We start from the raw sequence: 114,977 nt of genomic DNA on the forward strand, positions 1-114,977 counted from the left end.
TCGGATGCACTGAACCGTATCCACAGCTTCGCCTTGCGAACTGATAACCAGCCTTCCATTCAGCAAGGCAAAGACCGTAAAAGCGATAGAGAGGAACAGAAACAACTCGAAAATCGCATTCTTCTCTGACCAGGCGAAAGCAGCTGTCCCACCGGCCACGAGCTGGAAGTAGCCCCAGTATCGATGCGTAGCATCTGTAACTGAACGGTAGTGAGTCAGTGCTTCCGATAACGTGAGAGACATACATTACCTCCATCCTAGCAGTATCACGTTAATGGGGTGAGCTATTCCATCCCCCTTCTGAGCATGGCTGTAATTGCTTATGCCTCAGTCACGAAACAATAAGGTTATAAGCTGCACTACAGGGTCTTCATATATTCGATTAGTTGATATCTTTCGGTGTCATCAAGCTTGGATGCTCCATAATCATGACCATTCTTGGAGTTCCCAGGCAATGATGTGTCGAAGTCAAAAGGCTCTCCTGGACCATAAGCATCGATAAAGCCTACTTGCACCGGATCGAACTCAATAGATCCAACTTTGAATTTCGTTGGCCGCTCGGCTGGAGGCAACAGCAGATCGTACAGCGTGCGCACTGATCCGTTGTGCAGAAATGGCCCAGTTGCCCATATGCCAGTCAGTGGGCGAGCCTTGTAAGCCAGAGTTGGGTACTTCTTTGTATCCTTAGCCATCTCATAGCATTCATTGAGTCGAGACTCCTTTTCTGAGAGGAAGGAGAAAACGGCGGAAAACCAGTTCGTTTGCGGCGGCACCGGCCTTTCAGGAGTAACGTTGAGAAAGCCCATTAAGGCCAACCGAACGATCTCACCTTTCTGATTCAATAATACTTCACGGGCAGTTACGCCCAGCTGGGTCACAAGTGGTGACTGCTTATCGATACTGCCAGTGAGTTCGTTAAGATGCTTGCCGCTTAAATCACCTGGATCGCTTTTGAATTGGACCGCATTACAGGCCATCCATGGGTCCGTAGTGATGGTGTTGCTGCTCTCGGTGTCTCGGCTGATAGTTGCCATCTGAGCAACTATTATTCCATTAAGGTTGTCGCGTGCCAAAGGTTGGTGGCAGCTTGAACAGTTCTTTTCGAATAGATATCTTCCATCTTTTACCAAATCTTTACGCCCATCCTTCCCATTCTTGATAGCCATTTCTTCGCCAAGGTTAGTTGGCCATTTTGGGGGCTTCAGAATCTCGAGAGTGCGCTCAAGCCCTGCAAGTCTATTAACTGGCACACTTGACATATAACCTTTCACAAATTTAAAAGGGCCCTCCTGTTTAAAATTAACATCACCGAAAACCCCAACTACTTCTGAAGCATTTCGCGCAAGCGCACCAACATCGAAACCATCTTTTCCCAGCTTTTTGTTGGGGGCTACACCATTCCATTGTACTCGGTCGTGCTGGGAGGTGTTCCAGAGAAAGGGATAACTGACCGGAGCGTCAGAAGGGTTAGGTGTAGAGTTTTTTGCCCCATTGAGCTGTGCCACCCTGTTTAGAATGTGCCCGACTGCATCAACACGACCAGGGCCATAAACCGAGCTTGTGTTATTAAGCCTTTCATTCTCTGAAAGAAATTTATTCAAGGTGACAAGGGAAACGCGGAGTCTTTCGCTATCGCTTTTTACATCGGTTAAAACTTTTCCCGCAAATCTATCGAATTTATCCTTATCACTCAGCGTGTCAGCAAGTGCTTCTCGAAATGCTTGGAAGAACTTTTGAAAGTCAGCATTTGTCGGCCCTCCTTGTATCACCAAGGTTTGGCCTTTGTATGAAATATTAGTTGTGTGGCAGGCCGCACAGTTCAAGCCGACCCATGGTTCGTTGCTTGCTTGAACCCCCTTCCAGCGCAAGTGGGAAAAGGTCAGATCTTTATCGTCGCTTGTGTCGACTACAAATCCTCGGGGAAGCCGATAGGACCGGTGGTTGAACACCGTCGTACCCGGCGTGTATCCGTACCTTTTGATATTGTCATCGGACATAAAAGGCACTTTCGATTCTTTGATTTCAAGTGCATTTACCCAACTTAAGGGTGCGAGTCTTGATCCTTGGGTTTCGTTTTGCCAGTAGGCAATGTCCTTCTTGCTCCAATTTTGATCTAGATCCACTTCGGCTGCCATTGCAGCGGCCGACGCTAAGGAAATCATGCTGAGTACAGCCAACACGGACTTCATTGTCATTTCATCGATCCTTCGAGGCGTCCGCCAAGGTGGTTGTGTTGTAGACCCGGACTGAAGCGTAGGAATCTTTTTGAGTGGCTGCTGAATTTTTTATCTGTCTTAGCACGGCAACCCCCAACCTAACATTGAGTCTCGAATACATGCATCAGAGAGCCCGCTTTTGGCTCTGTGCAGTTTTATTGTCGAGCTGGCTTTGCACCTTGGTAGTTAAGGTAGTGTCTGTGGCGGTGCTTCCGAATCCGATCGTCATGCTCCGCCCTCAATTACGATGCGGCTACACCCACCATCGTCATGAGAAATCCAATACAACACATGATTATTTCACGGACCTCGCCGATCTTTAGCCACCTGTTGGTACCCCGCAATCCGTAGGTATCAACCCCTCGCTTTCAGTTTCCAGTGGGTCTTTATTCACCTCCTCTAACACCGCATTCATGAGGGTATGCATAGGCGGCCCCCAGATATCGGTGTGGTTGGGGATGACATCCTTCGTGGTTCGGATGTTGAAAATTGGGAATCCGTGGGGGATGTGATCACCTGCAGTGCCACGGGTAATGAAGTGTCCGGGGGCAACGACGTCGCAGTCTCTGTCAGCATCGCATCGAGTGAGCTCGTACTTGTCAGCGATGCATTTCTGCTTGGACTCCTCAGGCACACCCGTTGCACTTGTACTAAACATGAGGCCCTTTGCCTGGGAGGTGCATTGCTGCTCCGTCAGTTGGTGCGTGATGTAGGGGATGTAGTGCCCAATGGCCGTGACATCTTGATCCTTGTAGATGCCGCTCGGGTAACTCTGGAAAACATTTCCCATATACCTACCAAGCTTGAAGGCGACCCGTGTTGGGAAGTCGGCTTGGGTGGTGAGGATGACTAGCCGTGGCTTCTGCCCGGCAGGATATTCGAAGCCTCTGGCAAAGCTGTAGAGCGGGCGTAGACGCATTGCCTCGAATGCAGGGTTCACCAGAACCACCATGTCCGCAATAGGCGTGTAGCTCGAATTGCGCTGGCAGTCCCTGCGGATCTGCTCCGCTATGGTGTCTGACATTGCCGAATAGAGCATCGCGCCGCCGAAGCTATGGCCAATGACCAGAAGGCGAGAGTATTGATAGTGGCTACGGATGTCTGAGAGGGTTCTGATCAACTCCGCCACAGCACCAGCGTTGCCAATGCTGTGTGCATTGTTCTTCCGCTCCCAGAAGGTCAATCCATAGCTGGGCAGAAAACCGGGAATGGTTTCGGAGTCGATCGACTCACCACGCCAGGCAACATAAATGCCGGCAGCTGGCTTACCCTCAACCTTCGAAAGCAGCTTGTGGAAGTTCGAGATGTCTTCGTCGCCAACCTTGGCGTTGTGATGCCAGCCATGGATGTAGACGATCACCACCCCGTCTTTCTCAGCGACACCCTTCGCGGCAAGTAGTCCATTGTTGAACTGCTTTCGGCTCTCGGCGTTTCCGAACTCATCAAACTCCACGATGTTGATGCACCTACCCCTTTCGCACTCTTGCTCGGGGCCAAGCGCTGGCCGCGGGATGACTGCGGTCTTCTGCTCTCGTATCACGCCATCATTGTCTGGCAGCGTGTCACGCTCGGTTCGATAGGGGATCTTCTGGGTGCAGCCTATAAGTAGGACGGCGAGAACCAAGTAGGTGAGGTATCGGGTGTTGGGCATACTTCCTCCGTGAATAGCCTGACTGAGTTGCTTCAAGCCTAGTGGCAAATTGCCCATTTGCATTGGCCTGTTATCAGTCTGCCGATATCACTACGAGTGAACTAAGCCAACGTCCGCACAAAAAAACGCGATCTAGGCGGGCTTTTGTGCAGTCCGATTCATTCAATCCACCCCACGTTCTTTAATAAGATGTTGGCGCGACACGTTGGTACACGCCAAAGTATGGCCGTTGCTCGATCAGGGTACGTACTTGGTAGTGCGCATGCGTTTAGATTGACGCTCAAACAATGTGAGACTTGGAACCTCGCTTTCGGGATTGAATCGGCCAGGAGCAGCCGCTGGCGTAGAGTGCTTTCGACCTCCTATCGCCATCACGCGATGGCTTCAAACGCCTCGTGATACTGCACCATGCCTTTTGGAGGGGCACCGGAAAATGCCTGCGCTTGGAAGTATTCGTGAGGTACCCCTGGGAGTTCTAAACCCGGGTATGCCTTGAAGCCGAAGCGCCCGTAGTAACCAGGATCACCCAGCACCACGCAGCCAACGCCGCCGAGCTGCCGCAACTCGGCAAGAGCGGCGTTCATCAAGGCCGAGCCCACGCCTTGGCCCTGACGATCTGGCAGTACGGAGATCGGGCCGAGCCCGAACCAGCCACTTGCGCCAGACGAAACCCGCACCGGGGAGATGGCGACGTGACCAATGATGTTGCCGTGCTCTACCGCCACCAGGGAGACGGTAAGTTGCTTGCTGCGGCGCAGTGCATTGACGATAAATTGTTCGGTGTGACTTGAATGCTCTTCGTGTTCGAAAGCTGCCTTGGTCAACTGTGCGATGGTGTCGATGTCTTCGACCTGTTCGTTGCGGATTGTCATTTTCATGCTGATTTTCGCTTTAGCGTCCTGATCGATAATGCCGCGTATATCGCATTCAACCGTTCTAATACGGCGTGCTCATCGCGCCTATGTAAAATGCGACCACCTTTTGCCAAGACATGCTGCGTCCTTTGCTTCACTTTCGAGAGGCTCATGGCGGAAGCAATAAGTTCTTGGCGGCGTTAAATGTCTTCTTTCTGCAGTACAAAAAACTGGTAGCCATACTCGCCGAGATGCTGCTGATGGATATCCAGTTCTTTTTGGATATCGCTGAGAGCACTAGAGGAAAACTCTTGCGAAGAGAGTCCAGCGATCTTTTCACGCAGCGGTGCCAGATAGTTTGTCCAAGCCTGCTGACTCAGCGGAAAACTGTGCAGTACCCGATACCCCAGCTTGCCAATCGCCGACAAACGACCCTCCACCGTTTGCATATCAGGGTAGTTTTGGCGCCAGTATGCCGAGGCTGCCGGCGACGGCTTTTCGGTAAGCCACACCAGATCGCTGACCGCCAGAAATCCTTGCGGCCTGATGAACGGCCTCCAGCTTTTCAGAGCCTTGTCAAAGCCCATGATGTAGGCGCAGCCCTCTGCCCAGAGCGCATCGAATTGCAGGTCGACAAAAGGCAGTTCGGTCATGCTGGCGCAGAGCAGTCTGACTTGCCCCTCTATGGCGCTGTGGCGGAGAGCTCTGCGCAAACAGCTGAGGTTGTATTCATCATTATCCAGAGCGGTAATCAGCCCCTGAGTGTGCTCGGCCAAAAGACGAGTGTTGGTTCCCCTGCCGCAGCCAATGTCCAACATAGTGCCCGGTACAACGGGCAGGGCATGTAGTGCCTGCAGGGCATCGTCGGCAGATCCCGGCCCCAGACGATCCAAGCCATCAAATATCCGCTCAAAATCCGCCATGTACCGTTCGTGTTCATTCATGTCTTTCGATAGCCATCTCAAGCGCAGTGCTTGTTTTTCACTGAACCCCTGTTTGAGCAACCAGGCCAGATGTGCTCCCGGCGCCTGACTCTCCAGGGCCTGGTGCCACTCACGCATGGAGCCCATTCCTAGCATGGAGGCGAGCAGATCCCGAGACTGCTGTTTCTCGACAATTTCCTGCTCCAGGGACTGTAGGCGCTTTAGAAGCAATGCCCTGTCAATGCGCGTTTCCAGACATGCGAGGCACTCCTTCAGGGTCAAACCACCAGCCTGAAGCTGCTGTAGCAGCTTCAACTGCTGTAGATCCTGATCCGAATACAGGCGATAGCCGTTGGCCTGCCGCCGCGATGAAATCAGCCCTTGTTTTTCGTAATAGAGCAGCGTGGTGCGGCTCAAGCCCACCTTCGTCGCCAACTCTGAGATGCGATACATAGGCCTATCCCTCACGCTGTGGCCTGCGACCATAAACTATGAAGTTATAGACAGGTAAAGGGGTAATTCCCCCATTTTTAGTGCTCGCCAGAGAAAAGGTAGATCTACAGGCTTTCCGCCAGTGGCTGCTCCTGGCCGACTGCTGCCTGTTACCCACCGGCAGAGATCGGCCATTAAGAGGCCATCTGCGTCTACGAGTTCTGGGTCGATTCGTAATCCATTCACTGCAACGAGAAGGCAGGGGGGCAGTAGCTCAATCGAAATATCAAAGATGCGACCTCGCACTTTTAGCCTGCCCCCTTCTCGATTAGTACATCTGCAGTGCACGCAAGAAGTAGACTGCGCAGAAGCTTTGGAGTCATCCAAAGAGTTAGGACACTCAAGTCTCAGCACCATAGACAAGGAGGGCATGGTCATCATGGAACTGAAGGAAGATACTCCGGAAGACCATCGTCGACGCTCTGACTTCATAAGGACACTGGTCCAAAACCCCACCCAAGGAGGGCCGTTGCCTCTCGAATACGCCTGCGGCATTCCAAGGGCAATCGTCCAGTTCTGGCACAAACGAGATCAGCTGCCCAGTGACGTAAGCTACTGCATAAAGTCTTGGAAATCGCTAGAAGCGCATGGGTTCAAGCATCTTCTCTTCGATCAAGAAGACGCAAAACAGTTCATTAGTGAGAGGCTCGGCGAACGCCATAGTAGAGCATTCGAAAAGTGCTACCACCCCGCCATGCAATCAGATTATTTTCGTCTGTGTTACATCTCGGTCGAAGGCGGTTTCTATGTAGATACGGATGACGTTTATCTTGGAACTACCATCGATAATCTGTTTAGCGATGGTCGATTGAAAATTCAACCCCTGTGCTATGACCTAGTTTCAGGGTCAATGCTGGATACCGCGGTTTTCACCGCCAAAGGAGCATATTCTCCAGACTGGATCTTCTACTTCAACAATAACCCCTTAATTGCGCCTCCTCACCATGCTGTAATTGATAGAGCCCTCGCCCAGTCTACCCTTCTTCTAGAGTGTTCAACTGGTGAGCTACCGGAGATTCAGTCAACGACTGGCCCTGGGAACCTTTCTAAATCGATTTTCGAGTTAGGTACCGCCGGTGCCGAAATCAAATCAAGCCTTCAAATACTTTCGAACTGGGAGAGTACTGCATATACGGAGTGGCATCTGAGCTACAGGCATGACTCAAGAAATTGGCGACTATCAAATAAAAAGCAACATCAAGAATGAAGGGTAAGAATTACTATGAACCTAGCTAAACCTCTTCGGACGGTTGCAAGCCTGTTTTATTCCGTACTACTACGCAGTCGCTTTCTCCTGCCAGCACAGCGCTCTCGTACATTCACCTCTTCCCCTCAACCTGAAGCACACATCGGACAAGTCTATGTCATCAACTTGGACCGAGAAACTGTAAGATGGTCTGATGTTACGCGCGAGTTGAGCCACGTATTAGACGACTCAGGTACCAAGCTTACGGAGCAAACAACCCGCTTCTCTGCCATCGACGCTAGAGAAATGCCAGAGTTGTGCCTTGACGACAAATATGTGCATCCCTTCTATACGCTAGCCGACCAGTTGTATGTAGAGCCCCAACCCAATGCTTTGCCCGATGAATTCGAACTTGACCGGCCTATTCGAATGACTCTCGCTGAAATTGCTGTCGCACAATCACATATTCGCGTTTGCCAACTCATTGCAGAAGGCCCCCATGCGTATGCGTTAGTTCTTGAGGACGATGTTTACTTTGAACGCAGTTTTGGATCGCTTCTAGACAATGCGTGGATGGAAATGGCTGATGCTGATCAGGCAGAACCGCAGTTCGACATTCTTTACTTGTCTTACAAGGAAGTGAAGAACGGTGCCAGAAAAGAGTTCCTGTCTAGCAGCGTTTTTAGACCTGAGCGCGGGCTCTGGTACTTCTCTGGTTACATTCTCTCAAAAAAGGGGGCCCTCAAGCTGCTTGAGCTGCTGCCCTGCCGTGGTCCCGTTGATCTCTGGATTAATCACCAATTTAATAAGCTGGATGTCAGGGCTGTTCGAAAATCCATTATTAGTCAGCGGCGCGATCTTAACTCCTCTAATTCCTACTCTATTCTTCCGTCTCTGACCAAGATTGGGGTCATCGACAGTGAGGGGGCCTCCCTCTTTCAGGGGCGTCCCAAAGCCCAGCCAGTTTTTGTCTTTGGCTCGACAGAATCAGGGATGTCCGCCCTGGCTATGGCGCTATCGATGCTTGGCTATCGCTGCTGCAGCGACCTAGACAAGTTGCCGACTTATGAGCTAAAAAGTTTGTTGGCCGGTTCCGATAACTGCACATTCAACGCCTTCGTCAATATTGGCTGCCTGGCTCAACATATCAGTACCCTGCGGGCTAAATACCCCCAGGCCAAGTTCATTGTGACCGCGAATGAACACACGCTAAACGAAGCACATATACGCTTATTGCTCGACAGCCTCGAAGGCGCAGACATTGTGCTGTTGAATTTGGCCGAAAAGCGCAAGTGGCGTGTTATTTGCGATCATCTGACATGTGCACCACCTGTTTGCCCTTATCCGGAAATCCAAGACCTTAGGCAGCAAGAGCTCCTGGATCAGGATTCAGAAATAACGAGCTCTAACACTGGGAAGAACCTCAAGCACGATGCCTCGCCCTGGGTAGTGGAGCCGCATTCGACTTGGCAAGGAATCCGTTCGCGAATATCTGCCTCTCAGGTTTGTGGTGATGAAACGCGGGCAGTTTTCAACGACTCTCTGGAAAGCATTGACACCGAGCGCTGGCTATTCCGGGATGACACGTTTCCAGGAAATCTGGCCCTATTTCGACCCGAAAACATCACAGTGCGACCCGGTTCAGGCATAACCCTAACAGTTAAGGAAGAGCCACTCGGAGTTCGGGATTTCAGTGCTGCAGCTATTTCGAGCTGCCAAAAGTATCTTTTTGGTAAGTTTGAAGTTTCGATGCAAGCTACCAGAGTTCCAGGCCTGGTGACAGGGTTCTTCCTGCACCGTGACTCGCCTCGCCAGGAGATAGATATCGAGATCGTGGGTAATCGCTCGAACCATATGCTAGTGAACGTCTTCTACAACCCCGGCGGAGATGGAGCAAGATTCGACTACGGGTACAGAGGAACGCCAAGCCTCATTCCCCTGGGCTTCGACGCGGCAGACGCATTTCACACCTACGCAATCGAGTGGGATCCATCTGAAATTAGGTGGTTTGTCGATGGTCGCTTGGTTTACCGGCGAGGCGTCTGGGATCCCACCCCCATTCCGCACCTACCCATGACTCTGCATGTAAACACCTGGCCGACGCGCTCTCGCGAACTTGCAGGGCGCATTGCAAGGCACGCCTTACCTAGTGCTGCGGTTATTGGATCATTATCAGTAAATGCGGCGGTAGCTAGCGCCTACACCTCAGAACTAGGATAAGAAGGCAATTGAAAAAACTCACAGGTTGCCTAGTGCGGCATTTTTTGGGGGGGGAGGCGAATGCCAGCATTTCGTAATGAAGGGTGAATCGCCACTGGTTTTGTAGACACTCAATGACCGCTATTGGCCGAATCTCTGCCGGTCGTGAATGACCGGAACCGACCCAATATAGCCGCTGGGGAAAGACCGGAGTCGGCCAGAAATTGCCAGTCACGACCGGCAAAAATCAGCCGATATCAGACGTTTTTCTGTGTTTCCGGGACGAATCCTATGACAACCAATCCACTACGCTCAAATCTTAAATACGATTGATAGAATCTCGTTCAGGATTTTTAGACGGTTTTTCAGCCATTTAGGTAAGAATTTTCCCAAAATGCTCTCAAGACTGTCCTTCCCTGTTTTTGCCGCAGAGGCAACATCCTGGTCATGCTCATCGTTAACTTCTTGAATTGCATGGTGTTTTCTATGTTTGTCATGCTCCCCATCCGGTTCCATTATCTGAATATTGGCAATAATAAATTGCAGTTCACCGACCAAGGCCTCCTCAACTTCGGGATCCAATTGCGCAAATGCGTTCGCAATAGCGACTCTGGCGGAAGGGGACTTCAGCCGATCAATTACTTTGCGTGAGCTCTCCTGTAGCGTCCCTGACTCCTGAAGATGCCTTCCTTCTAACCTGGTAAAGCCGCGGGCGACCAAAGCCTCCACATGCTTGATAAAATTTATGTACACATCTGCCGGATCCATGATGTGTTCTCCTCGTTGTGTGCAGACCCACGCTTCAAGGAATTGATGCGTGGGCAAGTCGGTGGGACTAAACTCTTATGCAAAGTGTTATTGATTTTTTCTGGGCCCACAAAAGTATAGATATGATTCCACGGACGACAAGTACTCATGCTCAACGGTAGGTTCGATAGTTGCTCAGGTGGCGGTTGCACTCAGCTCCTGCAACCGCCCTGCCTATTCGTCACACGAAAGGTTTGCGGCATCAGCTCATTTAGCTATTCCGATAAATCCCATCACTCCGCATTTAGAACGGGATGTCGAGGTCAAAGGTGTCATCAGACGGAGAGGGCGTTCCAGTGCTTTTGGGCAGGGCTAGATTGGTAACGGTGTAGAGGTTGATAATGTCTTCTCGGTCCATGAACATAATCTGAGATCGCTTCGCTGCATCCAGTTTGTTTCCAATCCAGTTCCGCGCTTGCTTGGTGATCTCGCCTCCGGCCACGATGAAAGCATGGTCAACAAGTACACGTCGGCTTAACTCAGAATCAAAGATTTCATGGCCGAGCATCATATGCACCTGGTTGTATATTTCCGCGATATTTGCCGAGCCTGCTTTACTTACGCCCGAAGAATCTAACTTTCCCTTCTTGACTTGAATACCGAAGTAAATGACGTGAAGCGTGGGTAGGGTGTACTTCATCCAGATGTCTTTGCCGTACTCAAGGGCCTTGTCCTTGTGGCCAGCTGCGGTGACGCGGTGGAACCCTAGCTGGCGGAATAGCGGCAGCAATACATCCTCGATCAACTGGTCTTCCGAGCAACTATTGAGGTACGCGGTGAGTTGCTCCTTACGCACCAACTCTGCGGACGTCATAGGGCGGTGGGGGTTTGCGATCTGAGCTACCGTGTTCGTGGCTAGGTGACGTAGCTGCCCTATCATTAGCTCGTCATAAAATGCTTCCCAACCTTCGCGTGCAAGGACTGCATTGAGCTTAGAGAGTGCCTTTTCGCGTGTTGGGTCTCCTGGCTGAGTATCGGCGCGATCCAATAGCGCTCGGATGATTCGTATGAACGAATCCGGAGGAATCGTTGGACTTACCTGCGGCTGAGCCAGAACGTCGGTTAGGCGATCCGCCACCCATGACCAGCGAGTTGAACCGTCATGCACAAAATCCAAGTCGCAGTCCTCGAAAAACTCCGTCAGGTAGCTGCTTGACCTATACCGAAAATAGGTCACACCATCCGGTGCTGGGTCACCGCAAACCAAGTGCGCTAACTCTCTGAGGTTTCTGTTCTTCCATTTCATGGGTGAGGCTCGAAAGGCATGTGGCCCTATGCTAGCCAAGTCATCATTGGGCTGCCATAGCCCACGCGATCTCGGTGACCCACCGTTATGGGTCGTTAGCAGGCACGCATCAACGTCCGTTTCTGACCGATACCTACCGGTAACCACCATCCGCTACAAGTCGACTCCGGTCTATCACGAATGGCAGAAGTCACCCAATGCAGACAAAGAACATCACGCTCCCGTAGTTTTCCCATAGCGAAAGGCTTACACGCATTGGCTGCGATATCCTCTGTTTAGGCTTCGCCATTGAACCTAATCTATGCTCATCAACTGAAGTGCAGGACGCGCTCAGGATCACGGATGATCGACCATCGCCTAGGAGGCTGCTGACAGGATGTCGGAATGGTCTTGAAGAAACCCGCTTTGGCGGGTTTTTTGTTGTCTTCTCAAAAGACGCCAGTTGATTTTGGCGCCTCTTGGACTTCCACTTCTGGCCGTTTCCGCCGGTCGAAAGTGACTGGGTCAGGTCGCCTCCGGCCGATCAGAGTCGGTCGAGTGGTTCCCTGGAATCAAGGGGGGCAATCAGCGCTGCCCCGGTGTTTTTCACGTTACCCACCGCCTTGTTGACCTGATACCACTCGAACGTCACGGACGGAAGGCCCAGCTCCCGCACGATTTGTTCGGCACGCTGCGAAGTTGTGTTCGGGTCTATCCACTCTCGGGCCAAGTCCGCTGGTAGTACCACTGGCCGGCGATCATGGATATCCAGCATGCCGCCCTGGGCGTCGGCGGTGATGATCACGAACCCATCATCCTCGCGAACATCGCTGCCGGCGTGGGGAAGCTGGCCAATGGCGGCGAAGAACATTGGCTCGCCGCTGCGTAGGCGAATGAAGTAGGGCTGCTTATGCTTCGGATCGGTCTCGTCCTTCACCCACTCAAACCAGCCGTCAGCTGCGACCAGCGCGCGGTGCGGCCATATCTGCTTGAAGAACTTGCCGCTCGCCACCGTCTCGACACGGGCGTTGATCGACGCCGGCATCTTTCCCTTCTTCGCCCAGTGCGGTGCCCACCCCCATCTCACGGCGGCGATCGTCAGGCCGCCTCCCTCCGCGTGCAGCAGTTGCACGTTGGTCTGTGGCGCCACGTTGTAGCGCTCGATCGGCAGGTTGTCGTAGCCGCCGATCACCTCCTGCTCGCTGTTCAGCTCGCGTAGGTAATCCGCCATCCCCTGATACTGGGCAAATCGTCCGCACATGACCGTCCGCTCGTCATCGCCTTGATCAATTTGATTGTAGATTGGTTGGTTTGAATTGTACTGTATGTACATACAGTGCAATTACAGGTGCACCATGTCCTGCACGATTCTCGGGCCACTGAGCAGCAGCTCCGTGACCCTGCCTTTCTATTCCTTCCGCGTCCCGGCCGGGTTCCCCTCTCCGGCGCAGGATCACATCGAAGCCGAGATATCCCTCGACGAGCTGCTCGACCTCCGCGCGCCGCATATGTACCTGGTGCGCATCATCGGCGACAGCATGATCGACGCGGGGCTGTTCGATGGCGACCTGGCAATCGTCAATAAAGCGCTAGAGGGGCGGCCTGGACTAATCGTCATCGCCGCGCTCAACGGCGATACCTTGGTCAAGCGCTTGGCCAAGGAAGGCGAACAGATCATTCTGCGGCCCGAGAACGAGGCCTACGCGCCGCGCTACGTACTCGAAGGGGATGAGCTACTGATCTGGGGCGTGGTCACTCACAGCGTGCACTGCCATGCCCCAGGCTGAGTCGGCAATTGCCCTGATCGACTGCAACTCGTTCTACGCCAGTTGCGAGCGGGTCTTCCGCCCGGATCTGCTGCGTACACCTATTGTCGTGCTGTCGAACAACGACGGCTGCGTGATCGCCCGCTCGGCCGAGGCCAAGGCGCTGGGCATCAAGATGGGCGAGCCGTATTTTCAGATCAGACTAAAACTTCGGCAGCACGGCATTTTGGCGTTCTCCAGCAACTACGCGCTTTACGGCGATATGAGTCAGCGGGTGATGACCATCCTCGAGGGGATGGTTCCGGTGCTGGAGGTGTACAGCATCGATGAAGCGTTTGCCGACCTGACTGGTATGCCCGGTAGCCTGGAGACGCTTGGGCGGGAGATGCGTGCACGGGTGCTGCGCTGCACTGGTATCCCGGTGGGGGTGGGCATTGCCCAGACCAAAACCTTGGCTAAGCTGGCCAATCGTGCGTCGAAGCTATGGCAGCGGCAGACCGGTGGGGTCGTGGATATCCGCCAGCCCGAAAAACGCGACAAGCTGCTGAAGGTGATGGATGTCAGCGAGGTCTGGGGAATCGGCCGGCAGATGATCGCCCACCTGGCCGACATGAACATTCGTACGGCCTGGGATCTTGCCCAGGCCGACGCCTGGACACTGCGCAGCAAGTTCTCGGTGGTGGTGGAGAAGACGGCCCGTGAGCTGCGCGGTACACCTTGCCTGGTGATCGAGGAGCAAGTACCACCGCGGCAAGAGATCTGTTGCAGCCGGATGTTCGGCAAACGCTTGCATGAGCTGCCGCCAATCCGCGAAGCGGTGGCCACCTACGCGGCGCGGGCTTGTGAAAAGCTCCGCGCGCAGCACTCCCTGTGCAAGAAGTTGCGGGTCAGCATCCGCACCGGCATGTTCAATCCGGACGAGCCGAAGTTCGCCAAGGGCATTCTCTGTGAATTGCCCTATCCGACCGACGATACCCGGCTAGTAACCAAGGCCGCCTTGCAGGGGCTGGAACTGATCTATCGGGCCGGCTTTGCATTCAGCAAGGCAGAGATACTTTTGCTCGACCTGCGTCAGCGTGGCGAGTTCACCGACGACCTATTCGTCGCGACACCGCCAGCGACTGCCGATCGGGTGATGGGCGTGATGGATGCGATCAATGCGCGATGGGGGCGGGGAACGATGCGGCCTGCAAGGGTGCCGGCGAATCCGGACTGGGGCATGCGGCGAGAGATGATGAGCCCGAGCTATACGACGCGGATTGATCAGTTATGGACGGTAACGTAAGCGTTTGAGGCGGCCTACCCTGGAAGATACAGGTACCGGCCAAGAGCTGCCCGAGTGCGAACTGACTCGCTCTCATTATTCAGGTGTTCATTGCCCCAGAGCAATTAGCGAGACTGGACTGACTGGCGCCTGTTGCGGCTCTATGATGAAACTTGCCTGATATCCAATATGACCCAGACCTCATACCCTTTCTCCCGAGCTGCTTTCTCTGCCTCAAGTTGGGCAGCGAGTGTACTGATGGAACGAGAGCGGTGCTCGAAGCGGAATGGCGATCCACCGTTCTTACGCACGCTCAATTCAACGAGTGTGAAGGTGGAGTGCTGTTTGGTTATTGGCTGCTTCGATTTCGAAGGAGCGGGATCAAGACCGAGTGCGCGCCGCATCTCGACTTCAGTGAGGTTTGTGTCAGTCAAGCTAGATCCTTAGACGATTGCGGGTGACGCCATTGTAGCGAGGAGTCGTGCTGTTATGCTCAACACATCGCTGGGTACCTCCACTGTATTTTGATCGATTTAAAGCTCTTTGTGGTTGAACCCTGCCTGTAGTGATCATTGCGGCCCGGCCAGCCGCGACAGACAGAGGTCGGCCAATAGCGGTCATCAAGTGCCTACAAGACCAGTGGCAATTCACTGATTCAGAGAAATCGAACCCTCTGTTTCTGCCTGCATTATCATGCTAAGCCTTGCTATTCCTTGGGTCTAGCTAGCACACACCTCTTCGCTCCGCTTTTATTCGCTGTGATTTCGACATTTTCTCAACACGTCAACTAGACAGCCTTGAGGCCGATCAGTAGCGTCTAGCCATTACGATGCCTGGGCTGGCTTGGTACGTGTGGCCTTTCATGTCGCTTTTTCACCTTGCCTAGTCGCGTTTGCCATTTTCGCGTCTATGCAAATCAAGGGTTTACTGCATGACAACGGACCTTATCAGACATCTCAGGGTGTGTTATGCGACAGTAATGTCGCCTAATTAATAGTTAGAGGTTGCACGGATGCATGCGCTAAAATTTATAAAATGGGTACTTATTTCTATAGGAGCCACTTTCCTAGTACTTTTATCTTTACTGGTATTTGCTTATTGGTATGCAAGCTCTGGGGTTTTCAGCTCTGAAGCTTTTGAAAAAACAAAATGGCACGCAGCAATATCCGACGAACAATCTGCCACTTGCTACCGTGGAGGAATGGCTAACGACATACAAGGCTTGTTATCAAACAAAATGACTGAAAATGATGTAGCTGTTTTGCTTGGCGAGCCAAGTGAACAGTTTACGAAACAAGAATATCAATATTCACTTGGCATGTGCAGCGGCTTGGGAATTGATTACGACTATTTGCAGATCTACTTCGATGAGCAAGGCCATTTTTATCAAGCAAAGATTACTCGACATTGAGCAAGCAACCTCTAACAATGGCATATGGACTCTCCCCACAAGCAGTGAGTAACGCTTTTCTAGCTCTGCCGTCAGTGCGGTTGCATTCGTATATCCGGCCTGTGTTGGGCGTTACCGCCCTGGCCACTCTGTAGTTCGCGCAACGGGGGCCAAGCGTTCAATCGATCACCAGGATCAAACTTGTTATCGGCCTTGTTCCGTCGCAGGACTCGCCTGTTCCGACAGTGCTCTTCGTCTCACCACAACCACGTGAAAACTACTTTCTGCTTACCCTGCCCGCTACGCGGGCGCTGGGCTTTGCCAGTTGCCGCTGAAGCGCCGCTCATGGCACCACACCGCCCAGCAGATTCGCACCAGTTTGTTGGCCAAGGCCACCGCCGCCTTGTTGTGACCGATGCGCGCCGCCGTTTGCGTGGCCCAGCGCTGTAGTGCGGTCATGCGTTCGGGTGTGTTGGTTTGGCAGCGTTGGGCCGCCAATAAGGCGGAGCGGGCGCCGTGGATCAGCAAGGTGCGCAGGTAGACGTTGCCTTGCCGGCTGATGTGCCCCAGTTTGCGGCTGTTGCCGCTACTAAATTTGCGCGGGGTCATGCCCAGCCAGGCACTCAGTTGCCGGCCATTGGCAAAGCGCTCGGGTTGGCCTACAGCGGCCTTGAAGGCACTGGCCGTCAACACGCCAATGCCGCTGACTTCGTGCGCCGTGCCGCAAGCCTCCATGACCCACTCGACCGGCTCGCCCTGCTCCTGTATATATCGCCGGAACGCCTCACGATTCAGCCGCCTGCGCTGACTCACCTGACCGACACGGACACTCTCGGCAACCTGGTAAACGGACTTGGCCAAATCAACTGCAATACGCTTGTGCATAGCAACTCTCCCAGCGATCACCCGAACGACTCGGTATCGGCAAGTGTGGTGCAAGGAGAGTCCATTACAGCATTCAAACCGTTCGCTCCGCTCACTGGGACGGGCTAAAGCCCGCCCCTTAGCTTAATCGTTATGCCTAGGCAGGCTGCCCCATCAGGGATAAACACATGAAAAAACTACCAGTCTGCGACTCACTCTTTGATGAAAAGAAGGAACTGAACACATGGCAATTTTGCGCGCCAGTCTTTATTGCGAGCACATTTTTTGGGACGCTAATTTGCAGGGACAGCGACCTAGTATTTAAAGAGTTCAGCGAAAGCTCAGTACGAAGTGGAACACTGACCTTCGTCTCATATAAAGGCCAGTGTTTTGCAATCACATGCAAGCATGTGGCCGATGCCTTAGAGAATAAGCAAGCCGAGTGGAAAAATGAGCAGTGCGAGAAGTATCAAAACGAGCCTGCCATTGATGGATACCAATTTTTCACACCAATCGAGAACAGCCAGTATCATTTCAACTACAAATTAACGCCAGCTCCAGCCAACGAGGATGGAACTCAACCAGATATTGCTATAGCCAGAGTAAACCATCATTCAATAACTAGATTGGGGCGAAAACCAATAATTCTAACAAAGAAGGAATCATTGCCAGGAACTGGAATCGCATCAGGATATCCGGAAGAGCAACGGGCAATTCGCCAGGGCAACAATGTAAATACGTTCGCTCCCAAATTCACGGCCTGCATAGCAACTTTGCAGGTAACGGGGAAAGGTGAAATTCTAGTCCAAGATACTATCGCAGATCATAAAGGATTGGATGTGTTATCCGGCATGAGCGGAGGCCCGATTATCTGGTCAAATGGTACGAAATTTGGTTTGGCCGGAATTGTACGGGAAGGACTTGATATACAGCCGAAGCATGGGCAACTAATGGTTGAAAATGGAATCTGGATTCATGGCGAAAGGATCACCCCCGAGCTATTTGATAGATGGTTGAATGCAGTACCTGCACTCATAGAATTAAAAGATGAAACGAAATCCTTATACATCCCCACGGGGATGCGCTCTTTGGCATAACAAGTCATATATGGACTCTCCCCGCAAGCAGTGAGTAACGCTTTTCCAGCCCTGCCGTCAGTGCGGTTGCATTCGTATATCCGGCCTGTGCAGGGCGTTACCACCCTGGCCACTCTGTAGTTCGCGCAACGGGGGCCAAGCGTTCAATCGATCACCAGGATCAAACTTGTTATCGGCCTTGTTCCGTCGCAGGACTCGCCTGTTCCGACAGTGCTCTTCGTCTCACCACAACCACGTGATAACTACTTTCTGCTTACCCTGCCCGCTACGCGGGCGCGGTGCTTTGCCAGTTACCACTGAACCGTCGTTGGTGACACCAGACCGCCCAGCAGATCCGCACCAGCTTGTTCGCCAAGGCCACCGCCGCCTTGTTGTGGCCGATGCGCGCCGCCGTTTGCGTGGCCCAGCGCTGTAGCGCGGTCATCCGTTCGGGCGTGTTGGCCTGGCAGCGTTGGGCCGCCAATAAGGCGGCGCGGGCGCCGTGGATCAACAAGGTGCGCACGTAGGTGTTGCCCTGCCGGCTGATGTGCCCCAATTTGCGGCTGTTGCCGCTGCTGTATTCGCGCGGGGTCATGCCCAGCCAGGCACTCAGTTGCCGACCATTGGCGAAGCGCTCCGGCTGGCCCACGGCGGTTTTCAAGGCACTGGCGGTCAGCAGGCCAATGCCGCTGACCTCATCCAGTATGCGTACCACTTCATCGTCGGCATGCCAGCGTTTCAGCTGTTGCTCGCACTCATTCATGCACTGCTGGTACAGGTTGATCTCGGCCAGGACGATATGCAGCTGATGGCTCAAGGCGGCTACTTCCGGACACTCCGCCAATTCATGGGCCGCCCTGATGAAAGCTTCGGTGCGCTCCGGCGCCTGGATACCCGCCTCGCGAAAAATACTGCGCAACAAGTTGATTCGCTGGGTACGGCTCTTCTTCCAGGTTTCGCGCAGACCGTGTAACTGCTGCACCTGTTGCTGCTCGTGGCTCTTCACCGGCACCGGATGAATGCCCTGACAACGCGCCGCTTCGAGGATGGCATCGCAGTCGTTGCGGTCGGTCTTGTTGCGCCGCCGATACGGCCGCACATAGCGTGGATGCAGCAACATCACCCGATGCCCCAGCGCCTGCGCCACTCGGCCCCAGTAATGTGCCGTGCCGCAAGCCTCCATGACCCACTCGACCGGCTCGCCCTGCTCCTGTATATATCGCCGGAACGCCTCACGACTCAGCCGCCTGCGCTGACTCACCTGACCGACACGGACACTCTCGGCAACCTGGTAAACGGACTTGGCCAAATCAACTGCAATACGCTTATGCATAGCGACTCTCCCAGCGATCACCCGAACGACTCGGTATCGGCAAGTGTGGTGCAAGGAGAGTCCATTACAGCAATCCAGCGGACCCGCTAAAGCGGGCCGCTGATTTCCAACGTTATGCCTCAATAAATCGTGATGAGCATGCCTACAGAGAAACTTAAAGTCGCGACTGAACTACTGGATAGAGCCCTTTGCATGTATTACGAGGGGAATTCTTACTTCGCAGCGTTGCACTTAGCCGGTGGTGCAGAAGAAGTTCTCGGTGCGTATGTTGAACGTTCTGGCAGAGAATCATCGTTCAAGAGTCTTCTACACGGCGCAGTAAAGCTCTCCAAATTTTTTGGCGATGGGGTGGAGTCGAAAACTAAAGACATCGCAGCCATCATGAATTATGCGAAGAACCGAACCAAACACATGGACGAGGAAGGCGACGATCATGTCTACTTTGATCCAAAGGTAGAGGCGCGTGATCTCTTAGATCGAGCGGTTTCGAACTACTACACACTAATGAACTTCCATGAACTCCCCGAAACGGAGCTTTTGCGTAGGTTCAATCAGGAGCTCATTGGCCATGGAGCATAATCGCTCCATCGGGAGGGCATGTTTCGGCTAACTTCGCTAACCTATGCATGCCGCTAATGTCGTGCGTGCGCAACCTCCAGAACCGTGGTGAAAATTATAAATGAGCAAGTATAGAGAACAACGAGACCGTCTGAATGAACGAGTAGCAATGGCCTTCAAGCTGGGAGACCAGATACATCAGTCAAAACCGGACTCATTGGAGCATCTTCTGCTAGTCAAAATTCTTGATGTATTTCTGGCTGCAAATGGCCGCATGCATGATGAGCTTGAGAAATTAAGGGAAACTGGTGAGGACAAAACCATTTACCCTGAATCGCCCCTAGTTTTCTAGGCACTCGATGACTGCTTTTGGCCCAGGCTGTGTAAAAACGCTGGCATCGACCTTGCTGTGATTTGATGGATTCAAATCAGCGAGGGATGCCGATGAAGCGTTTTATCCAGGGAGAGCATCGCGGCCAAAGCGTGCTGCTTCCCGAGAGCCTGGATGACTACGTGGCGGACACCAACCCGGTGCGCGTGGTCGATGTGTTCGTCGATGAACTCGACCTTGGTCGACTCGGTTTCGAGGGCGTTGTCCCCGCAGAAACTGGTAGGCCTGCTTACCATCCTGCCGTCCTGCTGAAGATCTACATCTACGGCTACCTCAATCGCATCCAGTCCAGTCGCCGCCTTGAGCGAGAGACCCAGCGCAACGTCGAACTGATGTGGTTGACCGGGCGCCTGATGCCGGACTTCAAGACCATCGCCAACTTCCGTAAGGACAACGGTAAGGCCATCCGCGGCGTTTGTCGGCAGTTCGTCGTGCTGTGCCAGCAGCTCGGTCTGTTCGCCGAAGCGCTGGTGGCTATCGACGGCAGCAAGTTCAAGGCGGTCAACAATCGTGATCGCAACTTCACCAGTGCCAAGTTGCAACGGCGGATGGAGGAAATCGAATCCAGCATCAGCCGCTACCTCACCGCCCTGGACACTGCCGATCGGCAGGAACCTGCCGTGGCACAAGCCAAGGCCGAGCGACTGCACAGCAAGATCGCGGTGTTAAAAGTGAAGATGCAGGAACTCCAGGCCATCGAGATCCAGCTTCAGACCGCCCCAGACAAGCAGATTTCACTGACCGATCCTGATGCACGCTCGATGATGACGCGCGGCACCGGGATGGTCGGTTACATCGTCCAAGCTGCGGTCGATACGAAGCATCACCTGATCGTGACGCACGAAGTCACCAACGACGGCGTCGACCGTGACCAACTGAGTAGCATGGCCATGCAGGCGCGGGAAGCGATGGGCGTGGAAGCGCTCTCGGTGGTCGCTGACCGAGGCTATTTCAAGAGCGAGGAAATCCTTGCCTGCCACGAAGCTGGCATCACCGCTTTCGTGCCCAAAACGCTGACTTCGGGAGCAACAGCGGCTGGCCGCTTTGGTAAAGGGGATTTCATCTATGACGCTGCCAAGAACGAGTACCGATGCCCTGCAGGGCAAAGCCTGATCTGGCGCTTCTCACATGTCGAGAAAGGACTAAAGCTGCACCGTTACTGGAGTTCGAACTGCCAAAGGTGTGCGTTGAAAGAGCAGTGCACACCGAGCGCACAGCGCCGGGTGAGTCGCTGGGAGCATGAGTCGGTGCTTGATGCGATGCAGACTCGCCTGGATCAGGCACCGGAGATGATGCGCATCCGCCGTCAGACGGTGGAGCATCCGTTCGGCACGTTGAAGGCCTGGATGGGCGCCACTCATTTCCTCACCCGAACGCTCGACCGGGTGAGCACGGAAATGAGCCTGCACGTGCTCGCCTACAACTTCAAACGAGTGCTGAACCTGCTGGGCAATCGTGTGCTGATGGCGGCAATGAGGGCCTGAAATCCCGTTGGCTGTCCACTTAACTCGCCGCACAGCCTCGTGGAGGCCGCACTTGCCCCAAGTCAGCGGGATGCCTCGAATCGACACACCAAGAGCCCGCAGGGTCTCTGGGTGCCGCTAAAACAATCCAATTTCCAGCTATCCATCACCCGCTGCGTTTTTACACGGTCTGGGCCGATCCCAGTCGCTCGTGACGGACAGATACCGACCCAGCCTGACCGCCTAGGCTCGTCCGAAAGGCCACTGCGCTGCGCTTGGTTTACAGTCAGACCATGACGTAACCATTAGAGGCTTTCTGGTAGCGCCGTCCGATGTACTTTTGGAAGGGGCGAATGGCGTTCTCACTATCACCGATGATGTGCACCATGGCCTGGGCCGCCACCTTGGTATTGAGTTCCGCGACAGTGGCCTCATCAACCTCGTTCTTGTCCTCTGTGAACCGTTCGGAATCGCAGATGATATAGGCGACCCGTGGCGAGATTGGGTAGTAGAAGTCGGCATGCGTAGGCGCGGCGAACCCTGTCTCTGAGATGCATGAGTGCACATTAACGACAGGCTGGTCGGAAGTAATGAAAGGCATATTGGTGTCATTTACCAACAATGCATGTCTCGCGTTGTGACGATCTAGGTACAAGCTGAGCCCGATATTCATGCCGAACATGTAGCTCAGGAACCACCACGCATGCACCATTGCATCGGCCACTTCAATCTCCATGGCGTTGCGCCGCGATAGAACCTTGATCACGCCGTCTCGGAAAGTCTTCGTACGGGAGATCTGGTGACCGAAGAACGCCATAAACTCGATCATTCGCTGCTTATCCCGTAACACATCGAGGCGCTCATCAGCGAGCGCAGCCAACACTGGACGCGCCATTTCTTCGTGGGATGCGTGGAGATTTTCCAGTGGGTTGCACTTCATTGCATGGAGACGCAGTTCGGCTTCCCGATTCTGAAAACCAGACTTGCGGTAGATCTCCTCAACCTGCTGCATCTTCAGAAAATCATTAAGGTATGACATGTGCTGTTGGTGCAGATGATCGGGGCTTTGTAGGGAGAAGCTTTTAATCACCTCGACATGCTTACTGCTAAGCGCGGTGGTCTTGTAGAAATAGTCGTCGGCCACAATGGCACGCACGCTATCGTGGGCAAACTTCCCTGTCTTAGTGGTGTAGAAAACATTCTTCGTGCCGTTACCCCAGCGAGCTAGGTACTTCGCCCAGACGTGATGGTGCCGCTTCTTGGCTTCGAGGTCTTTGCGCGACATGGGCGTCCATTCCGTTGTGTGCTGGCTAGAAAATCTCAGCCTGCTAGCCCCCTGTCAACCTAGAGGCGGGTCCTGATTGCGACTGCTTGCCTGTGAACCTTCCAGCTGGCGGTCCGATTTTGGCCGTTTTCTGCCTTTGTCCAACGGCCGTTTAGGGTCGACTCCGGCCAGTCACGACCGGCCGCAATCGACCCGAAGCTGCCGGTCACGAAAGGCAGAAATCGGCCCAGAGTGTGTAAAAACGTCCCGGTAAACCCTTGCTATGATTTCCGAGAATCTCATCGCAAGGGACGCCCATGAAACGGTTTATCCAGGGTGAACACCGAGGTCAAAGCACCTTACTTCCCGAAAGCCTCGACGACTACGTCAGCGATACCAATCCGGTACGTGTGGTCGATGTCTTCGTCGACGAACTCGACCTAGCCACGCTAGGTTTTGATGGCGCCATTCCAGCCGAAACCGGCAGACCTGCCTACCACCCCGCGACCCTGCTGAAGATCTATATCTACGGCTACCTGAACCGCATCCAGTCGAGCCGACGTCTTGAGCGTGAAGCCCAGCGCAACGTCGAGCTGATGTGGTTAACCGGGCGCTTAATGCCCGACTTCAAAACCATCGCCAACTTCCGAAAAGACAACAGCAAAGCTATTCGCGGCGTCTGCCGCCAGTTCGTTTTGCTCTGCCAGCAGCTGGGGTTGTTTAGCAATAACCTGGTCGCTATCGACGGCAGCAAATTCAAGGCGGTGAATAACCGCGACCGCAACTTCACCAGCGCCAAACTGAAGCGGCGCATGGAAGAAATCGAGGCGGGCATCAGCCGTTATTTGGCTGCGCTCGATGCGGCTGATCGACAGATTCCTAGCGCCGCCGCGCCAGACACTGCCAGCCTGGAAGATAAAATCGTCAAGCTCAAAGCGCAGATGAAAGAGCTTCAGGGGATCGAATCTCAGCTCAACGAATCGCCAGACAAACAGGTTTCGCTGACCGACCCGGATGCCCGCCCAATGATGACGCGCGGCAGTGGTATCGTCGGCTACAACGTGCAGACGGCGGTCGATACGCAGCACCATTTGATCGTTGCTCACGAGGTCACCAACAGAGGTTCTGACCGTGACCAACTCAGCTCGATGGCGAAGCAAGCTCGGGAAGCCATCGGCGCAGAAACGTTGTCGGTAGTCGCCGACCGAGGCTACTTCAAGGGTGAAGAAATCCTTGCCTGTCACGATGCAAACATCACCACCTATGTGCCAAAGCCGATGACTTCAAGCGCCAAGGCTGATGGCCGGTTCAACAAAGATGCTTTCGTTTATGACTCGACGAAAAACGAATACACCTGCCCGGCTGGAGAGGCACTGATCTGGCGTTTCTCCAGCATTGAGAAAGGCATGACTATGCACTGCTACTGGAGTTCAAAATGCCAGAGTTGCAGGCTGAAAACCCAGTGCACTCCAAGCACAAATCGGCGAGTAAAGCGCTGGGAGCATGAATCGGTGCTGGAGGAAATGCAGGGCCGGTTGAGCCGCGCGCCAGAGATAATGAAGATTCGAAAAAGAACTGTTGAGCATCCCTTCGGGACGCTCAAGCAATGGATGGGGGCAACGCACTTCCTGACTCGAAAACTGAACGGGGTGAGCGCAGAAATGGGCCTGAATGTGCTCGCCTACAACTTGAAGCGGGTGATGAAAATCATCGGCACCGAAGGCTTGTTGAAGGCGATGGCGGCGTAAAAGCCCGGCTTTTACTGCCCCAAGAGGTGCCAAAGCGTTTCATACGCGCTCTGAAGCGTTACCGGCGCTGATCGTGGTAAATATTCGGGAAATCGCCGCGCCCAGGAGCAATGGGCTGAAGCACGCAAGATAAGAAAGTTTTTTTACACACTCTGGGCCAATTGCGGACGCTCAGCACTTTCCATCAGATGACTGCTGCTTGGCCAAAGCAGACGCATATGCCTTTTCGCTAGCATGACTGCTTTTATTCGAGAGGAAGAACTTCGACACTGTCGGGTGTGTGACAACCTCGCAGCAGTATCGTACTTCGAAAACCTTACTCGAGCGTCGGTGCTCCAACTAAATGCAGTTTCCATCGGCGCAGCGACCGAGATTAGTGTCAACCTCGAAAGCAAGGAGCAGACTAAGCAATGAGTCGACCAGAAACACCTCCTGGCGAAGGCGATCTCGGAACTAGCACGTTGGCCAGCGGGCCCGCGGGCACCCATTTCGAGGCACAGGTTGGTGCTTCATACTTGCTAGCCATGCTCGCCGGGGCACCTGCCCGGGGCCTTCCTGGCACTACGATAGATCGAGTTGCGCTACAGCAGGCAAATGCGGGGCGTCCACTTGACGACGTGGTAATCCACGCCCACGACAACGTGTCCGGGAAGCCGGCGGTCCTGGAGGTTCAGGTCAAGCGATCCATCACCTTCGCCGCCGCCGACCCCGTCTTTCGCAAAGTCGTAGGCCAAATCGTCAAAGCGTCGCAACGACCTGACTTCCTGACGCAGCGGTACGAGCTGGCGATTGCGACGACGAAGGGATCGCGCAAGATCGATGGGGCATATCAGGATGTACTTACGCTCGCACGGCAGATTGGCGACGCAGCTACGTTTGCCGCGCAGATTGATCTAGCTGGCGTGGCAAACGACGACATGCGCGCGTTCGTCAAGACGTTCAAAAGCCACCTGCGAAACGAAGGCTCATCAGACGACAACGAGACCGTCTGGTTGTTGTTGCGCCGACTTCAGATTCTGACTTTCGACTTTACGGCTCCAGGCTCGGCATCGCATGACTTGGCGCTAGAGCGCGCAGTACGTGTGCTGCATACCGACGATGGATCGCTGGCCGGGGCCTTCTGGGTCAGCCTCATTGAACTAGCAATCGATGTGGCGAAAGGCGGCGGCGACAGAACCCGCGAGACAGCACTGCATGCTCTGGTACTGCTGGGCTATCGACTCCTAGGCGAACGTCGGCACGCGACGGCCCGCGCAGCGCTAGCCGAGTCATCCCGGCTGGCACTTGCTGATATTCGTAACCGTGTAGGCCGCGTTGTACTTGCACGGCAAGAGCGCGTTGCCGCAACGCGTGAAGCGTTGGATCGTGGACGCTATGTGGAGGTCCGTGGTGATGCAGGCGTCGGCAAATCGGGGGTTCTACGGCAGATGGCCGAGGCCATGCAAGCCGAAAGTCAGGTCATCGTTCTCAGTCCAGGACGATGTGTTCCGCGCGGGTGGACTGCGTTGCGCGCACAACTCGGCTTCGACGGAACACTTCGCGAATTGCTCGTAGAACTGGCTAATGACGGCGGCGCTACGATCTTCGTCGACAACCTCGACTCTTTCAGCCCAGAAGAGAGGCTCACGGTCGTCGATGTAGTTGGGGAAGCCTCTTTCGTTCCGGGAGTAGCTGTGGTCGCGACGGCTCGGCGCGAGTTTGGGATTGATGAGCCTAGCTGGCTGCCAAGTGATGCACTTGCACGCCTGGGCCAAACTGACCCGATCACGATAGGTGAACTGAGCGAGGTGGAGATTGAGCAGCTGAAGGTGACTGATCCTTCGCTTGCGCCCCTTTTGACGGACGGGCATCCCGCACGCCAGGTTGCCAGAAACCTATTTCGCCTCGCATGGCTGGCGAGTCAGCCAGCATCTGATCCAGTACCGCGCACTGAAATCGATATGGCCGAGCAGTGGTGGACCAGTGCGGACGGCGGACGCGACGCCGGGTGGCGTGATCGGACTCGGCTGTTGCGAAGCGCAGTAGCGCAGACCTTGTCTGGCGCCGACTTTCTCGACGTTACAGGCCAGCCTGCGGCGGCGATCGATGCGCTTGTGTCTAGCGGCACTCTGCGGGATTTGAGTATTGACCGGGTCGCGTTTCGTCATGACGTACTGTGCGAGTGGGCGATCGCGAGCGCCCTGCACGCCGACTCCGAACTCGTCGATAGGCTGCAACTAGATCGGCCGGCAACGGCGATATTTGCACGTGCCGTTGAGCTGGCGGCGCGCATGGCAATCGAGCGGTCGTCTGATGGCGTGAGGTGGCACGCGCTCGTTGATCGGCTGAGTCAAGCGGGAGTTCATCGCTCTTGGCGCCGCTCCGCGTTGCTCGCATTAGCTCGATCCGAAGCTGCGGGAGCAGTTCTCCAACGCGCATCCACCGAGCTTCTCGACAATGGCGCCGCACTGCTGCGCGAACTTATCCGAACGGTCATAGCTGTCGACGTGCTTCCGGCTGCAAAGGTCTTCGCGGCTGCGGGCGTCGACCCCACGCTTATACCTGCATCGATCAACGTCCCGCGCGGCCCTGCATGGACGACGTTGATTGTCTGGCTCTTGGTTATCGGAGATAGCGTTCCCTGCGAGGCTATTCCAGAGATCGTTCAGCTATATGCGGGATTCTCGGTTGGCACGCTTGGCGCCACCGACATCACGCCGTTTACGACACGGCAGATCTATCGTTGGCTGAGGTTGTTGGAGCCAAGAGACGCAATGCTGACGCCGAGCGAGGGCCCTGTGCTCTGGGCACACCTTGATCGCGACGGGCTCCAGTCCCTGAAATCGGACCTTCGCGATGCGTTCGTCATGTTCGCGCGGACAACGCCGGAGTTGGCCGCTGAATACCTGACGGCAGTGGGAAAGAGCGAGCACAGCGAAGACATCGTGCGCAGCATCCTGAGGATGCGCGGCACGCTGGCGCAAGCAGCCCCAGCAGAGCTGGCTAACCTGACCGCGCAGGCGTTGATCGCAAGGCCCCGGCCACGCGAGCACCACTTTGGCCGGGAGCGCGAAGAGGCGTTTACTTATCTCGATCACGAGTTCCTTCAGGCATCGCCGGCACGAGGCCCATTCCTCGATTTATTGACTAACTCGCCCAAGGACGGATTGGCCTTGGTTCATCGTTTGGTCACACACGCAGTCGCACACGGAAGCCGCGGTGCTGACCCCAGGACGAATGGGTTCGACTTGGCTTTGCCGGGAGGTGCACGTACGTTCCCGTGGACGCAGACCTACTTTTGGTCGCGCAACAGCAACTTCTACGCCGTCACATCCGCGCTGATGGCCCTCGAAGCATGGGCGCACCGCCGCATCGAGGCAGGCGAAGCATTTGAAGCTGTCCTGACGGACGTGCTCGGGCCGCAGGGCTCGTGCGCTGCGTATTTGCTGGTGGCGGTTGACCTCATCATCTCGCATTGGCCAAAATCGCTTGACGTGGCAGCGGCCCTTCTCGGTTGCCCCGAACTGCTGTGCATTGATCACACGCGTCAGGTGCATGATCGCGTCGAAATGCCAGACTTCTTCGGGCTTGGCGCCTTGCGTAGCGAACCGCTCGGCAGCGTGACCGCCGCTGATCTGAAGCGCCGGCCATCGCGACAGACTACGCTCGACGACCTGATTGGCAACTTCACGTTCCTGGCATCCCCGGATCAACTCGCGACACTGAGGACTCTGTTGACGACCGCGGCAGCACATCTGGGCGAACCTGCCGCGAGCGCGCATCTGGGCAACCCGGAATTCATGGTTCGATACGCACTGAATCTCTCGGATGCCGGAAATTGGCAAGAAGTCGAAGTGATGCTCAAGGACGGATCATCCGCGACTGCGCGCAAGTATTTATCGCCAGCGACAGAGCGGACCCATCTACAAGCTTTGCGAGACGCAGCGACTGAGCGAGAGTCAGATTTCGCCACGCAGTCTGCGTTGACCCTTGCGGTCGACGATTCCGCCCGGTTGCTACCAGAAGGTCGGTCGGCAGCGGTGGCTTGGGCGCGGCGTTCTGTGACGGCTACGGCGAGAGTCGAATCCGAGGACGACGGCGGAGAGCGGCGCATGCAAGAGGAAGCGGTTGTGGCGGCCGCGATGATCGTCATGCGGGACGGTGATGACGCCTTGCGCGCCGAGCACGGAGAATGGGCGCGATCACAACTGGACAAGACGCTTGCTGTTCTCGACGACGATTCTGCGCATCAGATACGAGGGGGGCTGCGCTTCAATCCGACCGCAATCGCCTATGCCGGGTTGACCCACGCCTTGCGACCTCGGTCAACTCCGGAACACGTGCGGTCGCTTCTTGAGGTAGCGGCAACAGGAAACCACGCTGCCGCGCATGGCTTCGGAACGTCCGCCGCAGTCCTAGCGGACGTTGATAGTCGCCTACCGAGAGCTGTGCTCCGGTGTGCATTCAGCGCTAGTGTCGTGGAGAACCAAGCTTGGGATGCGTCGCAAGAAGAGGTCGACGCTCGCAAAGCGCGAAGTCATGAGCGGGCACGGGCTGCCGTTGCCGCTGAGATGGCATGGCTTGGAGGCGAAGGCACGGAGCCAGCGTGGCCGGCATTTCCGGTAGAGCAAGCTCGGCCGAGAAGGCGACTACGCATACATGGAACCCGGATTGCTACACCGGAACCATCAAAAGCGCCGGCACCTTCGCCAACAGAGCATTTAAATCATCAAGCTGCGGCTCTCTGGTTGCAACAAGTGCGCGCTCTTTCCCACGATGACACGCGCCCTTGGCTCAGTGAGATCGTGAAAGCCTACATGCCTTGGACGGCCCTCGCGAATAGAGCGAGCCTAGACAACGGAGACGAAACGGACCATCCGCCATCTGAGTGGAACGATACGTTCTTTGCGGCGGTTGCACGCTGCGTTGTCGGTCTGTCAACGTCTGAGGCCACTGAACTCGCCGTCCGGCACATCATTGCGCTTCCAGACCGGAATTTCTTCGACGTACTCGTCGATTTCTTGCGCTGCATCGACGCGGTGTACTTCGAGGGCGACCACATTCCGACGCAGGTGGCCTTAGACATTCGGAGCACACTCGCCGATCACATGCTGACCACGCGTGGATGGGAGCGTCTCAGCCGAAGCAGGGACTTGTCCATCGAAATGCACATTGGCCCAGCAATCGCCGTCTTGTTCTTTAACGACCATATGTACGGGCAGGGATCGAAGTGCTACCTGTTTGAGAAGGGCATAGGGCGAGTCGATCCGTTTCTCCCTGTTCTGGGCAAACTGATCAGCAAAGGGCCGTCACCCTTCGTCGCCCTGCTGCTACTAAACCTGTTTGAGGTTGCGCCACGAGCCGAGCAACTGGACGTACTCGTCGGGGCCGGAAGCGTATGGATTGAGGCCTATCCTGATTTCCGGCCGCTATGGATCGACCACGGTGTGGGCCGCCGTTGGTGCTTGTTGATAGAAGCAATACGGGAGTGCAGCCCAGCCAGTGTCAGTCATCATGCACCGCTGCGATCTACCATCGACCATATTGTCGCTGCGTTGATCGCGCTCGGAGTGCCCGAGGCCACCAGGTTGGAAGAAGAACTTGGCAAGCTTTGAAATTCGCGCGGCGATGCTTTCTTCAGACGAAGAGTCACCGCGCCGCCGCGCCTTCGGTATCCATCATCCGGCTGCTCTATGCCGTACACAGGATATCTAATCGTGCCATATCGGATGGCGGCGTGGGACCGATCTTGCCGGCTCCAACAGTCAGTTCTTGGCCGTTCTCTGCCAGTCAGGGCCACGAAGCATGCCGGTCAAATCCGATGCAAATGACTGGTCAGGTCAAATGCAAATGGGTGGGCAAGTCTGTGCAATTACCCACCCAGTCCAGAAGCCTGAAGGGATCGGCATTATCCGGCTTAGTTCTGGGGGCAGAAAAGTGGTGCCGAGCGCGTGCTATCATCTGAAGGAACGAGAAACGTCATTTGGCGGCATATGAAATGGAAGCAGAAGCTAAAGCACTCAAAAAACGCTCCTTAGGTACCGGGGCTCTTGCCCACAGCTTTTGGAGAATGGCTCATAGCCTCAGTGCTCAAACCGAGCAAGAACGGCTTCGCCAGATCAACTCCGGTTTCGAGGCCGTCTGGCTGATAGAGGTCAAAAGAACATTCAACCTCACCAATCCAGCCTTGGCACTCCTGGCCAATTCCTCGAACTCAACGGTTGAGCGCCGGATCAAGAGCAAGGCCCCTCTCGACTCAGTTGTCTCCGAGCGCATCGACCGTCTGGCTCAGGTTGCCGTTCTTGCAGAGGAAGTTTTTGAAGATAAAACAGTCGCGGGCGCCTGGATGTCATCTCCCAATGATGCCCTTGGGGGGAAAACGCCACTCTCGCTTTGCGAGACCGAGCTGGGGGCACGCCAGGTGCGCCGGGTGTTGCATGCCATCGAGTGGGGCGGTGTGGCCTGATGCGGGCATGGCGAGTCTCCAAGGCAAGTCGCGCGCATGACCTCTCGGGGAAAGGGGCGGCAATTGAGGGCGGGCGCTGGAATGACGCCGAGGTGCCAGCCGTTTACCTCGGCTTGTCGCCCTCCATCTGCTGCCTGGAAACCTTCGTGCATCAGACCCGGAGGCCGGATATTCCCATGAAAATTACCGTCCTCGAACTACCGGATCGCCCTGACCTCTACCTTGAGCCCGCCCTGAACCTGTTGCCAGTGGGTTGGGCCTCTCTGCCAGCAGATCGCCCAAGCATGGGCTATGGCACGACATGGCTTGCCCGCAATGAGCAACTGGGCTTGATCGTCCCTTCGGCGGTAATGCCTCTAGACCGTAACATCATGCTCAACCCGCGCCACCCGGCGATGGCCGAGGTTCGGATTATCGACGTACTTGACTTCGCCTACGACCAGCGCCTATTTTCGGTTCGACCTTAGAGTAAGTTCGGCGTTGCCTACGAGGATTGCCGCCATTTACGACAGGCCGCTTCCGGCCGATTCTGTTGAAAAAGTCCCTTTGCGATTTCTGCCCACAAAAGAGCGTTACCTAGGTTGAAATCTGAGTCGTACGGGAGACTGAACTGCCTTGGTTTTCACGCAGCAATGCCCAAAGCGTGCGTTTTCTGAGCTCTGGAAAGGCGGCTCCGGCCAAGACCGACTTTTTCAACAGAATCGGCCGAAAGCAGTCTGATGGAGTGGTTTTTATGTTTCGGTCTCAGTGAAAATTCCTACTTCGTACATCAAGTCCTTCGAGCAGGTCGCTTCGATCTTTCAGATGACCAGCGATCAAGTGCATTACACCAGACTCATCCTCCAGTTTGCCTTTCACCTGCAAAAGTTTCGAGTGCATCAACGCAGGCCTGTACTGCTCAGCAAGGTCACGCCAAACAATTACATTAATCATGCCGAATTCGTCTTCAAGGGTTACGAAGGTGACGCCTGAGGCTGTTGAGGGGCGTTGTCTTCCAGTCACTATGCCGAACACCGTGACGTGATTGCAGTCTCCAATCTCTCTCAGATCCTGAGAAGTCTTGGCTCTCATCGAGCGCAGCGTCTCTCGCAGCAAACCCACTAGCTGTTCCGTCAGTACAAGCACCATTCGAACTTGCTTCATTTCTGGATTGAAACCAGCTTCCAGAAGTCGCTCAGTCGGCGGAGTCCGGTCACTCCAACGACCGCAGCAATTTGCCAATGCGGATAAAAATCCAGGGCGAGTGGGCGACGACCGAACAATGTGTCGAGATGAAGTTGGGGATTCCATGCGCACTTGGACACCCAGTCCACGAACACTTGGACAGCGATTCCACGCTGACTTGGACACTCATTCCACGGCCCCTTGGACACTGATTCCACGAGCACTTGGACAGTGATCTCTCACTGATCCGACCCCACGCTCAGGCAGGCAGCAACGCAGGATTATTCACTACCATCGACCTCTTTTCTCGAAGCGAAGAGGTCGTCGTGGAGCGTATATCCATGCGTAAAATCCGAGAGGTACTACGCCTAAAGTTCGACGCCGGCCTGTCCGTGCGCAAAATTGCCACCAGCCTACGCATCAGCAGCGGCAGTGCCGGCAATTACCTGCACCGCTTCAACGCTTGCGGGCTGACTTGGCCCACGCAGTTGTCGGACGCCGAACTGGAGCGATGTCTGTTCCCGCCAGCGCCGACGGTTCCTAGCGATCAACGTCCGATGCCGGACTGGGCTCATGTCCATGCCGAGTTACGTCGCCCCGGCGTCACCTTGGCCCTGCTCTGGCAAGAGTATCGGCTCACCCATCCGCAAGGCTTCCAATACAGCTGGTTCTGCGAGCACTACCGCCTCTGGGCTGCCAAGGTCGACGTGGTCATGCGCCAGGAACACCGTGCTGGCGAAAAGCTGTTTGTCGATTACGCCGGCCAGACCGTGCCGGTCATTGATCGGCGAACCGGCGAGATCCGCCAGACGCAGATCTTCGTCGCCGTTCTCGGCGCGTCCAGCTACACCTTCGCCGAGGCCACCTGGTCGCAGAAGCTGCCTGACTGGCTGGGCTCGCACGTACGCTGCTTCGCCTTTCTCGGCGGTACATCGCAGATCCTGGTACCGGACAATCTGCGCAGCGGCGTCACCAAGGCGCATCGCTACGAGCCGGATATCAACCCCAGTTACCGCGATCTCGCCGAGCATTACGGCGTAGCCGTGCTGCCCGCGCGCTCGCGTAAACCCAAGGACAAAGCCAAGGTTGAAGTCGGCGTACAGGTCGTCGAGCGGTGGATCCTGGCGGTGCTGCGCAACCGCCAGTTCTTCTCCTTGGGCGAACTCAACACAGCCATCGCGCTGCTGCTGGATCGCCTCAATCAGAAGCCCTTCAAGAAGCTGCCCGGCTCACGCCGCTCGGCCTTCGAGACCATCGACCAACCCGCACTGCAACCGCTACCAGAACATCCGTATGTCTACGCCGAATGGAAAAAGGTGAGGGTGCACATCGACTACCACGTCGAGGTCGACGGCCATTACTACTCGGTGCCGTACCAGCTGGTGAAACACCAACTCGAAGTGCGGCTAACCGCGAAGACCGTCGAGTGCTTCCACGCCAACCAGCGTGTGGCCAGCCATCTGCGCTCGCCGCACAAAGGCCGCCACACCACCCAAACCGAGCACATGCCCAAAAGTCACCGCGAACATGCTGAATGGACGCCGCAGCGACTGATCCACTGGGCTGAGCAGACCGGGCCGAACACCGCTGGTGTCATCGCTCATATCCTCGAACGCCGAATCCATCCGCAGCACGGCTTCCGCGCCTGCCTGGGGATCCTGCGCCTGAGCAAACAGCACGGCGAAGAGCGGCTGGAAGCCGCTTGCCAGCGAGCGCTGGCACTGGGCGCGTGCAGCTATAAAAGCCTGGAATCGATCCTGCGCCAAGGGCTGGAACGGCTGCCGCTTGCCCAGCAAAACCTGCCGTTACTGCCCGAAGAACACATCAACCTGCGCGGCCCTGGCTACTACCACTGACCTGAAAAAGGAGCACCAAAATGCTGCCCAACCCGACACTCGACAAGCTACAAACCCTGCGCCTGCACGGCATGATCAAGGCGCTTGGCGAACAACACGCAACGCCTGACATCAACGATCTTAGCTTCGACGAACGCCTCGGTCTGATGGTCGACCGCGAGCTGACCGAGCGCGAAGACGCACGCCTGACTACTCGCCTCAAGGCCGCACGACTGCGCCATAACGCCTGCCTGGAAGACATCGACTACCGCAGCCCGCGCGGCCTGGACAAATCTCTGATCCTGCAACTGGGTAGCGGCCAGTGGCTGCGCGACGGCCTGAACCTGATCATCGGCGGCCCAACTGGCGTAGGCAAAACCTGGCTCGCCTGCGCGCTGGCTCATAAGGCCTGCCGCGACGGTTACAGCGTGCGATATCTGCGCTTGCCGCGCTTGATGGAAGAACTAGGCCTGGCCCACGGCGACGGCCGCTTCGCGAAACTGATGGCGGGTTATGCCAAGACCGACTTGCTGATCCTGGACGACTGGGGCCTGGCGCCGTTTACCGCTGCGCAACGGCGCGACATGCTTGAACTGCTGGACGACCGCTACGGCAACCGCTCGACGCTAGTGACCAGCCAGATGCCAGTGGACAAATGGCACGCACTGATCGGCGATCCGACCTTGGGCGATGCGATCCTCGACCGGCTGGTGCACAACGCTTATCGGATCGAACTGAAGGGCGAATCGATGCGCAGACGCGCAACGAAATTGACGGCGACAGAGACTTCAGACTAACAATGCAAACCTGCGTCGCTGCGCTCCGACTGCCTGTCCAAGTGGACGTGGATCAGGTGTCCAAGTGAGCATGGAACGAGTGTCCAAATGATCGTGGGCTGAGTGTCCAAGTGTCGTGGAATCCGCAATGAAGTAGAACCTCGGCGGGAAAGCGCTTTGCCAGGCTGCTGCGGGGGAGGGCCACAAGCTGCTGCAAGTTACGCAGTCCCATTCGAGCAAACGCAGTCGCCACTTTCTCGGACAACCCCAGCCGCTCTACTGGCAAAGGGTAGAGCGCTTCCTGTAACGATTTATCATCGACAACCGCCAAGCCATCCCGGCAGTTCGAGAGCATCCGTGCAGCCGCTGGGTTGGTAGCTAGGGTGATGCGATGCTGGAAGCCCAGAGCTGTGAGCTCGTCACGCAGTCGTGTTTCAAATCGTGGCCACGGGCCGAACAGACCAAAGCTGGACTGCACCTCAAGCAGCAGGCAGCGCGGGTAGTGCAGGCTGACTTGTGCGCTGAACCCATATGCCCAGGCAGCCAAGAACTGCTGCCACTTTTCGATTTCCGTCTGGTCGTAGTCAGCAGACGCGAACTCCACGGCCAGTGCTTGGGCTGTAGTAAGGGACTGCCCGGGTCTTAAACCTATTGAGCGGGCTGAGGAGTTGACCGCCTGTATGACTCGGCGCTGCGCCGGGCCGCTGAGCAGTACCAATGGGCGCTCAGGGTCAGAGCAGTGACGCAAAACTCCGTCCATGGCCAACTGTGGCAACAGGATGCACGCCCAAAGCATGGCCGCTTACTGCCAATTGGCTGCGATAGGGTGCGGAGAGGCGCGCGAGCACAATATGCCGAGAGAGGCCACGAGATGTCAGGTTGAAACCTGCCGAATATCCAGCACGACCCAAACCTCATAGCCTTTGTCCCGCGCAGCTTTTTCGGCCTCGAGTTGGGCTGTCAGCGTGCTAATGGAGTTTGATTGGTGCTCGAAGCGGAAAGGCTTTCCACCATTCTCACGTACGCTCAGCTCAGCAACCGTGTAGATGGAAAATGGATTTGTCTTTTTAGCGGGCTGTTTCTCATGTATCTGATCAAGGCCGAATGCGCGGTGCATTTCGGCTTCTGAGACAGTTGTATCGGTCACGCGGGATACCTGCAGAAAATGCATTTAGTGAGTTAGCGGGGGCGGTTCGATCATAGCGATCGGCTCGCACCTGCATGAGTTTGCGTCTAACTTGGGCTACAGTCATTTTCTACACTCACAGTACAGCTGGCTAGGACGGCCAGACTTTCGAAAGGAACTCGACCATGCCCATTCTTCGCTACCTCATTGTCTCCCTCGCTTCTGCTCTGGTGGCCACTTATGTGGTCCTTTGGTATGCCTCTCCTGCGCCTATTGGACAATCTCATGTCGTGACTGTGCCCCCACTAACAGTGCAGGAACATCAGGGCGACTTACGGATCTGGGGGAGTTGGAAGACAGTGGCGGGCTATGACCAACCCGGCAAGAACGCTATCGAAATCCGCTGCAATGCAGCGAAGAAAGCGTGCAGTGAGGCCTATGCCAATATGCTGCATCACGACGAGGGCGAAGATATCACTGCTCAGGTATTCAACTACGAAGTAGTGGAGTGGACTGAGTCGTTACTGCACGCCGTAGCCAAAGGCGCTATGGTGGAGTGCATCGACCGCAGTCTCTACGTAAGTCTCACCGACAAAACAGCCAGTCTTGAATGGACGCCTCAAGAAGGCCGTGAGGGCGATACGGACGCCGCAGTGTTAGTGGGCGATCCTCTATGATCAGCTCTACCCTTGCCAAGAATGCCGGCGTGAGAAGCCTCTTTGCAGTGATTGCGAGGCATGACGGGTGAGCTATCCTGCCGGCAAGCCGTCCACAGTCCATGGACAGTCGACGGAGGCTGTAATGATGAAAGGCCAAGACATACTGTTAATTCTTAAGCTGGTTAACCATGGCTCGTGATGAGACGGGCTCACCATAAGCAGCGTCGCGCACACGAAGTTTGGTTAAGTCGCAGGCTCGAAGCTTGCTGTCGATCGGCAGATCGAAGAGAGCCAGATCCCGGGTTCTTTCTGCAATTTGCAGCCTTACTCGGATTGCCGAGGTATCTCTCAGTCGTAGCGGGGGTTTCTGCCCGACCAATTTTCCTTTGTTCCAGAGCTGACGGCTGCAGGTAGCGATGATGTTCATGGCAAGTCCTCCACGTGTGGAAGGACAAGGATGGTTAGCCAGAGCAGTGGTCGCTAACCTGCCGAAGCAGTCATCGGGTACCCAAGAAATCGGCGACGTTAACTCATCAATTTCTGCCGTATCAGTTTCGTTTGGAAAGCCTGGGCCGATTCATTGACCGGACAAACCTGGGGCAATGTCTAAAATTCATTGACGGCGATGTTTCGAGCGCGGCCGATTTGAGGGAAGCTGGAGCGCTTCACTCAAGCTCCGATAACTCAAAGTGGATTCGCTCAAGCAAATCGCTCGGCGGGACTCCGGCCTGAACATAGGCATAGGCAAGAAGGGTAACCGGATGGACTCCCAACACTGTCGCGATGTCGTCGATCTTCTCAATAGATGGTGATTTCATCCCTCGCTCAACGTCACTCACATAAGACTGACTCGGCCCTAGCCCCTCTTGTGGCACCGCACGAGAAATCCTGATCTTTCGAATCGCAATTCCAACCGCCGCCCTGAGATCCATTTGCCACTCTCGCAAAAGGAATCATGAAGCCGTTCGAGCGTGTAAAGGGCTATACTCGTTAGAGTATGTTTCGAGGTATTTTATGTTTTTAACTCACAAGCAGGCAGAGGTTGACCTTGGATCCCTATTCGGTAGCGAACATCGAATGTGGAAATCCGTAGAGCACACAATTCACCAGCCTTGGTTTTATGTGCGGCTGGTTGAGTGCGGAGGAGACATCGAGCTGAGCAGGATGTTGCTCGTGTCGGATGCTCAATCATTACAAAACGTGTTGGCGTGTCAGAACCAAATTTGTCGGGTCGCGGACGTGATGTTAGTGACCCCAGATCACGTGAATGGCACCAGTGCCTGGCAGATGCAAAAGCTATTGCGTGCAGAACGCCATGTTCAAGATACCTCGGTAGCATATGCCTACGTCGTAGATAACCTTGCTCAATATGTGACAGGAAATCCCTCTGCACGGAACGGTGCAGTGTGCGAGGTTATATACGCGGCGGGACTGTCTTGTCCGGCACCTTAGTCATGAAAACTTTGATTCTCGACGCCTTCGGCACCTTGATTGAAAAGAGGCCGCGCCGCACAAATCCTTACACTAGCCTTGCTGATGCGGCAGGCGTAGAGATGCGGCTTCCGTTCCTTACCCGCAATGAACCCATTAGTGTTTTAGCAAATGAGCTTAATGTGGGGTTTTTAGCCCCATATCTAGAGCGCCAGATTAAGACTGAAATAGACAGCTTTCTTCTTTACTCCGACGTGCAGCGGACGCTGCTCGAGTGGCGCGGCCTGGGATTTCAGATCGCTGTGTGCAGCAACCTCGCTTTCGAATATTGCTCCGCCGTGCGGGGCCTCTTGCCTATGGTCAACCATTTCATTTTCAGCTGTGAAATTGGCGCGGCCAAGCCAGACCCTGAAATCTACGCAACCACCTGCCGAGTTTTGAAATGCCGGCCTCGCGATGCACTGTTTATCGGAGACAGCAAACGTGCCGATTACGATGGCCCTAGAGCTTTCGGAATTAAGGCACGTCTAATCAACAGAGGACAAGGAGAGCTCTTAGCTCATTGCTTCCCAGGCAACTGCTAATACACCACTGCGAATCGTATGAACTACATGGAAACGCTTGATCGTGTTATCGAAGAGGTGCTCGACGCTGGAAAGTTGCTTATCGCCGAATGCGAGCGCCCATTGGGTCCATGGGGGGCAGGCGACAAGGCAGCGGTCGACATCGAGATCGAAGAGCGGCTACGTGTCGCGCTACTAGAAATTAATCAATGCGACTTTTGGGGCGAAGAGACCGAGGCTAGCCTGAGTCGTGCCAAATACTGCTGGGTGGTGGACCCTAATGATGGAACAACCGACTTCTTGAATGGACTCAAGGGCTCTGCAATATCTGTTGCTCTGCTTAGAAATGAAGTCCCCATCCTTGGCGTCGTTTATGCACCTGTGACGGTTGAGGGCCCTCCTGACTGTATCGCCTGGACTGAGGGACTTAGGGGCATTCGCCATAACGCAGAACTCCTTCAAACCAACCTTCGCGGTGTTGAGCTAGACGCTCGCGGCAAGGTCATGGTGAGCACCGCCGCCATTCGTAAACAAGAAATCAACGCTGAACTCTGCGCACCTGCTGTTTTTCATCCTATGCCGAGCATTGCTTATCGCCTTGCAAGGGTTGCAGCGGGGGACGCAGTTGCAGCGGTGTCAGTAGTTCCCGTCTCCGCCCACGATGTAGCGGCAGGGCATGCAATTCTAAAAGGAGCTGGGGAATGCTATTAGACCAAGATGGAGTCGAAATTACGCGCTACGCAGAAGCCAGTCTTGAGGCCGTGAGTAACCGCGTTTTTGGAGGGGCGTCACTTGCATGTATCATACCTGCCAGCCGCAATTGGGAGAGAGTATTTCAATGAGCGGAATCCGTGGCCCGTGATCTCGCAAACGTAAGGCCGGGATGTCTATCGGAGCGGGGGTAGTCCGAACTGGAGATTGAGTTTTATTTGTAAATTAATTTGCGCTGATGCAGTCATTTAATCTTGTAGTTCGATATCGGCTATGTCAGTCATGACCAGCAAGGGATCAATATTAAGTCGCTGCAATGCGATAAACACATCTCGGTTCATAACGATATGAGCATCAATTATCTGGTTTGCCTTGCGCAACTCGAGTTCTAAATATGTAATACGATCTTCAAGTGAGCGTCTATATTTAGACTTGCCTGCGCATGAATTTAATATCGACTCACGCTTAGATATTCGAGCTTGCTGATAAAGATCGTATATTAATTTATCCCGCCAGAGTGTAACCTTGCTTTTTTTAGTAAGTTCTTCCAGCCTACGCCATGTGGGTAAATCAAACTTACTCGGTGTCGAAATAATAGTATTAAGGTAATCAGTGGCAATTTCATGCCATTGGTCATTTTTGCACATGTTTAATAGCCTCAAAAACCTTAATTGTTTCAGTTTGACTAGAAATTGGTGTCTCGTTATAGGCGCGAAGAGCTGCCCGGCACCCGCTAATTACTTTGATAACATGAAGTAAATGTTGGTCAAGTGTTTGGTTGTCATCTAGTTCTTCAAAAAATGAACTCTTTAGAGATTCATATCTTGGCTCTAAAGAATATAGCGTTGATTGATAGTTGCTGAGGGTGTTTTGGATGTTTTCTCTTGCGGCGAGATCAGTTGGGTCTATATGAAAATTGGAACACCCTGAGTCACCTCCAAAGCCCTTCAAACACATAAGCCCTTTAGTGCATGGCATGATAGTTAGGTCCCTAGAGCAATATCCCCATGGGCTAAAGTGCAGAATGGCTGTCTTGCTATCAATATAGTCATTTATTTCTGCTTCAGTAAAATCTTTATCGCGCATTGCTGTCACTCTTCTACCGAGCCAATCTGGTGGCGGGGAAGGGCTCGAGTACATTGTCTTGCTTCTTATATATTCAGCCCGCTCTTTCGGTGTCCGATGATCATAGTTTCGAATTTGTTGAGTGCTTCGCCCCATCCACAAGTTGGTTAACATTTCACTTTGACCACTACGTAACATGGCTGTGGTCAGCCAATGTCTTATTTGGTGATGGGTGAGATTGTAAATTTGTAATTTATTGTCACGAATATTATGTCTTTGGAAAACGCTTGTTTTTCCGCCCTTAGTGGAAAGCCAATTATATATGTCTGAAAGAAACAGAGGTCTTGGCAATATGCCATTTGATTTTGTTGTGCTGTTTAATTGGTCATCAAAAAACACTATGAGATGTTTGCTTAGAGGTAGGATTGTTTCAAAAGATCGTGAGGAAATTTTATGTGAGAAACTACCTGTGGTTATGTTTTCAGCGTCACAGTTTTCTTTGTAGTGTCGCGATAAATATGATGCATACTCCGTGGATAGTTGATTTATCCAGCTATCATAGTTTACAAGCATGCCTGCGTTATTGGCTTTTTTAGCTTTTAAAACCAAACACTTCTCGGTGGCCCATGAGCAAAAGAGCTCTCTAGTTGCAATACAAATTTCGCCTAAAGAGACTTCTGCTTCATGTAGTTGCCATAGATTTTCACATGTATACCGTAGTATTTCAGCAACTGAGGAACAACTCATACAGCTACCTTTCGGGAGCCCCGCTATACGACCTAGATGCTTTATGCCTGTTTTTTTCTTTAGGTTTAAATCTAGCTCATTAAAGATAGAATGTATGTCGGCGTTGGAGCGCAATAGTTTTGAGATTCTCTGTAGAAGTTTATAAAGCTTGATTGCTCGCGTTGACGGAGGCAATACCGAGTGCCTGCCGTATCTCGATTTACTGATAAAAGATTTTCTGGATACGTCGAAATTTTCGCAAATTAGATCTAGGTAGCATAGATTGGTTGAATCAATTCCTGCATCATGGAGAGTATTGAGAGTTTTTGGTGAGAGCGTATTTTTTGACTCAATGAGTTTTGATACAAAGTCGAAACCGTTGTTTTCAATCTCAAGGGCGCGCTGTCGTGCGGGTTCACATTTTTCAAGTAGATAGTAATACGCTTCTTTTACAGGTGTGTGCCATATTTCAGGGATCGGCATTGCAAGTGGATCGGCACCTTTTTCTACAAAATTGCGTATTATTCCAGTGTTTGAGCGCTCATCAAAGTCGTATGCAAATATTGGTAGTCTTGCTAATTCGCCAGACCTCAGTCCTAAAGAAAAGCTGAAAGTGTGAACGTTTATAAGGATAGAGTCCGAGCTCTCTTCGCCGTCAGTGGTTTTTTCAAGTGTCAGTTTGGCTTTAAGTGCACCAATTGCTTCCTCTAGTCCGGTTGGATATTTACCTCCTTGATGGTTTATGTCCTTTAGCCTTTCTTCCTCTCTCTCACGCTCGGGGTTTTTCAGGCCATGACTCCAACTTGAGCGGTTATCCACGAAATATAATAAGTCATTGTCACAGAACGTCTTTATTGTTCTGAGGTATTTGTGGGTTGCTTTTAGGTCGTTAGCGCGATGGTAGCGTGACGTTGTCTTTCGATAAGTTTCTGTGACTTCAGTTAATGCTACTAGTAAATCAGAATGCGTAACGTGACTCCAGCGAGATATGCTGTTTCCCAGAACTCGATAAAGTATCTTAAATGATAATATCCTTCCAGTTAGTAACTCTATACTAGCCTTGCTGGATATCATTTCAGTAACATAGCAGCGGAGAAGATCTCCAACGTCGCCAGAAATAGGGTTGCCATTTGAATGATAAAGACGGTGCTGATCGTTCTTGGATTTAACTAGGCAGTTGAAATTTACGCTTGCTCCTTTGTAAGTCCATTTGGGGGCATCCCACGCACAAATAACTATGCCTTTTGAGAAAAGAATTTCAAATTGCATTTTCCGATTCTGTAATTCTTTTTGAAATGCGATGTTTGAATGTGAAGTAATAAATTCAGGTTTGCTCATTCGCCTCACCTTGTGCCGCAATGCATCCGCGGGCCATGCTAATTGCCAGACGTAGCTGATCCTTTAAGGGGCCTGACGAGTTTTCGGATATTGAGTCACTGATTTTTATGATATTAGACAGTGCTTTGTGGTGGTTGGCATTTTTATACGGACGAAATTTAGGGCATGCGTAGCATGTGACAGTAGGGTGGGCCTCGCAGGGGGACTGTTTTTCGCAAAGTCCGAGTGAGTCGATTTCTGTTAATCTTATATCGTTTTGATCAGGACTTTTTTCCTCGGCAAAACGGCCATGCCATGCAGAAACCATCATACGAATTTCTGTGCTTGATCCGGTGGCTAAATTGACAAAGTCAATTAAATCCCTGCTGAATTTGAAATAGTGTTTTACAGAACTAATGCTCGTGTGATCCAGAGCATATGCTACGTCCTCTGGACTGTAACCTTGTAACACCATGCTTGTCGCTTTTGTCCTTCTAAATCGATAAGCCCCGATTCTGAGTAGCCCAGACTCTCCAGTGCGCGACAGGACAGGGATATTAAGTATGTTAGTTAAGTTTTGTATTGATGAGGAAATGCTTGAGTTGATTCTATGGTAAGTATAATTGTGCAAATCACTTCTTTTGTATAACAAATGAGATAGTTGCGTAAGATCTTGTTTTGGAAAAATCGGCCTCGCTGGTGGAATGAATTCTCTGCCATCTGTATCGCATGCTTCCAACAGCTTTTCATCTAATCTTTCGAACGTTGTTTTGTTGTTTTCTATAAGCGCTTTAATTTCCCTAGCAAGCTCATCAGAAAGTGACCTTTCCGTATAATTGTTTTTTGCTCTTCTGAGACCACTTCTTTTGAAGCCTTTAACTCTAGGGGCTTTTAGATAGTTGCCTCTAATATCGGAAATAAAATCCTCTTCCCGTAGAAGAGCTAGCTGAATAGGTCGCAGGGCAAGATCGCGACAGAGCAATATTAATACTCTGTCTTCGAGCGATACTTCATCTTCAAATATTGCTTGGGTTATAGTTAGGATTTCTTGTTGGTTATAAGGGCCGTAAAAAGGATCTAGCATTGTTGAGTGGAATATTTTCGAGCGGTTATTTCTTTTTGGATAGATCGTCGATGTTATTCGCCAGAGCGTGTGTTCGCTAAATCCCCAGAGTTCTTCCTCTACGCAGAAATTAGTAAAGTTTAGGATGCATGAGTGAAGTGCCTCGTTTTCTTCAGCTGACTTACGAGCCTCTAATTCCAGCCAAAGTGTCAGAGTCTTTGAAGCCGCACGTTCACTGAGCTTTAAGCTAATATCTAATTTTGAAATTAAAGTTATGAACAAGCCTAGCCCGTGCATATTTGTTTTAACTTTCACTTCATCAAGGATGAAAGAGCGAACGCTAAGTTCAATCATTGGGTGTTCATTGAAGTGATTCCCCCAATTTAAATACCTATTACCATGGCCGGGGTCGTATATAGATAATTTGTCACTCCATTTCTCCCCGTTATGAAGCTCGATTGTCGTTCCGTATTTTGAGGTGATAGTCTGGGGAACAAGTTGCGGCTCTAATTTATAATCATCAAAAAGCTCGGGCGAGATGAGCGGGAGCCACTTATCATTCATGATTATTTAATCGTTTTGTGTGTCTAGCCTTGGCAGCTATTGAGTCTCTCGTGTAATGCCTTGGCATTTTGCTAGTCGAGCTCCATCCTCCGGAATAAGTAATAATTTCGTTAATTTCCAAATATTTGGAAAGTCCAGGCATATCGCCTAGATTGTTCTCTGCACTGCTTTTTAAGAGGTTAGAGCCCGTAACTCTTAACATGTGGAAGTTAAGAGGTTCTTTTTTTCTGAAAATCTGTAGATATTTTAATTCAAGTGGCTTAAGAATATTGTTGGCAGAGTTTGCTGATAGACGTTTTCCGGTTTTTGAACTGATAAATAAAGAGCGGTTAGGCTTGGCTTTTTTTAGAAGTTTTGGTCGTGAATCCTCAATGTAAATCTGGAGCCAGTGGGCCAGCTCTCTGGAAATAGGAAGCACCCTTCCATTAGTTTTAAGTGAGGCATGGTCTTTGTTTGATTTAAGGTTTTTTTCATGTGGCTTTTTTATTCTTATTGTGGGTTTTTCTGAGTCTTCGAAGTCGTCAAGTTCAAGAAGTACTAATTCTGATCTGCGCAAAAGGCATTCTATAGAGGTTATAATAATACAGTAGTTTCTTAATTTCAGTGGATCGTATTTGTAGGGGTTAGAGCTGCTGTCGGGGTGTACTATTTCTAATAGTTTATTAAGTTCTGGCTCTGGGATCGTAGGGTGTGGAATTTGGTCAAGGCTTACTTCTACCTCGTTTTTCATCAGTCTAGAAAATTGCTTTGTGATTTTTTCAATTCTTTTGTTGTTGGCGATGTAGTCGATGTTGTTTCTGCAGTTTAAGTCGAGATAGCGTTGCATATGAAAATTTATAAAATCTAGCGTGCTTATGATTTTTCTATTGTAAGTGCCTGCTTTTACAGGTTCTCCGTCGGATCTTGTTTTGAACTTTTGCGTTAGAGATACTATCTCGTGAGAATGGAGGCCTATGAGCTTCCTGAAGCGGGATTTCAACGAGATATTCATCTCTTCAGCCCACTCTAAGAAGTAAGTTAAATCTCTCAAATAGGCTATAGCAGTATTTGGCTTGGTTCCCGCAGACAGATGTTCAGCCCAAAGGCTGATCAGGACTGGTTGCAGTCCCGTGCGGGAGTCAATCAGCGTTTGGTAGTGCGCGCGCAGTGGAATCTGGACTGACGTGCGAAGCAGGTAGTGGCTCATGCAGACCCCGGCATATGATGTTTTCTGAGCAACGTTGTAACGCTCTTAGAACATAGACCATAAGACCCATAACCACCCCTCGGGCGTGGCTGAGCCGAGTCAGGCTGATCGAGTGCTGACGAAGCGCTTGAAGGAGGCCTTGGAGCTGGTCGATGTGCGGGTGCTCGATCACTTTATCGTCGGCGATGGTGAGCCGCTGTCGATGGCCGAGTATGGCTGGTTGTAACGGGCAGGGCTGGTTGCTGCTGCGGGAGCGGACTGGACGGCTCCCGCAGCAACCGCGTCATGGGGTGATGCGCACCTTGGCGAAATCCTGGCGGCCGAACGGACTGACTCGGTAGCCCGAGACCTCTTTGCGTGTCAGCGCATAGGCGGTGGGATGGGCCAGCGGCAACCACAGCGCCTGCTCCTGGATGATCCGCTGCGCCTGCTGATACAGCTGGCTGCGCTGCTGCTGATCGCTGGTGGTCTTGCCCGCGGCGATCAGTTTGTCCAGCTGGAGGTCGCAGTAGCGGGCGAAGTTCAGCCCTGACTCGAGCGAGGCGCAGGAGAATTGCGGGGTGAGGAAGTTGTCCGGGTCGCCGTTGTCGCCAGCCCAGCCCATGAACAGCAGGTCATGCTCGCCGGCTTTGGCGCGACGGATCAGTTCGCCCCATTCGATCACGCGGATCTCCGCCTGAATGCCGACCTCGGCCAGGTCCGCTTGCAGCAACTGGGCACCGAGACTCGGGTTGGGGTTCAGCAGGCTGCCCGAAGGGCGCGTCCAGATCGTCGTGCTAAAGCCATCAGCCAAGCCTGCCTCGGCCAACAGGCTGCGCGCTTTGGCGGGTTCGTAGGCGTAGCCCGGCAGGTCTTTGGCGTAACCCCAGGTGTTCGGTGGGTAGGGACCATTGGCGGGCTCGGCGCTGTCCTCGAACACCGCTTTCAGGTAGTTGCTCTTGTCGAAGGCCAGGTTGATTGCCTGGCGCACGGCAGGCTTATCCAGTGGCGGGTGCTGGCTGTTGAGGCCGACGAAGGCGGTCATGAATGCGTCGGTTTTTACGCTGTTGAGCGCTGGATCTTGCGCCGCGCTGTGCACATCTTGGGGTTTTGGCGACAGGGCGATGTGGCATTCGCCTCGGCGCAGCTTCTGCAGGCGCACATTGGCGTCTGGGGTGATAGCGAAGACCAGATCATCGACAGCCGGTTTGCCGTCAAAATACTCAGAGTTGGCGCTATAGCGCACCATGGCGTCTTTCTGGAAGCGCTTGAACACGAATGGACCGGTGCCGATTGGCTGACGGTTGAGCTTGTCTGGTGTGCCGGCCTTGAGCAGTTGCTCGGCGTATTCGGCGGAGTAGATCGAGGCGAAACCCATGCTCAGGGTGGCCAGGAAGGTCGCGTCGGGGCGATTGAGGGTGAAGCGCACGCGCTGGGCGTCGAGTTTGTCGATGCGCTTGATCAGGCTCGGCAGTTGCATCGATTGGGCGTGCGGATAGCCGCTTGGCGCGACCTTATGCCAAGGGTGTGCGGGGTCGAGCATGCGTTGAAAACTGAACAACACATCGTCGGCGGTCAGTGCGCGAGTGGGGGTGAAATAGTCGGTGCTATGGAAGTTGGCATCCTGACGCAACTGAAAGCTGTAACTCAGGCCGTCTTCGCTCACCATCCAGCTCTGCGCCAGGCTGGGTAGCAACTTACCGCTGGTCGCGTCGAACTCCACCAGACGGTTCATCAATACGTCAGCGGAGGCGTTGGTGGTGGTCAGGGAGTTGTACTGCACCACATCGAAGCCATCCGGGCTGGCTTCGGTGCAGACACTGAGGGTGGCCGCCTGCACGAACAAGGGGCTGAGCAACGGGGCACAGAGCAGTGAGAAGGCAATAAGGCGCATGGCAAGCTCCTGAGCAGCGCGGCACGCGTCCGCAAAAGACTTACCCTAGACCATAAGGCTGCGGCAGAACAATGAGCTTTGGCGACGAGCGGTCGTTAGTCGCTACGCTGCCATGGTGATGGTCTCTGCGCGGTAATGGCCGAGTGCTGGCGTTGGGCGAAAGTACACTCGTCCTTGTTGCAAGGTAGGCTTTCTGGTATAAAGCAGCGCTCTTTTCTAGGGGCCCGGTTCTTGCGCTTTCAGGTGTGGCCGGTAAGACCCTCGAGAAACGCGGCGCAGAGCGCCAATGAAATTAAAGTTTAAGCGGCCAACCCATGCCGGGTTGGGCATGTGGTTTTAGAGGGCTGAGGCATGTCGAGAGTCTGTCAAGTTACCGGTAAGGGTCCGGTAACCGGGAACAATGTTTCCCACGCACACAACAAAACCCGTCGTCGTTTCCTGCCGAACCTGCAGCATCACCGCTTCTGGGTTGAGTCTGAGAATCGCTTCGTACGTCTGCGCGTATCTGCCAAAGGCATGCGTTGCATTGACAAGCGTGGCATTGACGTAGTGCTGTCCGAGCTGCGTGCGCGCGGCGAAAAGGTTTAAGGAGTAAGTCATGCGCGAACTGATCCGTTTGATCTCGAGTGCCGGTACTGGTCATTTCTACACTACCGACAAGAACAAGCGCACCACTCCGGACAAAATCGAAATTAAAAAATTCGATCCGGTTGTGCGTAAGCACGTGATCTACAAGGAAGGCAAGATCAAGTAATTGATCTGGCTCCTTGCCGAAAAAGCCCGCCTTGATGGCGGGCTTTTTCTTGTCTGGAATTTGTTGAGCCGGCCTCTCGGGGCGGTTAGAGCGTGTCGCTAATGAACTGCACCACGACTTCGGCGAGTTTCTCGCCCTGGTCCTCCTGCAGGAAGTGGCCGCCATTGACGATAGTCGTGTGGGCCTGGCCGCGGGTGCCCGGAATCAACTTCTGCATGAGTTTGTCGCCGCCGGCGGTGATCGGGTCCGAATCACTGAAGGCTGTGAGAAATGGCTTCTGCCACTGCCCGAGCACGCTCCAGGCCGCACGGTTTTTTTCTGCTGCGGGGTCGTCCGGGGTAATGGGCACCAGTAACGGGAACTGACGGGCGCCTTCCTTGTATTTCTCTTCGGGGAAAGGTGCGTTGTAGGCGTCTATGACCGCCTGGGACAGTTGCGTGGTGGTCGCGCCCTTGATAATGCCGCCGGCGGGAAACTCGGGCACCTCCTGAGAGAATTTCTGCCAGCTCTTGAAGGCCGTGCCTGGATCGTGATCGCCCGTCGGCAGCATGGTGTTGGCGGCGACTACCCTGGCGAACCGGGAGGGGTTTTCCGCCACTAGGCGCAGGCCGATCAAACCGCCCCAGTCCTGGCAGACCAGGGTGATGTCGTCGAGCTTGAGTTGCTCTAGCAGCGACTGCATCCAGTCGACGTGGCGTTGATAGGTGTAGTCGTCACGCCGGCTGGGTTTGTCGGAACGGCCGAAACCGACCAGGTCGGGGGCGATCACCCGGTGCCCGGCCGCTACCAGGGTCGGCACCATCTTGCGATAGAGATAGCTCCAGGACGGTTCGCCGTGCATCAGCAGCACAGGGGCTGCTTCGGCCGGCCCCTCATCCAGGTAGTGCACCCGCAGCTGGCCGCCCTCGGTGTCATCCACCATCAGGTAGTGCGGAGCAAAATCGTAATCTGGAAGGTTGGCAAAACAGGCATCTGGCGTGCGCAAAAATTCCATGGGTCTCTCCTCGCAGATTTTAGAGTCACCATTCTGGTTTACCCCTGAGTCGCTGGGCAGTTAGTTAAGCACGCCGAATACGGCGCCATCACTCGTGCTGTGCATGGCATGCACACGGCGGGCTGCGACGGTGCTTGCTGCCTGGCTGATCCGGGCGCCGGCATAAAAAAGCCCGCGAGAGCGGGCTAAAGGGTGACGCATGAAGTCGCGGGTAATCAGTTGGCGGCTTGCTCGAAGATCACGTAGACCTTGCGGCAGGCTTCCAGTACCTCCCAGGTGCCGGAGAAGCCGGCGGGGATGACGAAGCGATCGCCAGCGCGCACGGTCTTGGCGTTGCCATCCTGGTCGCGCAACACGGAGACGCCCTGGAGGATCTCGCAGTACTCATGTTCGCTGTAGTTCACCGTCCATTGGCCGATCGCGCCCTCCCAGATGCCGGCGTTGAACTGGCCGCAAGGGCTGCCGTAGTGGTTGCGCACGCTTTGCTCGGGGTTACCCTTGAGCACTTTCTCCGGCGCGGGGCGATAGTGTTCGGGGGTGGTGTTGGTCTGGGCGAAGTCGAGGATCTGCTCGATGTTCATCTTGGGCTTCCGTGGCTGTCGGTTATTGGGCTTGGCGGATCGAGTCGGCGAGCTTCTCCACCAGGGTGTCGATCTGCGGCTTTTCCACGATCAGTGGCGGCGACATGGCGATGGTGTCACCGGTTACCCGTACCATCAGGTCGTTCTGGAAGCACTGCTCGAATACCTGATAGCCGCGCTTGCCGACACCCTGCTGGTTCGGCGCCAGTTGCACGGCGCCGACCAGACCGATGGCGCGAATATCGATGACATTGGGCAAGTCCTGCAAGCTGTGCAGGGCGTCTTGCCAGTAGCCTTCCAGTTCGATGGCCCGCTCGAACAGTTTGTCGCGGGTATAGATGTTCAGCGTTGCCAAGGCGGCGGCGCAGGCCACCGGGTGTCCAGAGTAGGTGTAGCCGTGAAACAGTTCGATGCCGTCCGGGCCCTGCATAAAGGCCTGGTGGATGTTCTCGTCGACGAACACGGCGCCCATCGGGATGGCGCCGTTGGTCAGGCCCTTGGCGCAGGTCATGATGTCCGGCGTGACGCCCCAGCGCTGGGCGGCGAAGGCCTTGCCAACGCGGCCGAAGCCAGTAATGACTTCGTCGAAGATCAGCAGGATGCCGTGCTTGCGGGTGATCTCGCGCAGGCGTTGCAGGTAGCCTACCGGCGGCAGTACCACCCCGGCAGAACCGGCCATCGGCTCAACCATCACCGCGGCGATGTTTTCGGCGCCGTGTAGACTGACCAGGCGTTCCAGTTCGTCGGCTTTCTCGATGCCGAACTCCGGCAGGCCCTTGTTGAAGGCGTTGCGCTGAATGTCCAGGGTGTGTGGCAGGTGGTCGACGCCAGGCAGTTGCAGTGGGAAGGCCTTGCGGTTGTTGACCATGCCGCCCACGGAGATGCCGCCGAAGCCGACGCCGTGATAGCCCAGCTCACGACCGATCAGGCGGGTGCGGGTGCCTTGGCCAATGGCGCGCTGGTAAGCCAGGGCGATTTTCAGCGCAGTATCAGCCGATTCCGAGCCGGAGTTGGTGAAGAACAGTTTGTTCAGGCCTGGCGGGGCGATCTCGGCCAGCCGAGTGGCTAGCTCGAACGGTAACGGGTGGCCCATCTGGAAGGTCGGGGCGAAGTCCAGCTTGGCAATCTGCTGGCTCACCGCTTCGGTGATTTCCCGACGGCCGTGACCGGCGTTGCAGCACCAAAGTCCGGCGGTGCCGTCCAATATTTTGCGGCCATCGTCGGCGGTGTAATACATGCCTTCGGCGCTTTCCAGCAGGCGTGGTTTAGCCTTGAACTGGCGATTGGCGGTGAACGGCATCCAGAAATCGTCGAGGGTGTTTGTTTTTCTGTTCGGTTGCGCGCTGCTTTCGAGGGTCATTCTGGCTGTCCGGGCACGTAAAAAGAGGTTTCATCGAGATTTCGCGCAGTCTATGTTTAATAAAATGAACATTTCAAGGGGCTTTTATCGCTCTTTGTCAAAAATATTGAAAATGTAGCGCCCTCTGGTTTAGTGTTGCCCGCAGAGCGGGGTTCGCCAGGGCCTTGCAGAATTATTGACAGTGTCCGCGCCTAGTTCGCGGCACTTTTTGACTGATAGAGGATGCTCGAATGACTAGCCTGACTCGTGCCGATTGGGAACAACGCGCCAAGACCCTGAAAATCGAAGGCCGTGCCTTTATCCATGGCGAATACTGCGCGGCGGTGTCCGGCGCGACCTTCGAGTGCCTCAGCCCTGTCGATGGTCGCCTGCTGGGGCAGGTGGCCAGCTGCGATCTGGCCGATGCCGAGCTGGCGGTAAAAGACGCTCGCGCCACTTTCGCCTCGGGTGTCTGGTCGCGCCTGGCGCCAGCGGCGCGCAAGAAAGTGATGATCCGCTTCGCCGAGTTGATCGATGCCCACGCTGAAGAACTGGCGCTACTGGAAACCCTGGACATGGGTAAGCCGATCAGCGATTCGCTGAACATCGATTTGTCCAGCGCGGCAGGCGCCATCCGCTGGAGCGGTGAGGCGATCGACAAGATTTATGACGAGGTGGCTGCCACCCCGCACGATCAATTGGGCCTGGTGACCCGTGAGCCGATCGGCGTGGTCGCGGCCATCGTGCCGTGGAACTTCCCGCTGCTGATGAGCTGCTGGAAGCTCGGCCCGGCGCTGTCCACCGGTAACTCGGTGATCCTCAAGCCGTCCGAGAAGTCGCCGCTGACTGCTATCCGTTTGGCCCAGCTGGCCATCGAGGCAGGCATTCCGGCCGGTGTATTCAACGTCCTGCCGGGCTTCGGCCACACCGTCGGCAAGGCCCTGGCCCTGCACATGGACGTCGACACCCTGGTGTTCACCGGTTCGACCAAGATCGCCAAGCAGCTGATGGTTTACGCTGGCGAGTCGAACATGAAGCGCGTCTGGCTGGAAGCGGGTGGCAAGAGCCCGAACATCGTCTTCGCCGACGCGCCGGACCTGCAGGCCGCTGCCGAGTCTGCGGCCGGCGCCATCGCCTTCAACCAGGGCGAGGTGTGCACCGCTGGTTCGCGCCTGCTGGTGGAAAATTCGATCAAGGACAAGTTCGTGCCCCTGGTGGTCGAGGCCATCAAAAGCTGGAAGCCGGGCAATCCGCTGGATCCGGCGACCAATGTCGGTGCGCTGGTCGATACTACGCAGATGAATAACGTGCTGAGCTACATCCAGGCCGGCCATGACGAGGGCGCCAAGTTGGTGGCTGGCGGCAAGCGGGTATTTGAGGAGACCGGTGGCACTTACGTCGAGCCGACCATCTTCGACGGAGTGAACAACGCCATGCGCATCGCCAAGGAAGAAATCTTCGGCCCGGTACTGTCGGTGATCGGTTTCGACTCCGCCGATGAAGCGGTGGCGATTGCCAACGACACCATCTATGGCCTGGCTGCGGCGGTATGGACCAGCGACCTGTCCAAGGCGCACCTGACCGCCAAGGCTCTGCGCGCTGGCAGTGTATGGGTCAACCAGTACGATGGCGGCGACATGACCGCGCCGTTCGGCGGCTTCAAGCAGTCGGGTAACGGCCGGGACAAGTCGCTGCATGCCTTCGACAAGTACACCGAGCTGAAATCCACCTGGATCAAACTGTAAGCGACAGGCAGGGTGGGCAGCGGCCCACAGCGTCAACTTAGGTCCGCCCCGTGATTGGGGCCGGCTCATCGAGCCAAACCTGCGGCCGGGTTTCCTTAGGAAACCCGGCCGTTTTGTTTCGTCTTGCGGCCACGACAAAAAGGAGTCTGGCAATGCGTTGGGGCACCTATTTCGCCGTCTGTTCGGCGGTCATCAGCATCGGCTTGGCGTTGGGTGTGACCATGCCGCTGGTGTCATTGCGTCTGGAGAGTTGGGGTTATGGCTCTTTCGCCATCGGGGTGATGGCGGCGACGCCGGCAGTCGGCGTATTGCTCGGCGCCTCGCTGGCTGGCCGGCTGGCTGGACGCTTGGGCACCACCGTGCTGATGCAGTTGTGTCTGCTGGTTGGCGCGCTGTCCGTGGCGCTGCTGGCGCTGGTGCAGGACTACGCGGTCTGGCTGCTGCTGCGCCTGTTGATCGGCGTGGCCTTGACGGTGGTGTTCATCCTGGGCGAGAGCTGGATCAATCAGTTGTCGGTGGAGAAGTGGCGCGGTCGTCTGGTGGCGCTGTACGGCACCGGCTACGCGCTGAGTCAGCTGTCCGGGCCGTTGCTGCTCAATGCCCTGGGCACGGACGGCGACCGCGCCTTCTGGACCGGCACCGGCCTGCTGATAGGCGGTTCGTTGCTGCTGCTGGGGCGTAGCGGGGCGCCCAGGGTCGATGAGCGCAGTGCTTCCGCCCGCGGCCTGGCGGCGTTCTGCCGCAGCATGCCGGCGATCGCCTGGGCGGTGGTGCTGTTCGCCGCTTTCGAGGCGATGATGCTGACCCTGTTGCCGATCTACGGCCTGCGCCAGGGGTTTACCCAGGAAGTGGCGCTGTTCATGGTCAGCGTGGTGGTGGTCGGCGATGCGGCACTGCAGTTGCCGATTGGCTGGCTGGCCGACCTGATGTCGCGGCGCACACTGTTTCGCGGCTGCGGCCTGGTGTTGCTGCTGTCGAGCCTGAGTATTCCGCTGCTCCTGCACACGCCGCTGATCTGGCCGGTGTGGGTGCTGTTCGGCGCCAGTGCCGGCGGCTTATTCACCTTGTCGCTGATCCTGATTGGCGAGCGCTTTCGAGATGACCAACTGGTGCGCGCCAATGCGCACGTCGCGCAGCTGTGGGGGATTGGCTGTTTGATCGGCCCACTGGCAACCGGCGCGGCGAGCCAGTGGATCAGCGGCCATGCCCTGCCGCTGTTGATGGCGGCGGGCGCGGCGGGCTTTGTCTGGCTGGCGTTTGTCGATACCGGACTGGAGGGCAAGGCCCAGGTGGGTGTGTCGAGCAACTGAGAGCTGCTGCTCAGCGAGGTGCGTGAGCCGACAGGGTGGCGCGCGTTGGTTGTTCTCAGTGGTCGCTGTCGAGCAACTGCGCCACGGTCGCGCCGACAATCCGTACCGCCTCCTCGAGGTGCGCGTCAGGCTTGGCCGCGTAGTTCAGGCGCAGGCAGTTGCGGTACTTGCCGGCGGCGGAAAAGATGCTGCCGGGGGCGATCTGGATCTTGTGCGGCAGCAAGGCGCGGTTCAGCCGTTGGCTGTCGAATGCGCTGTCCAGTTCGAGCCACAGCATGAAGCCACCGTGCGGTTGGCTGATCCGCGTGCCGACGGGAAAGTAGCGGCGGACCCAGTCGGTCATCAGGTCACGGCTGCGCGTGTACTGGCTGCGCATGCGGCGCAGGTGCGGCTCGTAATGGCCGCTTTCGATGAATTCCGCCAGGGCCAGTTGCGGCAGCTGCGCGGTCATGCCGGTGCCGATGTACTTGAGGTGCAGCACTTTTTGCAGATAACGCCCCGGGGCAATCCAGCCGACGCGCAGGCCTGGAGCCAGGGTCTTGGAGAAGGAGCTGCAGAGCAGCACGCGACCATCGTCATCATAGGATTTGATGGTGCGCGGTCGTGGGTAGCTGTAGGCCAGCTCGCCGTAGACGTCGTCCTCGATGATGGCCACGTCGTAGCGCTGAGCCAGGGTCAGCAAGGCACGCTTGTTGGCCTCCGGCATGATGTAACCCAGTGGGTTGTTGCACGTCGGGGTGAGCTGGATGGCCTTGATCGGCCATTGCTCCAGGGCCAGCTCCAGCGCCTCCAGGCTGATCCCGGTCAGCGGATCGGTAGGCAATTCCAGGGCTTTCATGCCGAAGCCCTTGAGAGCCTGCATCACCCCGTGAAAGCTCGGCGAGTCGACTGCGACGATATCGCCCGGCTGGCAGGTGGCGCAGATCGCCGCCGACAAGGCTTCGTGGCAGCCGGTGGTGATGACGATGTCCTGATAAGGAATCTGACAACCGGAGTCCAGCAGCAGGCGTGACACCTGTTCGCGCAAACCCGGGTCGCCATGGATGCAGCCGTAGCTCAGCTCTGCCACCGACTGTCGGCGGCCCAGGCGCGACAGCGAGCGCAGCAGCGGTTTCAGGGTCGGGCTGCTGATATCCGGCATGCCGCGCCCGAGTTGCAGCACGTCACTGCCGGGCGGGATGCTGATCAGTTCCAACACGTTATCCCACTGCGAGACATCCACCGGCCGTTGCACGCTGCGGTTGATCTTCGGCAAGGCCAATTTCTGTCGGTTGGGCGGTACGAAATAGCCGGACTTCGGCCGTGGCGTGGCCATGCCCTGATCTTCCAGGTGCCGATAGGCCTGCTGCACCGTGCTCAGGCTCACGCCATGTTCGAGGCTCAAGGCGCGCACCGAGGGCAAGCGATCGCCCGGGCGGTACAGACCTTGCTCGATCCGAGCACCAAGCTGTTCGGCCAGATCGACATACAGTGTCATGACAGATGCCTCGTGATTGAGGAGAGGACCCATACAGATGCTGGGGAAAACTTCGATTCAGTCGCAGCAGGCGACTATCTGTATGGAGTAAATAACTATTTTCTGAATCTGTCATGCTTTTTGCGAATTGGCCATCATCATCTCCCATAGCGCGTCTAGCCAGGAGACGGAGATGAGCGGGTTCAATGAGGTAGAGCTGGCCTTGCGTCAGCAGGATCTGTTGGATGAGGTGCGGTTACGGGTGGTGGCGAGCAGCACGGCCGAGGGGCGTGAGTCCGGCCAATCGCGCTGGGCGCTGTTCTGGCGGAGGCTGAGCACCCGTCGAGCCTTGCTGTCACTGACTGCCGAGCAGCTGGCCGATGTTGGCCTGAGCCGGGAGCAGGCCCTGCGTGAGGCCAGGCGACCTTTCTGGACGCTCTGAATCAGCTTGCGCGGCAGATTCAGAGTCGGTTCCTCGCCGGTCATCGGCAGGCCTCAGAGCAGCTCTTTCAGGCGATGCCAGAGCATGCCCAGCGCCAGCAGCGGTGAGCGCAAGTGCTTGCCGCCGGGGAAGGTCATGTGCGGCACCCGGGCGAATAGATCGAAGCCTCGGCTGGCCTGGCCGGCAATGGCCTCGCCGAGCAGTTTGCCGGCCAGGTGGGTGGCGTTAACCCCATGCCCGGAGTAGGCCTGGGCGTAATAGACGTTGGCCTGATCCTTGAGTCGACCGATCTGCGGCAGGCGGTTGGCGCCGATGCCGATCATCCCGCCCCACTGGTAGTCGATCTTCACGTCGTTCAGATGGGGGAACACAGCCAGCATTTTCGGCCGCATATAGCCGGCGATATCCGCCGGGTCGCGACCCGAGTAGTGGCAGGCACCGCCGAACAGCAGGCGGCGGTCGGCGGACAGGCGGTAGTAGTCGAGGGCCACGCGCTGGTCGCAGAGCGCCATGTTTTGCGGAATCAGGCTGCGCGCCTGCGCTTGGCTGAGCGGCTCGGTGGCGATCACATAGCTGCCAGCGGGCAGCACCTTGCCGCCGAGGGCCGGGTTGAGCTGATTGAGGTAGGCGTTGCAAGCGAGCACCAGATGGCTGGCGCGGACCACACCCTGAGCAGTATGCACCTTGACCTCACGGCCATAGTCGATGCGGGTGACCGCCGAATTCTCGAACAGCTGCACACCCAGTGCCTGAGCGGCAGCGGCTTCGCCGAGGGCCAGGTTGAGCGGGTGCAGGTGGCCCGAACCCATGTCGATCAAGCCGCCGACGTAGCGGTCGGAGCCGACTACCTGATGCATCTGTTCGGCTTGCAGCAGACGCAGTTCGTGACGGTAGCCGAGGGCCTTGAGCTCGGCCATGTCCTCGGCGAAGCCGGCGAGGTGACTGGGTTTATTGGCCAAGTCGCAGTAGCCCCAGGTCAGGTCGCAGTCGATCTGAAAATGTTCGACCCGGCGACGGACGATGTCCACGGCCTCCAGGCCCATCAGTTTGAGTTCGCGCACTCCATCGGCGCCTATCACCGACTCGAACTGCTCGACCCCATGACCGACCCCGCGAATCAGTTGACCGCCGTTACGCCCGCTGGCGCCCCAGGCGATCTTGTGCGCTTCCACAAGAATCACCGAGAGGCCTTTCTCGGCCAGTTCGATCGCCGTGTTCAGCCCGGAGAAGCCGCCGCCGACGATGCACACATCGGCCCGCAACTCGCCGCTCAGGGGCGGGAAGTCCAGCTGGCGATTGACGCTGGCGGCGTAATAGGAAGCGGCGTGCTGGGTGGTGTGAGCGGGCTGGCGAACGCGGGCGTTCATGTGCGAAATCCTGATTATTGTGTTTGTAAAATTTTACGAAGCATAAGCGTGGTCTTTGTCTGTCGCCAAGGGCTGCGTGAAAAAAACTGGATTTTCGTCGGTTCCCCCGGCGATCTGCCGTGATCGGGGCGAGGGTCGGGGTAACATGCGCGGGATTTTTCCAGGACGCCGCCGATGAGCTGTACCAACCACAAGATCGATCACTTGCGTCTGCAGATTCCGCGCTTCGACTGCGTGCCCGGTTGCCACGACTGCTGCGGGCCGGTGACTGCCTCGTCCGAGGAAATGGCGCGTCTGCCAGTAAAAAGCGATGCCGCGCACGAGGCGGCACTGGTCGAGTTGAACTGCGTGCACCTCGGTCCTCAGGGCTGCGAGGTGTACGACCAGCGCCCGCTGATTTGTCGGCTGTTCGGCACCACCAAGAGCCTGCCGTGCCCCCATGGCCGTGGGCCGGAGCAGCTGACCGAGCCGCGCACCGAGCAGCAGGTGCACCGGCTGATCGCCAGCACTCGTCAGGTATTGGTCTAAGTCTGCGGCGCTACTCCGGCACCGGCAGGCTCAGCGACTCCTTGACCTCCTCCATGACGATATAGCTCTTAGATTCGCGGACATGCGGCAGTTTGAGCAGGATGTCGCCGAGCAGCTTGCGGTAGCTGGCCATTTCGTTGATCCGCGCCTTGACCAGATAATCGAAGTCGCCGGAAACCAGGTGGCATTCCAGTACATGGGGCAGCTTGAGCACGGCGCGGCGGAACTCCTCGAAGGTGTCGCCGGACTTGTAGTCCAGGCTGATCTCGACGAACACCAGCAGGCTGGCCTTGAGGTTCTGCGGGTTGAGGCGGGCGTGGTAGCCCATGATGATGCCTTCGCGCTCGAGGCGGCGCACCCGCTCGGTGCAGGGCGTGGTCGACAGGCCGACGCGCTCGCCCAGTTCGGTGAAGGAGATGCGTCCGTCTTCCTGGAGGATGCGCAGGATATTGCGGTCGATCTTGTCCAGCTCACGCCGGCTTTGATGCTGGGTACGCATAGGGGGGCTCCAAGAAAACGGTTTTCGACAAGAACTATAGCCAAATATAGCTTTATATATAGTGAAAGACACTGGCTAATGCTCAATATACTGCGCGCATCAACTCTCAAATAGAACAAACGCCAGCGCATAGTCGCGGCGAGGAGTGAACGATGCGGGTTCTGGTGCTTGGTGGCGGTGTAATCGGTACAGTCAGTGCTTACTACCTGGCGCGCCAGGGCTTCGAAGTGGTGGTGGTCGACCGCCAGCCTGCCGTGGCCCAGGAAACCAGCTTCGGCAATGCCGGTCAGGTTTCTCCCGGCTATGCCTCGCCTTGGGCCGCCCCTGGGGTCCCGCTGAAAGCCATCAAGTGGTTGCTGCAAAAGCACGCGCCGCTGGCGATCAAGGCTACCGCCGATATCGACCAGTACCTGTGGATGGCGCAGATGCTGCGCAACTGCACCGCCAGCCGCTACGCGGTGAACAAGGAGCGCATGGTGCGTCTGTCCGAGTACAGCCGCGACTGCCTCGACGAGCTGCGCAAAGAGACCGGCATCAGCTATGAAGGTCGCACTCTGGGCACCACCCAACTGTTCCGCACCCAGGCCCAGGTGGACAACGCCGCCAAGGACATCGCCGTGCTGCAGCAGTCCGGCGTGCCGTTCGAACTGCTCGACCGCGACGGCATTGCCCGCGCCGAGCCGGCCCTGGCCGGGGTCAAGCACAAGCTGGCCGGCGCCCTGCGCTTGCCCAACGATCAAACCGGCGACTGCCAGATGTTCACCCGCAAGCTGGCCGAAATGGCGCAGCAGATGGGTGTCGAGTTCCGCTTCGGCCAGCAGATCGAGCGCCTGGATGCAGTCGGCGACAGGATCAACGGCGTGTGGATCGACGGCAAGCTGGAAACCGCCGACCGCTACGTACTCGCCCTTGGCAGCTACAGCCCGCAGCTGCTCAAGCCGCTGGGCGTGCGTGCCCCGGTGTACCCGCTCAAGGGCTACTCGCTGACCGTGCCGATCACCAACCCGGATATGGCGCCGACTTCGACCATTCTCGACGAGACCTACAAGGTCGCCATCACCCGTTTCGACCAACGCATCCGCGTCGGCGGCATGGCCGAGATCGCCGGTTTCGATTTGAGCCTCAACCCGCGCCGGCGCGAGACCCTGGAGATGATCGTCGGTGATCTTTATCCGCAGGGTGGCGACCTCAGTCAGGTGGATTTCTGGACCGGCCTGCGCCCGGCGACCCCGGACGGTACGCCGATCGTCGGTGCCACCGGTTTCCGTAATCTGTTCCTGAACACTGGCCACGGCACTCTGGGCTGGACCATGGCCTGCGGCTCCGGCCGCTTCCTCGCCGATCTGATGGCTAACAAACGCCCACAGATCAGCGCCGAAGGCCTGGATATTTCCCGCTATAGCCGCTCCAGGGAAACCGCCAAGCAAGCCAGTCCAGCGCCTGCCCACTGAGTGGGCGGATAATTTCATGGCGACATTGGTCGGCAGCCCCGGAACACCCTGGTCTCTACTGGGCTGATGCTGTCTGAGATCGGCGCCGATGCGCTTCGGTGTCGAGGCCAGAATGCACACCCCCGAGGTGCTGGTGGAAACGATAGTGGCTGTACAGCGACCCGCATGGATGTGGAGCTGCCGCTAATCCGTCTGGCGCGGAGGCGCTCCTGACCCCCGTCTGGCAGCTGGCGCTGCCGGGTTTTCTTATCACTCGCTAGAAGTCCGAATTATGCGTCCAGCCCGTGCTCTGATCGATCTGCAAGCCCTGCGTCACAATTACCGTTTGGCCCGTGAGGTGTCCGGCGCCAAGGCGCTGGCGGTAATCAAGGCCGATGCCTACGGCCACGGCGCGGTGCGTTGTGCCCAGGCGCTGGCGGACGAGGCGGACGGCTTCGCCGTGGCCTGTATCGAGGAGGCGCTGGAGCTGCGCAACGCTGGTATCCGTGCGCCGATTCTGCTGCTGGAAGGTTTCTTCGAGGCCGAAGAGCTGGCGCTGATCGAGCAGCATGACTTCTGGTGCGTGGTGCATTCGTTGTGGCAAGTGGACGCCATCGAACGGGCCGCACTGAGCACGCCGCTGCGTGTCTGGCTCAAACTGGATTCCGGCATGCACCGTGTCGGTTTGCACCCGGCCGACTATCAGGCGGCTCATCGCCGTCTGCTGGCCAGCGGCAAAGTGGCGAAAATTGTCTTGATGAGTCACTTCGCCCGCGCCGATGAGCTGGGCTGCCCGCGCAGTGCCGAGCAGGTCGCGGTATTCGAGCAGGTACGACAAGGGCTGAGCGGCGAAGTCAGCCTGCGCAACTCGCCGGCGATTCTCGGTTGGCCGCAGCTGTTTCCGCAACAGCAGGCCAGCGACTGGGTGCGTCCCGGGATCATGCTCTATGGCGCCACCCCGTTCGATCAGGCGCAGGCCACGGCGGCACAGTTGCAGCCGGTGATGACCCTGGAGTCGAAGATCATCTGTGTGCGTGAACTGCCGGCCGGTGAGCCTGTGGGTTACGCCGCTCGTTTCGTCACCGAGCGGCCGACCCGCGTTGGCGTGGTCGCCATGGGCTATGCCGACGGCTATCCGCGGCATGCCCCGACCGGTACGCCGGTGGCGATCGACGGCCAGTTGAGTCGGTTGATCGGCCGGGTGTCGATGGACATGCTCACCGTCGATCTCAGCGATCTACCGCAAGCGGGTCTGGGTAGCCGGGTCGAATTATGGGGCAAGCAAGTGCTGGCCAGCGATGTGGCCGCCTGTGCCGAGACCATTCCGTATCAGCTGTTCTGCAACCTGCGCCGGGTGCAGACCGTCTATCTCGGGAGTTGAGTCAGCATCTGGGAAGGGTTTGTGAACATAGGTGTTGTAAATACTGAACACTGTTGCGATGATGCGGACTCTTTTCCGTATCTTCCCGAGGGGGACTCCAGCATTGGACGTCGGTATTCGACTGCAATCCATTCGCAAGCTCAAAGGTCTGTCGCAGCGTGAACTCGCCAAACGTGCAGGGGTCACCAACAGCACCATATCGATGATCGAGAAAAACAGCGTCAGCCCCTCGATCAGCTCGTTGAAGAAAGTGCTGGCGGGCATTCCCATGTCCCTGGTGGAGTTCTTCTCGCAGGAGTCAGAGCAGGATAATCACACTCAAGTCGTCTACAAGGCCGACGAGTTGATCGATATTTCCGACGGCGCCGTGACCATGAAACTGGTCGGCAAGGCCCACCCCAGCCGCGCCATCGCCTTCCTCTCGGAAACATATCCGGCGGGTGCCGATACCGGCGGCGACATGCTCGCCCATGAAGGCGAGGAGGCCGGTATGTTGGTCGAGGGCCGCCTGGAACTGACCGTGGGCAGCGAGACCTATGTGCTCGAAGCGGGCGACAGTTATTACTTCGAGAGCAGCAAACCGCATCGCTTTCGGAACCCCTTCGATACGCCCGCCAAGCTGATCAGCGCGACCACGCCGGCGAATTTCTAAGTAGCCTTTGATCCTGAGTAAGCCGTCTGGCGAATAACCCTGCGACATTCTGGGTTGTTTCGGCCCGGCGGGCTTCTCGCTATACTGTCGCCCGCTCGCGAACCGTGGCCGCGGGCGTGACTAGCCACGATGAGGGTGTACCCGTGAACCTAATTAACAAGATCCTGGTAGCACCGGCTGCCGTGTTGGCTTTGTGGGCAGCGACTGCTCAGGCCACGACCGACGAGGCAATTGCCGAGCGCCTGAAGCCGGTTGGCGAAGTCTGTGTGATGGGCGAGGAGTGCAAGGGCGTCGGCGCGGTTGCCGCGGTCAGCGGTGGCGGTGCGCGCACTGGCGACGACATCATTGCCAAGTACTGTGGCGCTTGCCACACCCCCGGCATCCTGGGTGCGCCGAAGATCGGCGACACTGCAGCCTGGAAGGCCCGCGCGGATAAAGAAGGCGGCCTCGACGGGCTGTTGGCCAAGGCCATCTCCGGCATCAACGCCATGCCGCCGAAGGGCACGTGTGGCGATTGCTCGGATGACGAGCTGCATGCCGCGATCGAAAAGATGTCGGGTCTGTAAGCTGAGCCCGCAGTGAAAGAGCCGCCTTCGGGCGGCTTTTTGCTGTGTGTGGCCGACAGTGCAGCAAAACCGCGTGCAGCGCAGTCCAACCTGACATCGCCAGGGATGTCGTCAGGAGTAGCCAGATGCCACAGTTATGTTCCATCGAGCAAGCCATCGACTGTGTGCTCGACGAGATCGAGGGGCCGATCCATCTGGGCCTGCCATTGGGCCTGGGCAAGCCGAACCGCTGGGTCAACGCCCTGTATGCGCGGCTCAAGCAGCTGCCGCAGCGGCAGCTGACCATCTACACGGCCTTGTGCCTGGGGCGCCCGCGCGCCTCCCAGGACTTGCAGCGACGCTTTCTCGACCCGTTCGTCGAGCGCGTCTACGGCGATTATCTCGAACTGGATTTCCTCGCCGACCTGCATCACGACAGCCTGCCGGCGAACGTGCGGGTCGAGCAGTTCTTCTTCCAGCCGGGCAGCCTGCTGGACAGCCCCTCGGCCCAGCAGGATTACATCAGCAGTAATTACAGCCATGTCGCCCGCGACCTCAACGACAAAGGTCTGAACTTACTGGCCCAGCTGGTGGCGTGCGATCCGCAGCGCCCGCAGCATTTCAGCCTGAGCTGCAACCCGGACATCACCCTCGATCTGCTGCCGCTGCTGGCGAAACGCCGCGCGGCGGGCGAGCGCATTGTCTGCCTGGCGCAGGTGCACGAGGCGCTGCCCTACATGGCTGGCGCGGCGGAAGTCGCGCGCGAGCGCTTCGATGTGCAGGTGCGGGACGTGGAGCGCAGCACGCTGTTTTCCACGCCGAACATGCCGGTCGCGCTGCAGGACCACTGCATTGGCCTGCACGCCAGTAGCCTGGTGCGCGACGGCGGCACCCTGCAGATTGGCATTGGCGCGATGGGCGATGCGCTGAGTGCGGCGCTGCTGGCCCGGCACGACGACAATGCCACTTACCGAGCCGGCCTGGCGGACCTGCAGGGCGAAACCTGGGCCGTGCCAATCGCCAAACTGGGCGGTCTGGAACCCTTCGCCAAGGGCCTGTACGGCTGCAGCGAAATGTTCGTCAACGGTTTGTTGGCGCTGGCCGAGGCCGGGGTAGTGCGGCGCCAGGTGTACCCTGACCTCCGCGTGCAGCAGCTGGCCGTCGCCGACGCGTTGGACGCCCAGGGGCGGCCGCATAGCGTGCAGGCGTTGCTCGACGCCGGCCTGCCGGCCCGCGTGGACGCCGCAGCCCTGGCCTGGATGCAGGGTAGCGGTCTGCTGGACGCGTCGCTGCAGCTGTGCGGCGACCAACTGCAGTTGCCCGACGGCCGTCAGCTGTCTGTCGACCTGACGGATCCGCAGTCCCAGACCGCTCTGCAGGAGTACTTGGGCCCGGTGCGCGGCGGCGTGATCCTGCATGGCGGCTTCTTCCTCGGTCCGGCGGACTTCTACCAGCGGCTGCGCGAGATGAACCGGGAGCGGCTCGGGCGCTTCGCCATGACCGGCATTTGCTTCGTCAACCAGTTGTATGGCGATGAGCCACTCAAGCGCCTGCAGCGCCGCGACGCGCGCTTCATCAATACGGCATTCAACATGACCCTGCTCGGCGCTGCGGTGTCCGACCAGTTGGAGGATGGGCGGGTGCTCAGTGGGGTCGGCGGGCAATACGATTTCGTCGCCCAGGCCCATGCACTGGAGGGCGCGCGCTCGATCCTGTTACTGCGCAGTTGGCGCGAGTCGGCCGGTCACCTCAGTTCGAATATCGTCTGGAGCTATGGCCATGTCACCATTCCTCGACATCTACGCGACATCGTGGTGAGCGAATACGGCATCGCCGACCTGCGTGGCAAGACCGATGCCCAGGTGATCGAGGCGCTGCTGGCGATCAGCGATTCACGCTTCCAGCCCGAGTTGATCGAGCAGGCGCAGCAGGCGGGCAAGCTGGCCAAGGACTTTCGCCTCGATCCGCGCTTCGCCGACAATCGTCCGGAGCGCTTGCAGGCCGTGCAGGCGGGGCATCCCGACCTGTTCATCGAGTATCCACTGGGCAGCGACTTCAGTCGCGAGGAACGCGACCTGTTACGCGCGCTGAACTGGCTGAAAGGCAAGTTCAAGCTCAGCGAAGCGCTCGAGCTGGGCAAGGCTGCTCTGGACGCGCCGCCGGCGGACGATTTCGCCCGGCACTTGGAGCGTATGGGCCTGGCGCAGCCGGACGGTTGGCGCGAAGAGTTGTATCAGCGCCTGCTGTTGGCGGGCCTGCATGCGACTATTCCAGAAAGCTGACCTGACCATCGGCCAGCGAACTGATGCGCGCCAGGGACTCGACCCGGAAACCCTGCGCGTCGAGCTGGGCACGGCCGCTCTGGAAGGATTTCTCGATCACCACGCCAATGCCGGCGATGCTCGCGCCCGCCTGCTGAATCACTTCGATCAATGCGTTGGCTGCGTGCCCGTTGGCCAGGAAGTCGTCGATCACCAGCACGTGATCGGCGGCGGTCAGGTGCTTGGCCGAGATGGCGATGGTGCTTTCTGTCTGCTTGGTGAAGGAGAACACCTTGGAGGTCAGCAGATCGTCCTTGAGCGTCAGCGACTGATACTTGCGGGCGAAGATCACCGGCACACCCAGTTCCAGGCCGGCCATCACCGCCGGGGCGATGCCCGAGGCCTCGATGGTAACGATCTTGCTGATGCCTTGGCCGGCGAAGCGCTGAGCGAACTCGTGGCCGATCTGCTGCATCAGCACGGGATCGATCTGGTGGTTGAGGAAGGCGTCGACCTTGAGCACCTGTTCGGACAGTACGATGCCTTCTGCCTGGATCTTCTGTTTTAGCGCTTGCATGCAGTCACCTTCCTTCTCTGTGGTTTCGCGTAGCCCGGATGCAATCCGGGGTCGAGTTCCCCGGATTGCATCCGGGCTACGAAATCAGTCTATTTGTTATGGCCTGCCATCCTTGGCTGCCACCCTGACGGGCCGTCGCTGCGCGATGTTAAAAATAGCTCCAGGCTATTTTTTATGGTCTGCCGTCCCTGGCGACCACCCTTCGGGCCAACGCTGCGCGTTGTTAAAAATGATTCCCAATCATTTTTTCAGCATGGCGCGCATGTTGGCCAGCGCCGAGTTGCCGGTGGCGGCCTTTACCTCTGGGGGCGCGTCGTCCTGGCCTTCCCAGACCAGGTCTTCGGGTGGCAATTCGTCTAGGAAGCGGCTCGGCGAGCACTCGATGATTTCACCGTATTGCTTGCGCTTGGCGGCGAAGGTCATGGTCAGGTTACGCTTGGCTCGGGTGATGCCGACGTAGGCCAGGCGGCGTTCTTCCTCGACCGTGTCGGCCTCGATGCTGGAACGGTGCGGGAGGATTTCCTCCTCCACGCCAAGGATGTACACCGAGGGATATTCCAGGCCCTTGGAGGCGTGCAGGGTCATCATCTGCACGCCTTCGGCGCCGTCCTCTTCTTCTTGCTGGCGCTCGAGCATGTCGCGCAATACCAGCTTGCCGATGGCGTCCTCGATGGTCATGTCGCCGTCTTCGTCGCGTTCCAGGGTGTTCTTCAGGGCCTCGACGAGGAACCAGACGTTGCCCATGCGCGCGTCGGCGACCTTGTCGCTGGAGGCGTTCTGCCGCAGCCAGCTCTCGTAGTCGATGTCCATCACCATGCTGCGCAGGGCGGCGATCGGGTCGTTCTGTGCGCATTCCTGGCGCACCCGGTCCATCCAGCGCTTGAAGCGTTGCAGGCGTTCGGTGAAGCGTGCATCCAGGGTCTCGCCCAGGCCCAGTTCGCCGGCGGCGGCATACATGCTGATCTTGCGTTCGGTGGCGTAGTTGCCGAGCTTTTCCAGGGTGGTGGAGCCAATCTCGCGGCGCGGTACGTTGATCACCCGCAGGAAGGCGTTGTCGTCGTCCGGGTTGACCAGCAGGCGGAAGTAACTCATCAGGTCCTTCACTTCCTGACGGGCGAAGAAACTGGTGCCGCCACTCAGGCGATAAGGAATCTGGTGGTGCTGCAGCTTCAGCTCCATCAGCTTGGCCTGGTAGTTACCGCGATAGAGGATCGCGTAGTCGCTGTAAGGCCGTTGGGTGCGCAGGTGCTCGGTGAGGATCTCCAGGGCCACCCGTTCGCATTCGGCGTCCTCGTTGCGGCAGCGAATCACGCGGATTTCGTCGCCCATGCCCATCTCGCTCCACAGCTGCTTCTCGAAGGCGTGGGGATTGTTGGCGATGAGGATGTTGGCGCACTTCAAGATGCGGCTGGTGGAGCGATAGTTCTGCTCGAGCATCACCACCTTCAGCGAGGGGTAGTCCTCTTTCAGCAGCATCAGGTTTTCCGGACGCGCACCGCGCCAGGCGTAGATCGACTGATCGTCGTCGCCGACCACGGTGAACTGGTTGCGCATGCCGACCAGCAGTTTCACCAGCAGGTACTGGCTGGCGTTGGTGTCCTGGTATTCGTCGACCAGCAGGTAGCGGATGCGGTTCTGCCACTTTTCCAGTATCTCGGGGTGCTCCTGGAACAGCTTCACCGGCATCAGGATCAGGTCGTCGAAGTCCACTGCGTTGTAGGCCTTCAGCGTGCGCTGGTAGTGCAGGTAGACGATGGCCGCGGTCTGTTCCTTGGGGTTGCGCGACTCACTCAGGGCCTGGTCGGGCAGGATCAGGTCGTTCTTCCAGCTGCCGATGTAGTTCTTCACTTCATCGATGCCGTCGTCGCCTGCGTACTCCTTCTGCATGATGTCGCTGAGCAGTGCCTTGATATCGCCCTCGTCGAAGATCGAGAAGCCTGGCTTGTAGCCCAGCGCCGCGTATTCCTTGCGGATGATGTTCATGCCCAGGTTGTGGAAGGTGGACACCGTCAGGCCGCGCGCCTCGGGACCTTTGAGCAGGCTGCCGACGCGCTCCTTCATCTCGCGCGCGGCCTTGTTGGTGAAGGTCATGGCAACGATGTGGCGGGCCTGGATGCCACAGTTCTGCACCAGATGGGCGATCTTGCGCGTGATCACGCTGGTCTTGCCGGAGCCTGCGCCGGCGAGCACCAAAAGAGGGCCGCCGACGTAGTTCACGGCTTCCTGCTGCCGGGGATTGAGTCGGGACATGCTGAAATCAACTGGGGAAAAAGGCCGGAGATTCTATCAGGGTTGCGCCCAGGAACAGGACGAGCCTGCGATGATCGGCAGGTAAACGGCGCTATACAAAAAAATTCTCGTCATGTATTAGATAAGTGCGTCTATAACTTAAAGTGATTTATTAGAAGACGAGCTGTGGAGGTCGTGTGTTCCGCCAAACCGATTTCTCGCGATTGCTTATTCTGGCAACCGATCCAGACTGGGTGAGAGTGCTGGATAAGCTGCTGGCTGAGCAGCTGGAGCCGGTTTGGTTATGTGTCGCCAGCAGCTGGGATGATGCCCCGCGCCAGTTTCGCGAGGAGTTGCCCGATCTGTTGTTTGCCACCCCCGAGTGCCTGCCCGAGGCCGGGCAATGCCCGTTGTCACCGATCCTGCTGCTCGATACTGCGCCGAGCCAGTTACCGGCCAACATCGACGACTGGTTGGCGCGTGACAGTCTGAGCGCCGAGGTGCTGCAGCGTTGTCTGCATTACCGGCAGCAACTGTCGACTCAGCAGCACCTGGCGACCCAGGATTCGCTCACCGGCATCGTCAATCGCCAGGGTTTCCAGGCGCAGTTGCAACAACGCCTGCAAGTGAATCGCGGCCGCGGTCTGCTGTTGGGCTATCTGGACCTGGATAACTTCAAGCATGCCAATGACAGCCTCGGTCATCGGGCCGGCGATGAACTGATTCAGCACGTGGTCGACCGGCTGAAGTCCGTGCTCGAACCGCAGGATTTGCTGGGCCGCATTGGCAGCGATGAATTTGCCCTGCTGCTGGATGCCAGTGCTGCGCCGACGCGGATCGAGGTCCTGCAACAGGCGCTGCTGGACTCGCTGGCCGAGCCGTACTGGATTCAGGGCGAGAGCCTGACGCTGGGCTGCAGCCTGGGCCTGGCCTACAGTCGCGCCGGAGAGGACGCCGATGCACTGTTGTGGCACGCACACGTCGCCATGCAGCAGGCCAAGAGCCGCAAAGGCTGCACCTATCACCTCTACGATCAGCGCACCTCCAGCGAGGTGCGCAGTTTGGTCGATCTGGAAGGCGAGTTGCGCCGAGCCTTGCGCCGTGACGAGCTGGAGCTGCATTACCAGCCGCGCCTGGATCTGGCCAGTGGCGAGATCGTTGGCCTCGAAGGGCTGGTGCGCTGGCGTCATCCGGATCGGGGCCTGCTCTACCCCCTGGACTTCATCCCCCTGGCCGAGCAGTGCGGGCTGATCGTGCCTCTCGGTTACTGGGTCATCGCCCGCGCCCTGGAGGACTCGCGCTGGCTGAGCGAGCGCTGCTTGACCCTGCATATGGCGATCAATCTGTCGTTCAGTCAGTTTCAGGACAGCCAGTTGCTGCCCACGGTGCAGCGATTGATTGCCGGCTCCGGAGTCGACGCCCGCTGGTTGGAGTTCGAACTCACCGAAACCGCAGTGATGCAGCGCAGCGATTATGTGCTGGACACCATGCAGGTACTGGGCGATCTAGGTGTGCGTTTCTCCCTGGATGACTTTGGCACCGGCTTCTCCTCCTTCGTGCATATCGCCAGCCTACCGATCGCCTTGCTCAAACTGGACAAAAGCTTCGTCTCCGGTATGCATGGGCGACCGGAGCAGTGTCGCTTGGTCAACGCCATGATCAACCTGGCGCGCAACCTGGGCCTGGAAGTGGTGGCAGAGGGCGTGGAATCACAGGCAGAGTTGGATCTGCTCGAGCAGTACGGCTGCGATCAGGTGCAGGGCTATTTGCTCAGCAAGGCATTACCGCTGGATGAGCTGGAGCGGTTTTTACTCCAGCGGCGGAACCACTCCAGCGCTCAGGTCGCGGCGTTGAGCTAGCTCTAAACCGGCATTAACAGGCGTACTTTTGCGCGTCCTCCCAACGAAATCTCTTCCCCCGTATGACGTCGCTCACAGGATGCGCCGAACGCGCTGGCCAGCAGGCTCTGCACTTGCTTAATTGGGCGACGCTGTGGGCTCAGGTCGCGATGTGTCGCGAATGACGCGTGCAGTCGTTAGCCAGAGAACCCGCGCGGGCCTGCGCGGGTAGACGCAAAGCGTCCCCAGGGGCTCGCCCTGTGCTGCAATCAAGGAGCTGGCGAATATTCACCATGACCACGGGAGGTCGCTTGCCAGCGCCGCTAAAACCTTTGCGCCTGTTGCTGCTGGCCGACGATCCGGCTTGGCTGGAGCTGTTGCGACAGTATTTGGCGATTCTGGGAGGTGCCTTGTCGCTGATCAGCGCACCTTCCTGGGCAGCCGCCAGCAGCCTGTACGATGATTCCCACGCGGTGCTGTTGCTGAGCACCCCGGAACGCCTGCCGGCGCCCGGCAGTTGCGTCTTGCCGACCGTACTGCTGCTGGAGCAGGAGCCCAGCGAGCCGCCGCTCGGGGTCAGCGATTGGCTGGTGCGCGATCAGTTGTCCGTGGATGTACTGCGGCGTTGCCTGCGCTATGTGCGCGAGCAGGGCCGGCTGAAAGAGACCCTGCGCTGTCTGGCGGAGCAGGACGTGCTAACCGGTATCGCCAACCGTCAGGGCTTCCAGACCCTGCTGGCTGCGCGCCTGGCCGAGTGCGGGGGGGCGGGCCTGACTCTTGGCCACCTTGATCTGGACAATTTCCGGCATGCCAACGATGCCCTCGGCTACCAGGCCGGCGACCGCCTGATTCTGCAGGTGGTGGCGAGACTCAAGGCGCTGTTGCAGGACGGCGACCTGCTCGCTCGCCTGGGCAGTGACGAGTTCGCCCTGCTGCTGGACACCCGTCAGGTACCACGGCGCGCCGAGCAACTGGCCGAGCGTATCGGCGAAGTACTCGGCGAACCCTATTGGGTCGATGGCGAGAGCCTGCTGCTCGGCTGCAGCCTGGGCCTGGCCCATGCGTGCGAGGATGTTGGCGCCGATCCGCTGATGTGGCACGCGCATACCGCCATGCTGCAGGCCAAGAGTCAGCAGGGCTGCAGCTTCCATGTCTACGACGAGCGGCTCAGTCGCAGCGAACGCAGCCAGGCCGAGTTGCAGGGCGAATTGCGTCGGGCACTGCGCCGCGATGAGCTGGAATTGCACTATCAGCCCAGGCTGTGCCTGCAAAGTGGCCGCATCGTTGGCCTGGAAGCCCTGGTGCGTTGGCGTCATGGCGAGCGTGGGTTGTTGGCGCCGAGCGCGTTCGTGCCTCTGGCCGAAGAGAGCGGGCTGATTGTGCCGCTCGGCTACTGGGTCATGTCCCGTGCCCTGCGCGATATGCAGTGGTTGCGGGGACGCGGTCTGCCGGCGTTGCATATGGCGGTCAATTTGTCATTCCGCCAGTTTCAGGACAGCCAGTTGTTGCCGACGCTCAGCCGCCTGATCGAAGAACGCGGAGTCGATGCCCGGTGGTTGGAGTTCGAGTTGACCGAAACGGCGGTGATGCGTCGCAGCGATCAGGTACGCCAGACCATGCTGGCGCTCGGTCGCCTCGGGGTGCGTTTCTCCCTGGACGACTTCGGTACCGGGTTTTCTTCCTTCGTGCACCTGAACAATCTGCCGATCGCCCTGCTGAAGATCGACAAGAGCTTCGTCGGCGGTATGGGTGAGCACCCGGAGGACTGTCAGCTGGTCCGAGCGATGATCAACCTGGCACACAACCTCGATCTGCAGGTGGTCGCCGAGGGCGTGGAAAGCGCCGAGCAGTTGGCCTTGTTACGTCAGTTCGGCTGCGATCAGGTGCAAGGTTTCCTGATCAGCAAGGCGTTGCCGCGCGATGAGTTAGCGGCGTTTTTGCACGTGGGCATGGCGCAGTCATCGCTCGGCCTGCCCAGCCCGCTGGGCTAGGCGCCTACGCTTGACCCGAGCAAACAATAGGCCTGAAACACCGTAACCAGTATTCGCGTCAGACGGCGCTGGCGCTGTGCTGGGTTACGCGGCATTCGCAATGCCTCTGGTCCACGCTTCAGGGAATGGGCCGCTAACCCAGGCTACGTCAGGCAGGCCTGCTCCTGCGGCTGCGGCGTGTGTAGCAGGCGTGCGCTCTTCCATTCGAAGCACAGGGTTAGGCCGATGGCCGCGCAGGCCAGGCCGCCAGCCAGGCCCCACCACACGCCTGTGGCTCCCCAGCCCAGCGGGAAGGCCAGCACCCAGGCCAGCGGCGCACCGATCGTCCAGTAGCAGCCGAGGCCGACGTAGAAGGTGGTCTTGGCGTCCTTCAGGCCACGAATCGCGCCCATGGCGATGGTCTGGATGCCGTCGAAGAGTTCGAACCAGGCGGCAATCGCCAACAGGCTGACGGCCAGGGCGACGACCTCGCGATAAGCCGGGTCGAAACGGTCGAGAAACAGCCCGACCACCCACTCTGGCAGTAGCCAGAACAGCGTGGCGAAGCCGAGCATGCAGGCGGCGCCCATGCCGATGCCCAGGCGCCCGGCGCGGCGCGCTTCGAGCAGGCGTCCGGCGCCGAAGTGCTGACCGATGCGAAAGGTCACCGCGTAGGACATGCCCACCGGCACCATAAAGGCCACGTATACCGACTGGATGGCGATCTGATGCGCCGCCAGCTGGGTGCTGCCGAGCGCTCCCATGCTCAGGGCGGCGAAGGCGAACAGGCCGGATTCCACCGCATAGGTGCCGCCAATCGGGAGGCCCAGGCGCAGCAACTCGTTCAGCTCGGCCCAGGCCGGGCGCAGCAGGCCGCGTTGCAACGGGTAGGCGGCGTAACTGGGGTGGCGCATGACATGCCAGGCCAGCAGCAGGGCCATCGCGTTCATCACCAGGGCGGTGACCAGACCGATCCCGGCCAGACCTAGCGCCGGCAGGCCGAACCAGCCTTTGATCAGCGCATAGTTGAGAACGAAATTGGCCAGCGCCCCGCCGATGCTGATGGCCATCACCGGGCCGGGCCGGCCGATCGCACTGGTGAAACCGCGCAATGCCATGAAACTCATGTAGCCGGGCAGGGCAAACAGCAGGGTGGAGAGAAATGGCATGGCGCGTTCGACGTTCGCCGGGCTCTGGCCAAGCTGCTTCAATGCCGGCTCCAGGTTCCACAGGATCAGGCCGGCGCTCAGGGCCAGGCCCCAGCCCAGCCAGAGGCCGTTCTGGGTCAGGCGGGTAACCCCGGCGCTATCGCCAGCGCCGTGCCGAATCGCCACCAGATTGCCGACCGCGGCGATGACCCCGACGCAGAAGATCGAGACGAAGGAGTAGCTCGCCGCGCCCAGTCCGCCGCCGGCCAGTTCCTCGGGGCCGAGCAGGCCCATCATCACGGTGTCGGTGAAGACCATGAGCACGTGCGCCAGTTGAGCGGCGATCAGCGGGCCGGCCAGACGCAGGATGGCGTTGAATTCGTCGCGAAGGGTAGCGTTCATGATGAGTCTGACTCAGTTATGCGGCATGCCTGATGTTTTTCATGGCATGGAAGTAGCGCTATTGTTCGGAGTTCGTGGGCTCCGCACAAAGGGAAAAAAACGATGCCAAGCGTGATTAATACTCATGGATAAAGCTCAATGAACCGCCAGTTGCCACCGCTCTATGCCCTGCGCGCCTTCGAAGCCGCCGCGCGGCATTGTTCGTTCACCCGCGCGGCAGACGAGTTGTCGATCACCCAGAGCGCTGTAAGCCGGCATGTGCGTACTCTGGAGGAGCACTTCGCCTGTCGCCTGTTCGAGCGGCGCGGGCGTACCCTGCAGCTGACCGAGTCCGCGCGCATGCTGCTGCCCGGCTTGCGCGATGGCTTCGATGCCTTGGCGCGCGCCTGCGGCAGCTTGCAGGCCGAGGATGCGACGCTACGGCTGAAGGCGCCTTCGACCCTGACCATGCGTTGGCTATTGGCGCGGCTGTCGCGCTTTCGCCTGCAATACAGCGACATCGAAGTGCAACTGACCAGTGCCTGGATGGACGTGGACAAGGTGGACTTTCTGCATGAGCCATTCGATTGTGCGGTGTTGCTCGGCAGCGGCGATTTCCCCGAAGACTGGGAGAGTGTCGAACTGTTTGGCGAATGGCTGATTCCGGTCTGCGCGCCCGAGGCGGTCGACGCTGGGCCGTGGGATGTGCCGCGGCTGCAGGGCGCAGAATTGCTGCATCCGACCCCGGATCGGCGCGATTGGCGGCAGTGGCTGCAGGCCATGGATCTGCTTGAGCAGGTGCCGCTCAAGGGCGGTCAGGTGTTCGACACCCTGGAGTTGGGCATGATCGCCGCCGCGCGCGGTTACGGCGTGTCGATCGGCGATCTGGTGATGGTCGCCGAGGATGTCGAGCAGGGTCGCCTTGGTCTGCCCTGGCCCACGGCCGTGCCCAGCGGCAGCAGCTATTATCTGGTCTGGCCCAAGGCGCGGCGTGGTCAGGAGCGCTTTCGGCGGTTGCGCGATTTCCTGTTGGCGGAAGTGGCGGCGATGCGCTTGCCGCACGTCGCGCGCATCGCTTGAACGGGATGTCTCAGCCGTGCGGGCTGCCGCGATATTGCAGGGCCTCGGCCAGGTGGTGGCGCGCGATCATTTCGACCTGCTCCAGGTCGGCCAGGGTGCGCGCCACCTTGAGCACTCGGTGCGCCGCGCGCAGGGACAGGCCGAGGCGTTCGCAGGCGCTCTCCAGCCAGCTTTGATCGACGCTGATCAAGGCGCAATGTTGGCGCAGGCCGGGCAGGTCGAGGAAGGCATTGGCCACGCCTTGGCGCTGCAGTTGCCGCTGTCGGGCACGGGCGACCAGGGCAGCGCTGCTTGCCGTGTCGGCGCCATGCTCGGGGGACACATGCAGGGCGGTGGTTTCGCGCGCCACGCTGATGTGCAGATCGATACGGTCGAGCAGCGGCCCAGAGAGCTTGCCGCGGTAACGCGCGATCTGTTCCGGGCTGCAGCGGCAACGACCGCTGGGGTCGCCGAGAAAACCACAGGGACAGGGATTCATTGCCGCGACCAGCTGAAAGCGCGCGGGGAAACGCACCTTGTCGCGGGCCCGGGCGATGACAATCTGTCCGCTCTCCAGCGGCTCGCGCAGCACCTCCAGTACCTTGCGGTCGAACTCGGGAAGCTCATCGAGGAACAAGACGCCCTGGTGGGCCAGGGTAATCTCGCCGGGCTGGGGCCGACTGCCGCCGCCGACCAGTGCCGGAGCGGAGGCACTGTGATGCGGATTCCTGAACGGGCGCTGCGGCCAGGCTTCCAGCGGTGCATGGCTGACGACCGACTGAATGGCGGCGACCTGCAGGGCTTCCTGCTCGTCCAGCGGTGGCAGCAAGCCGGGCAGGCGGCTGGCCAGCAGGGTCTTGCCGGTGCCTGGGGGGCCGGTAAACAACAGGTTGTGCGAGCCTGCCGCCGCGACCAGCAGGGCGCGTTTGGCGGCGGTTTGCCCCTGTACTTCGGCGAGGTCCGGGTAGGGCAGGCTTTGGCGCAGCAGTCCCTGGGCCTGGTAAGGCGCGATGGGCGTCTGACCGGTGAAGTGCGCGGCCAACTCCAGCAAATGCTCCACGGCGATCACGCACAGTCCGGAGGCCAGGCTGGCCTCCTCGGCGTTGGCTTTCGGTACCACCAGGCTGCGTCCGGCGGCGCGCGCCGCCAGGGCCGCGGGCAACACGCCCTGCACCGGGCGTACGGCGCCGGACAGGGCCAGCTCACCGAGGCACTCGACCTGTTCCAGGGCGGTGGCCGGTATCTGGCCACTGGCGGCGAGGATGCCCAGGGCGATGGCCAGGTCGAAGCGCCCGCCATCTTTCGGCAAGTCGGCCGGTGCCAGGTTCAGGGTGATGCGTCGCGGGGGGAAGTCGAAGGCGCAATTGAGGATGGCGCTGCGCACCCGGTCCTTGCTTTCCTTGACCGCCGTTTCTGGAAGGCCGACCAGGGCCAGTGACGGCAGGCCGTTGGCCAGGTGCGCCTCGACGGTGACGGCGGGCGCTTCGACGCCGACTTGGGCGCGGCTGTGGACTATGGCCAGGGACATCGATCACTCCTTGATCGTCTGCCGGCCGAGTAGATTACTCGGTGGGCGGCGCGGGCTCGGTTACGACGCGGGCTTCCAGTTCGCTGACCTTGGCTTCCAGTGCCTCCAGGCGCGCACGGGTGCGGGCCAGCACGATCATCTGGCTGTCGAATTCTTCCCGGCTGACCAGGTCGAGTTTACTGAAGCCGCTCTGCAACAAGGCTTTGAACTGGGCTTCGAACTCGCTGCGGGGCAGCGGCGTACTGCCGTCGAACAGGCGTGAGGCGTGGGCGCTGAGGGCATCGAGCAGGGCTTTGGGCGGCAACATGGCAGGGTTCCAGAGGCAGACGGACGGCAGTGTAGCACGCGGTCCAAGCTTGGGCGGGGACGCCCAGCGCTGCACAATTATCGCGCACCCAGTGTGGGGCGGTCGCACTATTGTCGTGCATTGATCACCCGGTAAATTCGAGACTAGCGCCGTGTTTAGGCAGTAACTATCTGAAAAAATGTGTTTTTTGTGTAACTGGCAAGCTTTCTGCTTAATCGTCCATGAAGCACGCACCGATGCAGTTCCGGTGCATGAGGCGAATCGCAGAAGTGCTTCGCCGGGAACGGTTGGTGGATAGGGATCGCCCACGCTCGGGCAGCCGATGCATTACAAAAGCCAGACACTGCGCTTAGACTTGAGCCGGGTTCGTAATTCCTGGGGCAAGTCCACCTTACACGGGAGAAAGTTACATGAAGCTAGTCACTGCCATCATCAAGCCGTTCAAGCTGGACGACGTCCGTGAGTCACTGTCGGAGATCGGCGTGCAGGGCATTACCGTCACCGAGGTCAAAGGCTTCGGTCGGCAAAAGGGTCACACCGAGTTGTACCGCGGTGCCGAGTATGTAGTCGATTTCTTGCCGAAGGTGAAGATCGACGTCGCCATCGCCGATGATCAACTGGATCGAGTGATCGAGGCCATCACCAAGGCGGCCAACACCGGCAAGATCGGTGACGGCAAAATCTTCGTCGTCAATCTGGAGCAGGCGATCCGCATCCGTACCGGCGAAACCGATACCGACGCGATCTAAACCTCCGAACGAACCCCCACGCCCCAGGAGTTAAACCATGACTCTGCGAAAAATCGCAGGGCTAGGCGCCCTATTGTCTCTCGTTCCTGGCCTGGCCATGGCCGAGGATGCGAGCCTCAACGGTGGCGACACAGCCTGGATGCTGGTTGCGACCGTGCTTGTGCTATTCATGACGATTCCAGGCCTGGCCTTGTTCTACGCCGGTATGGTGCGTTCGAAGAACGTCCTCTCGGTGCTGATGCAGTGTTTTGCCGTGACCGGTCTGGTCAGCATTCTGTGGGTTGTCTACGGCTACAGCCTGGCGTTTGACACCACCGGCATGGAGCAGGGAGTGCTGAACTTCAACTCCTTGGTCGGCGGCCTGTCGAAGGCCTTCCTCAGTGGCTTGACCACCGACAGCCTGGTCGCGGCGATTCCGGAGAGTGTGTTCATCACCTTCCAGATGACCTTCGCTATCATCACCCCTGCCTTGATCGTCGGCGCCTTCGCCGAGCGCATGAAGTTCTCGGCCATGCTGATCTTCATGGCAGTGTGGTTCACCCTGGTCTATGCGCCGATCGCGCACATGGTCTGGAGCGGTGACGGCGCGCTGCTGTGGGATTGGGGGGTGCTCGATTTCGCCGGCGGCACTGTGGTGCACATCAACGCTGGTATCGCCGGTCTGGTGGCCTGCCTGGTACTGGGCAAGCGAAAGGGTTTCCCGACTACCGCCATGCCGCCGCACAACCTGGGTTACACCCTGATTGGCGCGAGCATGCTCTGGGTTGGCTGGTTCGGCTTCAACGCCGGCTCCGCCGTGGCTGCCAACGGTACCGCGGGCATGGCCATGCTGGTCACCCAGATAGCCACGGCCACCGCCGCGCTGGGCTGGATGTTCGCCGAGTGGATCACCCACCGCAAACCAAGCGTGCTGGGCATCGCCTCCGGCGCCGTAGCGGGCTTGGTGGCGATCACCCCGGCCTCGGGTACGGCAGGCCCGATGGGGGCCTTGGCGATTGGTCTGGCGGCAGGGGTGATCTGCTTCTTCTGCGCCACCAGCCTGAAACGCAAACTGGGTTATGACGACTCGCTGGACGTGTTCGGCGTACATGCCATGGGTGGCATCGTCGGCGCCATCCTCACAGGTGCCTTCGCCGCACCGAGTCTGGGTGGTTTCGGCACAGTCGAGGATATTCCCGCGCAGTTGTGGATACAGATCGAAGGTGTGGTCTTTACGGTGGCCTACACAGCTATCGTGACTTTCGTGATTCTCAAGGTGATCGACCTAGTGATGGGCCTACGGGTCAGCGAAGAGGAAGAGACAGTCGGTCTCGACCTCGCCCTGCACAACGAGCGCGGCTACAACTTGTAAGCACACGGAGCGCGCCCGGAGCCAACCCGGGCGTCTTAACCGAACAGCGCTATAAAAGCGCGACGGCAAGAGGTGAACCATGGACAACACAGCATTGACTGCACTGCAGTACGGTTTTGATACTTTCTACTTTCTGGTCTGCGGCGCCCTGGTGATGTGGATGGCGGCCGGTTTCGCCATGCTCGAAGCGGGCTTGGTACGGGCTAAGAACACTACCGAAATCCTCACCAAGAACATCGCCCTGTACGCAGTGGCCAGCGTGATGTACCTGGTGATCGGCTATCACATCATGTACTCCAGTCCCGAAGGTGGCATCCTGCCGAGTCTGGGCTTTCTGCTTGGCGCCGAGAACAGCGTCGACTCCGTCCTTGCCGGTGGCGATGACGCGCCTTACTACTCGGCACGTTCCGATTTCTTCTTCCAGGTGGTGTTCGCCGCGACCTGTATGTCGATCGTCTCCGGTGCGGTGGCCGAGCGCATGAAGCTGTGGGCCTTCCTCGCCTTCGCCGTGGTCATGACCGGTTTCATCTACCCGGTGCAGGGTTTCTGGAAGTGGGGCTCGGGCTTTCTTAACGAAGCCGGCTTCCTCGATTTCGCCGGTTCCGGTGTGGTGCACATGGCCGGGGCAACGGCCGCGCTGGCGGGCGTCCTGCTGTTGGGCGCGCGTAAAGGCAAGTACGGTGCGAACGGTCAGGTCAATGCCATTCCTGGCTGCAACATGCCGATGGCGACCCTCGGTGCCTTTATCCTGTGGATGGGCTGGTTCGGCTTCAACGGCGGCTCGCAGCTGAAAATGAGCACCATTGAGGATGCCAACGCAGTGGCCCAGGTGTTCGTCAACACCAACATGGCCGCCGCCGGCGGCCTGATCGCGGCAATGATCGTCGCGCGCATTCTGTTTGGAAAAAGCGACCTGACCATGGCGCTCAACGGTGCCTTGGCCGGTCTGGTGGCGATCACCGCCGAACCGCTGACACCGAGCGCCCTGCAGGCCACCCTGATTGGTGGTGTCGGCGGCGTGCTGGTGGTGTTCTCCATCCTCGGCCTGGACAAACTCAAGCTCGATGATCCAGTCGGTGCCATATCGGTGCACGGTGTGGTCGGCATCTGGGGTCTGCTGGCGGTCTGCCTGACTAACGGCGACGCCAGCCTGGGCGCGCAACTGCTGGGTATTGGTTGCATCTTCGCCTGGGTGTTCGTCGCCAGCCTGATCGTCTGGTCGATCCTCAAGGCGGTGATCGGTCTGCGGGTCAGCGAGGAAGAAGAGTACGAGGGCGTGGACCTCGCCGAGTGTGGAATGGAAGCCTATCCAGAGTTCACCAAATCCTGATCCATTGCAGTTTTAACCTGGGGCGCCTAAGGGCGCCCTTTGTTTTTTCTGGCGGCGCGCTAGAATGCCCGACGATGGACACAGTTCGCTCGACGAAGGGTGTTCGTTCGAGCCTGCGCGCGGCGCGGCTGGCGACTTTGCCAGGCAAAGCCATTGAATTTTTTTACGGTGGGGTGCTAAGCACCGCACAGCTGGGCTATAACTAATCTGCTTTTCGCAAGTCATGAGGTTGAACATGAGCGACGACGAACTGGAACACGACGAGTTGGAAGGGGCTGACGAGGACGACGGCGAGGAGCTGGCGGCAGCCGATAGCGGTGATGGCGACAGCGACGATGAAGATGATGGCGACGTCGTTGCCGGCGCCAAGAGCAAAGGCAAAGGCAAAGCCAAGGCGGTGACGCCCGAAGAGTTGCCGAGCATCGAAGCCAAACAGAAAGAGCGCGATGCGCTGGCCAGTGCCATGGAAGAGTTTCTCGCGCGCGGCGGCAAGGTGCAGGAGGTTGAGCCCAATGTGGTCTCCGACCCACCTAAGAAGCCGGACAGCAAATACGGCAGCCGCCCTATCTGAGGGATGAATGCCCACAAAAAAGCCCGTCAATCGACGGGCTTTTTTGTGGGTGGTAATCGCTGCAGGGTGAGGCGTTGATTCAGGTCCAGTGCAGCAGCAGCTCTGGCAATTCGCCCAGGTTGCCGATCTCGGCGTCCGCCTTGCCTTCACCTTCCCAGATTTTGCCCAGCGGGTTGAACCAGATCGCCCGCAGGCCGGCGGCCTGCGCACCGGCTATGTCGTCGCTAGGATGATCGCCGATGTGTACGGCGTGCTCGGCCGCGATGCCGGCGCGCTTGAGGGCTTCGAGGAAGGGTTTCGGGTCCGGCTTGCCGATCCCCAGTTCCTCCGCGCAGAGGGCGAACTGGAAGTAATCGGCCAGGCCCAGGCGGCGCACGTCGGCATTACCGTTGGTGATGACCCCGAGCTGATAGCGGTTGGCCAAGGTCTCCAGGGTCGGATGGACCTCGGCGAACAGTTCGACCTGATGGCGTGCGGCGAGAAACACCTGGAAACCGCCCTCGGCCAGGAGAGCGGCCTCATCCTGCGGATAACCGGCATCACTCAGGGCATGCAGGAGAATGCGCCGGCGCAACTCGCTCAAGCGATGCTTGAGCATCGGCTCGGCGTGCAACAGGTTGGCGCGAATCGACCACAAATGTTCAACCGGTACGGCGCCCAGGCGCGGGGCGTGCATGGTCAACCAATTGCGCAGCGCCGCTTCGGCGTCCTGCATGACCGGCGAGACATCCCACAGGGTGTCGTCGAGGTCGAAGGTGATCAACTGAACGGTCATTCTGTACTGCCCTTACGTTTGGCCCGTGGGTGGGCACGATCATATACCGTGGCCAGGTGCTGGAAATCCAGGTGGGTATAAATCTGCGTGGTGGCGATGTCGGCATGGCCGAGCAGCTCTTGCACCGCGCGCAGGTCCTGCGAGGACTCCAGCATATGGCTGGCGAACGAATGCCGCAGCATATGCGGGTGCAGGTGTTGGCCGAGCTCGCGCACGCCGGCCTGACGCACGCGCAATTGCACCGCGCGTGGCCCCAGGCGGCGGCCCTTCTGGCTGATGAATACCGCATCATCGGCGGGGTTGGCTAGGGCGCGTAGCGGCAACCAGCTTTCCAGTGCCTGGCGGGCCATGCGCCCGACCGGCAGCTCACGACTCTTGTTGCCCTTGCCGCGCACCCGCACCAGGCCCGCGGGCAGGTCGAGGCCGTCGAGATTTAGCTCGACCAGCTCGGACAGGCGCAGGCCCGAGGAGTAGAACAGTTCGAGTATGGCCTGGTCGCGGAGGGCGATGAAGTCGTCTTCCACCGCACCATCGAGCAGCTGGGCAGTGCGGTCGGCATCCAGGGTTTTCGGCAGCCGGCGCTCGCCTTTCGGCGGAGTCAGGCCGCTGGCTGGATCATGCTGGCTATGACCTTCACGGAGCAGGTAGCGGTACAGACCGCGTATCGCCGAGAGCAAGCGGGCCAGGCTACGACTGGACTGGCCCTGCTGGTGCAGCGTGGCCAGCAGACGGCGCAGCCTGCGAGCGTCCAGGTCGGCCCAGGCGGACAGCTGCTCAGCCTCGCAGAACGTCAGAACCTTGCCGAGATCGCGGCGGTAGCCGTCCAGGGTATGCCGGGAGACTTGGCGCTCGCTGCGCAGGTGTTCGAGGTAGGCATCTAAATCGGTCTGCATGAAGCGCCCTCTGTCTCCACCGTAGGCTGGGTAGAGGCGGTGTTTGCCGAAACCCAGCTGGGTGCGCGTATCGCCGGGTTTCGCTGCGCTCTACCCAGCCTACCGGCTTCTAGCGCGGGTGTTTAACGCACCGAGCGCAATGGCGGAGAAAAGCCCGGTAGCACGCGGGCCAGGACTTCGGCGATATAGCCGAGGAACAGGGTGCCGAGGGAGCTTTTGTAGTGTTGCGGATCGGCACTGCCGATCGCCAGTACACCGTGCAAGCCCTGGTGCGACAGGGCCACCACGGCGGCCGAGCCAATCTGCTCGGCCGCGCTGTCGCCGAACAGGAACACCAGCTCATGCTTGCGCAGCACTCCGCAAATGGTCTTGCCGCCGACCAGCAGGCCGCCGATGGCCTGATGCGCTTCGGCACCGCTGACCGAGCGCCCGACCGGCAGCTGCGCCTCGCTGAACAGAATCAGGCTGACGAAGGGCACCTGGAATTCGCGGCGCAGGCTGTCTTCCACGGCACTGACCACTTCCTCCAGGCTGGCGGCATCGAGCAGGTCGAGGATCAGGCGACGAGTCTTGTCGAACAACCGGTCGTTGTCGCGCGCCACGTCCATCAGTTGCGACAGGCGGTGGCGCATTTCGATATTGCGTTCACGCAGCAGCTTCACCTGACGTTCGACCAGCGACACGGTGTCGCCGCGCTGGTGTGGGATGCGCAGCTCGGGGATGAGCTCGTCGTGGTCGATGAAGAACTCCGGGTGCAGGCGCAGATAAGCGGCGACCGTCTCCGAGTCGAGGGGCTTGGGCGAATCCTGCTGGTCGGTCATAAGCGAACCTGTCCTTCGTATACGCGCATCGCGGGCCCGGTCATCATAACGGGCTGACCGGGACCTGCCCACTCGATGCTCAGCTTGCCGCCGGGCAGCTCGAGCTGCACTGGCGAATCCATCCAGCCCTGGCGTATCGCCGCCACGGCTGCCGCGCAGGCTCCGGTGCCACAGGCCTGGGTTTCGCCGGCACCGCGCTCCCAGACGCGCAGCCGGGCGCGCTGGCGATCGATCACCTGGAGGAAGCCGACATTGACCCGTTGCGGAAAGCGCGGGTGGTGTTCCAGCTTGGCGCCCAGGCTATGCACCGGCGCATCGTCGACGCTGTCGACGCGCAGCACCGCATGCGGGTTGCCCATGGAGACGGCGGCCAGCTCGACCGCCTGGCCCTCGACCTCGACGCAATAACTCAATGCTTGCTGATCGGCCTGGAAGGGGATCTGCGCAGGCTCCAGGCGCGGCGGGCCCATGTCCACGCTGATCTGGCCGTCGGCGCGCACGTTCAGCTCGATGATGCCGCCCTTGGTTTCGACGCGAATCTGCTTCTTAACCGTCAGGCGCTTGTCCAGCACGAAGCGGGCGAAGCAGCGCGCGCCGTTGCCGCATTGCTCCACTTCCGAGCCGTCGGCGTTGAAGATGCGGTAACGGAAGTCAACGTCCGGGTTGCTCGGCGGCTCGACCAGCAGCAGTTGGTCGAAGCCGACACCGGTGTGGCGATCGCCCCACTGCTTGGCATTCTTCGGCTGGATGTGCGCGTGCTGGCTGACCAGGTCGAGGACCATGAAGTCATTGCCGAGACCGTGCATCTTGGTAAAGCGCAATAACATCCCGGTCACTCCGGCAGGCGGCTTTCGCCCGCGAAGAGTTCGTCGAGGGTTTCGCGGCGGCGGACTTCCAGCGCCTGTTCGCCGTCCACCATCACCTCGGCGGCGCGGCCGCGGGTGTTGTAGTTGGAGCTCATGACGAAACCGTAGGCACCGGCCGAGCACACGGCCAGCAGGTCGCCTTCTTCCAGGGCCAGTTGACGCTCCTTGGCCAGGAAGTCGCCGGTCTCGCAGATCGGCCCGACGATGTCGTACTCGCGGGTGACGCCTTCGCGTGGGCGCACCGGCACCACGTCCATCCAGGCCTGATACAGCGCTGGGCGGATCAGGTCGTTCATCGCCGCATCGACGATGGCGAAATCTTTGTGCTCGGTGTGCTTGAGATATTCGACCTGGGTCAGCAGCACGCCGGCGTTGGCGACGATCGAGCGGCCCGGCTCGAACACCAGGGCCAGGTCACGGCCGTCGAGGCGTTCGCGCACGGCCTTGATGTAGTCACCAGCCAACGGCGGTTGCTCGTCGCGGTATTGCACGCCGAGGCCGCCACCGAGGTCGATGTGGCGCAGGTAGATGCCGCAGTCGCCGAGGCGGTCGATCAGGGCCAGCAAGCGCTCCAGGGCATCGAGGAAGGGCGGCAGGCTGGTCAGTTGCGAGCCGATATGGCAGTCGACACCGACCACTTCCAGGTTCGGCAGCTGCGCGGCGCGGATGTACACGTCCTCGGCATCGCTGATGGCGATGCCGAACTTGTTTTCTTTCAGGCCGGTGGAGATGTACGGATGGGTGCCGGCATCGACGTCCGGGTTGACCCGCAGCGAGATCGGTGCGCGCACGCCCAGCTCGGCGGCCACCACTTGCAGGCGCTCGAGCTCATCGGTGGACTCGACGTTGAAGCAGTGCACACCGATTTCCAAGGCACGGCGCATGTCGTCGCGGCTCTTGCCGACACCGGAAAAGACGATCTTGTCGGGCTCGCCACCAGCGGCCAGGACACGCTCCAGTTCGCCGCGCGAGACGATGTCGAAGCCGGCGCCGAGGCGCGCCAGAGCGTTCAGCACGCCCAGATTGGAGTTGGCTTTGACGGCAAAACAGACCAGGTGCGGCATGCCTTGCAGGGCATCGGCGTAGGCGTGGTACTGCGCTTCGATGTGCGCGCGCGAGTAGACGTAGGTCGGCGTGCCGAAGCGTTGGGCGATGGCGGACAAGGCCACGCCTTCCGCGAACAGCTCGCCGTCGCGGTAGTTGAAGGCGTTCATAACCCGTCCTTATTCGGTTTGGCTGGAAGCGGGCGTCTCGTCCGGCAGGAACAGCGGACCCTTCTGGCCGCAACCGGTGAGCAAGGCGGAGACCGCGACGAGCGCGATAAGGGCAGTGAGCAGCCGCTGCATGGCGAAATCCTTGTAATAAAGCATGATTGCGCGGGAGTATACCGGCCCCCTGGCCCCTTGCCTATGCGCCGGGGTTCCCGCCCGGCGGGGCTTTGCCCCGCCCTTGGGGCGTTACGGATTAAGCGAATGGAGCCTGGATGGATTACCCCACGCCGCTCACCAGCTCGGTTTCGGTCGCCTACCTGCAAGGTTTGCTGGATTACCTCGAGCGTCGTGGCGTCGAATCCGCCGAGTTGTTGCGGCGGGTGCAGGTGCATCCGCAACTACTTGCACAGCGTGACCAGCGGATTGCCGCCAGCGCCTACCTGGAGCTGCTCGGTCATGGGGTGGAAGTGACGGGTGATGAGCAACTCGGCCTGCATCTGGGAGAGGCGGTACGCCCCGGGTATTACGGGGTGCTCGGCTACCTGGTCATGAGTTGCCCGACCCTGGCCGACGCACTGCATCGTCAAGCGCGCTATGCCAGCCTGGTTGGCAATCTCGGTCGCGTCGACCTGGCCGACGAGCCGCCGCGCGCCGGTGTGGAGGCGCAAGTGGCGCACAGCTGGCAGCCGCTGCTGGGCCAGCAACAGCGTCAGCTCAGTGAAGAAACCCTGGCCGGCTGGTTGACCTTCGGCCATTGGATCAGCGGCCTGGAGATTCCGCCGACCGAGGTGCGCTTCCAGCATCCGGCTCCCCAAGACGTCAGCGAACATCGGCGGATTTTTCGTTGCCCAGTGCTGTTCACCCAAGCCGACAACGCGTTGGTTTTCCCCAAGAGGCTGCTGGCCACCAGGCTCGGTCAAGCCGATGCTCGGGTGCGTTTGATGCTCGATGCTTACGCCGACCGTCTGCTGGGTGAACTCCAGTTAGGCCACAGCGTACTCGACCGTGCACGCTTGGAGCTGGCGCGTCTGCTGCCGGAATCCGGCGCGGATCTCGGCGTACTCGCCGAGCGTTTAGCACTTAGTTCGCGCACCTTGCAGCGGCGTTTGCGTGAAGCCGGGTTATCCTTTAGCCAGCTGCTGGACGAGACACGCCAACAACTGGTGTTGCATTATCTGCGCGATCCGGCGCTGGAGCTGGCGGACATCGCCTTCCTGGTCGGCTTCAGTGAGCCTGGTTCGCTGGCCCGAGCGTTTCGCCGCTGGACCGGGCAGAGTCCAGGCGAATACCGCCGACAGCTTCCCTTTTCTTGAAGTACCCGAATTTTCCGAGGACAGTCGCAATGAGTTTGACCGAAGCCCGCTTTCACGATCTGGTCGATGCCGTACAGCAAGCGGTGGAGGACATCTTCGATGACTGCGACCTGGACCTCGATCTGGAAAACTCCGGTGGCGTGTTGACCGTACGTTTCGAGAACGGCACCCAGCTGATTTTCAGCCGCCAGGCGCCGATCCGGCAGCTGTGGTTGGCGGCGCGCTCTGGCGGTTTCCACTTCGACTATGACCAGGCCAGCGATCGTTGGATCTGCGACAGCAGCGACGAACAGCTCGGCGAAATGCTCGAGCGCATCACTCTGGAGCAGTCGGGGGAAAGCATTGAATTCGACGAGCTTTGAGTCCGCTCCTGCCGCTGCCGACGATACGGTTAATTCGCCGTGCCGACGTCAGTGCTGCCTGGATGATCAGGACATTTGCGTGGGCTGTGGCCGCTTGCTGGAGGAAATCCGCGAATGGGGCAAGGCCGACAGCCCACGCCGTCGTGCCATTTGCGCCAGCGCCCAGGCGCGCTTGCAGCAACGCCAGAGCTGACTGGCTGGTCTTGTTTATTTAAACGGCTGTGATACGGTCAGCTTCACCACCGCAAAACCTCGCCTCCGGGCGGGGTTTTGCTTTTTTCGCGCCCGGCAAGGGAGGCTTGCGTTCGCCATGAGCAGTTCACCGACGATCACCATTACCCGTCTCGACTTGCAGCGGTTGGAAAACCTGCTCGACAGCCAGAAAGACTTCGGCCCGGGCGCCATTGCCCTGCAGGCTGAACTGGATCGCGCCGAAGTCGTCGGCCTGGATGCAGTTCCTGCCGGCTTGGTCACCATGAATTCGCGGGTGCACTGCCGTGAAGAGAGCAGTGGCAAGGACTACCACCTGACCCTGGTCTACCCGAAGGACGCCGGCGGCGAAGGCAAGGTGTCGATCCTGGCGCCGGTCGGCAGCGCGCTGCTCGGGCTGACGGTCGGCCAGCACATCGACTGGCCGGCGCCCGGTGGCAAAGTGCTGAAGCTGACCCTGCTGGCAGTGGAATACCAACCGGAAGCCGCGGGCGAATACAGCCGTTGAATCATGGCTGGCCGCCAGGGTGAGACGCATGGTTTACCCTGAGCAGCAGGCTCGACTCAGCGAGGAGGCGTGAATGTCCAGTCTGCCGCTGTATTTCCCTCAAGGCTTCGCCCTGTCGCGAGCGGTGCTGTGCGCCCAGCTGGTCAGCGCGGCCTACGACCAGTTCAGTCAATGGCAGAGCCAGCAGCGGCCGCGGCGGGTGCAAGATTTCAGCTGGCAACCACCCGCGATGGACGGCTGGCGGTTCTCCGCACCGATCTGGAGCCACTTCAGCGCATTGCACTTTCTCAATGAGTCGGAGCCTTTCGGCTTTGCCGTGTGTGATCCGCAGGGCGAGGCGTATCTGGTGTTTCGTGGGACCGAAACGGCGCAGGACTGGCTGGACGATCTGAATGCCGAGCAAGGCGCTTATCCTTGGCGGGCCGGGGTAGGGCTGGTGCATGATGGCTTTCTCAAGCTCTACGCCTCGTTGCGCGACCTGGCCCTGCAGGCGTTGGACGGCCTGCAGCCGCAGGGCGCGCTATGGGTGTGTGCGCACAGCCTGGGCTGCAGCTTGTCGAGTCTAGCGGTATTGGATCTGCGCGAGCGCTGGCCGGATCTGCCGTTGCAACACTACAACTTCGCCAGCCCGCGCTTGGCCGCGCCCGATTTCGCCGCTCATTACAACGCCTTGCGGATACCGACTTTCCGCGTGGTGAATGACAGCGATCTGGTGCCGCAGGTGCCGCCAGGTGTGACGGGTCACTGCTTCTACCAGCATCTCGGTCAAGCGGTGACCTTCTCCGCCAGTTATGCAGGTTTAGCGGCAGACCACAGCTTGGTCGACTGCTACCTGTACGCCTTGAGCAATCCCCAGGCGCCGATGCGCTAGTCGCCGCCTCCGCAATCACCACTGTACTCGCCGCGCCTGAGTCACCGTGGCAGCCACTGCCGGCGCAGCCCGAGTCACATGAGCATCATGGTTTCGTCGTCCGCGAGGTCAGGCGTGTTGCAGGGCGCTGTTCAGCGCCTCTTCCAGCTTGGCCTTGTAGCGCAGGTAGTGGATGGTCTGCGCCTGACCGTCGCCGAGTATGGCGGACAGGTCGAGGTCGGTGATGTAGCAGGGGTAGCGCTCGCCACCGCGGCGCTGGGTGAGAATATGCTTGGCCACCGCGGCGAACAGGTCACCGGCGTATTCCAGTTCGGAGAATTCGCGGTGGTTGCAGTACAGCGTCACGTGCACGCGCTTGCTGTCGGCCGGCTCGACGATGGCCTGGACGTCATAGAAGGGATGGCTGATCGGCGCTTGCGGCGGTGGGCGACGCTCCAGGCGCTGTGCGCGCGAGGGCGCGGCGGGTAGCACTTGATAGTAGAGCAGCTCCAGCGCGGCCAGGGGCTGTGGGCTGTCCAGCGGCAGCAGGGCATTACGCCGGTATAACAACGAGCGCAGAAAGCGTTGCAGTGGCGTCAGTAGACTTTGTTCGTCGCGAAACGGCAGGCGTTGACGCCACAGTGCGTTGTGTTCATCGAGTACGGTCAGTTCGGCCTGGCCGTTCGCTTCGTCCTGGCGATAGAACACCTGAATGCACTCGGGGCGACCGGCCGGCAGAATCAAGGCCAGGTCGTCGCCTTCCAAGACATTGCGATCGAGGTGCAGTGCGCTGTAGCCAGGTTGCTCCTCGCCGAGGTGTTCGAGCAGCGCGGGCAGGCCATTTAGCGGGGTATGGCTGACTTGTCCGGGGGTCAGTTCGAGCACGTGGTACTGCTGTTTGATCTGCAGCAGGTAGCGGTTGTGTGGCGCGCTGCCAAAGGTGCCCAGGGTGCTGCGAAACAGTTCGTCGACCCGCTCGGCAATGGTCGCGGCGCGGTTGCGGCAGAAGCAGCGCACGCTCAGGTTCGGCATGTGCGTGCCTGCGGGCAGGCTGTTGAGGAAATCGCGCAGGCAGTCGAGCAACGCGTTCGGGCCGTGATAACGGCTGGTCAATAGCTCGTTCCAGCTATTCAGGCTGATCTGGTCGATGGTCAGGACCAGGTTCTCACGCACCCCGGAAAAACCCAGCGCATCGGTGCGCTCGCTGGTCATGTGGACATTCATCTGGCTGTGCTGCTTGAGCGGGTCGAGACCGACGTTGACCAGCAACAGCACCTCGCTCGGTGCGCTGGCGCGCAGCAGTGTGGTTTCGCTGACTGACGGCAGGGGTAGCGGTATGGCCTGCTGCAGGCTGGCCAGCAGATTGGACAATTCGAACTCGCTGAGGTCGCTGCGGCCAGGGTGCAATGACAGGCGGGTGCTGCTGTCGATGACGCCGTTGCGGTGACACCAGGCGAGCAGCTCGATCAACTCTCGGGCGCGTTTCAATGGTGCGAAATCCGCCCACTCTTGCGCGCCCAGGCTGCCGCTGAACAGCGCCCACTGGGTCTCGTTAGGGGCTTCCGGGCTGGGACATTGGACCAGGGTCAGGGTGTCTTCGCCCAAGTCGGGAGCGATGCCCGGGTTGATGAACTCAACCTTGCCGGCCTTGCGCTCGAAGGCCGCGTACAGCCGCCGTCCGAGCACGCTGAGATCACGGCTATTGAGTGAACTGCCGGTTTGTTCGTTACGGGCGAACTGCGAGAGAAAGCGGTAACTGTAGGTCAGCTCGTTGACCAGCATGCGCCGCTCGGCGCTGACCTGGCGCACCTTCCACTGGCTGCGGCTGTCGAGCATTGCCAGTTGGCGTTGGTCCCAGTTCCAGTCGCTGGTCAGGCGCTCGAGTAGCAGGCGCTGCCAGCTCTTGCGGCGGTCACGTGGCGGTCGGCTGAGCTTTTTGTTGATCTTCAGGTACAGGCAGCGGCGGATCAGCTCCAGGCGCTCGGTTTCACCGCGTGCGCTCAGGTATTCCTCAAGGCGCTGGTAGACCTGGATATAGGGATCGAGCTCGTCGAGGTCGAGGCGATTGGCAAACACCGCCTGCTTGAAGCGCAGCGACAGGCATTCGACCTTGGGCTGCTCGCTGGCGTAGACCTCGGTGAGGAGCAGCTTGAGCACCGACTTGTAGGGTGACTCGATGCCCTTGAACAGCTGCCACATGCCGGCGCCGATGAATTCTTCCGGGGGAATACGCGCCATGTGGCCGAGGTCGAGCACCTCATCGGGACGGATGAAGCGCTTGTTCAGCAAGGTGTTGCTGTAGTCGAGGTAACGGTGTTCCTCGTACGCCGGGACCAGCCACCAGAGCGGTGTACGTCCAGCCAGCCAGATCGCCGTGCGGTAGAACTCGTCGAGCAGTAAATAGTGTTGCGTGGTGCCGCAGTCGTCTGAGGTCAGCTTGGCCTCGCGGTCGCCGAGGGTGAAACGCGCCGGGTCGATCAGGAAGAAATGCGTCTCGGCGCCTTGGCTTGCCGCCCAGGATTCGATCAGCTCGCATTTCTTGCGTAACTCGGCGATGGCTTGGGCGCTGAGGTCAGGCGCGTGGCACAGCCACAGATCCATATCGCTTTGCTCGGCTTGCGCCACGGTTCCCAGGCTGCCCATCAGGAACAACCCATGAATCGGCAGCGAGGGGCCACCGCGTTGCGCTTTATAGGCGAAGGAGCGGGTCAGGCGCTGGGCTTCGGCGAGTATCTCGGCCGTCGGTTCGAAGCCGGACAGGCCCGCAGGGGTCAGCCCAGAGACATAGCCGGGAAGCAGCGGGTGATTGACGTGGAACAGCAGGGGTAGCAGTTTCAACACCAGCTGCTGGCGGGTCGGCAGAGCCTGTGTGGCGCGCTGCAGGCGGCCTGCATTGACCTCGAGAAAGCGCGCACGCAGCTGCGCCAATACCTTGCGGTCGATGCCGTCGTCGAGGTCCGGGCGGATTTCCTGAGTGCGACTCATGCTGGGGCTCTGCAAAATAATCCACCAAGCCTGTTAGCCAGGCGTGACGGCATGCAGGGCAAAGGTGTTCGCGCCCGCGTCGCTGGCAGCTTGAACGTTGTCAGTTGGACGCAGGCCTGTGGATATGGGAGTTAGGCAGTTTCAGCCACAGAGAGGATGGTCAGCAAGGCTTGAGCATGCTCGGCAGCATCCAGCCCCAGGCTGGTCAGGTAGCCGCCGTCGGGGAGGCTGATCAAGCCTTTATCATGCAAACTTTTGGCCGCCGCAATCGCCTGCGGTGCGGCGCTGTGGTGAACCTTGAGGCCTTCCTGGGTGTTGCCCAGGTTGAACAGCGCAAGAATTTCCAGTTCAGCAACCAGCTCAGGGGTAAAGGACATAGATGCTCCAGGTTCTTGTGGTCATGGGCCGGTCCTTGCAGGGGGCCGGCTTAGTAGGATCCCGCGGGCCAATTGGGCGGGGGATGTCTGCAGTGTAGCGAGCCGCGCGCTCCTGTGCTGGGTTCGGCGACTAGCGTGGCAGTTTTATTGTGCTTCGTCCGGCAATGTCGGCAGTGCACGCAGCGCCTGCTCGTACCACGCCTGGTCAAACGGGCGGTCGTCACGCAGCATGGCCTGGATCTCATGGGCCAGCACCAGGGCCATCATCTGCAGGCTCTCTTCGCGTTCGAAGCCGACCAGGGTCAGCTTGTTCAGTGTGGCCAGGGCGGCCGGCGGTTCGCCGGCTTCGATCTGATTTTCGATCGCCTGAATCAGCGCCGTTTCGGTGAAGGCCTCATCGTCCGCTTCTTGGTGTTCGCTCATGTCGGTGTCCCAGGGGTTGAGCGGTCAGTGTGCCATGGTTGGGGCTGTTGCGCCTTGGCATTCGCCGCAGGACATGGGCGGCCTGGTGCTGGCCAATGGTCGTGTGCTCGGGGTGGCCCCTTGGCTATCACTGAGCAGGAATCCGTGCCTGGCATCGGTGTGGCTTCAGCTCTGGAGGAGGCGCGCATACAGGCGGAGTTCGTCAATCCCCTTCCGACCTCGATGCTCGAGGTGATGAGCGCCGTGACCAGCCTCGAGCGGACACGGGCAAGCCGCAGCGCAAGACTGACGAACGGGCGCTGGGCGATGTCTCAGGGTTGACCGGCCTGTTGGCCCCGGCCCTGCGGCTCGATGTCGGTGACCTTGCAACAGTCGCCGCCCTGGAGGCCTTGCGGTGCACGCTGGGTGAGAGGCTGGTGGAGATCGGCGGCTAGGTGACCGATAGGGTGAACGGGTCAACAATATGGCCACCGGCGGCGCCAAGCACCGTCTGGCCGGGAAGGCATCGACTTCGGGATGGCCACCCGGTGGGGTGGCCGGCACAGTGACCAAGGCACGTGAATCAATATGCCGCTCGAGCCGGAGTTCGGTCGCGCGGTTATCGAGGTCTGCTTCGAGTAGCGGCGAGTCGGCCCCTTGGCTCAGTTACAAGGCGTGCCAACGCCCTTCAGGGAGCGCTTGAAGAACTGCAAGCGATAGCCCGAAGCGGCAGCCTTTCCACACATTTTGCTGTTATATGAGCGGTACTCGGCGATCAGCACCGCCTTGCCCTGTTGGCGGAACAGCCGGTAGCCGTCGCATTCCTGGTAGGCGTAGCAGCTTTCGTTGAGGGCGAAGTCGAAGTCGTCGACCAGTTGCGGTAGCAGCTCCACTGCGTTCTTCAGGCCGACGGCGAGATCGCGCTGGTGCGCTTCGCGGGCCAGCCAGCGGTTGAAGTCGACTTGGTCGGCCGCGCTCAGTTGCAGGCCGTTGGCGTTGCTGTAGCCATCCACATTGTCCGGGTCGACGCCGTTGCAGCCCTTGCTGACTGCCAGGTCCAGACGCTTGCTGAGCAGGGCGCGAACGTCGGCGCGGCGAATGTCCAGCCAGCGCTCGCCCGGCCAGTCGGCCAGCGGCGCGCCGAGCGCGGCGGTCGGATAAGCCGTGGCATCCGGGCGCCAGTCTTCCCAGGTGCCGGCGCTGAAGTAGCAGATGACGATCCGCCCGACGGCCTTGAGGTCGCCGATGGTTTTCTGCGGTGTGTCGTACAGGTCAATGTCGTATAGCTGGCGGTCGGGTGTCTGTAGCCTGCCGTCCAGTTGCAGGTGCCAGCTCACCTGGCTGGGTATCACCAGGGGCGTGGCGCAGGCCGGGAGCAGGCCGAGGCCGGCGAACAGGAAGAAGCTGAGGAGGATCTGTTTCATTGCACTGTACTCCCAGGCAGGCGCCATTTCGCGCGAGGATGAGCCCGGACGATCCGGGCCTGCTTGGCAGTTAGCCTAGGGCCAATGGCGACCACTTGTGTGGTACTGCGTCACGAATATGACGTACGATTTATTGACGTTGTGATTGCGGCGAGCCTGCCGATCGGCCGTTTCGAGCGTTTGTCTGCTCCTTACTCGTGGTTTGTTACCCACCTATCGAGCGCTCGGAGGGCCGCGCCTAGTAGCCGTGTCATTCGTCCGGACTGATTCCCGACCCGCCCAACGTTACCTCTGGTCATTCAGTTCAGCTTTCGCGATGTGTGCCCGGGCGAGGGGAGTTGGTGGCTGGTGGTCGAGCAGATCGTGGCGGACTTGTGTCGCGACGAGCCGGGACGCGAGTTGACCCTGGTGGTGGATGCCACCGTGCGGGCCTTGATCGAGGTGTGGGCGGAGGATCCTACGCCGAGAGAGGTCATCCGGGCGCATGAGTTACACGTAGATGGACGCGAGGAGGATGCGCAGAACCGGGCACTAGCGCCTTTGCCGAGACTCGGCGCACGCAGGGCGCTGGCAAGATCGGTTGAACGCCGCATGCGGCGGGTTCATAGACCTGGCGGCCAGTTGTTGGAAGGGTTTCTCGCAGCGCTCACATACGGCCGGCTGCGAACTGATTCTAGATGGCCTGAATCAGGGCGTTTTCGGTAAAGGCCTGGTCAGGGTGTTCGCTCATGGCGGGCATCTCCAGGACGGGGGGATGCAGTGGCCAGCGAGTTGTTAGCGGCACCATTCACTGGTCTGATGTGGCTGGCTAGGAAGGTGCCTCTACGGCTATAACGCTAGGCGGCTATATCGCCGGCTCTGGAGCTTATCCTCATGTTCAAACTCTACGGATTTGCCGTCAGCAACTATTTCAACATGGTCAAGCTGGCTTTGCTGGAAAAGGGTCTGACGTTCGAAGAGGTGACCCTCTATGGCAATCAGAGCGAGGAATTTCTCAGCATCAGCCCGCGCGGCAAGGTGCCGGTGCTGGGCGTCGAGCAGGGCTTCATCAATGAGACCAGCGCAATTCTCGACTATCTGGAGGAGAGCAGCGTCGGTAAGGCCCTGCTGCCGCATGAGCCGTTCGCCCGTGCCCAGGTGCGTGCGTTGGTCAAGGAGATCGAGCTGTATATCGAACTGCCTGCGCGCATCGGCTACCCGCAAGCCTTCTTTGGCGCGAGCATTTCCGATGCACTGAAAGCCAAGTGCAGGGCCGAATTGTTGGCGGGTGTTGCCACACTCAAGCGCCACGCCAGCTTCGCGCCCTATGTGGCGGGTGACAGCTTCAGCCTGGCCGATATCTACTTCCTGTACAGCATCGACCTGGCCTGCGGGGTGGCGAAAAAATTATTCGACCTGGACCTACTTGCCGATTTTCCCGCTGCTCGCGAGTTGCTGCTGCGACTGAATCAGAATCCACACGTCAAACGCATCGCCGCCGATAAAGAGGCGGCGATGCCGGCGTTCGTGGCCATGGCTCAAGCCAAGGCGAAAGGCTGAGCCTGCAGCGTTAGTCTTGGCGGCCGGCCAGTAATGCCTGGCCGCGTTTGACTGCAGCGCGAACCTGATTCGGTGCGGTGCCGCCGATGTGGTCGCGAGCGTTGACCGAGCCTTCCAGGGTCAGCACGGCAAACACGTCCTGCTCGATCTGATCGCTGAACTGGCGCAGTTCATCCAGGCTCATCTCGGCCAGATCCTTGCCGTTGTCGACACCGTATTTCACCGCATGGCCAACGATTTCGTGGCAGTCGCGAAACGGCAGGCCCTTGCGCACCAGGTAGTCGGCCAGGTCGGTGGCGGTGGAGAAACCGCGCAGCGCCGCTTCACGCATGATGGCGTGCTTGGGCTTGATCGCCGGGATCATGTCGGCGAAGGCACGCAGGCTGTCGCGCAGGGTGTCGGCGGCGTCGAACAGTGGTTCCTTGTCTTCCTGATTGTCCTTGTTGTAGGCCAGCGGCTGACCTTTCATCAGGGTCAGCAGGCCGGTCAGGGCACCGAATACCCGGCCGGTCTTGCCACGAACCAGCTCCGGCACGTCGGGGTTTTTCTTCTGCGGCATGATCGAGGAGCCGGTGCAGAACCGATCAGGCAGGTCGATGAACTGGAATTGCGCGCTGGTCCACAGCACCAGCTCTTCGGAGAAGCGCGACAGGTGCATCATCGCAATCGAAGCGGCGGCGCAGAACTCGATGGCGAAGTCGCGATCCGACACGCCGTCCAGCGAGTTACCGCCGATGGCGTCGAAGCCCAGCAGGTCACAGGTGATCTGCCGATCGATCGGGTAAGTGGTGCCGGCCAGTGCCGCCGAACCCAGGGGCATGCGGTTGGTGCGCTTACGGCAGTCGACCAGGCGTTCATGGTCACGCGAGAGCATTTCGAACCAGGCCAGCAAGTGATGGCCAAAGGTCACCGGCTGTGCAGTCTGCAGGTGGGTGAAGCCAGGCATGATGGTCTCGGCTTCGCGCTCGGCCTGCTCCAGCAGGCCCTGTTGCAGGCGGGTGATCTCGGCGAGGATCAGGTCGATCTCATCGCGCAGCCACAGGCGGATGTCGGTGGCCACCTGATCGTTGCGCGAACGCCCGGTGTGCAGCTTCTTGCCGGTGACGCCGACCCGCTCGGTCAACTTGGCTTCGATGTTCATGTGCACATCTTCCAGGTCGATGCGCCAATCGAACTGACCGGCTTCGATTTCAGCCTGGATATGGGTGAGACCGTCGATAATGCTGTCGCGCTCGGCTTCGCTGAGTACGCCAACCTTGGCCAGCATGCTGGCGTGGGCGATGGAGCCCATGATGTCGTGGCGGTACAGGCGTTTGTCGAATTCGACGGAGGCGGTAAAACGGGCGACGAAAGCGTCGACTGGCTCGCTGAAGCGGCCGCCCCAGGATTGGTTGGTCTTTTCAGTGCTCATGGGATTCGCTCGACTGGTGCGCTGATTCGGCCGGGGCGCAGGTGGCGACCGGCGTGACGGAAAAAGTCCGTCGATAATAACAGGGTCGTGGGTAAGATCGCCGTAGCGGTTTTAACCCGCCACGTCGTCGGTAGTAGGTGGGGCAGTGTTGGCCCGGTCACACTTTGCTGAGTTGGGTGACATTTCAGCGCTTTATTTTGCCCGACTGGAGCCGGCCAGCTTGCCGCTTGGGCGGGCTACACGGAAACTGCGCCGATGCATATTCAATGGCTTACCCCTAAAAAAATCCCGACGACCATCGACGACTTCTTCGTTCCGGAACTCTGTCAGCCGGAAGCGTTGTTGAGCATGGTGCTGCTCGCCGAGTTGCTGGTGCTGGTGCTGGTGCTGGCAGAACCGATGCTGCCCGGCTTCGATTGGGTGCGTCTGGCGCTGACGTCATTGTTCGTGCAGTGGAACGTGCTGCTCTCGGCGGCGTTGCTCTGTCGCCTGCGTCCGCTGCTGGCCCGCTTGCGCGCGGCAGTGGCCGGCTGCCTGTGCTGCGCGATTGTGGTCGGCCTGACCCTGGCGTGCACCGCAGTGGCCGACTATTACCAGCTTGGCGGGCCATTACCGCGCAACGGCGAAGTCAATCTGTACCTGCGTCATGCCTTGATCAGCATGATCATGTCGGCGCTACTGCTACGCTATTTCTATCTACAGAGCCAATGGCGACGGCAGGAACAGGCGGAATTGCGGGCGCGTATCGAATCCTTGCAGGCGCGGATCCGGCCACACTTCTTGTTCAACAGTCTGAACAGCATCGCCAGTCTGGTGACGATTGATCCGTATCAGGCTGAGCAGGCGGTGCTGGATTTGTCCGATCTGTTCCGCGCCAGTTTGGCCAAGCCCGGCAGCCTGGTGTCGTGGAAAGACGAGCTGGAGCTGGGCAAACGATATTTGTCGATTGAGCGCTATCGTCTTGGTGAGCGACTACAGTTGCAATGGGAGGTTGCCGATGTGCCGAATGATCTGCCGATTCCACAGCTAACTCTGCAGCCCTTGCTGGAAAATGCCCTGATCCATGGCATTCAGCCGCGCATCGAGGGTGGCTTGGTACGTGTCGAGGCGAGTTATACCGACGGGGTGTTTCAGCTATGTGTCAGCAACCCTTATGACGAACCCGAAGAGCAGCCGACCTCTGTGCGCGGGACGCGCCTGGCGCTGGGCAATATCGATGCGCGTCTTGCGGCACTTTTCGGGCCTCGGGCCAGTCTCAGCGTGGAGCGCCGTGACGGCCGTCACTACACCTGTCTACGCTATCCTTGTGCGAGACTCACGCAGGAAGCCACAGCGATATGAATGTCCTGATCGTCGATGACGAACCCCTTGCCCGAGAGCGCCTGATCCGCATGGTTGGCGAGCTCGACGGGTACAGAGTGCTGGAGCCTGCCGCCAGTAATGGCGAAGAGGCATTGACCCTGATCGACAGTTTGAAGCCGGATGTAGTGCTACTGGATATCCGCATGCCGGGTCTGGATGGCTTGCAGGTCGCGGCGCGACTCTGTGAGCGTGAGGCGCCGCCAGCGGTGATCTTCTGCACCGCGCATGACGAGTTTGCCCTGGAGGCGTTCCAGGTCAGCGCGGTGGGCTATCTGGTCAAGCCGGTGCGCCCGGAAAACCTGAGCGAAGCGCTGAAAAAAGCCGAGCGACCCAACCGGGTGCAACTCGCCGCGCTGACTCGCCCCGCGGCGGAAACTGGCGGCGGTCCGCGCAGCCACATCAGCGCTCGCACACGCAAAGGCATCGAGCTGATTCCGCTGGATCAAGTCATCTATTTCATTGCCGACCATAAGTACGTGACGCTGCGGCATGAGGCTGGCGAGGTGCTGCTGGACGAGCCGCTCAAGGCGCTTGAAGACGAATTCGGCGAACGTTTCGTACGCATCCACCGTAACGCCCTGGTTGCCCGTGAGCGTATCGAACGCCTGCAGCGTACGCCGCTCGGGCATTTTCAGCTGTACCTCAAGGGCATGAATGGCGAAGCGCTGATTGTCAGTCGCCGGCATGTGGCCGGGGTGCGCAAATTGATGCATAGCTTGTAGCGCTGCGCAGCCGCAAGAGCCCGCTTGAATTCACTGCAACCATGACGCCCGTTGGCCCAACTTATCGAGTGAAACGCAGCCTGGAGGGGCTCTGTTGGTTTCCGCGCTCCATTGTTGGCTTTTGACCCTGTTATTATTCTTGGCAGTCCGTTTTATGGAATTGCCCATGCCCCGTGAAATCCGCATTGCCACCCGTAAGAGTGCCCTGGCCCTATGGCAGGCCGAACACGTCAAGGCTCGTCTGGAGCAGGCGCACCCAGACCTGAAGGTCAGTTTGGTGCCCATGGTCAGCCGGGGCGACAAGCTGCTCGATGCGCCGCTGGCGAAAATCGGCGGCAAAGGGCTGTTCGTCAAGGAGCTGGAAACCGCTCTGCTGGACAACCAGGCCGACATCGCCGTGCACTCGATGAAAGATGTGCCGATGGATTTCCCAGAAGGCTTGGGCCTGTACTGCATCTGCGAGCGCGAAGACCCTCGCGATGCCTTCGTCTCCAACGCCTTTGACAGTCTCGAAACACTGCCTGTCGGCAGCGTGGTCGGCACTTCGAGCCTGCGTCGTCAGACCCAATTGCTGGCGCGCCGCCCCGACCTGAAAATCCAGTTCCTGCGCGGCAACGTCAATACCCGGCTGGCCAAGCTGGATGCCGGCGAGTACGACGCCATCATCCTCGCTGCGGCAGGGCTGATCCGCCTTGGCTTCGAGAGCCGCATCCGCTCCTCGATCAGCGTCGAGGACAGCTTGCCGGCGGGTGGCCAGGGTGCTGTCGGCATCGAGTGCCGCAGCGCCGATGTGGAAATTCATGCCCTGTTGGCGCCTCTGCACCACCATGACACGGCCGTGCGGGTCACCGCCGAACGGGCGTTGAACAAGCACCTGAATGGTGGCTGCCAGGTGCCGATTGCCTGTTATGCGGTGCTCGAAGGCGAACAACTATGGTTGCGCGGCCTGGTCGGCCAACCTGACGGCAATATGCTGTTGCGCGCGGAAAGCCGCGCGCCAGCGGTAGACGCCGAGCCGCTGGGCGTGCGAGTCGCCGAAGCCCTGCTGGAGCAAGGCGCGGCCGCTATCCTGCAAGCAGTTTATGGCGAGGCGGCTCCCGAGTGAGTCACTGGCGCCTGCTGCTCACCCGCCCGGCAGAGGAGTGCGCGGCGCTGGCCGCAACCCTGGCCGAGCAGGGCATCTACAGCAGCAGTCTGCCGTTGCTGGCGATCGAAGCGTTGGCGGAAACGCCTGAGCAGCGCGCGACCATCCTCGATCTGGAGCGCTACTGTGCGGTGATCGTGGTGAGCAAACCGGCCGCGCGTTTGGGGCTGGAACTGCTCGATCGCTATTGGCCGCAGCCGTTGGCCGAGCAACCCTGGTTCAGTGTGGGCGCGGCTACCGCCGCGATTCTCGGCGACTATGGTCTCACTGTGCACTTCCCGGCTCTGGCGGACGACAGCGAAGCCTTGCTGGGCTTGCCACAGTTGCAACAGGCGGTGGCCGCCGCGCAGACCCCAAGAGTGTTGATCCTGCGTGGTGAAGAGGGGCGGGAGTTTCTCGCCGAAAGCTTGCGCAGCCAGGGCGTGCAGGTCGACTATCTGGCACTCTATCGTCGCCAGCTGCCGGAATACCCAGCGCAGACCCTGCCCGAACGGGTGCAGGCTGAACGCTTGAATGGCCTGGTGGTCAGCAGTGGGCAAGGACTAAGTCATCTGCTGCAACTGGCCGGCGAGCACTGGCCGGCGCTGGCTCGGCTACCCTTGTTTGTACCCAGTCCGCGTGTAGCCGAACAGGCACATGCCGCGGGCGCTGAGATTGTTGTGGACTGTCGCGGTGCAAGCGCCGCGGCGTTGCTGGCGGCGTTGCAGGTGCAACTTGCCCCCGACCTCTGATGCAAAGGATGGATACGTGAGCGAAGCAACTACCCCGAAAGAACAAGAACAACCCGTAGTGGATACGCCCACTTCGACAGCACCAGACACCGCGGCCAAACCAGCGCGTGGCAATGGCCTGGCGCTGCTGGCGCTGCTCCTGGGCGCTGCCGGAGTGGCGGTGGGTGGTTGGGGCGTGTGGCAACTGCGCGGCCTGGAGGCACGCGAACAACTGCAACTGAGCCAGTTGCAGGAGGTGCGCAGCCAGACTGAAAGCGTGGCCCGGGGGGAGCAACGGCTGAGTGCACGCCTGCAGCAATTGCCCACGGCCGACGAACTGGAGGCGCGCGAGCGCCTGGTTGCCCAGTTGCAAGGCGATCAACAGCTGCTCAATCAGCGATTGGAAACCGTACTGGGTGCCAGTCGCCAGGATTGGCGCCTGGCTGAAGCCGAGCACCTGCTGCGTCTGGCCAGCCTACGTCTGTCGGCGTTGCAGGACATCAACAGCGCGACTGCACTGGTGCAGGGGGCCGACGAGATTCTCCGCGATCAGGATGATCCCGCCGCTTTCGCGGCTCGTGAACAGCTGGCGAAGAGTCTTGAGGCCTTGCGCAGCACTCCTAACCCGGACCGTACCGGGCTGTTCCTCCAACTCGGCGCATTGCGTGAGCAGTTGGAACATTTGAATGCGCTGAATCCGGTATTCCAAAGCCAGGGCGGTGTACTCAGCGACCTGGCGGCCGAAGGTGATGGCGGCAGCTGGTGGGCCGACTGGCTGGAAACCCTGTCGCAGTACATTCGTCTGGACTTCAGCGCCGATCAGAATATTCGGCCATTGTTGGCCGGGCAGAGCCTGACGCAAGTACGTCTGGCTCTCAGTCTGGCGCTGGAGCAAGCGCAGTGGGCCGCGCTACATGGCCAGACCCAGGTCTATCAGCAGGCACTCAAGCAGGCGCGCGAGGTGCTCGGGGCGCATTTCAATCTGGATAATCCGAACAGTCGTGCCTTGCGTGCGCGCATTGCTGAAATTATCGATCAGCCCATCGAAGTGGTGGCGCCAGACTTGAGCCAATCGTTGAATGCCGTGCAGGCCTATGTGCAGCACAAGCAATCGGCGCGTGAAGGCCTCGAGAATAATGCCCCGGCAGAGGCCGCGCCGAGTGCCGAGGAGGGCCGCCCATGAAACGCGTCTATCTGTTGCTCATCGTACTGGTGATTGCTGCGGGTCTGGCACTGCTCGGCCTGGCCATCGCAGAGCACAAGGGTTATGTGCTGTTTGCCTACAAGGGCTTTCGCTATGAATCCAGTCTGTGGGCCTTTCTGGCTTTGGTTGCGGTGGTCTGGTTGACGCTCTACGTGCTGCGTCTGCTTGTGCGTCTGTTGGTTACCTCCGGCGGCTTGGTCAACCCCTGGTCGCGCCTGCACCGCAGTCGCCGAGTGCGTGTGGCCTCTGAACAGGGCTTCGTCGATCTGCTCGAGGGTCGCTGGGATCGTGCGCTACGCCACCTGCGCCGCGCGGCCGCCAGTGAGCCTCAGCCACTGATGTATTATCTGGGCGCTGCGCGTGCAGCCCATGAGCTGGGGCAACATGAAGACAGTGATGCCTTGCTGGAACAGGCCCTGAAGTGTCAGCCGCAAGCCGAACTGGCTATCGCCTTGACCCATGCCGAGTTGCAATTGGCGCGCGGTCAGGCTGATGCAGCGCTGGAAACTCTGGAAGTCATGCGCGAGCGATATCCGCATCGGCAGCAAGTGTTGCGTCAGTTACCGTCGCTGTATTTGCAGCGTGAGGATTGGTCTGCGCTGCTTGGCCTGTTGCCGGAGCTGCGTAAGGAAAAAACACTGGGTGATGCCGAGATGGCTGAACTTGAGCGACAGGCCTGGCGCGGGCGTCTGGGTGTTGCCGGGCAGGTCGCAGAGGGTGATGTAGGCTCGGCGCTGGCGACCTTGACGCAGGCCTGGCAGCAACTGTCATCGGCTCAGCGGCAAGAGCCGGAGTTGCTCGCAGTGTATGCCGAGCAGCTGCGCCAGTTGGGCGCCGATGATGAGGCCGAAGAGCTGCTGCGCAGTGCCTTGAAGCGCCATTACGACAGCCATCTGGTGCGCCTCTACGGCTTGCTGCGTGGACGTGATCCGGCGCGCCAGTTGCACACGGCGGAAGGCTGGCTGAAGGAGCACCCACGGGATGCCGGCCTGCTGCTGACCTTGGGGCGTTTGTGTTTGCTCAATCAACTGTGGGGCAAAGCCCGAGAATACTTCGAGAGCAGCCTGACCTTTCAGCGGCACCCGGAAACCTGCACCGAGTTGGCGGGCCTGCTGGCGCAACAGGGCGAGGTCGAACGCAGTAATCACCTGTTTCAGGAGAGCCTGGGGCTACTCGATCAGCGTCTGAGCGGGCTGCCGGCGCCGCTGCCTGTCGCTGTCGCCAACTAAATACCGCTATAGCCGAGCCCAGAAGTAACCGCCTGCTGCAGTCGGCTCTGCTCCTGGGGAGCAGACGTGTGGTGCTTTCTGGTGGATGGCTAGCCGCTCTAACTAGGCCTTTTACCTTGAAAGGTCGACGCGCTTTCCACTACCGTAAGCGGCTTCGCCACCCATTCGGAGCCGCCATGCCACTGGCCAGCCCTCGTCCTTTGTTCTTCCTCGCTTTCGCCGGTTGCCTTGTACTGATGGGGGCGGCCCTCTACCTGGAGCATGTGCTCGGACTGAAGCCCTGCCCCTTGTGCGTGCTGCAACGTATCTGTGTGATCGCATTTGGCCTGGTCTGTCTGATTGCTGCACTGCATGCGCCAGGGCGCACCGGACGACGGCTTTATGCTGTGCTGGCGCTGTTGTTTGCGGGGGCGGGTGCCGCCACGGCCGGCCGGCAGATCTGGTTGCAAGGGATCCCGGCGGATCAACTGCCTGCCTGCCTACCGAGCCTCGACTACATGATGGAGGCGCTGCCGTTCCAGGAAATTGTGCGGTTGGTCCTGCACGGCTCGGCCGATTGCGCTGAGGTTAACTGGACACTATTCGGCATGAGCATTCCCGAGTGGAGCCTGCTCGGTTTCGTTGCGATGTTGGCGTTTGCCTTGCTGCAGCTGCTGCGTCGGGATTGATACTCACTCGACTCGCGGCTGTGCTGAAGTGGCGTTATTGCTCGACGCCGAGTGTTTATCGCCGCTGAGGCAGGCTGCGGCCATAGAGGCGGTAACGACAGCTATCTGGTTGGCCTCGCTCGCCGTAGTTCTTCTCAGCGGGCAGGGGCATCGGCCGCACAGGTGCATTGCAGTGGGCTGTAGAGCCCAGGCGAAAAATCCTGCGTATCTGTAAGGCGGGTGGTGAAAGAGACTGGATCAAACGATTGTATGAATTTTTCTCGCACAGGTGCCTTGAAGGTGCCGCCTCACCGGCATAATCTGGCTCGCATGCACCGCCAGGAGTTTTCGCTCAGCGGTTGCCTTCCCAAGACCATGTTCCGATTGACATATCAACGTCTCGGAGTGGGCGTATAACAGCAATATCCATAAGGGAAGTGAGGCTATCATGCTCGAGAGTTGTCAGAACGCCCAGGAACGTTGGGGTGGTGTTCACCTGCTGATTGACCGCTGGTTGCAGGAGCGCCATGAACTGGTTGCAGCCTATGCGGCGGTTGGTGAGTCCCCCAAGGCGGCAAGCGCTAATGCGCAAACCTTACAGAAATTCTGTGAAATTCTAGTCGACTATGTGTCTGCCGGGCATTTTGAGGTCTACGAGCAGTTGACCAACGAAGCCAAGGCCTTCGGTGATGAGCGTGGCCTTGAACTGGCCAAGCAAATCTACCCGCGCATCGAAGCCATTACCGAGGTGGCTCTGTCGTTCAATGACCGTTGTGACAATGGTGACTGCCGCGATAACGTGTCGCTGGGTGAAGAGTTGAAGCACCTGGGGCAATTGTTGCACGAGCGTTTCGAGCTGGAAGACTGTCTGATCGAGGTTCTCCACAACGCTCATCAACAGCAGGCTGTAGCCGAGCTCTAAGCGAAGGTTGTCGTCAGTGGTGTCGAACCGTTCCTGTTCGTACACCCGAGGCGCGAAGAGCGGGGATACATCGCCAGTGTCTGCGACATCACGGGGCAGGTAATGCCATCCGCGGCCATTGAGCAAGTCTGATTACTCACCGCAGATGCAGCCCTTGTGACGCTTGAGACCGATTGAGCGGCTGGCACCCCTCAAGTATGCGGCACAGTGCATTCGCTTCTGAGGCTTAGCATTAGGCCATGCGCTTTAGTCTGAGTGCATCTAGCGCTGCTGCGCAGTGCGTTTCAGATGGCCGCCGTCAGGGTTGGCTTTCTCATCACGCTGTCGGGCAAGGTGCGCTGTGATACCCCTGCACCCCCATCCGGTTTCCTGCCTTTTTAGTCGTCCTCTGGCGGGCACTTATCCCCTAATGGCCTGTGCGGTTAGTGGGTTATCTCAATTGACTAATTGAACTAGTCACACAGCCACTAGCCCGGGGCTGAAACCTGCGCCTGGAGTCGAACCCGGGTCGTGCGCATGACGCCAGTCACCGCGATGACGCATTGACGCGAGTGAAGCCTGTGCCTTTGCTGATTCAGGATTGTCGGTATGGGACCAAGCATCGATTGGCCACCAGTGTGAAAACTAGCGACCGTTGAGTCAGGGGGCTAGTATGGCTGCATCTCCAACCGCCAGGAGGCGTGCCATGTCGGCCAAGAAAAACGTGAAAAAGAAAGCGGTTAGCACTCCGTTGCATCTACTGCAGCAGCTTTCCCATAGTCTGCTCGAACATCTGGAGCATGCCTGTGATCAAGCGCAGAGCGAGGCCGAAAAACTCCTCGCCAAATTAGAGAAGCAGCGCGGTAAAGCCCAGACGAAACTGCACAAGGCGAGTGTCAAGCTGCAGGACGCTGCCACTGCGGGAAAGGCCAAAGCTCAAGCCAAAGCCAAGGCTGCAGTGGTCGAGTTGGAAGAGTTACTCGATACCCTTAAGGCGCGGCAAACCGAAACCCGCAGCTATATCGTGCAACTCAAACGCGATGCCCAGCAAAGCCTGAAACTTGCTCAGGGAGTGGATAAGGTCAAGGAGGCTGCTGGCAAGGCGTTGAGCCAACGCGATGGTAAGGTGCCAGCGGCGAAAGCGGCGGCGAGTAAAGCAGCAACCAAGCCAGTGGCGAGTAGCGCCTCGGTCAATGCGGCTGGCAAGCCAGCGACACGTCGGGTTGCGAGGCCGGCAGCCAAAGCTGCCGCCAGCCCTGCTGTGGCCACAGTAGCCAAAACAGCAACGAAACCGGCTGCCAAGCCCGCGGCGAAGAAGCCAGCAGCCGCGGCCGCCAAAGCGCCCGCTACCAAGGCGCCGGCTAAAGTCGCGGCCAAGCCAGTGGCTAAGCCTGCAGCTAAAGCGCCCGTCAAACCCGCGAGCCAGCCAGCGGCTAAGCCCGCCGCCAAGTCAGCAGCCAAGAAACCGGTAGCCGCCAAGCCCGCCGCAAAAGCAGCAGCAGGTACCCCGCCTGCGCCGAAAGCCGCGAGCAGGCCGAAGGCTCAGCCAGCAGCTAAGCCAACGGTGAAGCCAGCAGTTAAACCAGCTACGAAACAGGCGGTTAAACCCGCGGCCAAACCAGCGATTAAAAAGCCAGTGGCCAAGCCTGCAGTGAGAAAGCCGGTGGCTGCCAAGCCGGCCGCACCTAAAGTTGTCGCCAGTGTGCCGGCGACACCTGCTGCGGAGCCGGCAGCTGCGGCTCCTAGTGTGGCGCCAACGGGCAACGGAAGCACGCCACCGACGTCGTCCTAAGACATCCGGGCCGCGGCGCGCATGTGCTCCAGTGCGTCGTGGTCGTCGCTTGTTTTCGCCAGCGTCAGTGCGTCCAACCAGCACGACTGAGGCTGTTGATCTTCGCTCGGCCAGTCGGCGCTGAGTGAGGCTAAACGCTCCAGTTGCACGCGCTCGGCGTCCAGCTCCAGGCGCTTCACCTGCTCGCGAAGTGTCGTCAAGGCGGGGTCGCTGAGGGCGGGCTTGCGCCAGGCCTGACGGATTTGTCTGAGTGCACCGACCACTTCGCGCTGCCAGGGCTGCGCTGCCGCGCTCAGCTGTTCGGCGCGTGACCGGCTGAAGGCTACGTTACGCCGATCAAGCCAGGCCGCGCAGATCAGCAGGCAGACGTCCGCGCCCTGGGCCTGCAGATGCAGGCAGGCGTTTTCGACGCCGGGGCGTTGGTAAAAGTTTTCGGCGAAACGCCACAGGTCAGAGGGCATGGTGCTTTCCAAGTACGCGGCGGACGACTCTGATAGAATCCGCCGCCATTATGATCCGACTCCAGAACCTCACTTTACAGCGTGGCCCTCAGCGTCTGCTAGAAGACGCCGAGATGACCCTGCATCCCGGCCACAAAGCCGGTCTGATCGGCGCCAATGGCGCCGGCAAATCCAGCCTGTTCGCTTTGCTCCGCGGTGAGTTGAGCGCGGACGCCGGCGACTGCCTGATTCCCGCCGACTGGCGGATTGCCCATATGCGCCAGGAAATCGATGCGGTCGAGCGCCAGGCGGTCGACTATGTGCTCGACGGCGATCTGCACTTGCGCCGTGTACAGGCCGAACTGGCTGTCGCCGAGGCGGCGCACGACGGCGCGGCTATCGCCCGCTTGCATACTGAGCTGGATAACCTCGACGGCTACAGCGCCGATGCCCGTGCGCGCAAACTGCTCGCCGGCCTGGGGTTCGCCAGCGCGCAGATGGATCGCCGGGTGGGCGATTTCTCTGGTGGCTGGCGCATGCGCCTGAATCTGGCGCAGGCGTTGATGTGCCCATCCGACCTGCTGCTGCTCGACGAGCCGACCAACCACCTGGATCTGGATGCGATCCTCTGGCTGGAAGGCTGGTTGCAGAGTTATCCCGGCACATTGCTGCTGATTTCCCATGACCGTGACTTCCTCGATGCGGTGGTCGATCACGTCGCCCACGTCGATCAGCGCAAGTTGACCCTCTATCGCGGCGGCTATTCGGCGTTCGAGCGCACCCGCGCCGAGCGTCTGGCACAACAGCAGCAAGCCTTCGAGAAGCAGCAAGCGCAGCGCGCGCACATGGAAAAGTACATCGCTCGCTTCAAGGCCCAGGCGACCAAGGCGCGCCAGGCCCAGAGCCGGATCAAGGCGCTGGAGCGCATGGAGGAGCTGTCCGCTGCGCATGTCGACTCGCCATTCGATTTCAGCTTTCGCGAAGCCAGCAAGATCTCCAGTCCGCTGCTCGATGTCAGTGAAGGGCGTCTCGGCTATGGCGACAAGGTGGTGCTCGAGCAGGTCAAGCTGAGCCTGGCGCCCGGCGCGCGGATCGGCTTGCTCGGGCCCAACGGCGCGGGCAAATCGACCCTGATCAAAACCCTGGCGGGTGAATTGCAGCCCATCGGTGGTCGTGTGCAGCGCGGCGAGAATCTGGTGGTGGGCTATTTCGCCCAGCATCAGCTCGACGCCCTGGACGACAAGGCCAGCCCGCTGTTGCACTTTCAGCGCCTGGCACCCGCTGAGCGCGAACAAACGCTGCGCGATTTTCTCGGTGGTTTCGACTTTCGGGGCGGGCGTTGCGACGAGCCGGTGCTGAACTTCTCCGGTGGCGAGAAGGCTCGTCTGGCCTTGGCCTTGATCGCCTGGGGCAAGCCCAACCTGCTATTGCTCGATGAACCGACCAACCACCTCGACCTGGAAATGCGCCTGGCGCTGACCATGGCGTTGCAGGAATTCAGCGGCGCTGTGGTGGTGGTCTCCCACGATCGTCATCTGCTGAAGAGCACCACCGACGAGTTCTTCCTGGTCTCCGATGGTCGGGTGCAGCCGTTTGACGGTGATCTGGAAGACTATGCGCGCTGGTTGGTGGATTACCGAGTGCGCCAGACCCCGTCGAGCAGCAACGAAAGCACTCTGGATAAAACCGACAAGCGTGGCCAGCGTCAGGCGGCAGCGGCGCTGCGTCAGCAACTGGCGCCGCACAAGCGTGAAGCCGACAAGCTGGAAAAAGAGCTCGGCCTACTGCATGAGAAACTCGCCGGGGTCGAAGCGCGCTTGGGCGACAGTGCGATCTACGAGGCGGCAGCCAAAGATCAGTTGCGTGAGTTGCTGGCCGAACAGGCGGCCTTGAAGGGCCGCGAAGCCGACCTGGAAGAGCGCTGGATGACCGCACTGGAAACCCTCGAAAACTTGCAGCAGGCATTGGAAGCAGCCAGTAGTTGATCCTTGGCCCCACTGGCGCTGCCTGTGCGTCAGGGCCACGGCTAGTCGCCGATACCGTGCACAGGATAGGCTTGCGCTCAATCCGCTTGTTGTTAGCATTGCGCTGCGCGCCACTGGCGCGATGACCAGCTCCAACCTTTCGCACTCACGAGATTTAACCTCCTATGGAATGGCTCGCCAACCCGGAAATCTGGGTCGCATTTTTCACCCTGACGGCCCTGGAAATCGTCCTCGGCATCGATAACATCATCTTCATCTCGATTCTGGTCAGCCGCCTGCCCAAGGAACAGCAGCCGAGAGCACGCTTTTTTGGCTTGGCGCTGGCCATGGGCACGCGAATCGCCCTGTTACTGTCGATTGCCTGGGTCATGCGCCTGACGGCCGATCTGTTCGAGGTCTTCGGCATGGGCGTTTCCGGCCGCGACCTGATCCTGTTCTTCGGCGGCTTGTTCCTGCTGTTCAAGAGCACCATGGAGATCTACCACAGCCTGGAGGGGGCCGAGGAGGCGCAGCAGGCCGGTGGCAAGGCCTATGGCTTTATGGGCATCATCGTGCAGATCGCCATCATCGACATCGTCTTCTCGCTGGACTCGGTAATCACCGCGGTGGGCCTGGTCGACAACGTGCCGGTGATGGTAGCGGCGATCATCATCTCGGTGATCGTGATGATGCTATCGGCCGGCACCATCAGCGACTTTATCGACAAGCATCCATCGCTGAAGATGCTCGCGCTGTCGTTCCTGATCATGGTCGGCACCCTGTTGGTGGCCGAGTCCTTCGGGGTGCATGTGCCCAAGGGCTACGTGTACTTCGCCATGGCCTTCTCGCTGGCGGTTGAGGCGGTCAATATCCGTTTGCGCGGCGCCATGGCCCGCAAAAAAGAGCAGGCGCCGGTGCAGCTGCGCAAGGGCTCGCCGGACTGATCGTCGAGCTGGGCGTGTCACGACGCAAGGGGTAGGCTATTGGCCTGTCCCTTTGTCGTTTGGGCTGCTTACCAATACTGCGCAACTAGCGCACTCTGCGCGGCGGCCTGACGGGCCGTCGATTATCAATTTGTCTGGAGGTACCTGCCATGGCGTTGGAAACCTGGCTTGCGTTTTTCGTGGCCTGTTGGGTTATCAGCCTGTCGCCGGGTGCCGGGGCGATTGCCTCGATGTCCGCCGGCCTGCAATACGGTTTTTGGCGCGGTTACTGGACCGCGCTGGGCTTGCAAGTGGGCCTGGCCTTGCAGATCGTCATCGTCGCCGCCGGTGTTGGGGCAATTCTCGCGACTTCGGCACTGGCCTTCAGTCTGATCAAGTGGTTCGGTGTGCTGTACCTGGTTTATCTCGGCTACCGGCAGTGGCGGGCGTTGCCCAGTGACCTCGCCACTGAATCGTCGGAACGTCCGCTGGGGCGTCCCCTGACCCTGGTGCTGCGCGGTTTTCTGGTGAATATCAGCAACCCCAAGGCGATCATCTTCATGCTCGCGGTGCTGCCGCAGTTCGTTAATCCACAGGCGCCGCTGCTGGCGCAGTACTGGGTGATGGGCGTGACCATGATCTGTGTCGACCTGATCGTCATGGCCGGCTACACCGGCCTGGCCTCACGGGTCTTGCGCGTGCTGCGCAGCCCCCGTCAGCAGCGGATGATGAACCGCAGCTTCGGCGTGCTATTTGTCGGTGCGGCGGCGCTCCTGGCCACGGTGCGACGCGCTCCGGCGTGATCCGCTGAGGTGCTTGGCCCGGTTCTCGCCGTGGCCATGACTTGCTGTGCGCCCTGCTCATCTCCACGTTTGCGGTGTGGACGACGACCAGGGTGAGTGATTGTCTCGACGCGAAGGTGTTGTTCGGGACGGCCGTCAGCAGGTCATTCGGGTTGCCGGCAACGGCGCCATTTCCGCTTTGATCGCACCCCCGTGCAAGACGTCGGCGATGCACCGCAGCAAGTGCGGGCGCGCTACGTCAGTGGGGGCTTGTGACAATGGGTCGCAGCGGACGAAAGATTGTCGGCTTGAGCTAGAGCGCGAGGAGGGTAACAATTAAATCTAAAATATTCTCATTTTGGATTGGCTCATGCTTAGGTGTCCGCGCTGGTTGGCTGTTGTGGTGGTGTCAGCCCTCTCTCTGATTAGCCTCGTGGCCTTCGCCGAAACCGGCGACAGTGCCGCTCGATCTCTGCACCTGCTTGGCTATATTGGCGCCGATTACCCGCTTACCGTCTCGGCTGGCCGTGTCGTCGACTCGGCTGAGTACCGCGAGCAGTTGGAGTTTCTCGCGGTGCTGCAGGGGCTGATCGTTGCCCTGCCAGCCCATGCCGGGCGCGTTGCGCTGGAGCAGGGCGTAGCCAGTCTGCGCGAAGCGGTCAGTCAGCGTCAGGATGGCCAGCAGGTGGCCCGCCAGGCTCGCCAGCTGGCGACTCGTCTGGCTGAGTTGTATGGGGTGGCACAGGCCCCGGCGATTACCCCCGATGCGGAACGTGGAGCCCCGTTGTTCGCCCAGCATTGTGCGGTCTGTCATGGTGACAGCGGGGTGGGGGATGGACCGGCGGGGATCGGTCTGCTGCCGCCGCCAGCCGACTTGCGCGATAGTGCACGCCTCGATCGCATGAGTCTGTACGACCTGTTCAACACACTTGGCCTGGGGATCGACGGCACCGACATGCCGGCCTTCGCTGACCAACTGGACGAGCGTCAGCGCTGGGATCTGGCCAGCTACATTGCCTCGTTCACCGCCGATCCGGCGCAGGCCGGCAATTCCCGTTTCAGCCTGGCGGAGCTGGCCGGCTCTACGCCCGAGGAAATCGCCAGCCAGCGGGGCGCGCAGGATGCCGCCGCCTTCCGTGCCCAGCGCGCGCGACCGCCGCAGACGCAACGCGGTCCGCAGGAGTTGCTCGAGTTTAGCGCCAAGACCCTCGAGCAGAGCTTGCAGGCCTATCGCGCCGGCCGCTCCGAGCAAGCCTACGACCTTGCAGTGGCGGCTTACCTGGAAGGCTTCGAGCTGGTCGAGAGTGCTCTGGATAACCTCGATCCGCTGCAGCGCAAGTCCACAGAGCGCGCGTTGATGGCCTATCGTCAGGCACTGCAGGATGGGGACAGTCCGGCGCGGGCGGCACAGGCATTGGCAATGGCCAGGGCGGCGCTGGACGAGTCGGCCAAGCTGCTGGCGGGCGGCCAGATGAATGCCTCGCTGAGTTTTCTTTCCAGCCTGTTGATCCTTTTGCGCGAAGGGCTGGAGGCCATCCTGGTGCTGGCGGCGATTCTCGCCTACCTGAACAACACCGGTCAGCAGCAGGCCGCGCGCAGCGTGCACCTGGGCTGGGCGTTGGCGCTGCTGGCTGGGCTTGGCAGCTGGGCCCTGGCAGCCTACGTGATCGACGTCAGTGGCGCGCAACGCGAACTGCTGGAGGGCGCCACCGCGTTATTTGCCAGTGTGGTGCTGCTGTGGGTTGGGGTGTGGATGCACGACCGCAGGCATGCGGCGGCCTGGCAGAACTACATCAACTCCAGCCTGGTGGGCGGCGGCGGACGTTTCGGGTTTGCCGTGCTGGCCTTCTTTTCGGTGTATCGCGAGCTGTTCGAGGTCATCCTGTTCTACGAAACCCTCTGGTTGCAGGCAGGGCCGGCGGGACACGCTATGGTGCTGGCCGGCGCGGCGACGGCATTGCTGCTGCTGGTTGGTCTGGCCTGGGTGGTGTTGCGCAGCTCGCGCAAGTTGCCCTTGGCGACCTTCTTCAGTGCCAACGCCATCCTGCTCTGTGTGCTGTCGGTGGTGTTCGCCGGCCACGGTGTGGCGGCGCTGCAGGAAGCCGGGGTGCTGGGCACGCGACCGGTGTCGTTCTTCGAATTCGACTGGCTGGGGATCCATGCCGATGCTTATAGCCTCTCTGCGCAGGCCGTGGCGACGCTGGCGGTGGTCGCGCTGTATGCGCGAAGCTGGCTTGGTGAGCGGCGCCGCGCCACGGTCAAACATGCGTAGGTGGGCGCTGGCGTCGTCGCCGAAAGTTGGCATGATGGGAGAGTCGCCGGGCGCTGCCCGGCCCATGGAGAGTAATTATCGATGCGCGTATGGATAGATGCCGACGCCTGCCCTAAAGCCGCGCGGGATCAGTTGGTGAAGTTCGCCCTCAAACGCAGTTTCGAGGTGGTGCTGGTGGCCGGCCAGGCGCAGCCTCGGCCAGCCTACACCTGCGTGCGTTTGATCGTGGTGCCAAGTGGCCCGGATGCGGCGGACGATTACCTGGTGGAGCACGCGGTGCCCGGTGAGCTGGTGATCTGCAGCGATGTGCCGTTGGCCGATCGGCTGGTGAAGAAAGGCGTGGCGGCCCTGGATCCGCGCGGCAAGGAGTTCGATGAGCGCAACATGGGCGAACGTTTGGCGGTGCGTAATCTGTTTACCGACCTGCGAGAGCAGGGCCAGGTCGGCGGCGGCCAGGCGCCCTATGGAGACAAGGACCGGCAAGCCTTCGCCAACGCCCTGGATCGTATCCTGACCCGGTTGATGCGCATTTAACCGCAGAGATAGGTGCCGGTGCCCACGGCCACCAGGGTGCCGTCATCGCTGTGCAGCTCGCTGCGTACCACCGCGACCTTGTTGCCTGAGCGCAGCAACACGGCGCTGGCGATGAAGTGTTTACCGCGCCCGGGACGCAGGTAGTCGACGCGCAGGTCGATGGTGCCGAGCTTGGACAGCCGCGTCATGCGCTCGGCGCTGGACAGGTGCTGGTGGCGCTCGAAGGCGCCGATCAGGGCCATGGCGCCGCCGGCCACATCCAATATCGAGGAAATCACCCCGCCATGCAGGATGCCGTGCATGAAGTTGCCGATCAGTTCGTCTTTCATCGGCAGGGACATCAGCACCCGTTCGGGCGACAGCTCGTCGAGCTGAATGCCCAAGAACTGATTGAACGGAATGCGCTGAAAGAAGCCACTCACTGCCTGTTGCAGTTCGGCAGTGAGTACAAAAGGTTGCGTGGTCATGGGCGCGAATCTCCGTGGACATAGCGCCACGCTGCCGCAGTGAGCCAGGCTTGGCCAGAGGCGCGGCGGGTGTGCCGCGTGCATTGGCGGGTTCGGCGTAGTCCGCGGTGCGGGCTGCGCCGTTCGGCCGGTTATTTTGCGTGGGCCAGCTCCAGTACCCGGTCGACCAGCTTGTTGATGCCGGACGCCGCCTCGCTGATCGACTGGGCCAGCATGTAGGCGGGGGTGCTGATCAGCTTATGGGAAGCGTCTTCGACGATGTCTTCGACCTCGCACTCGTTATGCACGGCGCCCATCTGGGTCAACGCCGCAGCCGTCTCATGGTCGTTGCCGATAGTGCAGACCACGCCTTTGCCGAATATCTGCGCCGCCAGGACGGGCGATATGCACATCAGGCCGACCGGTTTGTCGGCCTTGACGAAGGCCTGGGCGGCGTTCAATACATCGGGCTGTATCGTGCAGTTGGCGCCGCTCAGGGCAAAGTCGGAGAGGTTTTTCGCCACACCGAAACCACCGGGCATTATCAGCGCGTCGAAATCACCGACATGCAGTTCGCGCACGTCCTTGATCTTGCCGCGGGCGATGCGCGCCGATTCGACCAGCACATTGCGCGTTTCATCCATCTCGTCGCCACTGTAGTGATCGACCACGTGCAGCTGAGTCACGTTGGGCGCGAAGCATTGCACCTTGGCGCCACGCTGATCCAGGCGCAGCAGGGTGATCACGCTCTCATGAATTTCCGAGCCGTCGTAAACGCCGCAGCCAGAAAGAATTACCGCCACTTTCTTGTTCATCGAATACTCCTGGTTACAGGGTTGGGCCAAGGTGGGTGCGCAGTAGGAGAATAGCCTGTTGCTGGGATTACCAGTGGAGATGAGGGCCGGGTGCCAAGAATTGTCAGCGTCGCGAAAAAAGACCTACAAATCTGCTGTCGCCAAATGCCCTTCAGGTTGTCATGACCGGCCGCGAGGGTCTCGATGGCATGGGCTAGGCTGCGCTGAACAATCCTAACCTCGGGCTTTATTCAACGATATGGCTGCGACATGAATTACGTCCTCTACGCCGTACCTTTTTTCTTTCTCTTGATTGTCTTGGAGTTGCTGCTCGACCGCTGGCGGGGTGTCAGCACTTACTGCCTGGCCGATGCGATCAACAGCCTGAGTGCCGGCGTGCTGTCGACGACCAGCGGTTTGTTGACCAAGGCGCTGGGCGTGCTGAGCTATACCCTGGCCTGGCAGCATCTCGGACTGCTTGAACTGCCCGCCGATGCGTTGTGGGTGTGGTTGGTGGCATTCGTTTTCTACGACTTCTGCTATTACTGGCATCACCGCCTGGGGCATGAGCGTAATGTGCTGTGGGCTGCCCATTCGGTGCACCACCAAAGCGAAGAGTACAACCTCTCCACTGCGTTGCGGCAGACCAGCACCGGCTTCCTGTTCGGCTGGATCTTCTACCTGCCAATGGCGCTGGCCGGCGTGCCGCCCCTGGTGTTTCTGACAGTTGCCGCCCTGAACCTGCTGTACCAGTTCTGGGTGCACACCCGCCACGTGCCCAAGCTCGGCTGGCTGGAGTGGCTGTTGATCACGCCGTCCAATCATCGCGTGCACCATGCGCAAAACACGGTCTACATGGACCGTAACTATGGCGGCGTGTTTATTGTGTGGGATCGTCTGTTTGACACCTTCCAGGAGGAACTGGACGAGCAGCCGGTGATTTTCGGGGTAACCACGGCGTTGGCCAGTTGGAACCCGTTGTGGGCCAATCTGCAGTTCTATGTGGCGCTGTGGCAGGATGCCCAGCGCGCCGAGGCATGGCGCGACAAGCTGCGCATCTGGTTTATGCGCACTGGCTGGCGTCCGGCCGATGTGGCGGCGAGCTACCCGCAGGACAAACCGGACTTGAGTCGTTTCGTCAAATTCCAGGTGCCGTTGAGTCGCGCCCAGAAAGTCTATGCCGCTGCACAGTTCGCCCTCTACTTGGCTGGCGGCAGTTACTTGCTGGCGCTCGGTGCCGAGTTGCGCGCGCCGGTGTTGCTGCTGGGTTGGGTCTGGATGGCCTTCGGCTTGTATGCGCTCGGCGTCTGGCTGGAAAACCGTCCCTGGGTTGTGCCTCTGGAGCTGCTGCGCCTGTTGCTCAATCTGCCTGCGTTGTGGCTGGCCCAAGGTGCTGGCCTGCTACCCGCAGAGACGCTGGCCTGGGCGCTGTTGTTGGGCTACAGCCTGGCGAGCGGAATTGCCTTGTGCTGGGCTCCGCGCGCCTTGCTGCGCAAGGCGGCATAGCGGCTGCGTTTACCTTGTCTCGCGCTAGCCGTTTGCCTCGCGTCAGGTGAAAATGCCGGCCTGCTTTGTCCGGCGTCCGGCCAAGAGGTTGCGGCACGCGGTCGCAGCGTTATCGTGCGCCGTCATACTTTGGTCATAATGGTCGCTTATAACTGTCACATT

General features: G+C 59.0%; 99 protein-coding genes and 5 pseudogenes (1 of these 104 cut by a window edge). 57 read left to right on the top strand and 47 right to left on the bottom strand.

The genetic code is table 11. The features are described from left to right. The 6 genes from TMS3_RS03710 to TMS3_RS03730 form a co-directional block, all read right to left on the bottom strand. A protein-coding gene (locus tag TMS3_RS03710; RefSeq protein WP_025163907.1) for a hypothetical protein crosses the window boundary here: on the bottom strand, positions 1–243 show its 5' portion. Its footprint begins 180 nt before the window's first position; only the first 243 of its 423 coding nucleotides appear in the window; the start codon lies at positions 241–243; its stop codon lies off the left edge, out of view. A 116-nt stretch (positions 244–359) separates the two neighbouring features. Next, a complete protein-coding gene (locus tag TMS3_RS03715) occupies positions 360–2,195 on the bottom strand; it encodes a di-heme-cytochrome C peroxidase (RefSeq protein WP_025163908.1) in 1,836 nt (611 codons plus the stop codon). A gap of 340 nt (positions 2,196–2,535) precedes the next feature. Beyond that, positions 2,536–3,867, bottom strand: coding sequence for a hypothetical protein (locus TMS3_RS03720; RefSeq protein WP_025163909.1), 1,332 nt, complete (start codon positions 3,865–3,867; stop codon positions 2,536–2,538). Between the two features lie 371 nt (positions 3,868–4,238). Continuing rightward, positions 4,239–4,745, bottom strand: a complete 507-nt coding sequence (locus TMS3_RS03725; RefSeq protein ID WP_025163910.1) for a GNAT family N-acetyltransferase — start codon at positions 4,743–4,745, stop codon at positions 4,239–4,241. After that, complete coding sequence (locus TMS3_RS25410; protein WP_371040190.1) at positions 4,742–4,894, bottom strand: YjhX family toxin; 153 nt, start codon at positions 4,892–4,894, stop codon at positions 4,742–4,744. Before TMS3_RS25410 ends, TMS3_RS03725 begins: the two co-directional genes overlap by 4 nt. A gap of 27 nt (positions 4,895–4,921) precedes the next feature. Then, complete coding sequence (locus TMS3_RS03730) at positions 4,922–6,097, bottom strand: MerR family transcriptional regulator (protein WP_025163911.1); 1,176 nt, start codon at positions 6,095–6,097, stop codon at positions 4,922–4,924. A 418-nt stretch (positions 6,098–6,515) separates the two neighbouring features. Between TMS3_RS03730 and TMS3_RS03735 the strand changes: the two genes are divergently transcribed. Together TMS3_RS03735 and TMS3_RS03740 are read left to right on the top strand one after the other, a co-directional pair. Continuing rightward, positions 6,516–7,343: a glycosyltransferase family 32 protein gene (locus TMS3_RS03735; protein WP_200929593.1), complete on the top strand. Its 828-nt coding sequence runs from the start codon at positions 6,516–6,518 to the stop codon at positions 7,341–7,343. A gap of 15 nt (positions 7,344–7,358) precedes the next feature. Continuing rightward, on the top strand, positions 7,359–9,542 hold the full coding sequence (locus tag TMS3_RS03740) for a family 16 glycosylhydrolase (RefSeq protein WP_025163913.1): 2,184 nt from the start codon (positions 7,359–7,361) through the stop codon (positions 9,540–9,542). A 291-nt stretch (positions 9,543–9,833) separates the two neighbouring features. On the opposite strand, the gene TMS3_RS03745 is transcribed toward TMS3_RS03740, so the two are convergent. From TMS3_RS03745 to TMS3_RS03755, 3 genes are all read right to left on the bottom strand, one after another. Next, the gene (locus tag TMS3_RS03745; RefSeq protein WP_025163914.1) at positions 9,834–10,289 is read right to left on the bottom strand and encodes a hypothetical protein; all 456 of its coding nucleotides are present in this window, start codon (positions 10,287–10,289) and stop codon (positions 9,834–9,836) included. A 283-nt stretch (positions 10,290–10,572) separates the two neighbouring features. Beyond that, complete coding sequence (locus TMS3_RS03750) at positions 10,573–11,574, bottom strand: hypothetical protein (RefSeq protein ID WP_025163915.1); 1,002 nt, start codon at positions 11,572–11,574, stop codon at positions 10,573–10,575. A 523-nt stretch (positions 11,575–12,097) separates the two neighbouring features. Then, a complete protein-coding gene (locus tag TMS3_RS03755) occupies positions 12,098–12,814 on the bottom strand; it encodes an SOS response-associated peptidase family protein (protein ID WP_025163916.1) in 717 nt (238 codons plus the stop codon). Positions 12,815–12,908: 94 nt separating this feature from the next. Here TMS3_RS03755 and TMS3_RS03760 point away from each other — a divergent pair, with 94 nt between their 5' ends. The 3 genes from TMS3_RS03760 (at position 12,909) to TMS3_RS24935 (ending at position 15,994) form a co-directional block, all read left to right on the top strand. Further along, a complete protein-coding gene (locus TMS3_RS03760; RefSeq protein ID WP_025163917.1) occupies positions 12,909–13,340 on the top strand; it encodes a LexA family protein in 432 nt (143 codons plus the stop codon). Continuing rightward, positions 13,327–14,604 (top strand): Y-family DNA polymerase, encoded by a 1,278-nt coding sequence (locus TMS3_RS03765; protein WP_025163918.1) that lies wholly within the window; start codon positions 13,327–13,329, stop codon positions 14,602–14,604. The genes TMS3_RS03760 and TMS3_RS03765 overlap by 14 nt, the downstream gene beginning before the upstream one ends. 991 nt (positions 14,605–15,595) lie before the next feature. Then, positions 15,596–15,994, top strand: coding sequence for a hypothetical protein (locus TMS3_RS24935; RefSeq protein ID WP_152985468.1), 399 nt, complete (start codon positions 15,596–15,598; stop codon positions 15,992–15,994). 279 nt (positions 15,995–16,273) lie between these two features. Here TMS3_RS24935 and TMS3_RS03775 read toward each other — a convergent pair. Further along, a pseudogene (locus TMS3_RS03775) lies at positions 16,274–16,684 on the bottom strand (transposase); the annotation flags it as partial. A gap of 341 nt (positions 16,685–17,025) precedes the next feature. Here TMS3_RS03775 and TMS3_RS24940 point away from each other — a divergent pair. Then, a complete protein-coding gene (locus TMS3_RS24940; RefSeq protein ID WP_152985469.1) occupies positions 17,026–17,934 on the top strand; it encodes a hypothetical protein in 909 nt (302 codons plus the stop codon). Between the two features lie 265 nt (positions 17,935–18,199). On the opposite strand, the gene TMS3_RS03780 is transcribed toward TMS3_RS24940, so the two are convergent. Beyond that, a complete protein-coding gene (locus TMS3_RS03780) occupies positions 18,200–19,246 on the bottom strand; it encodes an IS110 family RNA-guided transposase (RefSeq protein WP_043301766.1) in 1,047 nt (348 codons plus the stop codon). 138 nt (positions 19,247–19,384) lie between these two features. Between TMS3_RS03780 and TMS3_RS03785 the strand changes: the two genes are divergently transcribed. Then, positions 19,385–19,825, top strand: a complete 441-nt coding sequence (locus TMS3_RS03785; RefSeq protein WP_235576603.1) for a hypothetical protein — start codon at positions 19,385–19,387, stop codon at positions 19,823–19,825. Between the two features lie 423 nt (positions 19,826–20,248). Continuing rightward, positions 20,249–21,679: an IS1182 family transposase gene (locus tag TMS3_RS03795; RefSeq protein ID WP_025163924.1), complete on the top strand. Its 1,431-nt coding sequence runs from the start codon at positions 20,249–20,251 to the stop codon at positions 21,677–21,679. Positions 21,680–21,944: 265 nt separating this feature from the next. Here the strand turns inward: TMS3_RS03795 and TMS3_RS03800 are convergent, their stop codons facing one another. After that, positions 21,945–22,943, bottom strand: coding sequence for a DUF4238 domain-containing protein (locus TMS3_RS03800; protein ID WP_025163925.1), 999 nt, complete (start codon positions 22,941–22,943; stop codon positions 21,945–21,947). A 296-nt stretch (positions 22,944–23,239) separates the two neighbouring features. Here TMS3_RS03800 and TMS3_RS03805 point away from each other — a divergent pair, with 296 nt between their 5' ends. From TMS3_RS03805 to TMS3_RS03820, 4 genes are all read left to right on the top strand, one after another. Continuing rightward, positions 23,240–24,670 carry an IS1182 family transposase gene (locus TMS3_RS03805; RefSeq protein ID WP_025163926.1) on the top strand — a complete coding sequence of 477 codons (1,431 nt, stop codon included), beginning with the start codon at positions 23,240–23,242 and terminating at the stop codon, positions 24,668–24,670. 617 nt (positions 24,671–25,287) lie between these two features. Further along, the gene (locus TMS3_RS03810) at positions 25,288–30,264 is read left to right on the top strand and encodes a hypothetical protein (RefSeq protein WP_200929594.1); all 4,977 of its coding nucleotides are present in this window, start codon (positions 25,288–25,290) and stop codon (positions 30,262–30,264) included. A gap of 383 nt (positions 30,265–30,647) precedes the next feature. Further along, complete coding sequence (gene parS, locus TMS3_RS03815) at positions 30,648–31,115, top strand: type II RES/Xre toxin-antitoxin system antitoxin (RefSeq protein WP_025163928.1); 468 nt, start codon at positions 30,648–30,650, stop codon at positions 31,113–31,115. Beyond that, positions 31,115–31,582 carry an RES family NAD+ phosphorylase gene (locus tag TMS3_RS03820; RefSeq protein ID WP_025163929.1) on the top strand — a complete coding sequence of 156 codons (468 nt, stop codon included), beginning with the start codon at positions 31,115–31,117 and terminating at the stop codon, positions 31,580–31,582. Before parS ends, TMS3_RS03820 begins: the two co-directional genes overlap by 1 nt. Before the next feature lie 277 nt (positions 31,583–31,859). Here the strand turns inward: TMS3_RS03820 and TMS3_RS25560 are convergent. Then, positions 31,860–32,129: pseudogene (locus tag TMS3_RS25560) on the bottom strand (OB-fold nucleic acid binding domain-containing protein); the annotation flags it as partial. A gap of 491 nt (positions 32,130–32,620) precedes the next feature. On the opposite strand from TMS3_RS25560, the gene istA reads away from it, so the two are divergent. Together istA and istB are read left to right on the top strand one after the other, a co-directional pair. Next, on the top strand, positions 32,621–34,135 hold the full coding sequence (gene istA / locus TMS3_RS03830; RefSeq protein WP_025163931.1) for an IS21 family transposase: 1,515 nt from the start codon (positions 32,621–32,623) through the stop codon (positions 34,133–34,135). Between the two features lie 20 nt (positions 34,136–34,155). Next, positions 34,156–34,911 (top strand): IS21-like element ISPsy14 family helper ATPase IstB, encoded by a 756-nt coding sequence (gene istB, locus TMS3_RS03835; RefSeq protein ID WP_025163932.1) that lies wholly within the window; start codon positions 34,156–34,158, stop codon positions 34,909–34,911. Between the two features lie 127 nt (positions 34,912–35,038). On the opposite strand, the pseudogene TMS3_RS03840 reads toward istB, so the two are convergent. Both TMS3_RS03840 and TMS3_RS03845 read right to left on the bottom strand, forming a co-directional pair. Beyond that, positions 35,039–35,686: pseudogene (locus TMS3_RS03840) on the bottom strand (Y-family DNA polymerase); the annotation flags it as partial. Between the two features lie 78 nt (positions 35,687–35,764). After that, positions 35,765–36,037, bottom strand: coding sequence for a hypothetical protein (locus TMS3_RS03845; protein WP_235576604.1), 273 nt, complete (start codon positions 36,035–36,037; stop codon positions 35,765–35,767). A gap of 164 nt (positions 36,038–36,201) precedes the next feature. Here TMS3_RS03845 and TMS3_RS03850 point away from each other — a divergent pair, with 164 nt between their 5' ends. Further along, positions 36,202–36,693, top strand: coding sequence for a hypothetical protein (locus TMS3_RS03850; RefSeq protein WP_025163935.1), 492 nt, complete (start codon positions 36,202–36,204; stop codon positions 36,691–36,693). 154 nt (positions 36,694–36,847) lie between these two features. On the opposite strand, the pseudogene TMS3_RS03855 reads toward TMS3_RS03850, so the two are convergent. Both TMS3_RS03855 and TMS3_RS25865 read right to left on the bottom strand, forming a co-directional pair. Next, positions 36,848–37,102 (bottom strand): annotated as a pseudogene (locus tag TMS3_RS03855) (integrase); the annotation flags it as partial. A gap of 238 nt (positions 37,103–37,340) precedes the next feature. Next, entirely contained in the window at positions 37,341–37,607 is a 267-nt protein-coding gene (locus tag TMS3_RS25865; protein WP_025163936.1) for a helix-turn-helix domain-containing protein, read from the bottom strand. A gap of 522 nt (positions 37,608–38,129) precedes the next feature. Between TMS3_RS25865 and TMS3_RS03865 the strand changes: the two genes are divergently transcribed. Together TMS3_RS03865 and TMS3_RS03870 are read left to right on the top strand one after the other, a co-directional pair. Further along, positions 38,130–38,690 (top strand): HAD family hydrolase, encoded by a 561-nt coding sequence (locus TMS3_RS03865; protein WP_025163937.1) that lies wholly within the window; start codon positions 38,130–38,132, stop codon positions 38,688–38,690. A gap of 18 nt (positions 38,691–38,708) precedes the next feature. Then, on the top strand, positions 38,709–39,380 hold the full coding sequence (locus tag TMS3_RS03870; protein WP_321163844.1) for an inositol monophosphatase family protein: 672 nt from the start codon (positions 38,709–38,711) through the stop codon (positions 39,378–39,380). 248 nt (positions 39,381–39,628) lie between these two features. On the opposite strand, the gene TMS3_RS03875 is transcribed toward TMS3_RS03870, so the two are convergent. The 4 genes from TMS3_RS03875 to TMS3_RS24475 are packed head-to-tail and all read right to left on the bottom strand — an operon-like array spanning position 39,629 to position 45,301. Beyond that, positions 39,629–40,027, bottom strand: a complete 399-nt coding sequence (locus TMS3_RS03875) for a hypothetical protein (protein WP_025163938.1) — start codon at positions 40,025–40,027, stop codon at positions 39,629–39,631. Next, positions 40,014–42,509, bottom strand: a complete 2,496-nt coding sequence (locus tag TMS3_RS24945; protein WP_152985470.1) for a hypothetical protein — start codon at positions 42,507–42,509, stop codon at positions 40,014–40,016. Before TMS3_RS24945 ends, TMS3_RS03875 begins: the two co-directional genes overlap by 14 nt. Beyond that, entirely contained in the window at positions 42,496–44,115 is a 1,620-nt protein-coding gene (locus TMS3_RS24470; RefSeq protein ID WP_083491693.1) for a site-specific integrase, read from the bottom strand. The genes TMS3_RS24945 and TMS3_RS24470 overlap by 14 nt, the downstream gene beginning before the upstream one ends. Then, a complete protein-coding gene (locus TMS3_RS24475) occupies positions 44,108–45,301 on the bottom strand; it encodes a tyrosine-type recombinase/integrase (protein ID WP_083491694.1) in 1,194 nt (397 codons plus the stop codon). The genes TMS3_RS24470 and TMS3_RS24475 overlap by 8 nt, the downstream gene beginning before the upstream one ends. 64 nt (positions 45,302–45,365) lie before the next feature. Here TMS3_RS24475 and TMS3_RS24480 point away from each other — a divergent pair. Beyond that, a pseudogene (locus tag TMS3_RS24480) lies at positions 45,366–45,527 on the top strand (JAB domain-containing protein); the annotation flags it as partial. Between the two features lie 57 nt (positions 45,528–45,584). On the opposite strand, the gene TMS3_RS03880 reads toward TMS3_RS24480, so the two are convergent. After that, complete coding sequence (locus tag TMS3_RS03880; RefSeq protein WP_025163939.1) at positions 45,585–47,174, bottom strand: ABC transporter substrate-binding protein; 1,590 nt, start codon at positions 47,172–47,174, stop codon at positions 45,585–45,587. Positions 47,175–47,525: 351 nt separating this feature from the next. Here TMS3_RS03880 and rpmB point away from each other — a divergent pair, with 351 nt between their 5' ends. Together rpmB and rpmG are read left to right on the top strand one after the other, a co-directional pair. After that, the gene (rpmB, locus tag TMS3_RS03885) at positions 47,526–47,762 is read left to right on the top strand and encodes a 50S ribosomal protein L28 (protein WP_010489195.1); all 237 of its coding nucleotides are present in this window, start codon (positions 47,526–47,528) and stop codon (positions 47,760–47,762) included. A gap of 10 nt (positions 47,763–47,772) precedes the next feature. After that, the gene (rpmG, locus tag TMS3_RS03890; protein WP_007894709.1) at positions 47,773–47,928 is read left to right on the top strand and encodes a 50S ribosomal protein L33; all 156 of its coding nucleotides are present in this window, start codon (positions 47,773–47,775) and stop codon (positions 47,926–47,928) included. 85 nt (positions 47,929–48,013) lie between these two features. Here the strand turns inward: rpmG and TMS3_RS03895 are convergent, their stop codons facing one another. From TMS3_RS03895 to TMS3_RS03905, 3 genes are all read right to left on the bottom strand, one after another. Then, a complete protein-coding gene (locus TMS3_RS03895) occupies positions 48,014–48,922 on the bottom strand; it encodes a haloalkane dehalogenase (RefSeq protein ID WP_025163940.1) in 909 nt (302 codons plus the stop codon). A gap of 215 nt (positions 48,923–49,137) precedes the next feature. Then, entirely contained in the window at positions 49,138–49,503 is a 366-nt protein-coding gene (locus TMS3_RS03900; protein ID WP_025163941.1) for a cupin domain-containing protein, read from the bottom strand. A gap of 22 nt (positions 49,504–49,525) precedes the next feature. After that, complete coding sequence (locus tag TMS3_RS03905) at positions 49,526–50,863, bottom strand: aspartate aminotransferase family protein (protein ID WP_025163942.1); 1,338 nt, start codon at positions 50,861–50,863, stop codon at positions 49,526–49,528. A gap of 230 nt (positions 50,864–51,093) precedes the next feature. Between TMS3_RS03905 and TMS3_RS03910 the strand changes: the two genes are divergently transcribed. Together TMS3_RS03910 and TMS3_RS03915 are read left to right on the top strand one after the other, a co-directional pair. Continuing rightward, complete coding sequence (locus TMS3_RS03910) at positions 51,094–52,587, top strand: aldehyde dehydrogenase (RefSeq protein WP_025163943.1); 1,494 nt, start codon at positions 51,094–51,096, stop codon at positions 52,585–52,587. 152 nt (positions 52,588–52,739) lie between these two features. Beyond that, positions 52,740–53,897, top strand: coding sequence for an MFS transporter (locus TMS3_RS03915; RefSeq protein ID WP_025163944.1), 1,158 nt, complete (start codon positions 52,740–52,742; stop codon positions 53,895–53,897). 55 nt (positions 53,898–53,952) lie between these two features. On the opposite strand, the gene TMS3_RS03920 is transcribed toward TMS3_RS03915, so the two are convergent. Next, on the bottom strand, positions 53,953–55,374 hold the full coding sequence (locus TMS3_RS03920; RefSeq protein ID WP_025163945.1) for an aminotransferase-like domain-containing protein: 1,422 nt from the start codon (positions 55,372–55,374) through the stop codon (positions 53,953–53,955). Between the two features lie 172 nt (positions 55,375–55,546). Between TMS3_RS03920 and TMS3_RS03925 the strand changes: the two genes are divergently transcribed. Further along, entirely contained in the window at positions 55,547–55,795 is a 249-nt protein-coding gene (locus TMS3_RS03925; RefSeq protein ID WP_025163946.1) for a DUF1127 domain-containing protein, read from the top strand. Positions 55,796–55,848: 53 nt separating this feature from the next. Here the strand turns inward: TMS3_RS03925 and TMS3_RS03930 are convergent, their stop codons facing one another. After that, entirely contained in the window at positions 55,849–57,162 is a 1,314-nt protein-coding gene (locus TMS3_RS03930; protein ID WP_025163947.1) for an NAD(P)/FAD-dependent oxidoreductase, read from the bottom strand. A 174-nt stretch (positions 57,163–57,336) separates the two neighbouring features. Here TMS3_RS03930 and TMS3_RS03935 point away from each other — a divergent pair, with 174 nt between their 5' ends. Further along, positions 57,337–57,690 carry a YkgJ family cysteine cluster protein gene (locus TMS3_RS03935; RefSeq protein WP_025163948.1) on the top strand — a complete coding sequence of 118 codons (354 nt, stop codon included), beginning with the start codon at positions 57,337–57,339 and terminating at the stop codon, positions 57,688–57,690. A gap of 10 nt (positions 57,691–57,700) precedes the next feature. Here the strand turns inward: TMS3_RS03935 and dadR are convergent, their stop codons facing one another. Beyond that, a complete protein-coding gene (gene dadR, locus TMS3_RS03940) occupies positions 57,701–58,189 on the bottom strand; it encodes a transcriptional regulator DadR (protein WP_025163949.1) in 489 nt (162 codons plus the stop codon). 152 nt (positions 58,190–58,341) lie between these two features. On the opposite strand from dadR, the gene dadA reads away from it, so the two are divergent. The 5 genes from dadA to TMS3_RS03965 all read left to right on the top strand — a co-directional run bounded on the left by dadA (position 58,342) and on the right by TMS3_RS03965 (position 64,479). Further along, positions 58,342–59,640, top strand: coding sequence for a D-amino acid dehydrogenase (gene dadA / locus TMS3_RS03945; protein ID WP_025163950.1), 1,299 nt, complete (start codon positions 58,342–58,344; stop codon positions 59,638–59,640). A 271-nt stretch (positions 59,641–59,911) separates the two neighbouring features. Further along, the gene (gene alr, locus TMS3_RS03950) at positions 59,912–61,000 is read left to right on the top strand and encodes an alanine racemase (protein ID WP_025163951.1); all 1,089 of its coding nucleotides are present in this window, start codon (positions 59,912–59,914) and stop codon (positions 60,998–61,000) included. Between the two features lie 103 nt (positions 61,001–61,103). Next, complete coding sequence (locus TMS3_RS03955; protein ID WP_025163952.1) at positions 61,104–61,652, top strand: cupin domain-containing protein; 549 nt, start codon at positions 61,104–61,106, stop codon at positions 61,650–61,652. Positions 61,653–61,795: 143 nt separating this feature from the next. Then, positions 61,796–62,218 carry a c-type cytochrome gene (locus TMS3_RS03960; RefSeq protein WP_025163953.1) on the top strand — a complete coding sequence of 141 codons (423 nt, stop codon included), beginning with the start codon at positions 61,796–61,798 and terminating at the stop codon, positions 62,216–62,218. A gap of 125 nt (positions 62,219–62,343) precedes the next feature. Then, complete coding sequence (locus TMS3_RS03965; RefSeq protein WP_025163954.1) at positions 62,344–64,479, top strand: acetyl-CoA hydrolase/transferase C-terminal domain-containing protein; 2,136 nt, start codon at positions 62,344–62,346, stop codon at positions 64,477–64,479. Here the strand turns inward: TMS3_RS03965 and TMS3_RS03970 are convergent. After that, positions 64,463–65,035, bottom strand: coding sequence for a xanthine phosphoribosyltransferase (locus tag TMS3_RS03970; protein ID WP_025163955.1), 573 nt, complete (start codon positions 65,033–65,035; stop codon positions 64,463–64,465). The two genes, TMS3_RS03965 and TMS3_RS03970, sit on opposite strands and share 17 nt — an antisense overlap. A gap of 240 nt (positions 65,036–65,275) precedes the next feature. Beyond that, the gene (rep, locus tag TMS3_RS03975; RefSeq protein WP_025163956.1) at positions 65,276–67,285 is read right to left on the bottom strand and encodes a DNA helicase Rep; all 2,010 of its coding nucleotides are present in this window, start codon (positions 67,283–67,285) and stop codon (positions 65,276–65,278) included. Positions 67,286–67,461: 176 nt separating this feature from the next. Between rep and TMS3_RS03980 the strand changes: the two genes are divergently transcribed. Beyond that, on the top strand, positions 67,462–69,123 hold the full coding sequence (locus tag TMS3_RS03980) for a putative bifunctional diguanylate cyclase/phosphodiesterase (RefSeq protein ID WP_025163957.1): 1,662 nt from the start codon (positions 67,462–67,464) through the stop codon (positions 69,121–69,123). 290 nt (positions 69,124–69,413) lie between these two features. After that, positions 69,414–71,093 carry a putative bifunctional diguanylate cyclase/phosphodiesterase gene (locus TMS3_RS03985; RefSeq protein WP_025163958.1) on the top strand — a complete coding sequence of 560 codons (1,680 nt, stop codon included), beginning with the start codon at positions 69,414–69,416 and terminating at the stop codon, positions 71,091–71,093. Positions 71,094–71,236: 143 nt separating this feature from the next. Here the strand turns inward: TMS3_RS03985 and TMS3_RS03990 are convergent, their stop codons facing one another. After that, positions 71,237–72,622, bottom strand: coding sequence for a NorM family multidrug efflux MATE transporter (locus TMS3_RS03990; RefSeq protein WP_025163959.1), 1,386 nt, complete (start codon positions 72,620–72,622; stop codon positions 71,237–71,239). A 138-nt stretch (positions 72,623–72,760) separates the two neighbouring features. Between TMS3_RS03990 and TMS3_RS03995 the strand changes: the two genes are divergently transcribed. Next, positions 72,761–73,681 (top strand): LysR substrate-binding domain-containing protein, encoded by a 921-nt coding sequence (locus TMS3_RS03995; protein ID WP_025163960.1) that lies wholly within the window; start codon positions 72,761–72,763, stop codon positions 73,679–73,681. A gap of 10 nt (positions 73,682–73,691) precedes the next feature. On the opposite strand, the gene TMS3_RS04000 is transcribed toward TMS3_RS03995, so the two are convergent. Both TMS3_RS04000 and TMS3_RS04005 read right to left on the bottom strand, forming a co-directional pair. Further along, positions 73,692–75,188: a YifB family Mg chelatase-like AAA ATPase gene (locus tag TMS3_RS04000; RefSeq protein WP_025163961.1), complete on the bottom strand. Its 1,497-nt coding sequence runs from the start codon at positions 75,186–75,188 to the stop codon at positions 73,692–73,694. A gap of 34 nt (positions 75,189–75,222) precedes the next feature. Beyond that, positions 75,223–75,495, bottom strand: coding sequence for an accessory factor UbiK family protein (locus tag TMS3_RS04005; protein WP_025163962.1), 273 nt, complete (start codon positions 75,493–75,495; stop codon positions 75,223–75,225). A gap of 410 nt (positions 75,496–75,905) precedes the next feature. On the opposite strand from TMS3_RS04005, the gene glnK reads away from it, so the two are divergent. The 4 genes from glnK (at position 75,906) to sutA (ending at position 79,496) form a co-directional block, all read left to right on the top strand. Continuing rightward, complete coding sequence (gene glnK, locus TMS3_RS04010; RefSeq protein WP_003096476.1) at positions 75,906–76,244, top strand: P-II family nitrogen regulator; 339 nt, start codon at positions 75,906–75,908, stop codon at positions 76,242–76,244. A 37-nt stretch (positions 76,245–76,281) separates the two neighbouring features. Beyond that, on the top strand, positions 76,282–77,595 hold the full coding sequence (locus TMS3_RS04015; protein ID WP_025163963.1) for an ammonium transporter: 1,314 nt from the start codon (positions 76,282–76,284) through the stop codon (positions 77,593–77,595). Between the two features lie 79 nt (positions 77,596–77,674). After that, positions 77,675–78,925 carry an ammonium transporter gene (locus TMS3_RS04020; protein ID WP_025163964.1) on the top strand — a complete coding sequence of 417 codons (1,251 nt, stop codon included), beginning with the start codon at positions 77,675–77,677 and terminating at the stop codon, positions 78,923–78,925. A 235-nt stretch (positions 78,926–79,160) separates the two neighbouring features. Then, positions 79,161–79,496 (top strand): transcriptional regulator SutA, encoded by a 336-nt coding sequence (gene sutA / locus TMS3_RS04025; protein ID WP_025163965.1) that lies wholly within the window; start codon positions 79,161–79,163, stop codon positions 79,494–79,496. 79 nt (positions 79,497–79,575) lie between these two features. Here the strand turns inward: sutA and TMS3_RS04030 are convergent, their stop codons facing one another. From TMS3_RS04030 to lptM, 6 genes are all read right to left on the bottom strand, one after another. After that, positions 79,576–80,271 carry an HAD family hydrolase gene (locus TMS3_RS04030; RefSeq protein WP_025163966.1) on the bottom strand — a complete coding sequence of 232 codons (696 nt, stop codon included), beginning with the start codon at positions 80,269–80,271 and terminating at the stop codon, positions 79,576–79,578. After that, on the bottom strand, positions 80,268–81,164 hold the full coding sequence (xerC, locus tag TMS3_RS04035) for a tyrosine recombinase XerC (protein ID WP_025163967.1): 897 nt from the start codon (positions 81,162–81,164) through the stop codon (positions 80,268–80,270). Before xerC ends, TMS3_RS04030 begins: the two co-directional genes overlap by 4 nt. A 122-nt stretch (positions 81,165–81,286) precedes the next feature. Further along, the gene (locus TMS3_RS04040) at positions 81,287–81,985 is read right to left on the bottom strand and encodes a DUF484 family protein (protein ID WP_025163968.1); all 699 of its coding nucleotides are present in this window, start codon (positions 81,983–81,985) and stop codon (positions 81,287–81,289) included. Continuing rightward, the gene (gene dapF, locus TMS3_RS04045) at positions 81,982–82,812 is read right to left on the bottom strand and encodes a diaminopimelate epimerase (protein WP_025163969.1); all 831 of its coding nucleotides are present in this window, start codon (positions 82,810–82,812) and stop codon (positions 81,982–81,984) included. Before dapF ends, TMS3_RS04040 begins: the two co-directional genes overlap by 4 nt. A gap of 5 nt (positions 82,813–82,817) precedes the next feature. Next, entirely contained in the window at positions 82,818–84,065 is a 1,248-nt protein-coding gene (gene lysA / locus TMS3_RS04050) for a diaminopimelate decarboxylase (RefSeq protein WP_025163970.1), read from the bottom strand. A 9-nt stretch (positions 84,066–84,074) separates the two neighbouring features. Next, the gene (gene lptM / locus TMS3_RS24485; protein ID WP_083491696.1) at positions 84,075–84,197 is read right to left on the bottom strand and encodes an LPS translocon maturation chaperone LptM; all 123 of its coding nucleotides are present in this window, start codon (positions 84,195–84,197) and stop codon (positions 84,075–84,077) included. 137 nt (positions 84,198–84,334) lie between these two features. On the opposite strand from lptM, the gene TMS3_RS04055 reads away from it, so the two are divergent. From TMS3_RS04055 to TMS3_RS04075, 5 genes are all read left to right on the top strand, one after another. Then, the gene (locus TMS3_RS04055; RefSeq protein ID WP_025163971.1) at positions 84,335–85,375 is read left to right on the top strand and encodes an AraC family transcriptional regulator; all 1,041 of its coding nucleotides are present in this window, start codon (positions 84,335–84,337) and stop codon (positions 85,373–85,375) included. 29 nt (positions 85,376–85,404) lie between these two features. After that, entirely contained in the window at positions 85,405–85,737 is a 333-nt protein-coding gene (cyaY, locus tag TMS3_RS04060) for an iron donor protein CyaY (protein ID WP_025163972.1), read from the top strand. After that, positions 85,622–85,930 carry a DUF1289 domain-containing protein gene (locus TMS3_RS04065; protein WP_152985471.1) on the top strand — a complete coding sequence of 103 codons (309 nt, stop codon included), beginning with the start codon at positions 85,622–85,624 and terminating at the stop codon, positions 85,928–85,930. The genes cyaY and TMS3_RS04065 overlap by 116 nt, the downstream gene beginning before the upstream one ends. 117 nt (positions 85,931–86,047) lie before the next feature. After that, positions 86,048–86,455, top strand: coding sequence for a nucleoside diphosphate kinase regulator (gene rnk, locus TMS3_RS04070; RefSeq protein ID WP_025163974.1), 408 nt, complete (start codon positions 86,048–86,050; stop codon positions 86,453–86,455). A gap of 73 nt (positions 86,456–86,528) precedes the next feature. Continuing rightward, positions 86,529–87,326 (top strand): lipase family protein, encoded by a 798-nt coding sequence (locus tag TMS3_RS04075; RefSeq protein ID WP_025163975.1) that lies wholly within the window; start codon positions 86,529–86,531, stop codon positions 87,324–87,326. A 108-nt stretch (positions 87,327–87,434) separates the two neighbouring features. On the opposite strand, the gene TMS3_RS04080 is transcribed toward TMS3_RS04075, so the two are convergent. From TMS3_RS04080 to TMS3_RS04095, 4 genes are all read right to left on the bottom strand, one after another. Beyond that, positions 87,435–90,290, bottom strand: a complete 2,856-nt coding sequence (locus TMS3_RS04080; RefSeq protein ID WP_025163976.1) for a class I adenylate cyclase — start codon at positions 90,288–90,290, stop codon at positions 87,435–87,437. A gap of 131 nt (positions 90,291–90,421) precedes the next feature. Further along, positions 90,422–90,667 (bottom strand): TIGR02647 family protein, encoded by a 246-nt coding sequence (locus TMS3_RS04085; RefSeq protein ID WP_025163977.1) that lies wholly within the window; start codon positions 90,665–90,667, stop codon positions 90,422–90,424. Between the two features lie 144 nt (positions 90,668–90,811). Then, complete coding sequence (locus tag TMS3_RS04090; RefSeq protein ID WP_025163978.1) at positions 90,812–91,090, bottom strand: hypothetical protein; 279 nt, start codon at positions 91,088–91,090, stop codon at positions 90,812–90,814. A gap of 641 nt (positions 91,091–91,731) precedes the next feature. Further along, the gene (locus TMS3_RS04095; RefSeq protein WP_025163979.1) at positions 91,732–92,493 is read right to left on the bottom strand and encodes an endo alpha-1,4 polygalactosaminidase; all 762 of its coding nucleotides are present in this window, start codon (positions 92,491–92,493) and stop codon (positions 91,732–91,734) included. 873 nt (positions 92,494–93,366) lie between these two features. Here TMS3_RS04095 and TMS3_RS04100 point away from each other — a divergent pair. Continuing rightward, positions 93,367–94,032, top strand: coding sequence for a glutathione S-transferase family protein (locus TMS3_RS04100; RefSeq protein WP_025163981.1), 666 nt, complete (start codon positions 93,367–93,369; stop codon positions 94,030–94,032). Between the two features lie 10 nt (positions 94,033–94,042). Here TMS3_RS04100 and argH read toward each other — a convergent pair whose 3' ends face one another. Then, positions 94,043–95,443 carry an argininosuccinate lyase gene (gene argH, locus TMS3_RS04105; RefSeq protein WP_025163982.1) on the bottom strand — a complete coding sequence of 467 codons (1,401 nt, stop codon included), beginning with the start codon at positions 95,441–95,443 and terminating at the stop codon, positions 94,043–94,045. Between the two features lie 255 nt (positions 95,444–95,698). On the opposite strand from argH, the gene TMS3_RS04110 reads away from it, so the two are divergent. From TMS3_RS04110 to TMS3_RS25285, 9 genes are all read left to right on the top strand, one after another. Next, a complete protein-coding gene (locus TMS3_RS04110) occupies positions 95,699–96,784 on the top strand; it encodes a sensor histidine kinase (protein WP_025163983.1) in 1,086 nt (361 codons plus the stop codon). After that, positions 96,781–97,527, top strand: coding sequence for a LytR/AlgR family response regulator transcription factor (locus TMS3_RS04115; protein WP_025163984.1), 747 nt, complete (start codon positions 96,781–96,783; stop codon positions 97,525–97,527). Before TMS3_RS04110 ends, TMS3_RS04115 begins: the two co-directional genes overlap by 4 nt. Positions 97,528–97,693: 166 nt before the next feature. Continuing rightward, a complete protein-coding gene (gene hemC / locus TMS3_RS04120; protein WP_025163985.1) occupies positions 97,694–98,632 on the top strand; it encodes a hydroxymethylbilane synthase in 939 nt (312 codons plus the stop codon). Continuing rightward, positions 98,629–99,402: a uroporphyrinogen-III synthase gene (locus tag TMS3_RS04125; RefSeq protein WP_025163986.1), complete on the top strand. Its 774-nt coding sequence runs from the start codon at positions 98,629–98,631 to the stop codon at positions 99,400–99,402. Before hemC ends, TMS3_RS04125 begins: the two co-directional genes overlap by 4 nt. A 16-nt stretch (positions 99,403–99,418) precedes the next feature. After that, positions 99,419–100,564: a uroporphyrinogen-III C-methyltransferase gene (locus TMS3_RS04130; RefSeq protein WP_025163987.1), complete on the top strand. Its 1,146-nt coding sequence runs from the start codon at positions 99,419–99,421 to the stop codon at positions 100,562–100,564. Then, positions 100,561–101,814 (top strand): heme biosynthesis HemY N-terminal domain-containing protein, encoded by a 1,254-nt coding sequence (locus TMS3_RS04135; RefSeq protein WP_025163988.1) that lies wholly within the window; start codon positions 100,561–100,563, stop codon positions 101,812–101,814. The genes TMS3_RS04130 and TMS3_RS04135 overlap by 4 nt, the downstream gene beginning before the upstream one ends. 176 nt (positions 101,815–101,990) lie before the next feature. Next, positions 101,991–102,482 carry a disulfide bond formation protein B gene (locus tag TMS3_RS04140; protein WP_025163989.1) on the top strand — a complete coding sequence of 164 codons (492 nt, stop codon included), beginning with the start codon at positions 101,991–101,993 and terminating at the stop codon, positions 102,480–102,482. 427 nt (positions 102,483–102,909) lie between these two features. Then, on the top strand, positions 102,910–103,383 hold the full coding sequence (locus TMS3_RS04145; RefSeq protein WP_025163990.1) for an Rsd/AlgQ family anti-sigma factor: 474 nt from the start codon (positions 102,910–102,912) through the stop codon (positions 103,381–103,383). A 685-nt stretch (positions 103,384–104,068) separates the two neighbouring features. Continuing rightward, positions 104,069–105,154 carry an AlgP family protein gene (locus TMS3_RS25285; protein WP_025163991.1) on the top strand — a complete coding sequence of 362 codons (1,086 nt, stop codon included), beginning with the start codon at positions 104,069–104,071 and terminating at the stop codon, positions 105,152–105,154. Here TMS3_RS25285 and TMS3_RS04155 read toward each other — a convergent pair. Next, positions 105,151–105,615, bottom strand: coding sequence for a TIGR02444 family protein (locus TMS3_RS04155; RefSeq protein ID WP_025163992.1), 465 nt, complete (start codon positions 105,613–105,615; stop codon positions 105,151–105,153). The genes TMS3_RS25285 and TMS3_RS04155 overlap by 4 nt on opposite strands. 50 nt (positions 105,616–105,665) lie before the next feature. Between TMS3_RS04155 and TMS3_RS04160 the strand changes: the two genes are divergently transcribed. From TMS3_RS04160 to TMS3_RS04180, 5 genes are all read left to right on the top strand, one after another. Further along, complete coding sequence (locus TMS3_RS04160) at positions 105,666–107,579, top strand: ATP-binding cassette domain-containing protein (RefSeq protein ID WP_025163993.1); 1,914 nt, start codon at positions 105,666–105,668, stop codon at positions 107,577–107,579. A gap of 164 nt (positions 107,580–107,743) precedes the next feature. Next, complete coding sequence (locus TMS3_RS04165; RefSeq protein WP_025163994.1) at positions 107,744–108,502, top strand: TerC family protein; 759 nt, start codon at positions 107,744–107,746, stop codon at positions 108,500–108,502. Positions 108,503–108,651: 149 nt separating this feature from the next. After that, positions 108,652–109,284, top strand: a complete 633-nt coding sequence (rhtB, locus tag TMS3_RS04170; protein ID WP_025163995.1) for a homoserine/homoserine lactone efflux protein — start codon at positions 108,652–108,654, stop codon at positions 109,282–109,284. A 349-nt stretch (positions 109,285–109,633) separates the two neighbouring features. Continuing rightward, positions 109,634–111,535: a cytochrome c/FTR1 family iron permease gene (locus TMS3_RS04175; RefSeq protein ID WP_025163996.1), complete on the top strand. Its 1,902-nt coding sequence runs from the start codon at positions 109,634–109,636 to the stop codon at positions 111,533–111,535. A gap of 81 nt (positions 111,536–111,616) precedes the next feature. Next, on the top strand, positions 111,617–112,069 hold the full coding sequence (locus TMS3_RS04180; protein WP_025163997.1) for a YaiI/YqxD family protein: 453 nt from the start codon (positions 111,617–111,619) through the stop codon (positions 112,067–112,069). Here TMS3_RS04180 and TMS3_RS04185 read toward each other — a convergent pair. Together TMS3_RS04185 and elbB are read right to left on the bottom strand one after the other, a co-directional pair. After that, complete coding sequence (locus TMS3_RS04185; protein WP_025163998.1) at positions 112,066–112,536, bottom strand: thioesterase family protein; 471 nt, start codon at positions 112,534–112,536, stop codon at positions 112,066–112,068. The two genes, TMS3_RS04180 and TMS3_RS04185, sit on opposite strands and share 4 nt — an antisense overlap. A gap of 131 nt (positions 112,537–112,667) precedes the next feature. Then, positions 112,668–113,330: an isoprenoid biosynthesis glyoxalase ElbB gene (elbB, locus tag TMS3_RS04190; RefSeq protein ID WP_025163999.1), complete on the bottom strand. Its 663-nt coding sequence runs from the start codon at positions 113,328–113,330 to the stop codon at positions 112,668–112,670. A gap of 249 nt (positions 113,331–113,579) precedes the next feature. Between elbB and TMS3_RS04195 the strand changes: the two genes are divergently transcribed. After that, on the top strand, positions 113,580–114,815 hold the full coding sequence (locus TMS3_RS04195) for a sterol desaturase family protein (RefSeq protein WP_025164000.1): 1,236 nt from the start codon (positions 113,580–113,582) through the stop codon (positions 114,813–114,815). Positions 114,816–114,977 lie beyond the last annotated feature (162 nt).

It is taken from the genome of Pseudomonas taeanensis MS-3 (assembly GCF_000498575.2).
GTDB classification, from domain to species: Bacteria; Pseudomonadota; Gammaproteobacteria; order Pseudomonadales; family Pseudomonadaceae; genus Aquipseudomonas; species Aquipseudomonas taeanensis.

Coding starts and splice junctions, on each gene's coding strand:
- TMS3_RS03715 (WP_025163908.1), bottom strand. CDS start 2,195: ATGACAATGAAGTCCGTGTTGGCTGTACTCAGCATGATTTCCTTAGCG.
- TMS3_RS03720 (WP_025163909.1), bottom strand. CDS start 3,867: ATGCCCAACACCCGATACCTCACCTACTTGGTTCTCGCCGTCCTACTT.
- TMS3_RS03725 (WP_025163910.1), bottom strand. CDS start 4,745: ATGAAAATGACAATCCGCAACGAACAGGTCGAAGACATCGACACCATC.
- TMS3_RS25410 (WP_371040190.1), bottom strand. CDS start 4,894: ATGAGCCTCTCGAAAGTGAAGCAAAGGACGCAGCATGTCTTGGCAAAA.
- TMS3_RS03730 (WP_025163911.1), bottom strand. CDS start 6,097: ATGTATCGCATCTCAGAGTTGGCGACGAAGGTGGGCTTGAGCCGCACC.
- TMS3_RS03735 (WP_200929593.1), top strand. CDS start 6,516: ATGGAACTGAAGGAAGATACTCCGGAAGACCATCGTCGACGCTCTGAC.
- TMS3_RS03740 (WP_025163913.1), top strand. CDS start 7,359: ATGAACCTAGCTAAACCTCTTCGGACGGTTGCAAGCCTGTTTTATTCC.
- TMS3_RS03745 (WP_025163914.1), bottom strand. CDS start 10,289: ATGGATCCGGCAGATGTGTACATAAATTTTATCAAGCATGTGGAGGCT.
- TMS3_RS03750 (WP_025163915.1), bottom strand. CDS start 11,574: ATGAAATGGAAGAACAGAAACCTCAGAGAGTTAGCGCACTTGGTTTGC.
- TMS3_RS03755 (WP_025163916.1), bottom strand. CDS start 12,814: ATGTGCGGACGATTTGCCCAGTATCAGGGGATGGCGGATTACCTACGC.
- TMS3_RS03760 (WP_025163917.1), top strand. CDS start 12,909: ATGTCCTGCACGATTCTCGGGCCACTGAGCAGCAGCTCCGTGACCCTG.
- TMS3_RS03765 (WP_025163918.1), top strand. CDS start 13,327: ATGCCCCAGGCTGAGTCGGCAATTGCCCTGATCGACTGCAACTCGTTC.
- TMS3_RS24935 (WP_152985468.1), top strand. CDS start 15,596: ATGCATGCGCTAAAATTTATAAAATGGGTACTTATTTCTATAGGAGCC.
- TMS3_RS24940 (WP_152985469.1), top strand. CDS start 17,026: ATGAAAAAACTACCAGTCTGCGACTCACTCTTTGATGAAAAGAAGGAA.
- TMS3_RS03780 (WP_043301766.1), bottom strand. CDS start 19,246: ATGCATAAGCGTATTGCAGTTGATTTGGCCAAGTCCGTTTACCAGGTT.
- TMS3_RS03785 (WP_235576603.1), top strand. CDS start 19,385: ATGCCTACAGAGAAACTTAAAGTCGCGACTGAACTACTGGATAGAGCC.
- TMS3_RS03795 (WP_025163924.1), top strand. CDS start 20,249: ATGAAGCGTTTTATCCAGGGAGAGCATCGCGGCCAAAGCGTGCTGCTT.
- TMS3_RS03800 (WP_025163925.1), bottom strand. CDS start 22,943: ATGTCGCGCAAAGACCTCGAAGCCAAGAAGCGGCACCATCACGTCTGG.
- TMS3_RS03805 (WP_025163926.1), top strand. CDS start 23,240: ATGAAACGGTTTATCCAGGGTGAACACCGAGGTCAAAGCACCTTACTT.
- parS (WP_025163928.1), top strand. CDS start 30,648: ATGGAAGCAGAAGCTAAAGCACTCAAAAAACGCTCCTTAGGTACCGGG.
- TMS3_RS03820 (WP_025163929.1), top strand. CDS start 31,115: ATGCGGGCATGGCGAGTCTCCAAGGCAAGTCGCGCGCATGACCTCTCG.
- istA (WP_025163931.1), top strand. CDS start 32,621: ATGCGTAAAATCCGAGAGGTACTACGCCTAAAGTTCGACGCCGGCCTG.
- istB (WP_025163932.1), top strand. CDS start 34,156: ATGCTGCCCAACCCGACACTCGACAAGCTACAAACCCTGCGCCTGCAC.
- TMS3_RS03850 (WP_025163935.1), top strand. CDS start 36,202: ATGCCCATTCTTCGCTACCTCATTGTCTCCCTCGCTTCTGCTCTGGTG.
- TMS3_RS25865 (WP_025163936.1), bottom strand. CDS start 37,607: ATGGATCTCAGGGCGGCGGTTGGAATTGCGATTCGAAAGATCAGGATT.
- TMS3_RS03865 (WP_025163937.1), top strand. CDS start 38,130: ATGAAAACTTTGATTCTCGACGCCTTCGGCACCTTGATTGAAAAGAGG.
- TMS3_RS03870 (WP_321163844.1), top strand. CDS start 38,709: ATGAACTACATGGAAACGCTTGATCGTGTTATCGAAGAGGTGCTCGAC.
- TMS3_RS03875 (WP_025163938.1), bottom strand. CDS start 40,027: ATGTGCAAAAATGACCAATGGCATGAAATTGCCACTGATTACCTTAAT.
- TMS3_RS24945 (WP_152985470.1), bottom strand. CDS start 42,509: ATGAGCAAACCTGAATTTATTACTTCACATTCAAACATCGCATTTCAA.
- TMS3_RS24470 (WP_083491693.1), bottom strand. CDS start 44,115: ATGAATGATAAGTGGCTCCCGCTCATCTCGCCCGAGCTTTTTGATGAT.
- TMS3_RS24475 (WP_083491694.1), bottom strand. CDS start 45,301: ATGAGCCACTACCTGCTTCGCACGTCAGTCCAGATTCCACTGCGCGCG.
- TMS3_RS03880 (WP_025163939.1), bottom strand. CDS start 47,174: ATGCGCCTTATTGCCTTCTCACTGCTCTGTGCCCCGTTGCTCAGCCCC.
- rpmB (WP_010489195.1), top strand. CDS start 47,526: ATGTCGAGAGTCTGTCAAGTTACCGGTAAGGGTCCGGTAACCGGGAAC.
- rpmG (WP_007894709.1), top strand. CDS start 47,773: ATGCGCGAACTGATCCGTTTGATCTCGAGTGCCGGTACTGGTCATTTC.
- TMS3_RS03895 (WP_025163940.1), bottom strand. CDS start 48,922: ATGGAATTTTTGCGCACGCCAGATGCCTGTTTTGCCAACCTTCCAGAT.
- TMS3_RS03900 (WP_025163941.1), bottom strand. CDS start 49,503: ATGAACATCGAGCAGATCCTCGACTTCGCCCAGACCAACACCACCCCC.
- TMS3_RS03905 (WP_025163942.1), bottom strand. CDS start 50,863: ATGACCCTCGAAAGCAGCGCGCAACCGAACAGAAAAACAAACACCCTC.
- TMS3_RS03910 (WP_025163943.1), top strand. CDS start 51,094: ATGACTAGCCTGACTCGTGCCGATTGGGAACAACGCGCCAAGACCCTG.
- TMS3_RS03915 (WP_025163944.1), top strand. CDS start 52,740: ATGCGTTGGGGCACCTATTTCGCCGTCTGTTCGGCGGTCATCAGCATC.
- TMS3_RS03920 (WP_025163945.1), bottom strand. CDS start 55,374: ATGACACTGTATGTCGATCTGGCCGAACAGCTTGGTGCTCGGATCGAG.
- TMS3_RS03925 (WP_025163946.1), top strand. CDS start 55,547: ATGAGCGGGTTCAATGAGGTAGAGCTGGCCTTGCGTCAGCAGGATCTG.
- TMS3_RS03930 (WP_025163947.1), bottom strand. CDS start 57,162: ATGAACGCCCGCGTTCGCCAGCCCGCTCACACCACCCAGCACGCCGCT.
- TMS3_RS03935 (WP_025163948.1), top strand. CDS start 57,337: ATGAGCTGTACCAACCACAAGATCGATCACTTGCGTCTGCAGATTCCG.
- dadR (WP_025163949.1), bottom strand. CDS start 58,189: ATGCGTACCCAGCATCAAAGCCGGCGTGAGCTGGACAAGATCGACCGC.
- dadA (WP_025163950.1), top strand. CDS start 58,342: ATGCGGGTTCTGGTGCTTGGTGGCGGTGTAATCGGTACAGTCAGTGCT.
- alr (WP_025163951.1), top strand. CDS start 59,912: ATGCGTCCAGCCCGTGCTCTGATCGATCTGCAAGCCCTGCGTCACAAT.
- TMS3_RS03965 (WP_025163954.1), top strand. CDS start 62,344: ATGCCACAGTTATGTTCCATCGAGCAAGCCATCGACTGTGTGCTCGAC.
- TMS3_RS03970 (WP_025163955.1), bottom strand. CDS start 65,035: ATGCAAGCGCTAAAACAGAAGATCCAGGCAGAAGGCATCGTACTGTCC.
- rep (WP_025163956.1), bottom strand. CDS start 67,285: ATGTCCCGACTCAATCCCCGGCAGCAGGAAGCCGTGAACTACGTCGGC.
- TMS3_RS03990 (WP_025163959.1), bottom strand. CDS start 72,622: ATGAACGCTACCCTTCGCGACGAATTCAACGCCATCCTGCGTCTGGCC.
- TMS3_RS03995 (WP_025163960.1), top strand. CDS start 72,761: ATGAACCGCCAGTTGCCACCGCTCTATGCCCTGCGCGCCTTCGAAGCC.
- TMS3_RS04000 (WP_025163961.1), bottom strand. CDS start 75,188: ATGTCCCTGGCCATAGTCCACAGCCGCGCCCAAGTCGGCGTCGAAGCG.
- TMS3_RS04005 (WP_025163962.1), bottom strand. CDS start 75,495: ATGTTGCCGCCCAAAGCCCTGCTCGATGCCCTCAGCGCCCACGCCTCA.
- glnK (WP_003096476.1), top strand. CDS start 75,906: ATGAAGCTAGTCACTGCCATCATCAAGCCGTTCAAGCTGGACGACGTC.
- TMS3_RS04015 (WP_025163963.1), top strand. CDS start 76,282: ATGACTCTGCGAAAAATCGCAGGGCTAGGCGCCCTATTGTCTCTCGTT.
- TMS3_RS04020 (WP_025163964.1), top strand. CDS start 77,675: ATGGACAACACAGCATTGACTGCACTGCAGTACGGTTTTGATACTTTC.
- sutA (WP_025163965.1), top strand. CDS start 79,161: ATGAGCGACGACGAACTGGAACACGACGAGTTGGAAGGGGCTGACGAG.
- TMS3_RS04030 (WP_025163966.1), bottom strand. CDS start 80,271: ATGACCGTTCAGTTGATCACCTTCGACCTCGACGACACCCTGTGGGAT.
- xerC (WP_025163967.1), bottom strand. CDS start 81,164: ATGCAGACCGATTTAGATGCCTACCTCGAACACCTGCGCAGCGAGCGC.
- TMS3_RS04040 (WP_025163968.1), bottom strand. CDS start 81,985: ATGACCGACCAGCAGGATTCGCCCAAGCCCCTCGACTCGGAGACGGTC.
- dapF (WP_025163969.1), bottom strand. CDS start 82,812: ATGTTATTGCGCTTTACCAAGATGCACGGTCTCGGCAATGACTTCATG.
- lysA (WP_025163970.1), bottom strand. CDS start 84,065: ATGAACGCCTTCAACTACCGCGACGGCGAGCTGTTCGCGGAAGGCGTG.
- lptM (WP_083491696.1), bottom strand. CDS start 84,197: ATGCAGCGGCTGCTCACTGCCCTTATCGCGCTCGTCGCGGTCTCCGCC.
- TMS3_RS04055 (WP_025163971.1), top strand. CDS start 84,335: ATGGATTACCCCACGCCGCTCACCAGCTCGGTTTCGGTCGCCTACCTG.
- cyaY (WP_025163972.1), top strand. CDS start 85,405: ATGAGTTTGACCGAAGCCCGCTTTCACGATCTGGTCGATGCCGTACAG.
- TMS3_RS04065 (WP_152985471.1), top strand. CDS start 85,622: ATGACCAGGCCAGCGATCGTTGGATCTGCGACAGCAGCGACGAACAGC.
- rnk (WP_025163974.1), top strand. CDS start 86,048: ATGAGCAGTTCACCGACGATCACCATTACCCGTCTCGACTTGCAGCGG.
- TMS3_RS04075 (WP_025163975.1), top strand. CDS start 86,529: ATGTCCAGTCTGCCGCTGTATTTCCCTCAAGGCTTCGCCCTGTCGCGA.
- TMS3_RS04080 (WP_025163976.1), bottom strand. CDS start 90,290: ATGAGTCGCACTCAGGAAATCCGCCCGGACCTCGACGACGGCATCGAC.
- TMS3_RS04085 (WP_025163977.1), bottom strand. CDS start 90,667: ATGTCCTTTACCCCTGAGCTGGTTGCTGAACTGGAAATTCTTGCGCTG.
- TMS3_RS04090 (WP_025163978.1), bottom strand. CDS start 91,090: ATGAGCGAACACCAAGAAGCGGACGATGAGGCCTTCACCGAAACGGCG.
- TMS3_RS04095 (WP_025163979.1), bottom strand. CDS start 92,493: ATGAAACAGATCCTCCTCAGCTTCTTCCTGTTCGCCGGCCTCGGCCTG.
- TMS3_RS04100 (WP_025163981.1), top strand. CDS start 93,367: ATGTTCAAACTCTACGGATTTGCCGTCAGCAACTATTTCAACATGGTC.
- argH (WP_025163982.1), bottom strand. CDS start 95,443: ATGAGCACTGAAAAGACCAACCAATCCTGGGGCGGCCGCTTCAGCGAG.
- TMS3_RS04110 (WP_025163983.1), top strand. CDS start 95,699: ATGCATATTCAATGGCTTACCCCTAAAAAAATCCCGACGACCATCGAC.
- TMS3_RS04115 (WP_025163984.1), top strand. CDS start 96,781: ATGAATGTCCTGATCGTCGATGACGAACCCCTTGCCCGAGAGCGCCTG.
- hemC (WP_025163985.1), top strand. CDS start 97,694: ATGCCCCGTGAAATCCGCATTGCCACCCGTAAGAGTGCCCTGGCCCTA.
- TMS3_RS04135 (WP_025163988.1), top strand. CDS start 100,561: ATGAAACGCGTCTATCTGTTGCTCATCGTACTGGTGATTGCTGCGGGT.
- TMS3_RS04140 (WP_025163989.1), top strand. CDS start 101,991: ATGCCACTGGCCAGCCCTCGTCCTTTGTTCTTCCTCGCTTTCGCCGGT.
- TMS3_RS04145 (WP_025163990.1), top strand. CDS start 102,910: ATGCTCGAGAGTTGTCAGAACGCCCAGGAACGTTGGGGTGGTGTTCAC.
- TMS3_RS25285 (WP_025163991.1), top strand. CDS start 104,069: ATGTCGGCCAAGAAAAACGTGAAAAAGAAAGCGGTTAGCACTCCGTTG.
- TMS3_RS04155 (WP_025163992.1), bottom strand. CDS start 105,615: ATGCCCTCTGACCTGTGGCGTTTCGCCGAAAACTTTTACCAACGCCCC.
- TMS3_RS04160 (WP_025163993.1), top strand. CDS start 105,666: ATGATCCGACTCCAGAACCTCACTTTACAGCGTGGCCCTCAGCGTCTG.
- TMS3_RS04165 (WP_025163994.1), top strand. CDS start 107,744: ATGGAATGGCTCGCCAACCCGGAAATCTGGGTCGCATTTTTCACCCTG.
- rhtB (WP_025163995.1), top strand. CDS start 108,652: ATGGCGTTGGAAACCTGGCTTGCGTTTTTCGTGGCCTGTTGGGTTATC.
- TMS3_RS04175 (WP_025163996.1), top strand. CDS start 109,634: ATGCTTAGGTGTCCGCGCTGGTTGGCTGTTGTGGTGGTGTCAGCCCTC.
- TMS3_RS04180 (WP_025163997.1), top strand. CDS start 111,617: ATGCGCGTATGGATAGATGCCGACGCCTGCCCTAAAGCCGCGCGGGAT.
- TMS3_RS04185 (WP_025163998.1), bottom strand. CDS start 112,536: ATGACCACGCAACCTTTTGTACTCACTGCCGAACTGCAACAGGCAGTG.
- elbB (WP_025163999.1), bottom strand. CDS start 113,330: ATGAACAAGAAAGTGGCGGTAATTCTTTCTGGCTGCGGCGTTTACGAC.
- TMS3_RS04195 (WP_025164000.1), top strand. CDS start 113,580: ATGAATTACGTCCTCTACGCCGTACCTTTTTTCTTTCTCTTGATTGTC.